The organism is Nonomuraea sp. NPDC049480, assembly GCF_044465905.1.
Classification (GTDB): domain Bacteria; phylum Actinomycetota; class Actinomycetes; order Streptosporangiales; family Streptosporangiaceae; genus Nonomuraea.
On record NZ_JBITMD010000021.1, the window covers coordinates 1 to 110,452 of the forward strand.

Below are 110,452 nucleotides of genomic sequence, written 5' to 3' on the forward strand. Positions count from 1 at the left end.
TCCATGTCCTTGCCGGCGGGCAGGTAGCGGGCCGCGGCGGTGACCGCGGGCAGGCTGGGCAGCTCACGCGGGAGCAGCCCGCGTTGCAGTTCCTGAGCGCGGGTGTGCTCCCGGTCGTAAAGGCGGGCGCGTTCCATGGCCTGGGCGACCAGCCCGCTGAGCGCGGTGAGCAGGTTGCGCTCCTCGCCGGTGAACGGGCGGGGATCGGTGAAGGAGACGACGCAACTGCCCACCGGGCGTCCCGAGGCGATCAGCGGCAGGAAGGCCCACGCTTGCTTTCCTCCCGCCGCCGGAAGGTCGCCCGTCGTGGGGTAGCGCTCGATGTACTCCTCGAACGAGGTGACGAACATCGGAGTGCGCTCCCGCAGAACCCCTGTCATCGGGAGCGTCCAGGAGGCAGGTATCTGGGTTATCTGGTCGATGAACTCCTTTGGATACCCGACGCACCCCACCAGCCGCAGGCGCTTGCCCTCCAGGAAGGCGAGTATCAGTCCCGTGGCGCCGAACGCCGGCAGGATGTGATCGCCGGAGGCGTCCACGACGTCGCTGACGGTGACCGCCTCGGCCAGAGCCCTGGTCAACCGCCCGATCCGGGAGGCCCGCTCCGCGGAAGCGCGCTCGGCGTTACGCGTCTGCGTTTCGGTGAACGTCTCCAGGACGTCGTGGGTCTCGGTGACGTCCCACAGGGTGCCGACCATGCGTGCCGGCTCACCGTTCTCATCGAGCACCACCCGGCCGCGGACCCGCACCCAGCCGTACGTCCCGTCCGGGCGGAACACCCGGTACTCGGTGCTGTGCATCCTGCCTGTGCGGATCGCCTCATCCATGTCGGACAGCACCCACGGCAGATCCTCGGGGTGGATGGTGTCCGTCCAGGTCTCGATCCGTGCGTCGAAGGCGTCCGGATCGATGCCGAGCACGGCGGGCATCGCGTCGTTCGAGATGACGTCGCCGGTCCGGATGTCCCAGTCCCACGTACCGACCGCCTGCAGGTCCTGCTGCAGATGCGGGCCGGTGGGCCGTTCCTGCCACTCCGTGAGGGTCGAACCGGGCGGACGTGCGGCGGCCTTGTTCAGGCGCTCGCCGGCCCATCGGCCCAGCGTGCCGAGAAAGGCCCGCCGCCCGGCCGACGGCTCGTGTGCGGAGACCGTCACGACCGACAGCGCGCCGACCGGCCCACCGGGGCCGAGCAACGGGACGGCCACCATCGCCGTGTCGACCGGGCAGGACCAGGATCCGGCTTCGGCCCCGTCCGGTCGCCCGCTCGCCGTCGCACCGTCTTCGGACATCCCCTCGACGAGGTTCGCCATGGACGCCCGCACGAACACACCGTCCCGGAACGCGCGCGCCGGGGCGAGTGCGCCGTTCCCGTCGATGCGCTCCCACGTCCGGATGAACGCCGAGGGAAGCCCGCTGGTCACCACCAGGCGCAGCCCGCCGCCGTAGCCGGGACTGCCGAGATGCACCATGCCGCCCAGCCCGGCGAGATCGGCGACCGCCTGCTGGATCGTGAACCGGAGGAGCTCGATCCCCCCTAGATCGTCACCGACCATCGCCAGCAGCTGTTCCCGCTGCTCGGAAACCCGGTCCGCCCGTCTGATCCGCAGACCCGGCGCATGGCGTTCGCCCATCCCCATCCCCTGCCCTTCACCACGTCACCAAGGTCTCCACCAGGGTCACGATCGTCCCTGCGGAGCCCGGGCTCTGGGACGCGTCTGCGGCACCGATCCGGGAAGGATCTTCATGTATGGGATATGTACAGAATGTAATTATAACTACCCCTTCACCGCCCCACTGACCCGACCAACCGGCGGGTTCGCGGGGCGGCCGGAGGTCGTTCTCAGGGTCAGCGCCCACAGCATGGCGGAGCGGTCCTCGAACGGCGGCCAGGCAGTCGTGCTTTCAGACAAGCAGGCGAAGAAGCTCGGCTTCCTCGGCGGCTGTGAGGCCGGAGCGGCTCACCGTGTGGCCGGACTCGCCCTGCCAGGCGAGCGTGTCGCGGGCCGTTTCGGGGACCGGGCGGATGTGCAGGCCGGCGGCCAGCGTGGCGGAGGTATCGCGGGTCATGAAGCCGGCGTACTCGGGCAAGGGCAGCCACATCGGCAGTGACCGCGGGCCCATCCACGGCTCCACCTTCTGCTCGACGAGGAACTCCTGACCGGCCCAGACCAGCTCGGGCTCCACCTCCAGGCCCTCGGCGATCTCCGCCAGCAGCTTGCCCCTGCTGAAGGGCATGGAGGTCGCATCGTACGGTCCCGCGAGCCCCTTCTCCGCCGCGTCGAGCGTCCAGGCGGCCAGATCCCGTACGTCGACGAGCTGGACGAGCTCGTCCGGCGACCCGGGAGCCAGCACGGGCCCGCCACGCGCCAGCCGGTCGACCCAGTAGGTGAACCGGTCGGACTGGTCCTCGGGGCCCACGATCAGCCCGGCACGCACCAGAAGTGCCTGGTCACCGACGATCTGCTCGCACGCCACCTTGGCCGGCCCGTAGTTCTCCGGGTCGGTCTCGTCGGCATCGGCGGCCAGCGGCTCGTGCAGGACCTGGTTGGCCTCGCCGAAGTCGGCGTAGACGCTGCACGACGACACGAACGTCCAGTGACCGGCGCGACCCGCGAGCTCCGCGACGGCCCGACGTACCGAACTCGGATGCCTGGCGACGTCGATGACGAGGTCGAACGACCCCACGACGGGCGCCAGCCCACCGTCCTCACTCCGATCGACCCGGACGAACTCAACATCCGGCGGCGGATCGCCCGCGAGCCCGCGCGCCGCGCACACCACCTCGTGCCCGCGATCACGCGCCTGCCGTGCGATCTCCCTGGACAGGAACCTCGTGCCACCCAGAACAAGTGTCCGCATTCCCTCATCCTGACCCATCTGCCCTGGGTGAACTCCATCCCTTCACTCCCAGCGCAATCCACCGTACGGCGTTGAGACGCGCTGCCGCGGGGACTCCACGGCTGACCGCCGGCCGGAAGACGACGCCCGTCAAGACCTCTCAACCGCAAAGGTGCTGCAGCCCTGGCCCAGGATGGTCCCCTCGATGGCGGAGGGTCGGTCCTCGGTGAGGGTCGCGCGGATGTCGACCATGATGTACTGGCCCGGCCGGTCGATCCAGCGCTCGCCCTTCAACACCAGGATCCCTCCGTCCAGCCGGCCGCTCATGGCGTAGGAGCCGGAGGGCACGCCGGGGTTGCTCGGGTCGGCCTCGAAGGCGAAAACGGCATCGAGCTTGCCCGACGACGTCTCGGTGATCGTGAGCTCGAGCGCGGTCTTGCCTTGGCTGCATTGGTAGGTGCCGGTCCACCGGCCGGCCACCGAGGCGCGCTCGGGGGTCGGAGTCACCACGATGGCACTGGGGCTGGCAACCGCGACCGGCTCCTGTTGCTGCCGCTTGGCCAGGAACACCGCACCGGCCCCAACCGCCGCGAGCAGGATCACGACCCCGGCGATCAGCCCCACCACCAGGCCGGTCGAACTCTTCGACGGGGCAGGTGACAACTGGGTGGGCTGCAGCCCATAAGCGGGAGGCTGCGGGGCATGAGCGGGAGGCTGCACGAAGGGCGGCCGGCCCTGCCCCGCTCCGTCCAGGAACGCCAGCACCTCCTGCGCGGTCGGCCGGTATTCAGGCTGCTTGGCCAGGCACCGGTCCACGATGGGCTGCAGTGGCTGGGGCAGCCGCGACAGGTCCGCCGGGAGGTGCAGCACCCGATGGGACACGGCCGGAACGCTGTCCTCACCGAAAGCGGGCATCCCGGCCGCGGCGTAGATCATCGTCACGGCCCAGGAGAACAGATCGGACGCCGGTCCCGCCGGATGACCTGCCACCTGCTCCGGCGACAAGTAGGCGGGCACAACCGCCGGCTCCGGCGGCCGGGCGATACCGAAATCGACGACCTTCGGCACTTCGGCGCCGAGCAACACGTTGGCGGGCCTGAAGTCCAAGTGTGCGATGCCCGCCCGGTGAATCGCCGCCAGCGCGGCAACCGTGGCAATCGCCAGGCGGTGCAGCTGACCCGCGTCACGCGGGCCTTCCTGGCGGATCAACTCCGCCAGGGATATGCCTTCCACGTATTCGCTGACGACGTAGAGCCGGTCACCGTACATGCCGGCCGTCAACACCCGCGCGGTGGACGGCTCCGTGACCTGCTGCGCCGCGGCAACCGCACGCTGCGTCCAGGCATCACCCGTGGGCAGGAGCTTGATCGCCACATATCCGCTCGCCGTGCGGCCCAGGTAGACGACTGACTGCCTCCCCCGGCCCAGCACGCCGACGAGCGGGTATTCACCCAGCTGTGCGGGATCCGCCTCTGTTAATGATTGCACCCCGTACATATGAATTCCGACCATAACGCCGTAGGGCCATCGCCTGACGAGTATGCCAGCACGGCAACACCGCAGGAATGATTTCGGCTCCTCCGTACCGTGACCACCGAGCCCTCTCGGGGTTGGTCATCCCACCCGTCAATCCAGACATCGTGGTACCTGCGCAGCCTGTGCCGCGCTTTCCGCTCGCGGTTGGTGCGCACACTGATCTGGCCGTGCACGAGGTACGGCCTGCAGCAGTGAACGCAGCAGTTGTGCGGCGGTGTCGGCGGACACTTCGCCGGGTGTGTTCATGATCTGGGCGGCGAGTCCGTCGACGAACGTGTGCAGGAGCGCCGCCCAGAGCTCGACCCGGGCATCAGGGTGCGGGAGCGTGGCCTGGCTCGGCTCGCGGGTCGGCTCGTGTCCGAGCAGGGAGGCGATGCATTGACGGTACAGCGCCCGTTGGTCGTTCCACGTCACCGAGCCTCCTTCTGGAGGGTGGCGACGTTCCCATTCCACGACCGCTGACCACAGCGCGTATTCCTCGCGCCGCTCGGCATCGAGCGGCAGCATCTCCTCCACGATCGTGGCGATCTGTTCGACCACCGAACCTTGAGTGCGGGGCCGCTGGACGCGTGGGAGGACCCGTCGACGGAGAGTGTCGGTGGTGGCCTGTACGACGTAGGCCTGCAATTCGTGCTGATTGCTGAAGTAATGCCGCAGGGACCCGGTGGACCAGCCGGCTTCGGCGGCGACTCCGCGGACGGTCACGCCGGCAAGGCCTTCGCGCAGGATCACCCGGATGGCGGCCTCGCCGAGCTCGGCCCGTCGCTGGTCGTGATCAACGAGGCGTGGCACGTTCACACATTAACACGCATGTGCTATTTTAACTAACACGGGTGTGTTATTGCGGCTCGTTGGCTCCCGGAGGGAGACAGGTTTGTCGATCGAGACGATCGGGGCGGTGCTCGGGCTGGCCCTGCTCGATACGCTGAGCCCCACCGTGATCGGGATAACTCTCTATCTGCTGCTGGCCAGGCCGCACCGCGTGGGCGCGCTGCTCGGCGTGTACCTCGGATCGGTCGCGATCGCGTACTTCGCCTTGGGCGTAGTGCTCATGCTCGGCCTGGGCGCTGTCGTGCCACTTGTTGACGACACCGTATGGGTCTGGGGACAGGCCGTCCTCGGCGCAGCGCTCATCGTGGGGAGCTTCTTCATCCCCGACAAGAACCCCGAACGCGCATCCATCCCGGCGCGGTCCTTCACCGTGCGCTCGATGCTGCTGTTGGGGCTGGGGACCTGGTTGTTCGAGTTCTCCACCGCCGTGCCGTACTTCGGCGCGGTCGGCATCATGACCTCGGCCAGTCTGCCCGCCGTCCAATGGTCGCCGCTCCTCGGCGTGTACGTGACCATCATGGTGATCCCAGGCATCCTGCTCTTTGCCTTATGGGCCGCCATGGGCGAACGGATGCGTGAACGGTTTGAACGGTGGCAGAACAAGCTCTCCTCTGGATCCCGCACAACACTGCGTTGGATCGTCGGGATAGCGGGATTCCTGCTCCTCATGGACGCAGCACCAGACCAGATCACCATCACGATGAGTCCGTAACCGGCATCGGCACGTCACCGTGGCATTGCCCGAGCGTGCTCCGCCGACAGCCACCGCTCGACATCAGCCCAGCGCAGTGTCGGGCGCTCAGCGTCATGAAGACCGTAGACATGTGGCGACCGACGCTGAGCGAGTGCAGTGCGGGGCGGCGCCCTGGCCGCCCAGTTCGTGTCCGCCTCGGATCAGCCTCGCATGGCGAGCAACGCCTCTCGCGCTGCGGCGAGGGCCTCTTCCTCGGAGGCTCCGGCGTGCAGAGCGGCTCTGGCGAACTCTTCGGCTGCTGCGGCGAGCCGGAGCCGGAACTGGTCGGCCGTGTCCGTGATGACGGCCGCCCGGCCGCGGCGGAGCTCCACCAACCCCTCGTCGCGCAGCTGCTGGTACCCCCGCAGAACGGTGTGCAGGTTGATGCCGAGGGTGGCGGCCACGTTGCGTGCCGACGGGAGCCGGTCCCCGGGCCCCGCCGTGCCATTGGCCAGCGCGGCGCGTACCGAGCCGGCCACCTGGTCGGCGAGCGGCTGGGCCGATGCCGGATCAACTGTGATCAGCACTACGCCGTCTCTCCCTGTCGTTGCCTGCTGAGCCATCCGTTGACCAGCGCGGCGGCGGTCTCGGCTTCACGGGTGGAATAGACGAACCACCGGTCGTCGGTCAACGACAAAGCGAGGACCGGTCCTTTCCCGCTGACGATGCCCCAGCCCGCCTCACCGTCGTCCAGCTTGTATCGCCCGGGGGGAGGCTCGCTCCTGGCCTCAGCGAACCGTACCAAGGAGTACGGCACCGTACGCCGCAGGATGGGCAGCCAGGAGGGCCTCACCGTGATCCCCGAGTTGTCGATCTGCAGGCGGGTGCGCGCCTGTGCCACCTCAAAGATCGTCCACAGTGCCAGCAACGCCGTTCCTTGCCATCTGCTGGAGAAGTTGGACACGGTCAGCGCGGTGACCGCGCCCAACACCGCGGCGACCAGCAGCCTGCGCGCCGACCAGGCCGAGGTCACGAAGATGACTCGCTGGAACGGCCCGAGCGCCATGGCGGGCGCGTGCGGCGGTGGTGCCGCGGTCGCCTCGGGCGGCGACGGCAGCCGACCCGCCGCCAGGTATCCCAGCGCGGCCGCCGCGGCGGTTGCGGCGATCTCCACCGCCAGGTGCCAGGCGGGCCGGGCCGTGGGGCCAGGGGCGTCGACCAGCAGCATCAGCCCCAGCGTGGCAGACACCGAAAGGGAGGCGCCGATGATGAAGCTGTAGATCACCAGGCCGCGCTGGAGCTGTGGAAGACGCCAGCAGCGCAGGAAGGGGACGACGAGCGCTGCTTCGAACAACAGCAGGGAGAAGCGGTGTTGCGAGAGCCAGCCCTCCCAGGTGGGCGCGTACTCGGTGTTGGCGGCCCAGTTGTCGACGTAGGCGCGGTCGGGGAGACGTTCCTCGTACAAGCCCACCAAGACCATGGGCACGATCAGCAGGAGCAACGGGGGAACGGCCGTCAAGATCAGGCGACGGAGCCGTCCTGGCGCGGCGGGGTCGGCTAAACGGGACACGGCCACCTCCAACTGTTTGCTTTTGACTATAACACTGCAAACAGTTCTGGCTGTAGCGCAAGTCGTGGTCTGCGTTCTGCTGCTGTCGGTTCCCACGATCCGCGATCTGCGGCAAGTGGACGCCCCGGCAGACGAGTCATAGGACAAGGCGGTCCAGGGGTGTGGTCGGCAGGGCGATCCAGCCCTCCGTGGCCGCCGTCCCGGCCTGCTCCCCCGCCGGCACGGTCACCAGCCCGAGGGCGGACGCGCGGGCGGCCAGGGCTGACACGACGGCGTCGGTGGCGTCGTCCGAGGCCCGGCAGAGCGGCTCGTACGCGCCCAGGTCGAGCCACGGCGCCGCCTCCAGCAGCCGGTCCACGAGCCGGCCCAGCTCGGTGAGGTTGGCGGTGCGCTTGTATCCCCGGTACGGCAGCCCCCACCGCTTCAGGCAGGCCGCCGGATAGACCTCCACGACTGCCCCACCGCCCCGCCGGTCGACCGGCCGGCCCAGCCGTGCGAGCTCGGCGAGCACGGCGGCGCAGCGCATGGTGGCGTGCCCGATGCGGTCGGCCGACACGCTCAGCGGCGTCAGCCCGGTCTGCTCGTGGACCACCTGGTCGGTGACCCGCAGCGCCAGATCCCGCCGCCAGGCCCGGCCCAGCCCTTCGGGCACCCGGACATGTCCGGCGCGGTGGGCGGTGACGAAGTCGACGAACCTGTCGGGCCAGCCGAGCGGGCAGTCGATCCCCGCCTTGCTCGCGCCCATCACGGCCTCGACGATCAAGTCGTCGTCCGCCCCGGCCTCCACCCTCACCAGCCGGGCGCGATCAGGTGACCAGTCGAGCCACGCCACCGCCGTCCGCACGGCCTCCGCGGCGAGATCGATGCCAACCGTCACCATCCCCTCACGATAGAAGCAAACGTCCGAGGCCACGGTGAAGGGCCGCGGCAACCGGATGCAAGCCGCGGCCCTCGCCTCTCATGAGCCCGTACGACGACCGGCCTCTGCCACGATCGCCGTCTCCAGCAGGGCTTCCCAGTTCATGATCTGGCCCTTCTTCACCGTGGAGAAGTTGTCGTCGTGGTCGCGGACGGCCATGGTGCGGTAGCCCAGGTACGCGTACGTCTGGGGATCGATGAAGATGTCGTCGCGCAGGTAGCCGCCATGGATCCGGTAGAGCGCCACCCCCTTCCGCCTGGCGAGGTCCGAAGCGCGGGGCGCGTACGTGACGCCGGGGATCCGGGCCATCGCCCCGTACATTGCCGCCCGGAGCCTGGGCGGCAGCACCGCTTCGCTCATTCCCAGCGCGATGTACTGGAACGCCCGCATGTGCCGATCTTCGGCGCTCATCACCGGCGCGGGCATCTCCTTGGCCTTGCGCTCGCCGTATCTCTGCTTCATCCGCTCGTACAAGCCCTCGCGGTGTCTGGCCTGCTCCGCATCGATCTGCTCGTAGACGCGGCCGAGCAGCGCGGCGGGATCGGCGGGGAGAGAGAGGAGGAACGGGTACGGCACCTCGAACTCCGAACCCTTCATGATCTTCAGTTTGCCGTTCTCGATCCCGGCGAACCGCTTGTCGTCCGCTCGGCGCCACATCTCGTGGACCGCCGTCTTCTCGGGGAAGCCGGTCGTCCACTCGCCGCCGTCCGCCCGCGTCCGGGCGACGCGCTTCTTCAGGTACGCCCACTCGTGAGCGGCGGGCGTGCCCTCGTCTTCGGCCGCCGCCATGGCCGCGGCGTTGTCGGCCAGATCGCGGGCGCTGGCCACCGGGCGCAGCCGCAGCTCCTGCGCCGGCGACGTGCTCCCCTCCGCGTGCTGACGTGGGGTCTCGACCGCCGGGGCGCGACCCACGATGCTCACCGCGACGATGGCGGCGGCGCACGCCGCGACCAGGCCGATTCCCCACAGCGGGCGCACCGGCGGCCGGCGCGTGGCCGGCTTGCTCATGTGGGCGGTCAGGCGGGCGCGGGCCGCGGCGACGCTGCGCGCGGACGGATCCGGCAGGGCGTCGTGCCGCTCGCGCAACCGGTGCAGCTCATCCATGGTTCAGTGCCTCCTCTGCCGCGACGTCCAAGGTCTTGCGGAGCTTGCGCCGGGCCCGGTTGACGCGGGAGCCGACCGTGCCGATCGGGATGTCGAGGGCGCGCGCCACCTCCGCATAGCTGAGCTGGGCACACGCGACGAGCAGCAGCGCGTCCCGGTCTCCTTTGGCCAGCGCCGCCAGACCGCGCGCCAGTTCGGGGCTCAGCCGCTCGGCGGAGACGCGGTCGGCGACCCGGTCGGCGTGGCTCGCCTCGTCCTCCCGGGCCGCCGAACGGCTGAGAGCGCGGTAGAGCCGGATCTCGCCGCGCCGGTGGCGGCCGATCAGGTTGGTGGCGATGCCGTACAACCAGGCCCGGGCCTCGGGCCAGGTCAGGTCGTAGCGGTCACGCTGGTCGAACGCGGCCAGGAACGTCTCGGCGGCGACGTCGTCGGCCGCGACCGCACCGAGGCGGGCGGCCACGTACCGGTGGATCGCGCTGTAGTACCGGTCAAAGATCACCGAGAACGATTCGGGGTCGTGACGCGACCTCGCGATGATCGACGCGTCGGTCGTCCCCTCAGTCATCCGTAAGGGAGGTGTGGGTATCGGGGGCATGCATCAGGCGCCTTTCTCGAGAAGCGATCAGGGCTGATTGCCCGGAGCCCGGGATCTTCTTCACACCGTTGGGGCACATGGCTGAAGGCGGTTGCCGAAAATCAGGGTGCCTACCCACTCCGACGCGCACGTGCCGGGCCCTGTCCACGATGCACCGGTGACGGACTTAGAGGCTCTGGCTCACTCTGGATGACGGAGCTGCTTTGAGTAGTCGGATCCGCTCCTGAGGTTCGCCTTCACTCCTCCACAATGCGCTTGGCGAGGGTCGCAACATCCACTGGACCCGTGGTGTCCACACGATGGACGGGTCCGAGACCGAGCGGTTCCGCCTGCTGTGTCCAGTGGTCCCAGAGGTCGTCATCGACGCGGGAATCGTGATGGATCGGGTGCCGGTCGGCGCGGGTCTGGTACCGGTGGCGGGCGAGATCGGCGGGGTGACACCGAGCATGTCAGCCAGCGTCTCCTTCACGCGGTCCTTGCTGAAAAGGGGGAGTCCGAGGGTGTCCGCCAGCGCTTTGGCCAATGTGGTCTTACCCGACCCGGGCAGGCCGTTCACGAGGACGACAAGCATGCGCCGATGCTGGATCACGAAAGTCGGAGGGCACGGTGCTCCGGGTCGAGCAGTCGCGGGCGGCGGCCTTCGCCCTGGTCCCCCACCTGGCTGGGGCCCGGGGCGCGGCCATCGCCGCCCGCGACGCCTTGCGCGATCGATCCTTCCCCGCCTAGAGGCCGATCTTGCCGACACCCGCCCCCGCCTGGACCTTCGCCGGGACGGTGGCCGGGTCGTCGACGGTGTAGGAGTAGTAGGTGCCGGGCTCGACGACGGTGCCCGCCGTTTCCGGTGCACCCGAGTTGACGTACAGGTTGCGGCGCTCGACCACCCGGCCCGGATCGCTCTCCGCGTAGCCGACGTGGACGGGATGGGCGACGTTCTCGAAGTAGTTGCCCTCCACCAGCACACCCGCGTTCTGCGTCGAGGCGATCCCGTACAGCGAGTTGTTCCGGTAGTAGTTGTTGAGCACGTGCACCGGCTCGCCGAACCGGGCCCGGGGGTGCCGCTGGTCGGTGCCGTCGAAGAAGTTGTGGTGGTAGGTGACGCGCAACTTGCCGATGTCGGCGGTGTAGTTGTCCGAGTGGCCGAGCAGCGTCGCCTTGCTGTGGTGGTGGAACTTGTTCCAGGAGACGGTGACGTAGTCCGACTCCCGTTTGATGTCGAGCAGGCCGTCGTACCCGGCGGACAGGTCGTTGTGGTCGATCCACACGTGGTGGGCCTTGTTGGTGACGCTGATGGAGTCGTCGTCGGCGTTCGTGAAGGCGATGTTGCGGATGATCACGTTGTTGCCGGGGCGGGTCGTGGAGCCGAGCTGGAGGCCGCCGCCGGTGATCTCGGCGGTGCTGCCGACGCCCAGGATGCTCTTGTTGGCCACGACGGTGATCATGTCGCTGATCTGGATGCGGCCGGAGACGCGGAGGATGTACGCCCCTGCGCGGCCGGCGTAATCCCGCAACTGGGCGCCCGTGGTGATGGTGACCTCGGTGCCGCCCGCGCCGCCCGTGGTGCCGTTCTGGCCGAGGGCGTTCACGGAGGCGAAGCCGGTCGGAGCGTCGGCGGCGGAAGCGGGGGCGGGGACCAGAGCGATGAGCAGCGCCGCCGCGGCGGCGATACGTGCGAGCATGGAGTCCTCCTCAGATCTTCCCGGTCCCGGAGCCCGCCATGACCGCGGCCTTGACGGAGTTCGGGTCGTCCAGGGTGTAGCCGTAGTAGGTGCCGGGCTCCTGCACGCCGCCGCCGCAGTCGGGCGCTCCGGACTCGTCGGCGAACACGTTGTCACGTGCGACGCACCTGCCGCCCGGCCCGGCGTAGGAGTCGGTCACCGGCTCCTCGACCCGCTCGAAGTAGTTGCCCTCGACGACGCACCCGGCGTTCGCCTGGCAGGCCACGCCGACGTCGGTGTTGTAGACGTAGTAGTTGTTGAACACGTGGACCGGCTCCCCGAACCGCACGCGCGGGTTGCGCTGCGGCGTCCGGTCGAACCAGTTGTGGTGGTACGTGACCTTCAACCGGCCCACGTCCTGCGCGTCGTTGTCGTCGTCGTGGCCGAGCAGCATGGTCTTGGTGTGGTCGTGAACGTGGTTCCACGACACGGTGACGTACGACGACCCGCGCTTGACGTCGACCAGCCCGTCGTAGCCGTCGGCCAGGTCGTTGTGGTCGATCCAGACGTGGTGGCTGAACATCTGGATGTTGATCGAGTCGTCGGTGGCGTTCCTGAAGACGAGGTTGCGGACGATCACGTTGTGCACGGCGTCCGGGGGCGGCGACGTGATCGAGTCGTCTGCTGCCAGTCCGATGTTGAGCCCGCCCCCGGTGATGCCGGACGCGGCGCCGACGCCGGCGATCGTCTTGTCGGAGGCGACGTTGTGCATGCCGGCCGGAACCGTGATCATCCCGCGGACGCAGATGTTCAGCGGGCCGCTCTGGCCGATCGCGGCGATCAGCTCGCTTGCCGTGTCGACCTCGACGGTCGGGCCGCCGGCGCCGCCCGTGGTGCCGTTCTGGCCCCAGGCGTCGACGGAGGCGAAGCCGGTGGGTGTGCCCGACGTGTTGCAGGTGCCGGGCGGGATCGTGGGAGTGGTCGGCGGGTCCGTCGGACCGCCCGTGTCCGTCACCAGCACGTCGTCGAACGAGGCGCCGGCGTAGTAGCCGGCCAGGCCGGCCCGGCCGGAGCCGAAGGACGTGTCCGTGGCGGAGACGACCTGCACGTTGTCCACGAAACCGCGCAGGGTCGAGCCGAACGCCTCGAGGCGGAGGGTGTACCAGGTGCCGGGGGTCACGCCGGCCGCGGCGGTGGCGAGCGTGGCCGGGGCGCCGCCGGTCCTCTTGCCGAGGACGACCGTTCCGGCGTTGCTCAACCCGAGGAAGTAGTAGCTGCTGGTGCTCTGCGCCCTGGCCAGCACCGCGACGTGCCGGCCTGCGCCGTTGAACGCGATCGGCTTGACCCGCGCCTGCACCGCCTGGTCGCCCCATCCGGCCCCGGCCACCGCGCGGGCGTCCGCGCTGGTGCCGGACTGCCGGTACGCGCTGGAGCCGTCGGTCACCACCGACCAGCTCCCACCGGACCTCGACCAGCCCGTGGCGTTCCCGTCCTCGAAGTCGTCGCCGAACAGCGTCGCGGCCGACGCGCTGGACACACCCAGCAGCACCAGCGCCGCGGCCGTCGCGGTGGCGACGGCCGCGGCGAGCGCGGCCAGTGCTAAGCGGGTTTTCCGTGCTCTTCTGCTGCGCACCTTGATGCCTCCGGTGGTGATGGCGACCGGGCGCGCCCCGCTGTGCTCTCGCGAGCGAAGGTCCGCGTCCGTTCGCAGTGCTGGTGGCAAGCCGTGACCATGGGACCCGTGAGATGAACGGGTTCCTCACTGCGTGTGGTGTTGCGCGTAAACTCGCGAGCTTCACACCTTTATGCAACCGATTGTTAGGCGAGTCAATGCGTTCGGTGTGCAGTTTTGTTGCAATCGATTGCTGCAACTGATCCGCTTCTTCGCCGTCGCAGGAGGTGCACCGTTACAAAGGCCGAGGTACAGATCGTGCAAGCGATTGTAGAAACAGCCCTGGACTAGTGTGGTGATCATGAGTGGCGACGTGGTGGTGGACTTCTGGTTCGATCCGTCCTGTCCCTACACCTGGCTCACCTCCCGGTGGCTGCTGGAGGTGAGCCAGGTACGGCCGGTCGAGGTGCGGTGGCGCGTGATGAGCCTGTCGGTGCTCAACGAGGGGCGGGACGACGATCCCGAAGGCGACCCCGAAGGGTATCTGTGGATCCCGGTCCGCATCTGCGCGGCCGTGAAACGCGATCACGGGCAGGAGGCGCTGGGCCGGCTGTACACAGCCCTGTGGACGACCGGCACCGGTGACTGGATCGGGGATCTACGCGAGGCACTGGCCACTGCCGGGCTGCCGGTGGAGCTGGCCGAGGCCGGGATGTCCACGGACTACGACGACGTCGTACGGGCCTCGCACGCCGAGGGCATCGGGCTCATCGGCGATCACGTGGGAACCCCGGTCGTCTCGGTGGACGGCGGGCGGGTGGTGTTCTTCGGGCCGGTGGTGTCGCGTGTTCCGCGCGGGGAGGAGGCCGGGCGCCTCTGGGACGGGACGTTGCTGGTGGCCGGCACCCCGGGCTTCCACGAACTCAAGGGCAAGCCGCACGAGGAGCCCCTGCTGGAACGCGACGACGCTTGATAGGTTTGGCGGCGGATGCGCCGTAAGTCTGAATCGGCGGTCCCCGCGCTGATTCTGGAGCTGGCTTGACGGTTACGGCCTGGATGGCGGTGGCCGCCTTTCTCGCGGCGTACACGCTGATCGCCACCGAGAAGGTGCACCGGGTGGCGGCGGCGCTCGGCGGGGCCGGGATCATGCTGCTGATCCACGCCACCGACGCCGGCGCCGCGTTCTTCGACGAGCACTCGGGCATCGACTGGAACGTCATCTTCCTGCTGCTCGGGATGATGATCATCGTCGGAGTGCTGAAACAGACCGGGCTCTTCGAGTACCTCGCCATCTGGGCCGCCAAGCGGGCCAGAGGGCGGCCGTTCCGGCTCATGGCGCTGCTGATCGTGATCACGGCGTCCGCGTCGGCGCTGCTCGACAACGTCACCACCGTGCTGCTGATCGCGCCGGTGACGTTCCTGGTCTGCGAGCGGCTCCTGTTCCCCGTCGCGCCCTTCCTGATCGCCGAGGTCATGGCATCCAACATCGGCGGCGCCGCCACGCTGGTCGGCGACCCACCGAACATCATCATCGCCAGCCGGGGCGGCCTGACCTTCAACGACTTCCTCATCCACATGGCGCCGCTGATCATCGTGCTGGTGGCGGTGTTCATCGGGTTGTGCCGGTGGTTGTTCAGAAAGTCGTTCACCTACGATCCGGACCGCGCCGCGGAGATCATGACGCTGAACGAGCGGGAGGCCATCGCCGACCGCCGGCTGCTCTGGCAGTCGCTGGCCGTGCTGGCGCTGGTCATGGTGGCGTTCGTGCTGCATCCGGTGCTGCACTACGGGCCGTCGGTCGTGGCGCTGCTCGGGGCCGGGGTGCTGGTGGCGGCGACCAAGGTGACGACCGAGGAGGCCATCGCCGAGGTCGAGTGGCCGACCCTGGTGTTCTTCGCCGGGCTGTTCGTGATGGTCGGGGCGCTGGTGGAGACCGGGGTGATCCGGCAGATCTCGGAGGCCGCGGCGCAGGCCACGCACGGGCAGCTGGCGTTGACGACGATGCTGCTGCTGTGGGCCTCGACGGGGTTGTCGGCCGTCATCGACAACATCCCGTACGTCGCCACCATGAGCCCGATCGTCGCGGACCTGGTCCATGCCAACGACGGAGCACAGGTGCTGTGGTGGGCCCTGGCCATCGGCGCCGACCTGGGCGGCAACGCCACGGCGGTCGGGGCGGCGGCCAACGTGGTGATCATCGGCATCGCCGCGCGCAACGGCACCCCGATCAGCTTCTGGCAGTTCACCAGGTACGGCGTCGTGGTGACGCTGGTGACCGTCGCGTTGTCCGTGCCGTACCTGTGGCTGCGTTACCTCATCTGAGCGGCAGTTCCTCCGGCCCGCTGCGCGGTCCGAAGATCCGGCGCTCGGTCTCGTCGATGGGCACGTCGTTGATGCTCGCCTCCCTGCGCCGCATCAGCCCGGACTCGTCGAACTCCCACTGCTCGTTGCCGTAGCTGCGCCACCACTGGCCGGAGGCGTCGCGGGACTCGTACTGGAAGCGGACCGCGATGCGGTTGCCGAGCACCGCCCACAGCTCCTTGCGCAGCGCGTAGTCCAGCTCCCTGTCCCACTTGCGGCGCAGGAACTCCCTGATCTCGTCGCGGCCCTTCAGGAACTCGTGGCGGTTGCGCCAGACGGAGTCCTCGGTGTACGCCATCGCGACGCGGTCCGGGTCGCGCGTGTTCCAGGCGTCCTCGGCGGCCTGGACCTTGATGCGGGCGGTCTCCTCGGTGAACGGCGGGACGGGCGGGCGGGTCATGGGGCAGCCTCCTCGACGGGCGGAGAACGGGCGTTCTCCCGATAGCCTAGAAAACCTTCGTCGCGGAGCGGCCCGACCAGGTGACCGCCGTGTTCGAGTGGCTGGAGCGGTGGTTCGGCGAGGACGACTTCCGCGGCTGCGGCTTCGTCAACGCGCACGCGGAGCTGGGTGCCACGTCGGAGGCCGTGCGGGACGTGGTGGAGCGGCACAAGCAGCGGTTGCGCGACTACCTGCGCGGGCTCGTGGCCGAGGCGGACGATCCCGGCCTGCTCGCCGAGCAGCTGCTCGTGCTCGTCGACGGGGCCACCGTCACCGCCATGGTGAACCCGCGAGGCGCGGCGACGGCGGCGCGGGCGGCAGCCCAGGCCGCCGCCTGTCTCACAGCAGCTTGTCGAGGGTGATGGGCAGGTCGAGGACCCGTTTGCCGGTGGCGTGCCGGACGGCGTTCGCGACGGCGGCGGCGGCCCCGGTGATGCTGACCTCGCCCACGCCGATCAGTCCCAGCGGCATGGTCGGGTCCGGGTCGTCGAGGCAGTGCACGTCGATGTGGGGGATGTCGGCGTGCACGGGCACGTGGTATTCGGACAGGCTCGCGTTCATGATCCGGCCGGTCCGGGGATCGACCAGCGTCTCCTCCGACAACCCCAGGCCGATGCCCATCACGATGCCGCCCCGCAGTTGCGACGCCACGGTCTTGGCGTTGATCACCCGGCCGACGTCGAACACGCCGACCCAGCGCGACACCCGCACCTCACCGGTGTCCCGATCGACCCGCACCTCGCAGAACTGCGCCCCGCACGCCGCCTTCACCCAGCGGCGCTGGTCGTTCAGCAGCTTCGGCAGGAACTTGACCAGGCTCGACTTGATCTCGGCCTCCAGGTGGCCGCGGCCCGCCCTGGCCAGGATCTCCGCGTACGTCTCGCCGACGCCGCCGTGGTAGAGCCCGCCGTCGCGGGCCTCCAGGTCATCAAGCTTGCGGCCCCGTAGCGGCGATTCGGGCGAGCGCCGGGCCAGGGTGAGCGCGGACTTCTTCAGCTTGCGGCAGGCGGCCAGCACGCCCGCGGCGACGCTGGCGGTCTGCGCCGAGCCGCCCGCGCCAGGGCCCACGGGCATGTCCGAGTCGCCGTACTCCACGCGTACCGACTCCAGCGGCACGCCCAGCTCGTCGGCGGCGATCTGCGCCTGCACGGTGGCCGCGCCCACGCCGACCTCGGCCAGGCCGCACCGCACCACGACCGCGCCGTCGGCGGACACCCGCACGACGGCGCCCGCGGGCTGATAGAGAGCCGGGAAGTACGCGGTCGCGACCCCCATGCCGACCAGCCAACGCCCGTCCCGCATGGAGCCGGGCCGCGGGTCACGCTCGCGCCAGCCGAACCGCTCGGCCCCCAGCGCGTACGCCTCGCGCAGCATCCGGTGCGCGAACCTCTTCTTGCCGCCCAGCGGGTCGCGCGCGGGCTCGTTGCGCATCCGCAGCTCGATCGGGTCCATGCCCAGCTCGCAGGCCAGCTCGTCCACGGCCGACTCCACGGCGAAGGTGCCGATGGACTCGCCCGGTGCCCGCATCCACGTGTTGGCGAGCAGGTCGAGCCGGACGAGGTTCTGGCGCAGGTGGATGTTCTGGGCGTCGTACAGGTGCCGCGTGCCGGAGGTGATCTGCTCCTCCCAGCCGCCCACCCGTCCGACTCTGGCCACGCTGGTGTGGATGAGCGCGGTCAGCCGGCCGTCCGCGTCCGCGCCGAGCGCGACCCGCTGCGCGCTGGGGGTGCGGCCGCCGACCGTGTGGTAGACGCCGGCGCGGGTGAGCGCCAGGCGCACCGGCCGGCCGGTCGCCCGCGCGGCCAGCACGGCGAGCAGCGTCCCGGCCCAGACCGACCCCTTGCCGCCGAACCCGCCGCCCACGTAGGGCGACAACACGCGGATGCCCTGCTCGGGAACGTCGAACCGGAGCGCGAGGTGCTTGCGCAGCCACACGATGTTCTGCGTGCCCTCGTGCACGGTCAGGCGGTCGCCGTCCCACACGGCGGTCGTCGCGTGCGGCTCGATCGCGTTGTGAGCGTGCGGCGGCGTGGTGAAACGCAGGTCCACCGAGAACGGCGCGACCGCCAGCGCGGCCTTCGCGTCGCCCTTGTCGGCCGTGGCCGGCAGCAGCATGTTGCCCTTCTGCGGCGTCGCGTTCGGCTCCTCGGGCGCGAAGTCGACCACGGCGGGCAACTCCTGGTACGCGGGCCGCACCAGCGACGCCGCGTGCCGGGCTGTCTCCGGCGTCTCGGCGACCACGACCGCCACCGGCTGGCCGTTCCAGTGGACCTCGTCGGTGGCCAGGTAGTTGACCGACGTCCCGGTGGCCATCGAGCTGAGATTCAGGAAGCTGAACTTGGGTGGGGGCTTCATGGCGGGGGCGTTCTCGTGGGTGAGCACGTCGATCACGCCGGGCACGGCGCGGGCGGCCGCCGTGTCGATGGCCGTGATGCGGCCCCGGGCGATCGTCGCGTGGACCAGGGCGGCGTAGGCGAGGTTCGGATAGCGGTGCTCGGCCGCGTAACGGGCCTCGCCGGTGGTCTTGGCCCGGCCGTCCAGCCGGTCGATCGGCCGGCCGACGTATTTCGTCCCGGTCTCGCGCTCGATCTCGGTCGTGGTCATTCCGCTCCCCCTCCGGTGGTCAGCTCGCGCAGCGTGGCCACGATCGTGGCGCGGGCCAGGCCGGCCTTGAAGGCGTTGCCCGGCCGTACGGTCGCGGGCGCCAGCTCGGCCTCGGCCGCGCGGCGGAACGCCTCCTCCGTGATCGGCCCGCCGCGCAGAATCCGCTCGGCCTCCCGCGCCCGCCAGGGCGTGGTCGCGACGCCGCCCAGCGCCAGCCGGACATCGCTGATCGACCCGTCCCGCACCTCCACCGCGGCGGCCACGGAGACCAGGGCGAACGCGTACGACGCCCGGTCGCGGACCTTGCGGTAGCGCGAGTGGGCCGGGGCCTCCGGCAGCTCGACGGCCGTGATGAGCTCGTCGGCCGCGAGCACGGTCTCGACGTGCGGCGTGTCGCCGGGCGGCCGGTGGAAGTCCGCCAGCGGGATCCGCCGGGTGCCGCGCACGCTGCGTGCCTCGACCACCGCCTCCAGGGCGACCAGGGCCACGCACATGTCCGACGGATGCGTGGCGATGCAGCTCTCGCTCACGCCCAGGATCGCGTGCGAGCGGTTGAGCCCGCCCAGCGCGTCGCAGCCGGCGCCCGGCTCGCGCTTGTTGCAGGCCGACGCCTGGTCGTAGAAGTACGGGCAGCGGGTGCGCTGCAGCAGGTTGCCGCCCACCGTGGCCATGTTGCGCAGCTGCGCCGAGGCGCCGGCCAGGATCGCCTGCGATAGCACCGGGTAGCGGGCGCGGACCAGGTGATCGGCGGCCAGGGTGCTGTTGCGGACCAGCGCGCCGATCCGGAGACCGCCGCCGGGCAGCGCGGTCACCTCGTCGAGCGGCAGCCCGGTGACGTCCACGACCGTGTACGGCCGCTCGATGCCCTCGCGCATGAGGTCCACCAGGTTGGTTCCGCCGCCGAGGAACTTGGCGCCGGAATCGGCGGCCACCGCCTGCACGGCCCCGTCGACGTCGGACGGCTTGACGTACGCGAACGGTCTCATCCGGCCACTTCCTTGATCGCGTCCACGATGCCGTTGTAGGCGCCGCAGCGGCACAGGTTGCCGCTCATCCGCTCCCTGATCTCGGCCTCGGTGAGCGCTGGGTCGCCCTCGGACACCACGCTCGGCATGCCCGCCGCGTATTCGTCCAGCATGGCGATCGCCGAGCAGATCTGACCCGAGGTGCAGTAGCCGCACTGGAACCCGTCGTGGCGGATGAACGCCTCCTGCAGCGGGTGCGGGCCGACGCCCTCGATCGTGGTGATCTCCTTGTCCGCGTACTGGACGGCCAGGGCCAGGCACGCGTTGATCCGCACGCCGTCGGCGAGGACCGTGCACGCGCCGCAGGCGCCCTGGTCGCAGCCCTTCTTCGGGCCGGTCACCCCCAGGCGCTCGCGGAGCGCGTCGAGCAGGCTGACCCAGGGCTCGACGTCGAGCTTCTCATCGGTGCCGTTCACTCGCATCCGTATCTCCGTCACACCACGGGACGCTAACAGAACGGTGTCCACTTAACAAGAGAACGGTGTTCTTTTAGCTCGGGAGCCGTATGCTGGCAACGAGATGACGAGATCGGCATTCCTCAGGGCCCGGCGGCCCGAGCACAAGCAGCAGCGGCGCGAGGCGATCCTCGATGCCGCGCGCGAGCTCGCCGTCGCCTCGGGCGTGCGCACCGTCAGCCTGGGCGCGGTCGCGGAGGCCGTCGGCCTGGCCAAGTCCAACATCGCGCGCTATTTCGGCACCAAGGAGGAGATCTACCTCCACCTGGCCGCCGAGGAGGGGCAGCGCTGCGCGGAGGCGGTCGCCGAGCGGCTGCGGGAGGTCACCGGCACGGCCGGCGCGGTGACGGCGCTGGCGGAGACGCTGGCCGAGCGGCGGCTGTTCTGTGACCTCCTCAGCCACCTCTCGACCAGCTTGGAGCACAACGTGTCGGTGCCGGCGGCACGCGCCTACAAGCGGGCCGTGCACAGCCAGCTCGCTGATCTGGGCAAGCGGGTCGCCGACGTCACGGACCTGACGGAGAGCGAGGGCGTGGAGCTCGTCACGGCCGGCGTCGCCATGGCCGGCCTGCTCTATCCCGTCGTCAACCCGCCCCCGACCATCGTCCAGGTCTACGCCGAGGATCCGGACCTCGCCGCCACACGCCTGCCCTTCGTGCCCACGCTGGTCCGCATGCTCAGCGCGATCGCCGCCGGCCTGCCGACGCTCCGCTGACCCAGGCGCCTCAGGGCGGTGACATCCGCCGTTCTTCGCGGCGGTGCTCAGGTCAGCGCCTCGGCCGGCGCGGTCAGGAGCGGGAACATGACCTCCACGCGGGTGCCGTCGCCCGGCTCACCGCCGATCACGCAGATCCCGCCCAGCTCGGCCGCCCGCTCACGCATCGAGCCCAGGCCGACGCCCGCGCGGTACGACTCGGGGATCCCCTTGCCGTCGTCGCTGATCAAGACGCGGAGCATCGACCGCTCCCGCTGGAGCACGATCCGGGCGAGGGATGCCGCGGCGTGCTTGCGGATGTTGGTGAGGGCTTCCTGGACGATCCGGTAGACCGCCACCTCGACGGCCGCGGGCAGGTCCCGCAGGTTGCCCTCGACCTCGACCCGGACCTCGGTGTCCGGTGAGGACTGCCCGGCCAGCTCGCGTACCGCCCGCGCCAGGCCCAGGTCGTCGAGCGCGGGCGGGCGCAGGCCGTACACGAGCTCGCGGATGTCGTTCGTGACGGCGCTCATGCCCGAGTGCAGCTCCCCGAGCAGGGAATCGGCCGACTCCGGGGAGCTCTTCAGGCTGAGGCGGGCCATGTTGATGGTCATGGCCATGGCGGAGAGGGTCTGGCCGAGCCCGTCGTGCAGGTCGCGGCGCAGGCGGCGGCGCTCCTCCTCCCTGGTGGTCAGGATGCGCTCGCGGGAGCGCTGCAGGTCGGCGGCCATTCGGACGGCGTGGGCCACGTCGGCGGCGTACGGGGTCAGCGTGGCCAGCACACGCTCGTTGTGCGCGGCCGGGAAGCGGCGGCGCGGCCCCGGCGGGCCGACGAGCAGGCGGCCGACACGTTCCCCGTGCCAGACCAGCGGCACCTCGCGGGGCTGGTCGCCGACCCGGCCGTTCTCGACGTAGCGGGGCTCGCCGTCGGTCACCTCGACGGCCACGCCGTCGACCGCCAGCCCGTCGCGCAGCACGCTCACCACCGAGGTCAGCGCCTTGGCCGGGTCGCCGCGGCGCACCGCCTGGGTGAGCCGCTCGGCGAGCACGCCGGGATCGCCGACGGCGCCGTACAGCATGCGGTCGATGACCCGCTGGAGCGTCCGCCGCATCGGCTGGAAGAACCCGCCCGCGAACAACGCGGCCGCGATTCCGGCGATCTTGCCGTAGTCGGCGACCAGCAGGCTCGACAGGGTGCCGACGCCGAAGTAGACCGCGCTGACCGCGGCCACCAGCCCCGCCGCCACGAACGCCCGGCTGATCACCGTGTCGATCCCGAACAACCGGTAACGCATCACCGAGAACGCCACCGCGAACGGGATGGCCGCCGCCCAGGCGATCGCCGGCCACATGAGTACCGGCACGAATGCGCCCGAGATCAGGAACACGATGTAGCCGCAGAACGCCAGCAGCGGCCACCCGATCTGCCGCCGCCCGGCCGAGTCGGCCCGCCGCATCCGCACTGCCAGCGACAGCGCCGCCAGCGCCATCCCCGTGTAGATGGCCGTCCAGCCGGCCACGAACATGGCCCCGGTGTACGGGGTCATCGCGGGAATCTGCAGCGGGTTGGGGATGATCTCGGGGAACGGGTAGCCCGCGAGGGGCGGGGGCTCCTTGAACGTGCTGCGCAGCAGCACGGTCGTCATGCCGGCGCAGCCCAGCACCAGGGCGGCCCGCCAGCGCCGGGAGGGCAGGCGGCCGTCCGGCGAGTACAGCGGCAACAGCATCGTGAGCGTCACCCCGCACACCGCCCACCCGAGATTGGCCGGCAGCCGCAGCCACCCCGCGGCGTCGAGGTCCCCGCCGGCAGCGGTGCGGAACATCAGCGCGCTCGAGAAGTCGCTCACGGCGGCCGCGAGACCGCCGACGCTCATGAGCCACGCCATGTTCAGCCGGGGCCGGTGGAAGATCAGGAACGCGCCGACCGCGGGAAAGGTCAGAGTGACGGCGGACTGCGGGCTGAGCGTCCGCCCCGGCGCCCACTCCGGCGGCAGCCCGGCCCAGATCAGCATCGCCGAGACGGCGAGCACCGGCGACGCCACGGCCATGGCCACGGCGACGACCCGCACCACCGTGACCGCACGCACGTTCGCTGACATTTACCCCGCCTTTCCCGAATTGCACTGATTATGACGCTCACACCATCGGTCAGGTTGAACGCGGGGCGTCATGGGAATGCGGGGATGGGGCATGCCGGGCCGGGGCCCCCGCCCAGAGGAGTGGCGGGGGCCCCGGGTCTCATTGGACGGTCACCGTGGCCTTCGCGGCGACAGTCGTGCCCTGGACCTGGCCGGTCACGGTGAAGGTGCCCGGCTGGGCGTACTTGTCAGGGCTGATCTCCTCCCAGGTGACGGCCACCGAGCTGTCCTTCGACCCGTCGTTGTACGTCGCCACGACGGTCTTCGGCAGTGCGGGGGCCACGCCGGCCCGGGTCGTGACCGCCTCCTCGGCGATCGAGGTGATGGTCACGGCCGCGGTGGTGCGGACGTACACCGTGGCCTGGACGGGCTGGCGGACGCCCTCGGCGATCCCGGCGACGGTGAAACTGGTGCCGCCGGTCTTCACCTGGTCGGGCATCACCTGCTGCCAGGTGACGCCGGCGGAGCTGCGGGTCCCGTCCGCGTACAGGGTCTCCACGGTGGCCGGCAGCTTCGGCAGCGTGTCGACCAGGGTGGAGACGTGCACGGGCCGCACCGAGTCCGGCGGGACCTCGTACGTCTTGACCTCCAGCAGCCCGACCGACGCCCCGCCGGCCTCGAGCTGGACGCGCAGCCGCGAGGTCGTGACGGCGTCGAACGAGACCGTGTTGTAGGCGTCCACGGTGTTCGGGTAGGAGGCGACGCCGGTGACGTCCTCGAAGGAGTCGCCGTCCCACTGCTGGATCTTCCACGAGGCCGGCAGGCGCACGCCGCCGCCGTCGTCGAAGAAGTACACGTCGGCCTTGTTCACCCGCACCGGCGCCGGCCATTCGAGCTGCACCCACTGCGTGCCCTGCTGCGGCCAGGTGCCCCAGCGCGGGTTGGCGCCGTCGTTGGAGCGCGGCGGGTCGATGCCGTCGTTGATCCCGGTGACCCGCTCCCACGGCGAGGTGTACGAGGCCGTCGGCGTGGCCTTGGGCGCCACGTTCACCTGCTCGGCCTGGGCCGTGGCGGTGACGTGCACGGTCGCGGTGGTGGTCTTCGCGCCGTCCGTGGCGGTGAGCTTCAGCCGGTACGCGCCCGCCTCGGAGAACGCGACCACCGTGCTCATGCCCGTCGGGTCGGTGAAGAACGCCTCGCCGGGCCCGTCGACCTGGGTCCACTGGGTGGTGAGCCTGCCCGACGGCAGCGCGTCGTCCTTGACCACCGCGTCGATCCTGACCTGCCCGGGGCGGTTGAAGGCGGGATCGATCACGGCCACCACAGACGGCGCCCGGTTGCCGGCCGAGCCGGCGCCCGCGCCCGTCCGGTACGCCTGCACCTCCTTCAACCCCGTGGCGTAGCCGGGCCGGTGCGTGACCAGCACCCGCAGCTTCTGCGCCCTGATGGACGGGAAACGGACCTCGTTGAGGTTCGCCCGCGGATAGACCGGTTGATGCGCCTGCCTGGGCACGTCCTTCCACGTGTCGCCGTCGAGATACTGCACCGAGTAGAAGGAGGGCTCGTAGTAGCCGGCCGCCTTGCGGTCGTTGTAGAAGTACAACTTCAGCCGGTCCACGACCTGGGCCGAGCCGAGGTCTACCTCCAGCCAGTCCTGGGCCTTGCCGGAGCCCTTGCTCCCCCAGTACGGCTCGTTGATCGTGAACCCGTCCACCGCGCCGGCCGGGTCGCCGTGCGAGGCGGTGGCGGACTTGACCAGGTTGGAGCGGGTGGAGCGCAGGTCCACGCCGGCCTTCTGGAACAGGTCCTCGACACGATCACCTTCCAGCTGGACCTGGACCGGCGCCTTCATCGAGGAGGCCTTCTCGGCGTGCACGACCTGACCGCCCTCGACCTTGCCCGTGGCCGGGTCCCAGACGGCGTGCGCCAGCCCGGACAGGGTGACCTTGCGCTTGCCGTCGATCAGGATCGAGTACCCCTCGGGCACCCCCTTGTAGTGCGTGGTCCCGTCGCCCGGCTTGTCCCAGACGATGGTCAGGTCATTGCCCCGGTAGTTGACGCCGTTGACGGTGAAGTGGTCCCAGCCGATGTCCACCGGCCACAGCTCGACCTTGCCGTCCGAGCGCGGGCGCAGGCCCATGACGTCCTCGATGACCGTCCAGTTGCTGCTGCCCAGGATCGTGTGGTGGATCCAGGAGCGGTAACCGATGGTCTTGGTGGCCTGGTTCCAGTCGGCCCAGAACTCGTTGGCGTCGGGGTAGCGGGTGTCGCCGCCGACGTACTGCGACCAGGCGTTCCAGTAGAGCAGCTGCTTGTACTGGTCGGCGGTGATGTACGGCGTCTGGTACTCGCGGATCGCCTTGGAGAAGAACGCGAAGTTACGCGTCGAGTTGATCTGCGAGAAGTTGTTCGACCCCGGGTTCCCGGCCTCGGCCGCCTCCGCCTTGTCCTTCTGGTTGGCGGTGTACGCCGGGAAGATCGGGTATTCCGCAGGATCGGCCCACAACCGCAGCGCCTCCCGGTATTTCGGGTCGTCGGTGGGGACGAGGCCGGTGGCGTACGGGATGTAGTTGTTCGACTCCTTCCACGGGATCAGGTTGCCCGTCTGCAGGTCGCGGTGCTTGAACAGCTTGTTCTGCTCGTCCCAGAGCAGCGTCAGGATACCGTTCTTGACCTTGTCGGCCGCGCCGCGCATCTCGGCGGCCTTCGCCTGGTCACCGGCCAGTTCGTACGCCTGCGCCGCCGCCATCGCGTTGGCGTAGACGTAGGAGCCTTCCAGCCGCTCGTTGGCCCGCTCGTAGTAGTGGAACGACACGGCGTCGGCGTCGTTGCCGGTCATGTACTCCCGGTCGTACTCGATGACGCCGTTCTTGTTGGAGTCGTAGGCGTTGAGCTGGCCGTAGACGTCCTTCTCGGCGTAGCGGGCGAGGTTGCGCAGGATCTGCGGCTGCCCGCCGTGGATCTGGTAGCTCTCCAGCGCCGCCGCCGAGATGTACTGCGTGTAGCTGTTCGACCAGTTCTCCGGGTCGCCCGGGTTGTCGGTGTACTTGGAGTTGCGCGAGACCTCGCCCGCCGACACCCACGGCCCGTACGAGTAGATCGGGTCGCGCAGGTACTTCAGGTCCTGCACGAACATCGGCACGGTCAGCACGATCGCGTTGTTGTAGCCCAGCGCGCCCTCCACCGACGTCGGGAACTGGTAGTCGTTCCCGGGGATGTCGGCGTCGAGGAAGTTGAAGCGCATCAGCCACCAGCGGTAGTAGACGAACTTCTTGATGTTCTCGTCGGGCACGTCGATGTAGGGGACGTTCTCCGCCCACCAGGCGTTGTAGTCCTGCATCTGCCGCCGCAGCGCCTTCTCCGCCGAGCGGCCCTTGTAGCCGTCGTACTCGGACCGCGACTCCGGCAGTTCCTCGGTGACGAAGCCCATCTGGACCTTGGTCCGCACGGTCTTGCCCGGCTCGACGGTGAGCGAGCCCTTGAGCGTGCCGTCCGCGACCTTCAGCCCGTCACCGCTGAGCCTCGGGAAGATCGTGGTCAGCCTGTTCTTGGCGAACACCGCGCCGGTCAGCTCGCGGTCGCCGTCGGCCGTCTTGGTGTAGGGCGAGGTGACCGTGATCGGCACCGACTTCGCCGCCGACCCGGTGTTGGTGATCTCCAAGGTCGTGACGGCCACGTTCTCGTGCGTGATGAACTTCTTCACGCCGACCGACAGCCCGTCGCCGGCGTACCGGCCGGACCAGTGGCTGGGCATCTGCAGCCGCTTGGACACGTCCTCGGCCAGGTCGGTCCCGAACGAGATCGTGTACGCGTCCCGGTTGTCGATGCTCTCCCAGTACGCCACGAACCCGCCGAACCCGATCTTCCTCGGGTCGTGCTCCTTCATGAACAGCGCCCGCCCGCGCGTCATCAACCACGGGCCCGCCGGGTCGTCGCCCGGCCGGGCCAGCATGCGGTCGATCCAGTACGAGTCGCCGCCCTTCTCCTTCTTGTAGATCTCCTCCATCATCTTGCGCGGGTGGTAGCCCACGGGCTCGTCGGGCACGGGGTCGCCGCCCGTGAACACCGGCATGCCCACATCGTCCACCGCCGCCGCAGGCGCGGGTAACGCGGCGAGCGAGGCTGTGAGCGCTAACACCGCCAAGCAGGTCAGCTTCTTCCGCATGGGTCTCTCCATCAGAGGATCGGTAGCCAGACACGCATGGTCGCGGGACCCCGGTTGCCCCAGCGGTGGTACGGCACCAGCCGCAGACCGACGTCCGCACCCGAGGGACGCCCGTCCTGTGCGGCGCCGTACGGCCAGCCGCCCGGGTCACCGGCGCCGAGCGACGCCTGAACCTCCAGTTCCACCACGCCGTCCGCGTGGTGCTCCACGGGCGGCGAAACCCGCGCCGTGATATCGCCGAGCGGCGGCTCGTCGGCCACCGACTCCGCGCAGTAGACCAGCGGCCCCCGCTCCAGGGCCGCGCTCCCCCGCAGCGCGTCGATGCGCCGGCCGGGGAACGTCCACCGGGGCGCCATCGGCAGCTCCAGCCGGATCTCGTCACCGGCCCGCCACGGCCCGTCGGCGACCGCGTACCCCGGGGTCACCCCACGGACCGTCCCCCCGTGCGCGAGCGTCGCGTCCGTGGCCCAGGCCGGGACCCGCAGCGAGATGCGGCCCTCGCCGTCCTCCAGCACCCGCACCGTCACCGCGCCGTCCCACGGGTAGCCGGTCTCCACCCGCACCGCCAGGTCGCCGTGCCGGATCTCGGCGGGCGTGTGGTGGTGGATCTGGATCCCGTCGGCCGAGGACGTGGCGAGGTAGGCGGGCAGCGAGGCCAGCGTGCGGGCGATGTTGTTCGGGCAGCAGGACACGTCGAACCACGGCGAGCGCAGCCCGCCCTCGGCGGCGTGGTTGACCCCTTCGAGCGGCTCCGCCGGCACGCGCACCTGCAGGGGGTTGGCGTAGAAGAACGACCGGCCGTCCAGCGCGACGCCGGTGGCGATCATGTTGTACAGGGTCCGCTCGGCCAGGTCGGCGTAGCGTCCGTCGCCGGTGGCCAGCAGCAGCCGGTGCGCCAGCATGATCGAGGCGATGCTCGCGCAGGTCTCGTTGTAGGCCCGGTCCGGCGGCAGCTCGTAGTCCTCGCCGAACGACTCGTCGATGTGGCGTGAGCCCATGCCGCCGGTCAGGTGCGTGCGGCGGGCGATCGTCCGCTCCCACTGCGCCTCGACGGCCTTCAGCAGCTCCTCGTCGCCGGTCTCGACGGCCACGTCCACCACGCCGGAGGCCAGGTAGAGCGCCCGGACCACGTGCCCGCGGAACACCTGCGCCTGCCGGACGGGCATGTCGTCCTGGTAGTAGGCGCGGCCGAAGGGGATGTCGGCGAGCGCCGGCAGGCCGCGCCGCTCGACGAAGCGCCGGGCCATCTCCAGGTAGCGCTCGGTACCGGTCACGCGATAGAGCTCGACGAGGGCCATCTCGATCACGGGATGCCCGCAGGTCTCGGTGCCCTCCATGAAGCGGCGGCAGACGTGGTCGGCGGCCCGCACCGCCACCTGCGTCAGCCGGTCCTCGCCGTGCATGCGCAGCCGGGCGACCCCGGCCTGGATGAGGTGGCCGTAACAGTAGAGCTCGTGGCCCCACTCGAAGTCGGTGTAGCGGCTGCCCGACCAGCGGGTGTTGATGTAGCCGTCGCCCTCCTGCGCCTGGGCCACGGTCTCGGCCAGCGCGGGCAGCGACGGGTGGTCCGCCCAGGCCATGGCCTCCAGCAGCTTGTAGATCTCGGAGTCGCTGAACTCCCGGCCCCTTCGAGGACGCTCCCCCCGGAAGTTGGGGATCCAGCCTTCGCGCTCTTCCCATTCCTGGCAGTGGGCGATCGTGACCTCGCGGTTGAGCGCGACCCGGTCGCCCCAGAATCCGGGCGAGATGTGTACGGCGTCGAGGCCGAGGGGGGACAGGACGCCCGATGAGGGCAGGACGGGATTAGCCACGCAGAGCTCCTGACATGAATCCGCGCACGTAGTGGCGCTGCAGAACGATGAAGAGGATGAGACAGGGGAAGGCCATGACCATGACGCCGGCCTGCAGCATGCCGTAGTCGATCGCGCCGAACGTCTGCTGCGTCATGCTCACCACGGCCACCGGCAGGGTGAACGACGCGCCGTCGTTCAGCAGGATGAGCGGCGCGAAGAAGTCGTTCCACGAGGCCAGGAAGGCGAACAGGCCCACCGTGACCAGCGCGGGCCGCACGGCGTGCAGCAGGATCCTGGTGAACGCGCGGAACGTGCCGCACCCGTCCACCAGCGCGGCCTCCTCCAGCTCGCGCGGGATCGCCTCGAACGCGTTGCGCATCATGAACAGCGCGAACGGCAGCTGGAACATCACGAACACCAGCGAAAGCCCGACGAGAGAGTTCTGCAGGCCGATGTAGCCGAGAAGCACGTAGAGCGGGATGAGGATGGTCGCGTACGGCACCATGAGAATCGCCAGCGTGGCCAGGAACAGCAGGTTCTTGCCGGGGAAGTCGAAGCGGGCGAAGCCGTAGCCGCCGAGCGCGGAGACGACCAGCGTGCCCGCCACGGTCATGACGGAGACCAGCACGCTGTTGGTCGTGTACGTGCCGACGCCCTCGCCGAACTGGGCCATCTCCAGGTAGTTGGACGGCTCCTCAAGCGAGGCGTACCCGCTCCACACCAGCGGGAACAGGAAGAGCACCGCCAGGGCGGACAGCGTGAGGTAACGGCTCATCGCAGCCTCCGCATCATCAGCGTGTTGAGCCCGACGAGGGCCACGAGCAGCACGACCGACAGCGCCGCCGCGCCGCCGAGGTCGAATCGGAAGAACGCGTCGCGGTAGACGACCATGACCATGGAGACGGTGCTGTTGTCGGGGCCGCCGTTGGTGAAGACGAAGAACTGGTCGAAGGCCAGCAGGGAGCCGGTGATGCTGAGGATGAGCATCAGCGCCAGCGTCGGGCGCAGCAGCGGCAGCGTGATCTTGGTGAAGATCTGCCAGCGGTTGGCGCCGTCGCTCCTGGCGGCCTCGTACACCTCGGTGGGGATGGCCTGCAGGCCGGTCAGCAGGATGAGCATGTTGAACCCGGCGAAGCGCCAGATGACCAGCGTGATCGTGGAGAACAGCGCCATGTTGGGCGTGCCGATCCACTTCACCGGCTCGTCGGTGATGCCCAGCGACTGGAGCATCGGGTCGATCGGGCCGAAGTCGTTGTTCAGCATGCCGTAGAACAGCAGCCCGGCCGCGGCGAAGCCGACCGCGCCCGGCAGGAAGAACGCGGTCCTGAAGAAGCCGATGCCCGGCCTGCGGTCCTGCACCAGCAGGGCCAGGCCGAGCGCCGCCACGGACAGCACGACGGTGGTGATCACGGTGTACTTCAGCGTGAAGAAGACCGCGTCGACGAAGAGCGGATTGTCGGCGATCTTGGCGTAGTTGTCAGGCGCGTTGAACGTGGCCTGGCCGAGCAGGGGCCAGCGGTTGAGCGACATCCAGACGACCAGCACCAGGGGCGCGATGAACAGCACGCCCACGATGACGGCCGTCGGCATCGCGTACAGCCAGCCCTGGACCTTCCTGCTCCGCCACCGGGCGGACGGCGCGGAGTGCGCCGGCCGCCGCCCGGTACGGTTGATCGTCAAGGTCATTGTTGCAGCGACTTCGTGATCTCGGCGTTCAGCTGCGGGAGCTTGGAGGTGTCACCGAACACGGCCTCGCGGGCGTAACGCAGCCACGGGCCCTGCGGGTCGTTGAAGGTCTGGCCGAAGCGCAGCGCGAACGGGGTCTGGCCCTTGGCCACCAGCGAGTTGATCAGCACCACGCGCGGGTCCTCGGAGGAGTACTTGTTGCTGGCCAGGTCGGTACGCGCGAGCACGTCCTTGTTCTTGGCCATGACCTCGACCTGCGCCTGGTCGGAGACCGTCCAGGACAGGAACTCCCAGGCCGCGTCGGCGTTCTTGCTGGTGGAGGAGATGCCGACGGAGTCGCCGCCGACGAACGTCGACTCGCCGCCGTCGGGACCGGCGATCGGGGTGACGCCGACCTTCATGTCCTTGGGCATCAGGCCGAGCGTGGTCGACGGCATGGGCATGACGCCGATCTCGCCCTTGGGGAAGAAGCCGGTCCAGGTCGGGCCCTGCTCCTCCTTGGCCGTCGGGCCGGTGGCCTTCTTCTCGTACAGCTCGCGGTAGATCTTGAAGACGTCGGTCATCGCGGGCTGGTCGTTGAGCGACTGCGTGCCCTCGGCGTTCATGACCTGACCGCCGGCGGCCCAGACGGACGGCCAGAACGTGAAGACGTAGCAGCCGCCGCAGTTGCCGCCGAAGAACGTGCCGTGGACCTTGCCGTCCTTGCCGAGTTTGTCCTGGATGGTGGTGGCGTGCTGGGCGAACTCCTTCAGCGTCTTCGGGCCCTTCTCGGGGTCGAGCCCGGCCTTCTCGTACAGGTCCTTGTTCCAGAACCAGACCGACAGGTCGAGGGTGTGCGGCAGGGTGTACATCTTGCCGTCGAGCGTGCCGAGCTTCATGTGCGAGGGCGCGAGCCCGTCCTTGTACGAGAGCTTCGCGACCCTGTCCGTGATGTCCATGAACAGGCCCTGCGAGGTGTAGTTCGGGACGAAGATGACGTCGGCCGCGAACACGTCGGGGAGCTGCTTGGCGCCGGCCGCGGCGGCGATCCGCGGCTGGTAGTTGTCCGTGGGGATGACGGTGAGCTTCACCTGGTTCTTGTGCGTCTTGTTGTATTCCTGGACCAGCCGCTCACTCTGCGTCTGAGTGGCGGCGCGGGTCCACATGGTGATCGTCACGGGACTGTCCGCGGGCTGCGTGCCGCCTCCGCCACCGCCTCCGCCGCTGCTTCCGCAGGCCGCTGCTGTGAGCGCCAACAAACTGAGAAGGGAGATCCCGGCCAGCCTTCGTCTCATGATGTGCTCCTGGACTTAAAGGTTTTCGGAAACGTAGAAGAAACCTGTGGCACTGTCAATGGGTGTTAGGGTTCTAGGCAGTTCACAGGTGACCGAAAAGGGTTTCGAAACATGGCGACTAAGCGGGCGACCATCAACGATGTGGCCTCGCTGGCGGGGGTTTCGATCGCCACGGCGTCCAAGGCACTCAACGGACGCCAGGATGTGCGGGCGACGACGCGCGAGCGCGTGCTCGCCGCCGCGGCGGAGCTCTCCTTCCAGCCGAACGCCCTCGCCAGGGGGCTGCTGTCGGGCCAGACGCGCACGGTGGGGCTGCTGACCTCCGACAGCGTCGGCCGGTTCGGCATCCCGGTGCTACTCGGCGCGGAGAACGCGTTCGGAGCCGACGAGATGGCCGTGCTGCTCTGCGACGCGCGGGGCGACGCGATCAGGGAGCAGCACCACCTGCGGGCGCTGCTGTCGCGCCGGGTGGACGGGCTGATCGTGGTGGGTGAGAGCACCAACCCACGGCCGTCGGTGAGCAAGGACCTGCCGGTGCCCGTCGTGTACGCGTACGGGCCGTCCGAGGACCCGGACGACGTGTCGTTCGTGCCGGACGACGTGGGGGCGGCGGCCATGGCCGTCAACCACCTGCTGGCGATGGGCCGCCGCAAGATCGCGCACATCACGGGACCTACCCACTACACGGCCGCCCGAGACCGCGCGGAGGGCCTGCGCCTGGCCCTGGAGGAGGCCGGCCTCGCGCAGGTCGGCCAGACGTTGTCGGGGCCGTGGTCACAGCGGTGGGGCCGGCACGCGGCCGAGATGCTGCTGATGGCCGAGCCGGACGTGGACGCCGTGTTCTGCGGCAGCGACCAGATCGCGGCCGGGTTCGTGGAGACGGCGCGGGAGCGGGGGCGGCGGGTGCCGGACGACATCGCGGTGGTCGGGTACGACAACTGGGAGGTGTTGTCGACCGAGACCCGCCCCGCGTTGACCACGGTCGACATGAACCTGGAGTCGCTGGGGCGGACGGCCGCCCAGCACCTGTTCGCGGCCATCGACGGCAAGGCCACGCCCGGAGTGCACAAGATGCCGTGCCAGCTCGTCATCCGGGATTCCACCTCCCCGCCCGGCGTCTCCTGACCCCTGCTCGGCGCCCCGCCTCTTTGCGGCCCCGCCGCCGCGTGCCTCGTCGTGCCACGCGGTCCCGCCGGAGATGGTTTCCTATACCCATGCCTGATCTCGTTGTGGACGGCGGCGACAAGCTGTGCGTTCAGCTGCTCATCGAGCTGCGCGGCCACGTGCGCCAGGCCGGTTCCGGCGCCCTGATCCACCTGATCGCCACCGACCCGGCCGCGCCCGTCGACCTGCCGGCCTGGTGCCACCTGACCGGGCACACCTACCTGGGGAAGGTGGAGGGGACCGAGCGGCCCACGTACGCACTGCGCGTGGCCGGCGCCGCGCAGGATACCGAGGAGGCCAGGCCCTGGCACGTGGCTTAAACGGTTAATGCCCTTGTTCCCGGGTGGCCTACAGTATGAGTGGTTACCCGGTTCAGAGAGGGAATCCGTGAAGCGACCGACGATCGCCGACATCGCCACCAGGGCGGGCGTGTCCAAAGTGGCGGTGTCCTACGCGCTCAACGGGCAACCGGGGGTGTCGGCGGCGACGCGGGCCAAGATCATCGCCATCGCGGACGAGATCGGCTGGCGGCCCAACAGCGCCGCGCGGGCGCTCAACGGCGCCCGGGCCAACTGCGTCGGCCTCGCGCTGTGCCGTCCCGCCCGCGTCCTGGGCGTCGAGCCGTTCTTCATGGAGCTGATCAGCGGCATCGAGGGCGTGCTCGCCGACCGGTCGTACGCGCTGCTGCTCCAGGTGGTCACCAGCCACCAGCAGGAGAGCGAGGTCTACCGGCGCTGGTGGGGCGAGAGCCGCATCGACGGAGCCTTCCTCGTGGATCTGCACTCTTCGGACGCCCGGGTGGCCGAGATGGAGCGGCTCGGCATGCCGGCCGTCGTCATCGGCCATCCCTCCGTGTCGGGCTCGCTGTCGGCCATCTGGTCCGACGACGGGCAGGCCGTCCGCGAGACCGTCGGCTACCTCGTCGCGCTCGGGCACCGCCGCATCGCACGGGTGGCCGGGATGCCCCAGCTCGTCCACACCGTGGTACGCGACCAGGCGTTCACCGAGGCGTGCCAGGGGGCGGCCGAGCACGTCACCGTGCACACGGACTACACCGGCGAGGAGGGCGCCCGGGCCACCCGGCGGCTGCTCAGCTCGCCCGAGCGACCCACGGCGATCGTCTACGACAACGACATCACGGCCGTGGCGGGGTTGTCCGTCGCGCAGGAGATGCGGGTGGACGTGCCGCGCGACCTGTCGATCGTGGCCTGGGACGACTCGCCTCTCGCCCAGGTCGTCCGCCCGCCGCTGACCGCCCTGACCCGCGACATCCCGGCCTACGGCGCGCACGCCGCCCAGCGGCTGCTGGCGCTGATCGCCGGCGAGAGCGTGCCGCCGTACGAGGACCAGGCCGCCGTCCTCACGCCGCGCGGCAGCACCGGCCCCGCACCCTCCTAGGACGTTCCTCTCGGCACGTGCCGCAGGCCGGGCCGGCGGCTGGCAGACCGCTCGCCGCGACCCGCGGCACGTGCCGTCCCCTCCTTCGCGGCACGCTTCCGGAGCCGTCCCGCGTCCCCCGCGCCAGGACGGCTCCTATCCTTACGGAGCACGCTGGGGCCCTCTGAGTACCCCATACCTAAAAAATCCGCACGAATCCCGTTCCCACAGGGCCCCGCGGTCATCCTCGTGGACGGCGCGCTCAGCACCGCGGCCATCCCCGGCGGCTACCTGGCCCGGCGCCGAGCGCCGTACGCTCGACGGCCAGACCCACATCGTCAAGGCGGTCGCGCCGGCCCCCGTGCTGAAGGAGTTCTTCCAGTGAGATTCCGCGCCACCATGGAGCTGCACGGCAAGACCGCCACGGGGATCGAGGTCCCCGGCGAAGTCGTCGATGCGCTGGGCGGCGGCAAGCGGCCCGCCGTGACCGTCACGATCAACTCCTACACCTACCGCACCACCGTGGCCACGATGGGCGGCCGCTACATGTTGCCGGTGAGCGCCGAGATCCGGCAGGGCGCCGGGGTGGCGGCGGGCGACGAGGTCGAGGTCACCGTGGAGCTCGACACCGCGCCCCGGGAGATCGTGGTGCCCGCCGACCTGGCCGAGGCGCTCGACCGCGCTCCCGAGGCCAGGAAGTTCTTCGAGAGCCTGTCGTACTCCCGCAAGAGGCGTTACGTGCTGCAGATCGAGGGCGCCAAGAAGCCCGAGACCAGGCAGCGGCGGGTCGAGGACACGGTCGCCAAGCTCGCCGACGGCATCGGCTGACCCCGGCTGGGTCTCACGAGCGAGGCGGACTCCCTCTTGAGAGGGAGGCGAGGATCGCTCGCCTCGGCGATCCTTTCCGAGGCGCGAAATCGCAGGATGAAGGGTATCCAACAGCCTCTGCGAGGAGATCCCGCCATGAACATCCGCACCGTCTACGTCGCCGCCCCGCTGCTCATGCTGGCCTACGGAGGGATCCGGATCATCGACGGGTTCGACGGGACTTACGGGCCGGGGCTCGCCTGGACGACCGGGCACCTGGCGTTCATAGCCGCGCTCGTGCTCTTCGCCGCGATATTCCGGGACATGTGGCAGAGGCTAGGGCGAACCTGGCCCGCCACGACGGGCATGGTCCTCGGATTCACCGGGATAGCCTGCCTGCTCGCCCAGTTCACGATCGACATCGCGATCGGGTTCATGGCCGCCGACCGCGCCGCGATGGGGACGCTGTTCGACCAGGTCCAGGCCGTGCCCGGGGTGCAGCTCGCCGTCTACGACGTGGGGCCGTTCCTGTTCTACGTGGCGCAGTTGGCGCTCGTCGTGCACCTCGCCGTCCGCAGGCAGGTCAAGGCCTGGATCCCGGTCGCGCTGCTGGCCGGCCTCATGCTCCCGATGGTCGACAAGGATCTCATCCCGGTCAGCGCGCTCTTCCTGCTGGGGTTGTTCTGGCTGCTGGCCCCTCGCACCGCCCCTGCCGCCCAGCACACCCTCGCCCGGGCGTGAGGAAAAATGGGGCGGTGCCCGATCTGACGCTCGTCGACATCGCGCGCCGCAGGTTCCAAAGACTCCCGCACCTCTGGGTGGACGGGGCGCTCACCGCCGTGATCACGGTGGTGCAACTGTGGCCGCTGCTCTCGGGGCAGAGCCACTCCGGACAGTCGTGGCACTGGTGGGGATACGTGGTGGCGATCGGCTCCTCGGTCCCCCTGGTGTGGCGGCGGCGGGCGCCCGTGACCGTCCTGGTGATCAGCCTGGGCGTGAGCGCCCTCTACGATCTCGTCGACACCGTCGCCAACCAACCCATCTGGTACGGCGGCCTCGTCGCGTTCTACACGGTGGCCGTCTACAGCTCTCGGACGGCCAGGATCGCCATGCTCATCGTGGCCCTGGCCGGTGCCATGCTGACGGTCGGGTCGTGGGAGACCGCGATGCGCGGCGTGGTGCAGATGGTCGCCGCGTACGCCATCGGCCGGGCCGCGGCCACCTCCCGCGCCCACGCGGCCACTCTCGAGGAACGTGCCGCCAGGCTGGAAAGGGAACGTCAGATGGAAGCCGAGCGCGCGGCCGAGCGCGAGCGCGCCAGGATCGCCCGCGACATGCACGACATCCTGGCCCACGCGGTCAGCCTGATGGTCGTGCAGGCCGAGGCGGGGCCCGTGGTGGTGCGGACCAATCCGGCCCGGGCGGAGGCCGCGTTCGACGCGATCGCCGCGGCCGGGCGGGACGCGATGGTGCAACTGCGCCGCCTGCTCGGCGTGCTGAAGGAGGACGAGGCGCCGCGCCTGCCGCAGCCCACGATCGGCGACCTGCCGGCGCTGGCCGGGCAGGTCGGCGGCACTGGCCTGGACGTGGCCTTCACCGAGTCCGGCCACCCGCGCCCGCTCGCGCCCGACTGCGCGGTCGCCGCCTACCGGATCACGCAGGAAGCGCTCACCAACATCGTCAAGCACTCCGGCGCGGACCGCGCCGACATCCGGCTCACCTGGGAGAACGACGATCTCATGATCGACATCACGGACAACGGACCCGGCTCGGGCCGGGCCCTGCCCTCGGGCGGGAACGGCCTGATCGGCATCCGCGAGCGGGCTTACGCCTGCGGCGGCACGGCCACTGCCGGTCCCCGGCCGGACGGTCCCGGGTTCATGGTGTCGGTACGCCTGCCGCTGGCGGCGTCATGAGCGTGCGCGTCGTCGTGGCCGACGACCAGGAACTGGTCAGGGGCGGGTTCGCGATGATCCTGGACGCCCAGCCGGACATCGAGGTGGTCGCCGAGGCCGGCGACGGGGTCGAGGCGGTGGCCGCGGTTCGCGAGCACGAACCCGACGTGCTGCTGCTCGACATCCGCATGCCCAGGATGGACGGCATCGAGGCGGCCAGGATCGTGTGCGCGGAGACCAGGTCCCGGGTGCTGATGCTGACCACGTTCGACCTGGACGACTACGTGTTCGACGCGCTGCGGGCCGGGGCGAGCGGGTTCCTGCTCAAGGACGTGCGGCGCGACGACCTGGTGAACGCGGTGCGGGTGATCGCGGCGGGCGAGTCGCTGCTGGCGCCGGCCGTCACCACGAAGCTGATCGGCGAGTTCACCTCGCGGCCGGTGGCCCGTCCCGTGGCGGCGACGCTCGGCGTGCTGACCGCGCGGGAGCGCGAGACGCTGCTGCTGATCGCGCGCGGGCTGTCCAACGCGGAGATCGCCAAGGCCATGGTGGTCAGCGAGCACACGGTGAAGACGCACGTCAGCAACGTGCTGAGCAAGCTGGGGCTGCGGGATCGGGTGCAGGCGGTGATCGCCGCGTACGAGTCGGGGCTGGCCGCGCCGGGGGCGTAAGGCTGGGCAAGACGGGTAGGCGGGCGAGTATGACTGAGGGCTTTGAGACCGACATGCTCTGGGACGAGTTCCACCGCACGGTCAACATGAACTCCGAGGAACTGCGCGCGTACCTGCTGGCGGACGCCTCCGACGAGGACGGCTTCCCGCCCGATCCCGACCTGGGCATCGACGAGCTGGGGCGGGGCGTCCTCCACGTCCTGAACAAGCGCAAGGGCGACCTCACCAAGGACGACCTGGACGTCATGCGGCAGGTCGTCGAGCTCGTGGAGACCGTGGGCGACCGGACGGACGACGAGTCGCGGCGCGAGCTCATGACCGTCGGACACGATCCGCTGAGAGGCTGAGTTCATGGTCGAGCCGCGTCCGTGGATCGAGGGGTACGTCCGCGCGTGGAACTCCAACGATCCCGACGACATCTCCGCGCTGTTCACGGAGGACGCCGTCTACTACACCGAGCCGTACAGCGCGCCGTGGCACGGGCGGGAGGAGATCGTCAGAAACTGGCTCGACCGGCAGGACAAACCAGGTGAGGCCACGTTCGAGTGGCACCCGGTGTGCGTGACGGAGGACGTGGGCGTCATTCAAGGAGTGACCACGTATCCGGACAAAACCTATAGCAATCTTTGGGTGATACGGTTCGTTGCCGATGGGCGATGCCGGGAATTCACCGAATGGTGGATGAGACACGATGCCAGATGATGCAATGGGCCGAACCGTCTTCATCCGAGGAGATCCGTTGAGAGACAACCTCGACCTCGCCGCGAGCGCCCAGCAGCTGGCCGACGCCGCCCCGACGGGATCGATCGACCGCGCCGCCGCCTCGTCCGTGGCCATCACGCTGGCCACGACTCGCGACATCACGCACGCCAGGGAGACGCTGGACGGGCTGTCTCCTGACGAGGTGCGCAAGGCGGCGCTGGAGCTCTTCGACCGGCTCTCGGCGAGCTAGCCTCATTCGGGCCCGGTCCGATGGCCGCAGCCCTAGCCGCCCAGGCGGGCGCACACGGCGCGGCGGGCGCGGGTGGCGGCCTCTGGATCGCGGTGCAGCTGGATCGCGTGGTTCAGTGCCCTTATGCGGGAATGGTCGTACGCTGCCCCTGATGGGCGGCGAGGACCGACCGCATGTCCTTGATCGCCCGGAGGGTTCCCCGTACGGTGCCCGTGACCTTGGAGCGGCCGGCGCGCGGGTGATAGTGGACATCGACCTCCGCGACCCGCCATCCGGCCGCCGCCGCCCGCAGCACCATTTCGAGGGGATAACCGAAGCGGCGATCGGCCAGCCCGAGACCGATCAGCGCGGCACGGCGGCAGGCCCTCATCGGGCCGAGATCACGCACCGGAACACCGGCCGCGCGCCGCAACCGGCGGGCCAGGACCGCGTTCCCCAGGCGGGCGTGGACCGGCCAGGCTCGCGCCGCGGTGGGCACCCGGCGGCCCAGCACCAGGTCCGCCTCATCCAGCCGCGTCGTGAGAAGCGGGAGCTCGCGGGGGTCGAGCGAGGCGTCGGCGTCCATGAAGCAGACGATCTCGCTGGTGGCGGCCAGCAGGCCGGCGTGGCAGGCGGCGCCGAACCCGCGGCGCGGCTCGCGTACGACCAGGGCTCCGTGGGCGGCGGCCACCTGGTCGGAGCCGTCGGTGGAGCCGTTGTCGACCACGATGGGCCGGTAGCCGGGCGGCATCCGGTCCAGCACCCACGGCAGCGCCTCGGCCTCGTCCAGACAGGGCAACACGACATCGATCATGGCTCCGACGCTAGAGCCCGCACCCGGCCCCGTTCCTTACGGACCGATGACGTCAGGCGGCGGGCGCGCGAGGCGTCAGGCGCCGCATGGCACGCCGCGCCCGCTTGACCTCGCGATCGTCGGCCTCCAGCCCTTACTGCTGGGCGAACTCCTTCATGCCGTCCTCGAAGGAGATCTCCGCCGTGAAGCCCAGTTCCCTGGCAGCCCTGGCGGGTGAGGCGACGATGTGGCGGACGTCCCCGAGCCGGTAGTCGCCCGTCGTCACCGGCTCGGGGCCGCCGGTCTGAGCGGCCAGGGCCGCCGCCAGGTCGCCGACCGTCCGGGGGGTGCCACTGGCGATGTTGTACGCCGTCAGCGCCCCCGCCGTCCCCGCACGGAGCGCGAGGACGTTGGCCCTGGCCACGTCGCGTACGTGGACGAAGTCGCGCTGCTGGCCCCCGTCCTCGAAGACCGTGGGCGCCCGCCCGGCCAGCAGGGCGGACAGGAAGAGGGACGCGACCCCGGCATACGGCGTGTCCCGGGGCATGCGGGGGCCGTAGACGTTGTGGTAGCGCAGGGCCACGGCGGTGCCGCCGGTCTCGCGGGCCCAGTTGGCGGCCAGGTGCTCCTGGGCGAGCTTGGTGGTGGCGTAGGCGTTGCGGGGGTCCAGTGGGGCGTCCTCATCGATGACCGACGGGGACAGGACGTTGCCGCAGAGCGGGCAGCGGGGATCGAACAGGCCGGAAGCCAGGTCCGACGGACGCCGCGGCCCCGGGCGGACGCGGCCGTGGCGGGGGCAGTCGTAGGCGCCCTCGCCGTACACGACCATGGACGAGGCCAGCACCAGCCGGTCCACGCCGTGCCTGGCCATGGCCGCCAGCAGGGTCGCGGTGCCGTACGCGTTGACCGAGGCGTACGCGGGCAGGTCGGCCACGTCGACGCCGAGCCCGACCTTGGCGGCCTGGTGGACCACGGCGTCGACGCCCGGCAGGAGGCGGTCCAGGGCGGCTTCGTCCCGGACGTCCACACCCGTGCGCAGGTCGGCACCGATCACCTCGTCGTCGAGGACCTCCGCGATGTGGCTGCCGATGAAGCCGGCCGAGCCGGTGAGGAGCACGCGCATGCCGCCGATCCAACACCGGACCGGGGCCCGCGGATCTTACGGATCGGTGACCTCGGCCAGGTGCCCGATCAGCTTGTCCAACTGCTCGGCGTAGTACTCGCCGAACTCGGGCGAAGCAGGGTCGAGGTCGCAGGCGGCACGGACGAGTTGCGGGAACGAGATGCCGGCGGCGGCCATCGAGAACAGCGCCACCAGCATGGCGGCCGGATCGACGTCCGCGGGGAACTCGCCGGCCCGCTGGCGCCGGCGCAGCGCTTCCAGGTCACGGCGCACGTCCTCGGCGAACGCGGGATCGGGCGGACCGTCGTCGGTCAGGCCCTGCCAGACCATGAGCTTGCCGAAGTCACGCCGCTCGGCGTTGAACCGGACGTAGCCGGCCAGGAGGCGGCCGAGCGAGGACGAGCTGTCGGCGAACGCGCTCTCCTCGCTCTGCCAGCGGGTGGTGAGCGCCTGGTAGAGGCCCTCCTTGCCGCCGAAGTAGTACGAAATCAGCTGCTTGTTCACCCCCGCCCTGGCGGCGATCTCGCTGACCCGCGCCCCCGCGAACCCCTTGGCCGCGAACTCCTCCAGAGCCGCCTGGAGGATCCGGGCCTTCGTGCGTTCGGGGTCGCGCTGCTTCTCCTCCGGTGCTCGTCTCATGGCCCCACGTTATCATCCATCCGGATGGTTGACAGAATCATCCATACGGTTGATAGTCGGGGACATGACGAAGACCACGAACGACATCGCGATCATCGGCGGCGGGATCGGCGGGCTCTGCCTGGCCCAGGGGCTGCGCAAGGCGGGCCGCGACGTGACCGTCTACGAGCGGGACCGGACGCCGGCCGACCGGCTGCAGGGGTACCGCGTGCACATCGACCCGCACGGCGCCCGCGCGCTGCACGACTGCCTGCCGGAGCACCTGTGGCGGTCCTTCCTCGACACGACCGGGCGGGGCGGGCAGGACTTCGGCTTCCTCACCGAGCGGCTCGACCTGCTGGCGCTGATCGAGACGCCCGAGGCGGGCGACCCGGCCGACGACCACCACTCGGTCAGCCGCATCACACTCAGGCAGGTGCTGCTGGCGGGGATGGACGAAGTCGTCCGATTCGGGAAGACGTACGAGAGGTACGAGCGCCTGCCCGGCGGGCGCGTACGGCTGCACTTCGCCGACGGCACGAGCGAGACCGCGGACGTCGCGGTGGCCGCGGACGGCGGGAACTCGCGGGTGCGCCGGCAGTACCTGCCGCACGCCGAGCGGGTGGACACGCGGATCACCACCGTCGCGGGCAAGTTCCCGCTCACCGGCGAGACCAGGAAACTGCTGGCGCCGCGGCTGGTGGAGGGGCCGAACAACGTGATCCCGCCCAAGGGCATCGGCCTGTTCTGCGCGCCGCACGACCTGAGCGACGTCGTCCTGCCGGACGCCGGGATCGGGGCGACGGAGCAGGAGGGCGCGCTGATGGACAACGCCGGCAGCTACATCCTGTGGGCGGTCGGCGCGGCGGCCGGACGTTTCCCGTCCGATGTTTCCGAAATGTCGGGCGACCAGCTCAAGGAGGCCGTGGCGCGGATGATCAGGTCATGGCATCCGGACCTGCGCAGAATGATCGACCTGTCGCATCCCGACACCGTCAGCCTGCTGCCGATCCGCACGTCGATCCCGATCGGCCCCTGGCCCGCCACGAACATCACCCTGCTCGGCGACGCCATCCACAGCATGACCCCCATGCGCGGCATCGGCGCGAACACCGCGCTCCGCGACGCCCGCCTCCTCTGCCGTGCCCTCACCTCCGGCGGGGACCCGATCGAGGCCATCGCCGGCTACGAGGCCGAGATGCGCGAGTACGGCTTCGCCGCCGTACGCGACTCCCTGCGCTCGGCCGAGCAGTTCGTGGGCGACAGCCGGGTGGCGCGGATGGGGTTCAAGGCCTTCCTGCGTCTCGTGCAGCGGATGCCCTCGCTCAAGGCCAAGGTGTTCTCGTAGTCCGGCCTGTTGCGCCGGAGGATCCGCGCGAACACTGTGTAAGCATGCCAAGCGTCGACACCCTCGACGGCCTCCAGCGGGCCGTCGCCGCGTTCGATACCGACGACTTCGAGCTCACCGCCGAGCCGGCGGCGCTCGACCGGGCCAGGCGGTCGGTCGACGAGGCCGGGTTGCTGCTGCTCGGAGAGATACACGGGGTCAGGGAGAACCCGCTGGTCATCCTCGGCCTGATGCGGCTGCTCGGGCTGACCAACCTGGCCCTCGAATGGCCGGAGGACCTGCGGCCGCGGCTCGACGCCCATCTGGCCGACGGGAGCGGGCTCGACCATCCGCTGTGGTGGCTCGGCGACGGGCGCGTCACCGCGGGGCATCTGGCGGTGTTGCGGAAGATCGACGGATTGCGGGTCGCCTTGTTCGACGGTGGCATGTTCACCGGCGACTGGTCGCAGCGGGAGGCGGCGATGGCGGAGCGGGTGCTGGGGGCGCGCATCGAGCCCGCGCTGGTCGTGGCGGGCAACGCCCACACGCTCATCTCGCCGGCCGACTTGGGGCTGCCGATGGGGGCGTGCCTGGCCCGCGCGCGGCCGGCGCTGGAGAGCGTGCGCATCGACTACGGCACGGGGAGCTTCTACAACATCGCGCCCCGGCACGTCAGAGGGCCGTCCGCGGGGCCGGGACTCCGGGTGGTGGACGACGGTCTGGTCGTGGGGCTGCCGGAGTTCACCGAGGCCACGGTGCCGCACCTGCCGACGGAGGTCCTGCGGGAGCGGCTGGAATGGTGAGGGGGCTCCCTCTCGGCGGCGTGCGTACTGTGGAGGCGGCGCGATCGTGGAGGGTGGATGCGGGTCGGGATTCTGGGGCCGCTTCGGGTGGCGGGGGCGGAGATCGGCGGGGCCCGGGTGCGGGCGCTGCTGGTACGGCTGGCGCTCGATCCCGGGCGGGTGGTGACCGCTGACCGGCTGATCGATGATCTCTGGCCCGGTGAGGCGCCTGCGCATCCGGTGGCGGCGTTGCAGTCGCTGGTGTCCCGGGCGCGGCGCGAGACTTCCGGGATCATCGCGTCCCACCCCTCCGGGTACTCACTGGACGTGCCGGTCGACGAGGTGGACGCCTGGGCGTTCGAGCGGCTGGTGCGGGGTGGTGACGTTCATCGGGCTCTGGGACTGTGGCGGGGTGCGGCGCTGGCGGACGCGGCCGGCCTGCCGTTCTCCGCGGCTCCGGCGGCTCGACTGGAGGAACTGAGGCTCACGGCCCTGGCGACCCGGATCGGCCTCGACCTCGCCGCCGCACCACCCGCCGACGGCGACCGGACCACTGCCAAGCGCCGCGCGACCATCGATGGGGGCGAGCGTGGCGTTGACGGGGACGGGCTGGGTGGGCTGGTTGCCGAGCTGGAGGAGTTGGTCGCGGCGCATCCGTCGCGGGAGCCCTTCCACGCGCTGCTGATGCGGGCGTTGGTGGCCCATGGGCGGCGGGCGGAGGCGCTGGCCGTCTTCGAGCGGATCAAGGAGGCCCTGGCCGATGAGCTGGGCGCCGATCCGGGGCCTGACTTGCGGGAAGCGCATCTGGCGGCGTTGAGGGACGCGGAGCCGTCACCGAGGAGCAATCTGCCTGCCCGGCTCACGAGCTTCGTGGGGCGGTCGGAGGATGTCGCCCGGCTCAAGACTCTGCTCGGAGGCGAAGGGGCGCGGCTGGTCACGCTGGTCGGGCCCGGCGGGGCGGGCAAGACGCGGCTGGCGGTGGAGGTGGCGGCGGGACTCGACGTGCCGGACGGGACCTGGCTGGTGGAGCTGGCCGCCGCCACCGACGTACGGGCGGCGATGGAGGGCGTGCTCAAGGCGACCGACCTCGTGGCGGCACTGCGCGGCACCGCGCCACTGATCGTGCTGGACAACTGCGAGCACGTGATCGAGCAGGCCGCCCGGGTGGCCGAGCGGCTGCTGTCGGAGGTGGCGGGGCTGAGGATCATGGCCACCAGCAGAGAGCCGCTGGACATCCCCGGCGAGATGATCCACGCCGTACCGCCGCTGCCCGAAGAGCAGGCCGTCGGGCTGTTCATGGACCGGGCGGCCGCCGCGCGGCCGGGCCTGGAGGTGGATCGGGCGCAGGCGGCGCGGATCTGCCGCGAGCTGGACGGCATCCCGCTGGCCATCGAGCTGGCCGCCGCCCGCCTGCGGACGATGCCGGTGTCGGTGCTGGTCGAGCAGCTCGGCGACCGGCTGGCCTTCCGCGGCGGGCGTACGGCCGAGCCGCGGCACCGCACGCTGCGCGCCGTCATCGACTGGAGCTGGAACCTGCTGTCAGAGCGCGAGCGGGAGCTCCTGCGCGGACTGACCGTGTTCTCCGGCGGCGCCACGTACGACGCGATCGCCCGGGTCTGCGGCGGCGACCCGGACCTGCTCTCCTCGCTCGTGGACAAATCGCTCATCGCGATCTCCGGCGACCGCTACACGATGCTGGAGACCATCAGGCAGTACGCCGCCGCCGACCTCCCCGGCCTACGCCAGACGCACGCCCGCTACTACACCGAGCTGGCCGAGACCGCGGAGCCGCACCTGCGGACGGGCGGGCAGCTGAGGTGGCTGGCGCTGCTGGACGCCGAGCAGGGCAACCTGGACGCCGCCCTGCGGCACTCCGCAGATCCGCTCCGGCTGATCCTGCCGCGGTTCTGGTCCTGGATCGTACGGGGCAGGCGGCACGAGATGGCCGAGCAGGCGGCGGCGGTGCTGCGCCGGGTCGGGGACGTGCCGCCGGAGGGGCGGGAGGTGGCGCACGGGTTGTGCCGGGTGCTGGCGGGCGGCGAGCCGACCGCGGCCGTACGCGAGTCGGACCACCCTGCGGCGCTGAGCTTCTGGGCCCTGGGCGGCGCGCTGGGGCCGCCGGCCGACGTGGTGGAGCACACCGAGATGAGCGTCGAGCGGCTGCGTACGCATCCCGACCCGTGGACCAGATCGGCGGCGCTGCTGGTGGGCGGGGTGGTGCGGTTCGAGTACGGGCCTGTGGCGGGGGCGGAGGACCTGCTGGAGCCGGCGCTGGTGGGGTTCAGGAAGACCGGCGACCGGTGGGGGCAGTGGGCGGCGCTCTACTGGCTCTCGCTGGTGGCCGAGAATCGCGGGGACTTCGCCGCCGCGGTCGCGCTGGCCGAGGAGCCCGAGCGGCTGGCGGCCGAGCTGGCGGGGCTGGACACGCCGCTCGGGCCGATGACGTTCCTGCTGCGGGCCGGGCAGCTCAAGTGCCGGGCCGGCGACCTGGCCGGAGCCGCCGCCACGCTGGAGCGGGCCCGGGAGTCGGCGGCCCGGTCGCAGGACCAGGAGATGGCGGCGCGTGTCATGCACGCCAGGGCCGAGCTGGCCAGGCGGAGCGGCGACCCCGGCGCGGCCGCCCGGCTGCTGGAGGCCGCGCTGGCCATGGACCTCGACACCAGCCCCCAGTTCAGAGCCCTCATGAACGTCGAGCTGGCCAGGGTAGGTGAACCGGTCAAGCCGCTGCGGGCGGCCCTGGAGCTGATGGCGACCTGCTCGGACCGGACCGCGCGGGCGAGCGTGCTGGAAGGCGTGGCCGAGCACCTGGCGCCGGTGACGGCGGCCGAGCTGCTCGGCGCGGCCCGGGCGCTGCGCGGGATCCGCGAATCGGCCGACCCCTTCGTGGGCGCCCTGGCCGCGAGGTGCCGGGACGCCCTGGGCGCGGAGGGCTACGAGGCGGCGCTGGCGAGGGGCGCGGCGATACCGGACCCGGAAAGGTACGCGCTGAGGGGCCCGTTGCCGGATCTCTGCCGGACGCGGTGAGGCGGGGCTTCCCCTTCCAGCCCGGATGCGCCAGGGTTGGGGCAACGTGCACCGCGAGGAAGGAGACCTGTGGTCAGTCCTGGCACGCTGGAGACTCGGGGCAGCGACTTCGCCCGACTAGCCCAGAAGATTGCGGACGCCGGCCTACTGGACCGGCGTCCCTTTTATTACGCGACACGATTCAGCATCGTCGTCGTCGCCTACCTCGGTTGCTGGGCGTTGTTCGCCTGGGTGGGCGACTCATGGCTGCAGCTGCTCGTCGCAGCCGCGTTGGCCGTCGTCTTCGCGCAGTTCGGGTTCGTCGCCCACGACCTCGGACACCGGCAGGTGTTCCGTACGCGGCGGCCCAGCGATGTCGTGGGCCTGTTGATCGGCAACCTCGGCGTCGGGCTCGGCTGGGGCTGGTGGACCACCAAGCACAACCGCCATCACGCCAATCCCAACCACGAGGACCACGACCCCGACGTCTCTCCCGCCGTCATCGTCTGGTCGGAGGAACAGGCCATCAGAAGCCGGGGACTACCGCGATTCATCGCGAGACATCAGGCCTTCTGGTTCTTCCCGCTGCTCACCCTCGAGGCCTGGCACCTCCACGTGGCCAGCTTCAAGGCCCTGTTCCAGCCGTCGGCCAAGCGGCGGTGGCCGGAGCTGGCGCTGCTCGTCACGCACTTCGTGCTCTACTTCGGCGCGGTCTTCGCCGTGCTGCCGTTCGGCAAGGCACTGGTGTTCCTGGCCGTGCACCAGGGGCTGTTCGGGCTCTATCTGGGGTGCACGTTCGCGCCCAACCACAAGGGCATGCCCGTGCTGACCAAGGAGGACAAGCTCGACTTCCTTCGCAAGCAGGTGCTCACCTCGCGCAACGTCAGGGGCGGCGTCTTCACCGACGTGGCGCTCGGCCAGCTCAACTACCAGATCGAGCATCATCTCTTCCCCCACATGCCGGCCCCCAACCTGCGCCGGGCCCAGCCCATCGTGCAGGAGTACTGCGCCGAGATCGGCGTCAGCTACCTGCAGACAGGGCTGATCGACTCGTACGGGCAGGCCCTGCGCCACCTGCACGAGGTCGGCGCCCCGCTCCGTTAGTCCCGGGCTCCCTCTTCCTTCTCCAGGCGGGCGATCAGTGAGTCGCGCCGGCGTTCGAGATCGGCGATCAGCTCGATCTGCTCGTCCGCCTGGCTGATCACGGCGGCCTTCTCGATTTGGTCGGTCGCGCCCATGTCCCGGATCTGTTCTCGGATGTCCCGGTTCTCTGCCCTGAGCCGCGTCAGATCCTCTTCAATATGGCGTAGTTCGTCCCTTGTGCTCATTCATCCGCTCTACCCGTCCAGAATGGGTGGCATGCGAAAGCCGCCCCCCAGCACGATCGCGTCGCTCGTGGCGATCGGCGCCGTGCTGGTCGGCACATTGCTCGCCTATGCGTTCCGCGGCGCCGTACAACCGAACGTGCTCGACGTGGTGCTCCCGCTGGCGGCGTTCGCCGCGACGCTGGCGCGGCGAAGGTATCCGGTCGCGGCGCTGATCGTCGTGGCCGTGTCCGTCGCCGCTTACTACCCGTGGGCGCGGCTCGACGGGCCGATCCTCGTGCTGGCGTTCGTCGTGCTCTACACCGCCGCCGACCGGGGCGCGCTCACCGCGGCGATCGCCACGGGGGCAACGTTGCTGCTGGGCATGGGGCTCGGCGAGACCGGCGGGATCCGGCACGTCGACGACAGCCTGTTCGTCGCGATCGCCGGATGGGTGGTGGCGGCCATCGCGTTCGGCGGGGTCACCCGCAACCGCCGCGCGTACATGATGGAGGCCGAGCGGCGCGCGGCCGACGCCGAGCGCACTATGGAGGAGGAGGCCAGGCGGCGCGAGAGCGAGGAGCGGCTGCGGATCGCCAGGGAGCTGCACGACGTGCTCGGGCACAACATCTCCATGATCAATGTGCAGGCGGCCGCCGCGTTGCACGGGCTGAAGAAGCGGCCCGAGGACGCCGAGAAGGCGCTGCGGACGATCAAGGACACCAGCAAGGAGACGCTGCGCGAGCTCCGGACCACGCTGGGGGTGCTGCGACAGGTGGACGAGGACGCGCCGACCGCTCCGGCCGACAGCCTGGCCCGGGTGGACGCGCTGGTCGCGGCCTCCGGGCTGGAGGTGCGTACCGAGCTGTCGGGGCCGCTCGACGGGGTGCCGACCGAGGTGGACCTGGCCGCGACCCGCATCATCAGGGAGGCCCTGACGAACGTCTCCCGCCATTCCGGTACGACCACGGCCACGCTGTCGGTCGCCAACACGTCCGCAAATATCATGATCCGCGTGGAGGATGATGGGCCGGGTGCCACGTACGACGGGGGCAGCGGCTTCGGCGTGCAGGGCATGCGCGAGCGTGCGGCCGCGCTCGGCGGCACCCTGGAGGCCGGCCCGCGTCCCGAGGGCGGCTTCCGCGTCGTCGCCCGCCTGCCGCTGAACCTGCCATCGAATGGGGCCCCATGATCCGTGTACTGCTCGCCGACGACCAGACCCTGGTGCGTGCCGGGTTCAGGTCCATACTCAGCGACGAGGACGACATCGAGGTCGTCGCCGAGGCGCCCAACGGCGCGGCGGCCGTCGCCGGGGCCCGCGAGCACCGCCCGGACGTCGTGCTGATGGACATCCGGATGCCCGAGCTCGACGGCCTGGAGGCCACCCGGCAGATCGCCGGCGACCCCCGGCTGGACGGCGTCAAGGTGATCATTCTGACCACGTTCGACCTGGACGACTATGTGTACGGCGCACTGCGTGCCGGCGCGAGCGGCTTCCTGGTCAAGGACACAGAGCCGGCCGAGCTCATCCACGCGGTCCGGGTCGTGGCCAGGGGCGACGCGCTGATCTCGCCGTCGGTCACCCGGCGGCTGATCTCCGAGTTCGCCGGCCGGGTCAAGCGCCCCGACCCCGGCCCGGAGCTGAACGCGCTCACCGAGCGCGAGCGCGAGGTCATGACGCTGGTGGCGGCCGGCCTGTCCAACGACGAGATCGCGGCCCGGCTCGTGCTCAGCCCCGCCACGGCGAAGACGCACGTCAGCCGCATCATGACCAAGCTCGCGGTACGCGACAGGGCCCAGCTCGTGGTGATCGCGTACGAGGCCGGCATGATCACTCCTGGCTGGCTTACCCCCTGAGATGTACGCCGGGCGGCCGGATGCATCCCGGGATGTACGCCAGGTGCCCGCCTGAGCATGACGCGGCGGGCGTAGCCGTGCCCGGATGCTCTGACCATGGAAACCGTGGATCTCGCCCGCCTGCAGTTCGCGCTCACCGCGGGTGCGCACTTCCTCTTCGTCGCGCTCACGCTCGGTCTGGCGACTCTGGTGTCCGTCATCCAGACCAGGGCGACCCTGACCCGCAGCCCGATCCACATGCGGATGACGCGGTTCTGGGGTCAGCTCTACATCATCAACTACGCGATGGGCATCGTCACCGGCCTGGTGATGGAGTTCCAGCTCGGGCTGTCGTGGAGCGGGCTCACCGAGTACGCGGGCAACGTCTTCGGCTCGGCGCTGGCGATCGAGACGCTGGTGGCGTTCTTCATCGAGTCCACGTTCCTGGGATTGTGGATCTTCGGCTGGAACAAGCTGAACCGGTGGGCGCACCTGGCGCTGATCTGGATCGTCACGCTGACGGCGTACGCGTCGGCGTTCTGGATCATGATCGCCAACGGTTTCCTGCAGAACCCCGTCGGTCACGCGGTGGACGGTGGTGTCCTGCGGCTGGTCGACTTCGGCGCGATGGTGGCCAATCCGGCGGCGCAGATCGCGTTCTGGCACGTGATGGGCGGCGCGATGATCACCGGTGGGTTCTTCATGGCAGGGGTGAGCGCGTACCACCTGCGTAAGCGCACCGCCGAGCAGGACTTCTTCCGCAAGTCGCTGCGGCTCGGGATGGGCGTGGCGCTGCCCGCGACGTTCCTGACCGCGACCTTCGGCGGCCTGAGCTTCGAGACCCTTCAACCGACCAAGATCGCCGCCTGGGTGGGCAGTCAGGAACGGCTGGCCGAGGCCCAGGCCGAAATGGTGGCGAAGCTGGGCTCCGGCGACTACCTGCCGCCCGTGGCTTGGGTGCGGGGCGGGGGCCTCACGATGGTGCTACTGCTCGTCGTCATGCTGCTCGTGGCCGCCGTGAGCTGCGTGCTGATGGCCTTCCGCCCGGCAGTGCGGGGGTTCCGGCTCTGGCACTGGCTGCTGACCGCGATGATCCCGGTCCCCTTCGTCACCATGATCGCGGGGTGGATCTTCCGCGAGATGGGCCGCCAGCCCTGGGCCGTGTACGGGCTGCTCAAGACGGCCGATGCGATGACGCCCGTGACGGAGGCACAGATGCGGTTCTCGCTCACGGCCTTCGTCGCCGTCTTCTCCGTCCTGATCCTGATCAACTACTGGCTGCTGGCCCGGCACGCCCGCCGCGGCCCCGGTGCCGTGACCCTGGGCGACCGCCCGATCGACGCCCCCGTCACCGCCCCGACCTTCTGAGGAGCCGTACATGGAGATCTTCGTTCTGGCCTTCTTCGCGCTCGGCTACCTGGTGCTGGCCGGCGCCGACATCGGGGTGGGCATGACGCTGCCGTATCTCGGCCGGTCCGCGGCCGAGCGGCGCGAGGTGATCGCCGCGATCGCCCCGTTCTTCCTGGGCAACGAGGTGTGGCTGGTGGCGACGGCAGGCGTGCTGGCGGGGCTGTTCCCCGAGCTGGAGGGCGAGCTGCTGAGCGGGAACTACTCGCTGGTCGTGGCGCTGCTGCTGGCGTGGGTCGTGCGCGACATGGGGCTGTGGCTGCGCGGGCGGGTGCCGGGGACGCCGTGGCAGACGTTCTGGGACGGCGCGATCGTGGCGGGCAGCTGGGGATTGGCGCTGAGCTGGGGTCTGCTGCTCAGCCATGTGCTGCTCGGCATGGACGGGCTGTTCGCCGTGCTGCCCGCCCTGGTGCTGGCGGCGCTGTTCGCCACGCACGGGCTGACGTTCGCGGCGCTGCGGCTGCGCGGGGTGCTGCGCGAGCGGGCGACCGTGCTGTCGGGCGGGACCGGGCACGGGAGGTCGGTCGGGGCTGGTTGGTTGGGGGTGGACGCGCGCACGTACGCGCTGACCTCGGCGGCGCTGCTGGCCGTCGGGGTCCTGGCCGGGCTGCGGCTGCCGCTGGAGCCCGGCACGTCCGGGGCGGTCCTGGTGCCGGTCATCCTGGTGCTGATCCCGCTGCTCGTGGCCGCCCAGGGATGGGTGTGGTGGACCTTCCGGCACCGGGTGACCGGCCCGTCCTACCTCTGAATGAAGTCCCTGATCAGCTTGGTGACTGGTGATCTGGCGGCGAGGTGGGTCCAGCCGGCGATCAGGACCAGACGCCTGACCAGCTCGGGGCGCTCGGCGGCGACCGCGACCGCGACGGCGGCGCCGAGCGAGAAGCCGACGAGATCCGACGGGCCCTCGAACGCGGCCGCGACCTGCCCGGCGAGCAGGTCCAGCGTGAGCTCGCCGCCCGGGTCACGGTCTGGCCGCTGCCGGCGTAGTCGGGAGTGATGACGGTGCGGATGTCGGTGAAGCCGGGCACCAGGTGGGCCCAGTTGGTCTCGGCGTCGCCGCCGGTGCCGTGCACCAGGACCAGGCCGGGACCGCGGCCGGTCCGGCGGTAGTGGACCTCGCCCGAGCTGTGGATGGCGGTGTGCGTCTTAGAGGTTCCCCCCGCCGGTGGCGTCGATGGTGCTGCCGGTGATGAAGCTCGCCTGCTCCGAGGCGGCGAAGGCGACCGCGTTCGCGATCTCGTCGGCCTGGCCGACCCGGTTGAGCGCGTGCCGGCTCGCCGCGTACGCCTCCGCCCCCGGGTCGCCGCGTAGCCAGGCCGCGTTGGCGTCGGTGTCGATGATGCCCGGCGCGACGTTGTTGACCGTGATGCCGCGCGGGCCCAGCTCCTTCGCCAGGGCAAGCGTGAACGTCTGCACCGCACCCTTGCTCATCGCGTACGCGATGCCCTCGGGGAAGGCGATGCGGGCCACACCCGAGGTGATGTTGACGATCCGGCCGCCGTCGGGGATCAGCGGCAGCAGTTGCCGGGTGAGGAAGAACAATCCTTTGACGTTGACGGCGAAGACCCGGTCGTACGTCTCCGGCGTCTCCTGCCCGATGGGCCCCGATGCGGCGATGCCCGCGTTGTTGACCAGCACGTCGAGCACAGGCGTCTCCTGCCTGAGACGCTCGGCGAGCCGGTGCACGTCCTCCAGCACGCCCAGATCGGCCTGAACGGCGAACGCCACCCCGCCGCGGCCCTCGATGAGGCTGACCACCTCCTTGGCGGCGGTTTCATCGGCGGCGTAGCCGGCGGCCACCCGGAACCCGTCGCCGGCCAGGCGCAGCGCGATGGCCCGGCCGATCCCCCTGCTCGCTCCCGTTACGAGGGCGGTCTTCATCGCCACTCCTTTCTTTAGCGATCGATACAGAAACCGTATCATAGCGATCGCTATAGAATGGGTCCATGGCCAGGCAGCGAGCATTCGACCGGGACACGGCGCTGGAGACCGCGTTGCGGGAGTTCTGGCGGCACGGCTACGAGGCGACCTCGATCGCCGGCCTCACCACCGCGATGGGGATCAGGCCACCCAGCCTGTACGCGGCCTTCGGGGACAAGCGGCGGCTGTTCGAGGAGGCGGTGAGCCGCTACCAGGAGACCTACGGCGCCTTCACCACCCGCGCGCTGGCAGAGGAGCCGACCGGGCGGCGCGCGATCGAGCGGGTGCTGCGGGAGGCGGCCGCGGAGTACGCGAGCGAGGAGCACCCGAGAGGCTGCTTGATCATCTCAGCGGCGGTGAACTGCGGGCCGGAGTCCGCGGAGGTGGAGGAGCTGCTGCGCGGATTCAGGCAGGCGAGCAAGGCGGCGCTCAAGCGGCGGATCGACGACGACATGGCGGCGGGGCGCATCCCGGCCGGCACGGACACGGAAGGGCTGGCCGGGTTCTACGCGTCGGTGATCCAGGGCATGTCCACGCAGGCCCGCGACGGGGCCGGGCATGCCGAGCTGCTTCGCATCGCCACGCTGGCGATGTCCGCCTGGCCGGCCGCTACTGGGACTTGACCGAGGCGTCCTCCGGGGGGATCTCCCGGGGTGAGGCGCGGAGCCAGCGGCAGCCGTGCGGGTCCATCGGCACGCGTACCACGCCGTCGTCCGAGACCTCGAGCGCTCGATCCACCAGCAGGTCCGTCAGCTGGCAGCGCTCCAGCCCCGACAGCGACAGCTCCACGTCCAGCGCCGTGTCGCAGAGGTTGTGCGCGATCACCATCGTGGCACCGTCGACGTCGCAGCGGTGGGCCAGGACCGCGTGGTGGCCGCTGTCCAGCACCGTGTAGTCGCCCCACGCCAGCTCGGGGCACTCCCGGTAACGCTCGATGAGGAGCTGGAACCAGCGCAGCAGCGAGTTCGTGTCCCGTTTCTGGTCGGCCACGTTCACCCGGTCGGGGGCGAAGGAGCCCTCGGGGATCTCGCGTACCGGCTCCGCCTGGCTGAAGCCGCCGTCGTCCGACCACTGCATCGGGATGCGGACCGCCATGCGGCCTTCCTCGTCGAGGTTCTCCCCCATGCCGATCTCCTCGCCGTAGAAGATCACAGGAGTGCCGGGCAGTGAGAACAGCAGGCTGTAGGCCATCTTGATGCGCCGCAGGTCCCCGCCGAGCATGGACGGCAGGCGGCGGCGCAGCCCCCGGCCGAAGATCTGCATGCTCTCGTGCGGGCCGAACGCGCGGAAGATCTCCTGCCGCTCGTCCTCGGTCAGCTTGTCTAGGGTGAGCTCGTCGTGGTTGCGCAGGAACATGGCCCACTGGCAGTCCTTCGGCGGCGAAGGGCGCTCGCGGAGGGCGGCGGCGAGGGGGCGGGCGTCCTGGCGGGCCATCGCGAGCCAGGCGTTCTGCATGCCGATGAAGTCGAAGCACACAGTGATCTGGTCGCCGAGGCCGTCGCCGAAATATCGGATCAACTCCTTGTACGGGACGTTGACCTCGCCGAGCAGGATCGACCCGCCCTTGCGCCGGGTCATGAACGCCCGCAAATCCTGCAGGAACTCGTGCGGGTTGGCGAGCTTCGGGTTGACGTTCTCGATGAGGAACGGCACGGCGTCCACGCGGAACCCCGACAGGCCCAGCTCCATCCAGAAGCCGAGGATGCGCGCGATCTCGTCCCTGACCTCGGGGTTGCCGACGTTCAGGTCCGGCTGGTGCCGGTAGAAGCTGTGCAGGTAGTACTGTCCCGATCCCTCGTCGTACTCCCAGAAGGAGTTCTCCTGGTCCGGGAAGACCACCTGGCTGGGGTCGTCCGGCTCGGGGGTGTCGGACCAGACGTACCAGTCGCGCAGCGGGGAGTCCTTGCTCGACCGCGATTCCGTGAACCATGGGTGCTGGTCGGAGGTGTGGTTGACGACAAGATCCGCGATCACCCGCAGGCCGCGGTCGTGGGCGGTGCGCATGAACTCCACGAAGTCACCCAGCGTGCCCAGCCGCGGGTCGATGCTGTAGAAGTCGGTGATGTCGTAGCCGTCGTCCCGGTTCGGGGTGGGAAAGAACGGCATGAGCCAGAGGCACGTCACGCCGAGGCCGGCGAGGTAGTCGATCTGCTGTGTCAGCCCGCGGAAGTCGCCCACGCCGTCCCCGTTGCCGTCCTTGAACGTCTCCACGTCCAGGCAGTAGACGACGGCGTTCTTGTACCAGACGTCGGAGGTGTACGTCAGTCGCATGCGTCGCAGCTACCCCGGACCGATGCGTTCAGGCGAGCGTGCGGATCGCGCTCATGCGCCCGATCACCTCTTGGGTGACGAGGGCCTGGTGGGTGACGTTCAGGCCGATCATGGTGAACGGCGGCCCGGACCCGAGCACGATGGACGCGGCCTCGGGGTCGCACCAGCAGTTGAACTCGGCGTACGGCGTGACGTTGCCCCGGCCGGTGGAGCCGCCTATCCAGACGATCTCCCGGATCTTCGACAGCCGGTCCGGATATATCCGGACGAACGTCGCGATGTTCGTGAGCGGGCCGGTGGCGATGATCGTGACGTCCTCGTCGGCGGCGTCCACGGTGTCCCGGATGAGCTCGATCGCGGGACGGAGATCCGCCTCCACGGTCGGCGCCGGCAGCTCCGGCCCGCCGAGCGCGTTGCCGCCGTGGATCCACTCGGCCGGGGACAGCGCCCGTACCAGCGGGCCGGGGGCACCCGGCGAGATCGGCACGTCCGTGATGCCCGCCAGCCCGGTCACCACCCTCGCGTTGTAGGTGGTGTGCGCCAGCCGGCCGTTGCCGCCGACGGTGGTGATCGCGCGGAGGTCGATCCCCGGATGCCCGGCGGCCAGCCAGATCGCGAAGACGTCGTCGTGTCCGGGGTCACAGTCGAGGATCACGGGTATCGGCACCTGGACCTCCTCTTTCGTCTCCCGCTTGTCGATCCGGCGGGACACCGTTCGTGTAACCCCTGGAGTGAACCATGCGAAAGGAGCGACCCGGAATGTCGTTCACCGAAGAAGAGATCGCCTACTTGCAGTCGCAGCCGCTCGCCCGGCTGGCGACCCTGTCCGATGACGGGCAGCCGGACGTGGTGCCGGTCGCGTTCGAGTGCGACGGGAAGGGCTTCTGGATCGGCGGCGCCGGCGAGCAGGTCCTGAGCACCCGCAAATTCCGCAACCTGCGGGCCGGCCGGCTCAAGGTCGCCCTGGTCGTCGACGACCTGGTGTCGCTCGACCCGTTCGCAGCGCGCGGCGTGCGGGTCTACGGCGTGGCCGAGCAGCCGGTCGAACGGGTCGGACTGATCGGGCCCGGACTCTACAGCCGAGTCAACCCGACGGTGTCGTGGAGCTGGAATCTGGCGGGCGAGCCGGTCGGCGACGCCTGGTACGAGACGCGCCGGGCCGTGCACCGGCAGGCGCAGTAGCGCGTCCGTCGCCGGGACCCAGCGCATCGACCCGGCCGATGCGCTGGGCCACGTGGCGCGCCGGCGCCTCTAGCCGGCGCCGACGATTCCGGCCTGGATGTTGTCGGCGGCCTCCTGCGGGCTGATGTCCGCCGCTTGAGCGGCGCTTTGCAGGTCCTGTGCGGTGATGTTGGCCTTGTTGCCGTGATCGTTGTCAGGCTCTCCACAGCCACAGCTCAGACACATGTCAGTCTCCCTTCTGCGAGCCCGCACCTACCCGGCAGACAGGGCTGAAACGGACGCGAATCCGCAGCTCACGGACCTGGCGGAGCAGTCCGAGCTTGCGGCCGGGGGCGCCTGGCCATCTGCCGTCCGGCATATCCTCAACCGCTCTGGAACGATCCATATGCGAGCTCGCCGGAATCGGCCTAGCATCCCGGGGTCCGGGGGGCCGCCGCGAAACCAAGGCCACGGACGCGGCGGCGCGGGCACAGGTGCCACGGTGCTGCCACACCGAGCCGCACCCTCGATCAGGTCCACGACTTCTACGACCGCAGCAGCCTGGGGCCGATCCTCATCGGCATGCCCCGGCATCGTTCTCTCCCCGGTTCAACCGTGTTGCAACTCGGGGCTCTGGGATCGGAGGTTCGCGCTATCGAGGGGTAGTCGCCTGTCGGTCGCCCAGACGGCCAGCGCGCAGGCCGCGAATCCGGCCCCGAGGAGACTGGAGCCCGCCCAGCCGTGGGCGGTGAAGATGGCGGTGGTTGCGGCTGCGCCGAGGGCGGAGCCGAGCGAGTAGAAGACCATGTAGCTGCCGATGACGCTGCTGGTGCGATCCGGATGCGCGACGGTGAGCAGGTGCTGGTTGCTCACATGCACAGCCTGGACCGCGAAGTCGAGAACCACGATTCCGACGACGAGGAGCCACAGTGACCACGGCAGCTGCGCGGTCGCCGCCCACGAGAGGATGAGCAGGGTGAGCGCGAGACCGGTGATCGGGGCCGCCCGTCCCGCATCCGCCCACCGTCCCGAGCGTGCCGCGCCGAGTGCGCCGGCGAGTCCGGCGATGCCGAACAGTCCGATCTGGCTCTCGCTCAGCTGCCACGGCCTGTCCGCCAGCGGCAGGGACAGTCCGCTCCACAGCGTTCCGAACGATGCGAACAAGAAGAACGTGATGAGCCCGCGCGTCAGGAAGATGCGCTGCCCGAACAGTCCGCGGAGTGAGACGACGGCCCGCCTGTACCCCGCAGGCCGGTTGGGGCGCTCCTCTGACGGTAGTAAGACGAGGACGAGGACCGTGAGCCCGAGTGACAGCACCGCGAGCACGGCATAGACGCTCCGCCAGCCCCACACCTCGGCGAGCGTGCCGGTGACGACCCGCGCGCCAAGGATGCCGACCACAACGCCCGAGGTCACGACACCGATGTTCCGTCCGCGTTCGGCAGGCAGTGAGACCGACGCGGCGTAGGCCACCGTGGTCTGCACCACGACCGCGAACACCCCAGCCACCGCGAGCCCCACGAACGCCACCCATGCGGCTGACGCCGAGGCCGTCAGGATCAGGCCCACTGCGGTGAGCGCCAGGTGCACGGCGATGAGTCGGCGCCTGTCGACCACATCGCCAAGCGGCACCAGCAGCACCAGCCCTGCCAGATAGCCGATCTGGCCGGTCGCGACGATCCACCCCGTGAGTTCTGCCGGCACGCCGAGATCGTGTCCCATCGGCTCCAGAACTGGCTGGGAGGCGTAGATGCTCGCCACAGCGACACCACACACCACCGCGAGCAGCAACCGCCGCCACACGTCCATCGCACTCCAATCCCAATCAGTAGCATATTGAAACTAATTTGACCGTACGGCATAATGGTTTCAATCCGCAACTCATCGGGAGGTGTCATGTCGCGCACCACCATGCGCGCCCCGAACCTCGACTGGACCGACCCCGACTGCCCCGTCGCCCGCACGCTCGACCTCGTCGGCGACAGGTGGAGCCTTCTCGTCATCCGCGACGCGATGGACGGGGCACGATCCTTCACCGAGTTCCAGCGACGCACCGGCATCGCCCGCAACATCCTCACCGATCGCCTCCGCAAGCTCACCGCTCACGGGCTCCTCGCCCAGCGCACCGCACCATCGGGCCGCCGCCGGGAGTACGTGCTCACCGACGCCGGCCGCGACCTCTTCCCAGTCATCCTCACCCTGCGACAGTGGGGAGAACGCCACGCCTACGCGCCCGGCGAGACCCACTCCACCCTTGTCGACCAGCACGGCATCCCTGTGCCGGAAATCGCGCCGACCAGCGCCGACGGCGCCCTCCTCGACACCGACACCACCCACGTGCAGAAGACCCGATAGAAAGCAGACCCTCGGCGCCTTCAGAGCTCACAGACACCCCACCGCCCACACGCCCGTCAGAAGGGGTCTTCGATCCCGAGAGCAAGATCGTGATGTGGCTGAGCTACGCTCGGTTGATCATGACCGATCTGCTCGGAATCAACCATCTGACACTGTCCACGACCGAACTCGACCAGCTCGTGGCGTACTACACGGAGTTGCTCGGAGCAACGCTCGCGTTCGAGCGCGCTGCAACCTCTGCTGATCCTCGGATCGCAGTCCTCGATGTCGGCGGGGCCGACCATCTGATGATCGCCGAAACCGCTACCGTCCCCGCCCTCGATCTTGATCCCCTGAACCGGGCGGGTTGGGGACTGCGCGTGGGCACATACGAACAACTGTGTGAGCTTCGCGAACGGATTCTGGATGCCGGGCGGCCGGTCGGACAGATCGAGACACTGCCCACGCAATGGACGATGACGGCTCGCGATCCCGATGGACGCCCTGTGGACATCCGGGCCCATCGCCCTCGATGAGATTCCACCTGCAAACAAGATCTTTCCGGCGATCCTGCCTTCCCCGGGCCGCGATCAACCGCACCACCGCGGGCAACTTCCGGCCGGTCACCCGGCTCCTGGAACGAGGCGAACGGGTGATGAAACTCAACGACGGCGTCGACCGGATCACCGCCGAGCTGCATGCTGAGGCCGGCCGTCGTCGCTCCCGTGTCGAGCTGGAAGATCCTCGGCTGTGTCCGGTTGATGGAGATCATCATGTGGCGCAGGGGATAAGAGCCCACAAGTAGCGGCATTCATTGACGCGCTACGACAAGTCGCCACTAAGGTCTGACGCGACATCGGATCCCGCAGAAGGGCGACTCCATGAGCGAGCGAAGCGAGCGACAAATCAAACACAGCCGACTGTCGTTCATGCGACCGACGGAGGAGGGCGCATGAGCGACTACGCGATCACCTTCGACCTGATCGACGCCGACAACGACGGCCGCATCTCCGCAACCGAGCTCGTACGCCTCATGGAGGTGCTCGGCCAGCCGGTGACGCTGGAGGCGGCACAGGAAGGGGTGCGCAAGCTCGACAAGGACGGCGACGGGCTGATCGACATGGAGGAGTTCGGGGCCTTCATCCAGAAGTGATAGCAAACCAAGCATTTGCTACAAAACCACTGTCGCCTGCGCAACAATGGCGGCAGGAGGGACGATGGCCATCAAGAGTGACAGCAGCGAAAGCCGTACACCCGCGGACATCGTGAAAACGCTCAGGTCGGGCATCGGCCGGGTCTCCCAGGAGGTGATCGAGGAGATCCAGACCCGGATCCCCGAGTACGCCCGGCCCGACGACGAGTTCTACATCAAGGTCATCAGGATGGCGGTCGAGCAGGCCATCGAGGGCTTCCTCGACCACATCGCGAACCCGGGCGCGCCCTGGGACCCCGAGCCGTTCCGCATGATAGGCAGGGGCGAGGCCGCCGAGGGCCGCAACCTGGAGCCGCTGCAGACGGCGATGCGGCTCGGCGCCCGGGTCGGCTGGCGGCGGCTGACGGAGATCGCCGACCCGCTCGGGCTGTCCCCCCAGTCCCTGTACGACCTGGCCGAGGCCATCTTCGTCTATCTCGACCAGCTCGCCGACGCGGCGGCGGAGGGCTTCGAGGAGGCCAGGGCGCACGCGGCCGGCGAGATCGAACGCCGCCGCAACCGACTGCTCGACCTGCTGCTCAGCCAGCCGCCCGCCAGCCCGGAGGCCATCGCGGACCTGGCCAAGGCGGCGGGATGGCGGTTGCCGAGAACGGTCGCCTGCGTGGCCCTCGACGATCAGCCCTCTCGCGTCCCCGCCCAGCGCGGCGCCTGCCGCTTGCCCGCGCTGCCCCCCGACGTGCTGTCGGGTCTTGACCGGCCGGCGCCCTGCCTGCTGGTGCCCGACCCCAGCGGCCCGGGCCAGGCGCAGATGCTGGAGCAGGCGCTGCGCGGGCATTGGGGCACGATCGGCCCGGCCGTGCCACTCGCCGCCGCCGCGACGTCGCTGCGCTGGGCGCGGGAGGCGCTGGAGCTGTCGCGGCGCGGCCTGCTGCCGCGCGGGCTCCTGCGCTGCGAGGACCACATGGCCACGCTCGTGGTGTTCAAGGACGAGGAGCTGGTCAGCGCCCTGGCCGAGGTACGCCTCGCGCCCCTGGCCCACCTGCGGCCCGCCCAGCAGGACCGGCTCGCGGAGACGTTGCTGGCCTGGCTGCGGCACGGCAGGGGCGCGGGAGAGGTGGCCGCCAGGCTGCACGTGCACCCACAGACCGTGCGGTACCGGCTGCGGCAGCTCGAGGAGCTGTACGGCGACCAGCTCGCCGATCCGGACATCCGTTTCGAACTGGAGATCGCCCTCCGGGCCCGGCAGGCCGTCATGGACAGCAAGCGCTGAGGGCCCGGCCTTCCTTACGGAACGTCGAACGTCTTGCGGGGTGGTCGCCGGCAAAAACCGGACCGCGACAAGACCCTGACGGGCATGCCACGGTCCGATGATCGCGGACGTTTCAGGCGGCGTGCAGGTAGACCTGGCCGAACACCTCGGAGAGGTTCTTCAGGTCGGTGGCCACGTCCACCTCGGGGTTGGCGGGGTCGTAGACGGTGGCCAGGCGGGCGCGGACCGAGTCGAGCTTCTTGAGCTGGTCCCAGGTGGCGTTGGCCGCCCATTTCTCGCCGTACACGCGGCTGACCTGGCCCTGGTCGTTCTGCCAGCGGGTCCACAGGGTGACCGTCTCGGCGGCGTCGTCCTGGAGCGGGGCGGCGATGCGGTCGGTGATGGCCTTGGTGGCCTGCTCCGCGGTGAGCTGGGCGCCGGCGAAGCTCGCGTCCTCGGCGGCGATCTGGGCGTAGGCGTCCCAGGCGCGGGCGCGTACCTGGATGGACTGGTTGCGCCGGGCCTCGGTGGCGTCGATCTTCCAGGTGGCGTACTCGGTGGCCAGGTGGCCGCTGTCGAGGGCGAGCTGGTCGATGGAGCCCTTGGCCAGCCAGCCGCCGATGCGGTCGGGGTCGAGCAGCGGGTACTTCTTGGCGATCTCGGCCTTGCAGGCGTCGTTCGCACCGCAGCCGAACACCGGCACCACCGTGTGCGCGGCCAGCTTCTTGCCGGGCATCAGGCCGCGCAGCGCGGCCGTGGTCTCGGCGACGAACTTGTCCAGCTCGTCGGCCGTGGCGAACGTCTGGTTGTAGCCCAGCTGGGAGGTGAACCGGATGCCCACGACGCCGGGCTGCGCGGCGGCCAGCGCGGCGATCTTCTTGGCGGCCTCGGCCAGGTTGCCCGCCTTGTAGTCGTCGGCCAGCTCGGTCTCGATCCACAGGCGCATGCTGGTCTGTGCGGCGGCCTGCGCGGCCTGGCCGGCCGGCGTCTGCTGGGCGGCGGCCTTCTCGGCGGCGGAGATCTCGTGGGGGTCGGCGTAGCACTCCTCGCCGTTCTGGCATTCGGGGGTGCCGCCGTCCTCGGCCCCGTCGACGTCCGGGTCGCCCTCGCCGCGCGGCTCGCCGTCGCCCTCACCGTCGACGACGCACTCGTTGCCCGGCTGGGTGCAGTCCACCGTGATCGGGCCCATCGGGCCGGAGTCCTTCAGGTTCTCGCCGTCGTTCCCCAGCCAGAACCTCGCGATGTCCGCGGCCTCTTCCGGGGTGGCCATCCACGTGCAGACCACGTACGCCGGAGTGTCGCCGGCCAGGAGGTCGTTACAACTTTTCGGGTCGTCCTCCGACCACGCCGGAACGCCGACGCCCAGGAGTGAGAGTGCTAATCCGATGACGAAGAGCTGCCGCAGCCGCTGTCGCATGGCACCTGTCTTCCAGGGGGTGATCGTGGGCATATGCACCATATCCGGACGATCAACAACCTTCAATCAGATCGGCGGCCTTCTTCACGCCGTACTCGACGCGGAGTAGCCGCCCCAGTTGCATTGATTTCCCTCATATTGCGGCACAGCGACGCCCCCTTACGAGTCCACCTCCACCCACATCCACCCGGTTCCGTCCGGGGTCGCCCGCACCACCCGCGTCCGTCCCTCCGTGACCCTGACCCACCGGGGCCCGTCGTCCGCGTCCTTCGGGCCGGGGTCCTCCGGAGACGTGGGCTCGCCGGGGGTGGCGTTCCCTGGTGGTGACGCGGACTCGACGCGGCCGGAGTAGGGGTGCTTGCGGACGGGCTGGGCCCGTACGAGCGAGGGCCGCATCGTGGAGAAAGGCTCGTGCTCGGCCGTCAGCGGCGTGGGGTCGGTGTCCACGCCGAAGACGGCGGGCCGTCCATTGACGGTCACCACCGGCCCGGCGTCGTCACCCGCCGCAGCGGCCTCGATCGCGCGCCGGGGGCTGGGGGCCGCCTCTGCCGCGGGCGGCGGGAGCGCGGGGCGGGCCGGGAGGGGCGCTGGTGACGCGGCCGGGCGAGCCGGCGCGGAGGGCTCCCGGATCCTGGCGGGGCGGTCGTGGGCGTCGACACGACGGTGGAAAACACGCAGCGGGCGGGGAAGCCACCAGCTGGCGTCGCCCATCAGCCGCATGGTGGCGGGCACCAGCAACGCCCGCACCAGCGTCGCGTCCACCACGATCGCCACGAACATCCCCACCCCGAGCAACTTCACGACCGTGATCCCGGCCGTGAAGAAGGCCCCGATGACCACGAGCAGCAACAGCGCCGCACTGGTGATCACCCCGCCCGTCTGCTGCAACCCCGCCGCCACGGCCGCCGAAGTGTCCCCCGTCCGCAACCACTCCGCCCGCACCCGCGACAGCAGGAACAGCTCGTAGTCCATGGACAAACCGAACACCACGGCCAGGATCAGCACGGTCACGGTCGCCTCGACGGAACCGGTGGACGTGAACCCCAGGAAGGAAGCCAAATGCCCGTCCTGGAACGCCCACACGATCACCCCGAACGACGCCCCGATCGACAGGACGTTCATCAGCAGCGCTTTCAGCGGCAACACCACCGACCCGAACGCCGCGAACAACAGCACCGCCGTCACCGACCCCACCACCAGCGCCATCCACGGCAGCGTCCCGGCGAGGCTGTCCATCAGATCCAGCTGCGCGGCGGTGGGCCCGCCGACCACGACCCGCCGCATGTTCGGCTCGGTCGGCGCCAGCTCTCTGATCGACCTGACCAGCTCCTGCGCCTCGTCCGACATGGGATCGACGTCGTAGCGGACGGCGAGCCGCACGGCCCCGTCGTCCTGCGAAAACCCGGCCACGTCGACACCGGTCACGTGCGGCAGCCGCCGCAGCCGGTCGGCTAGCGGCTTGGCGTCGGAAGGGGACACGGGCGTGACTGCGCTGATCTCCGAATGGCCCTGCCCGAGCGGCCCCGGAACGGCGGGCTTCTGGATGAAGGAGCGCTCGACCAGGAGGTGGACGTCGATCGCGGCCATGGAGTTCCTGGCGAAATCCCGATCGACGGCCTCGGCCACGCGCCGGCTCTCGGAGGCGGCCGGCAGCACCCGATGATCCACGTTGCCGAACTTGACGTGCAGGAACGGCAGGGCCAGCGACACCAGCACCGCGGTCACGGCGATCACGTACAGCACGGGCCGGCGCATCACGCTGGACGCGACGGCGTGCCACATGCCGCCGCCCCGCCCGTGCCCGAACCGCGGCGTGACCCGCAAGGCGTCCACGCGCCGCCCGAGGATCCCCAGCACCGCCGGCAGCACGACGAGCGCGGCCCCCATCGCGACCAGCACCACGGCGGCCGCGCCGAGCCCGATCGAGCGCAGGAACATCTGCGGGAACAGCAGCAGCCCCAGCAGCGCCGTGGCCACCGTCAGCCCGGAGAACGCCACCGTCCGTCCCGCCGTGGCCATGGTCCGCACCACGGCCTGCTCGTTCGAGGCCCCGCCCCTGATCTCCTCCCTGAACGCCTTGAGCACGAACAGCGAGTAGTCGACGGCCAGCCCCAGCCCGAGCATGGTGACGACGTTCAGCGAGAACACGGACACCTCGGTGACCTCGGTGAGCAGCCGCAGCAGGACCAGCGCGCCGATCACCGCGAACAACCCCACGAGCAGCGGCAGCCCGGCCGCGACCAGACTCCCGAACACGATCACGAGCAGCACCAGCAGCACGGGCATGGAGATGGCCTCGGCACGGGCCAGGTCGGCGGCGGTCTGGTCGTTGAGCTCCTTCAGCAGCGGCACCGACCCGCCGACCTCGACGTACAGGTTGCCGACGCGCCTGAGCCGGTCGGCGATCGCGGCGTACGCGGCCTGTTTGTCGCCTTTGAGAGTGACCAGCGCGTACGTCGACCGCCCGTCCTTCGACACCATCCACTTCGACCCGGTCGTCCAGTACGTGGCCAGCGCGCGCACGTGCTCGCCCGGCAGCGCCCGCAGCGACTCGTGCACGGCCTTCTTGTACCGGGGATCCCGCGCCTTGACCGTCGGGTGCCGGTAGAGGACGACCACGTCGGGGGCGTGGCCGCCGTACCAGTCGTCGTTCCAGCGGGCGGCGGTCGTGGAGTCGGCGCGCGGGTCCTCGAAGCCGCCGCCGGCCATCCGCCCGAACAACTCCATCCCCAGCGGCGCGACAAGGACGGCCGCCACCACGCTCAGCACCAGCAGCGTCCACCTGCCGCGATAGACCAGCCGGCCCGCGGATTCAAACAAGGGCGCCCTCCAGGTACGCCCGCGGGCACGCGCGCCGAGCCCATCGGGCCACCTGGGCGATCAACGTGTCGGGCATGCCGAATCCCCTCGTTCAGGGACCTAGCAAATTACGGGAGAAGGCGGGTTGGATTCTTGCCAAACCCCTGCACATTCCTCTATCGGTCTTGTTACGGGGTGACAAGAAGTACGGCAGAATAGGAGAGTTTGACCGTTTTATAGGGGGTTCACGTCGGTGCAAAGCTTTGTCCGCGATTTCGGGCTGCTCCGGGATCGCCGGTTCGCGCTACTCCTGACCGCGAGGACGATTTCCGTCCTGGGTTCCGCGTTCGCGCCCGTCGCACTGGCGTTCGGCATCCTCCGCCTGCCCGGCGCGGACGCCACCACGCTGTCCATCGTGCTCACGGCCGAGTCCCTGCCGATGATCGCGTTCATGCTGGTCGGCGGCGTGATCGCGGACCGGCTGCCAAGGCAGCGGGTGATGATGGCGGGCGAGTTCATGATGGCGGCGGCGTTCTTCGCACTCGGCGCCATGCTGCTCACCGGCTGGACCCCGCTGCCCGCCCTGGCCGCGGCGGCGGCGCTGGCCGGGACCGCCGCGGCGGTCGTGTTCCCGGCACTGCAGGGGATCATTCCCGAGGTCGTGCCGCACGACCGGCTGCAGACCGGCAACGCGATGCTCGGCCTGGGAGCGAACGCCTCGCGGGTGGCCGGGGCGGTGCTCGGCGGCGGCACGGTGGCGCTGTTCGGGGGCGGCTGGGCGCTGGCGGTGAGCGGCGCGATGTTCGCCGTGGCAGGCGTGCTGATCGCGATGCTGCGGCCGGCGCCGGGCGAGCGGCCCAAGGAGGAGCAGCACTCGGTGCTGGCCGACCTCCGTGACGGATGGCGGGAGTTCCGCTCGCGGCAGTGGCTCTGGGTGGTCGTGGCGCAGTTCTCGCTGCTGGTCATGGCCGTCCAGGCCGGGCACGGGGTCCTCGGCCCGCTGTGGGCCGAGGAGAACGCGGGCGGCCCGGTGGCGTGGTCGGTGTTCCTCGCGGCCGAGGCCGTCGGGATGATCATCGGTGTTGTGCTCTCGATCCGGCTGCGCCCCCGCCGGCCGATCATGGTGGCGGTGGTGCTCTGCCTGCCGATCGCACTGCCGTACGTGCTGCTCGGGCTGGACGCGCCGCTCTGGGGGATCGTGGCCGGGGCGTTCGTGCTCGGGGTCAGCTTCGACGTGTTCGGCGTGTTGTGGCAGACCACGATGCAGCGGGAGGTGCCGGCCGAGTCGCTTTCGCGGGTCAGCTCGTACGACATGCTCGGCTCGCTGATGTTCGGGCCGATCGGGCTGATGCTGGCGGGGCCGGCGGCGGAGATGTTCGGCACGAAGGGGGCGTTGCTCGGCTGCGCCGCCATCAGCGTGCTGTGCACGCTCGCCGCGCTGCTCTCCCCTGGCGTGCGCAACCTGCGCGCGCCTCAGCCGGCGGCGGCGCCGGCCGACGCGAAGTAGGCGTTGGCCCGGGGCTGGAACATCAGCGCCATCGCTCCGAGCACGGCCGTCAGATGAAGGATCCGGCTGGAGGCGAAGGCCCAGCTCACGGCGTCCATGCCGGCGACGGCCTCGGCGATCGAGCCGCCGTCCAGCAGCCATCGGACGGGCTCGACCACGAGCGACAGCGTGCCGAGCACCCCCAGGGTGCCCGCGAGCGTCCAGCGCGCCCAGTTCCGGCCGTTCTTCAGCCGCAGCGCCAGGAAGATCGCGCCCCCGAAGACCGCCAGCCGGAACCCGACGCCCGGCAGCAGATCGGTGACCGTGGAGGTGCTCGCCAGCAGCTCCTGCGAGACCATCAGGACGACCTCGAACGCGCCGAGCGCCACCGCCGACAGCCAGAGCATGGCAGCGGTGTGCACGACGGGCGGCGGGTCGGTCCTGTGCGTCTCGGTGGCGGTGCTCTTGGTGTTTTTGGTGACGGTGCTCATGGCGGCCTCCATCCGGTGTGCTCTTACACCACGAGTCTCCGCCGTGCGGTCCTGCGGATCACGCCCGCCGTCCCCCCAGTTCAGGTGGGGTGCGCCCTACCAGACCCCGGCCGCTCGCCCACAGGCCTCGGCCGCGTCACGCCTCAGACGATGATCAATCGCACGACGACGCCCGCGCAGTTGCCCGCCACGCAGATCCGCACCGGGACCTCGGAGATGCCCGACACGGCGGATACGCCGCCCACGTGGCCGTCCGGTCCGATGGTGACGCCCTTGGGCAGCTTGGCGTAGTCGGTGACGGTGAAGGTGGGGACCACGCCGGACGGGCCGCCGTTGACGCCGATCTCGCCGTCCAGCCGGGTGCCTGCCTTGCCGGGGAAGGTCAGCTCGCGCGGCTCCCATGGAACGTTCCCGAGCACCACGAGCGTGACGTCCTCCTCGTGGCAGGTCTGGCCGGAGCAGAGCCGGACGGGGGCGACGTACGTGCCGGAGCGCTCCGGCGTGCCGTACAGCCGCCCGGTCTGGTCGACCTTGACCCCGTCGGCGAGGTAGCCGGAGCGGAACGCGAGGCCCTTGCCGACGGGCAGCAGCCGCCGGCTGACCTCGATGCCCTCGGTGACGTAAAAGGTGTCCTCCACCAGGTGGCCGTCCGAGGGGTCGACGGGAACCTGCCGGGACATCAACGCCATGGGGGTGGAGACGGAGGGCACCACTGCGGCCAGTGCGCACAAAGCCAACCCGGCGAGCAGAAACACCCACCTTTGCCGCATCTTTACCCCCCGAATCCGCTGCCCCCTACGTACCCTCATAACCGCGTGTTCATGGCCACACCCCGTGAGGCGGCTCGGTCGCCAGGCGCCCCTCGCAGCGTCGCTGGATAATCGGTCGCATGGCCGCTGAATCCGTCCAGACGCTGGAGCGCGGGCTTCGCCTGCTCAGACTGCTCGCCGACGGCAAGAGCGGGCGCACGCCGACGGAGCTGAGCGCCGAGCTGTCGCTGAGCCGCCCGGTGGTGTACCGCCTGCTGACGACGCTGATGAAGGAGGGATTCGTCCGCAGGGACGCCGAGGGACGGGTGCACCTGGGGTTCGGGGTGCTCGTGCTGGCGCAGGCCGTGCAGCCGCTGCTGCGGGCGGCGGCCGTGCCGACGCTGCGGCGGCTGGCCGAGGAGGTCGGCGCGACCGCGCACCTGACCGTGGCCGAGGGCGACGACGGGCTGGCCGTGGCGGTGGTCGAACCGTCGTGGACCGACATGCACGTGGCCTACCGGGAGGGCTCGCGCCATCCGCTCGCGAAAGGCGCGGCGGGGCAGGCGATCCTGGCGCTGCGCGAGGGGCTCGACGACTACTTCGTCACGGAGGGGCAGTTGCAGGAGGGTGCCCGGGGCATCGCCGCGCCGGTCACCGGGCTGCCGTGGCTCGAGGCCTCGGTGGGCGTGGTGACGTTCGGGCCGCTGGAGGAGTCCGCGGGGCCGCGGGTGGTGGCGGCGGCCGCCGAACTGTCGGCCGCGCTGGCTTGACATCGCCCGACCGATAGCGGACGGTAGTTGCACATAGAGGACACTTCCGTCCGATAAGCGGACGATGGTTGGAGGGCCCGATGCCGTACTACCGCGTCGTTGGGGAGGTGCCGCGCAAGCGGCACGTGCAGTTCAGGCGGCCGGACGGCGGTCTCTACGCCGAGGAGCTGATGGGCGAGGAGGGATTCTCGTCCGACTCCTCGCTGCTCTACCACCGTCATCTGCCGACCGCGATCGTCAAGGCGGAGGCCGTCACACCCGTCATGGAGGCGCGTCTCGAAGCCAACCTGCCGCTTTCGCCGCGCCACTTCCGCACCCAGGACCTGTCCAGCGCGGGCGACCTGATCAACGGGCGCATGCTGCTGGCCGGCAACGGCGACGTCCGATTGTCGTACGCCACCAGCGACCAGCCCAGCGAGCTCTACCGCAACTCCATGGGCGACGAGTGCGTCTACGTGCAGCAGGGCCGTGTGCGCTTCGAGTCCACGTACGGCGTGATCGAGGCCGGCGAAGGGGACTACGTCGTCATCCCCACCGGGACGATCCACCGGTGGGTGCCGGACGGCCGGGTCAACGTGCTGGCCATCGAGGCGGCCGGGCACATCAGGCCGCCCAAGCGCTACCTGTCGAAGTACGGGCAGTTCCTGGAGCACGCGCCGTACTGCGAGCGCGACCTGCGTTCGCCCGCCGAGCCGCTGCTCGTGGAGGGCGAGGAGGTGCCGGTGCTGGTGCGCACGCGCGGCGGACTGACCAGGCTCGTCTACCGCAACCATCCGTTCGACGTGGTCGGCTGGGACGGCTGTCTCTATCCGTTCGCGTTCAACATCGACGACTTCGAGCCGATCGTGAAGAAGACGCACGCGCCGCCGCCGGTGCACCAGACGTTCGAGGGACCCGGGTTCGTGGTGTGCTCGTTCTGCCCGCGGCCGCTCGACTACCACCCCGAGGCCATCCCGATCCCCTACAACCACCACAACGTCGACTCCGACGAATTCATGTTCTACGTGGGCGGCGACTACTCGGCGCGTCAGGGCTCCGGCATCGGCGTCGGCTCGATCTCGCTGCATCCGGCCGGGTTCACCCACGGGCCGCAGCCCGGCGCGGTGGAGGCGGTGATCGACGCGGTCTCGCGGGGCGTGAACAGCACGAGCGAGGTGGCCGTCATGGTGGACACATTCCGCCCGCTCGACCTCGGCCAGGGCGCGCTGTCCTGCGAGGATCCCGGCTACGCGTGGACCTGGGCACGATGATGCTCTACACGGCTCTGGTGGACGACGCGGGCCTGTTCCCGCCGACGTCCCTGCACATGGATGAGGCGCTCGCCCGCAACCAGCGGGACCTGGAGCGCGGCAACCCGGTGCTCACGCACCGCTTCCTGTGTCCGGCCAGCCGGATCGACCGGCTGCGGGGCATCGCCTACCGGCCGCGGCGGATCGGGCTGATCGTGGACACGTCGGAGCTGCCGCCCTTCGACGACCTGCCGGTGGACATCGTCGAGATGCCGCTGCCGGACGGCGAGTCGATCCAGGCGCTGGCCGATCGGCTGGGGCTGCCGGACGGAGTGCGGCTCTTCGCCGAGGTCGCGCCGCGCAAGCTGGGCGTGGAGGTGCCCGACGGCGTGGGGCTGAAGGTGCGCTGCGGCGGCCTGACGGCCGAGGCGTTCCCGACGGCGGAGCATCTCGGGACGTTCATCAAGCACTGCGTCGAGCGCGACGTGCCGTTCAAGGCCACGGCCGGGCTGCACCACGCCGTACGCCACTTCGACCCCTCGCTGGGCGTGGACCGGCACGGCTTCCTCAACCTGGTGCTCGCCGTGTGCGAGGCGGTCGAGGGGCGCGATCCGGCGTCGGTGCTGCGCAGCACCGACGTGGGACATCTCGTACGGCTCGCGCACACCGTACCGGAGCAGACCGCGAAGCGGGCGCGGCGCCTTCTGGTGAGCTACGGCTCCTGCAACACCAGCACGCCCGCCGAGGACCTGCAGGCGCTCGGACTGATCGAGGAGATCACGTGAGTTGGGGAGTCGACAATCTGCCCTATGGAGTCTTTTCCCTGCCCGGGGAGTCGCCCCGGGTGGGGGTGCGGTACGGCGACAAGGTGCTCGACCTGACCGCCGCGCTGCATGACGAGGTGTTCGCCGCCCCGTCGCTCAACCCGTTCATGGCCCGGGGCCGTGCGGCCTGGCACGACACCCGGACGCTGATCCGCAACAAGCTGACCGGCGACCTCGCGGTGACCGAGCGGCACCTGATCCCGCTGGAGCAGGTCCGGCTGCACATGCCGTTCGAGGTGGCGGACTACGTCGACTTCTACTGCTCGCTCGACCACGCGAGCAACGTGGGCCGGATGTTCCGCCCCGACTCCGAGCCACTGCTGCCGAACTGGCGGCACCTGCCGATCGGATACCACGGCAGGTCGGGCACGGTCGTCGTGTCGGGCACGCCCGTCAAGCGGCCGCAGGGGCAGCTCGGCGAGGGCAGGTTCGGACCCTCCGAGAAGCTCGACATCGAGGCGGAGCTGGGGTTCGTGGTCGGCGTGCCCACGTCGCTGGGCACGCCTGCGGGGGCGTTCGAGGATCACGTCTTCGGGGTGACGCTGGTCAACGACTGGAGCGCGCGGGACATCCAGTCGTGGGAGTACCGGCCGCTCGGGCCGTTCCTGGCCAAGTCCTTCGCGACGTCCGTCTCGCCGTGGGTGACGCCGCTGGAGGCGCTGCCCAGGATCCCCGGACGCCCGCAGGATCCCGAGCCGGTCGCGTACCTGCGCAGGCAGGCCGACTGGGGGCTGGACATCTCCCTCGAGATCCTGCTCAACGGGGAGGTCGTGTCGAGGCCGCCGTATTCGAGCATGTACTGGACACCCGACCAGATGCTCGCGCACATGACCGTGAACGGGGCATCGCTCCGCACCGGCGACCTGTTCGCCAGCGGCACGATCTCGGGCCCCGAGCGCGGTGAGCGCGGCTCGCTCATCGAGCTGACCTGGAACGGGACCGATCCGATCAAGCTGGCGGGCGGCGAGACCCGCGCCTTCCTCCAGGACGGCGACACCGTGACCATCCGGGCCACGGCCGGCGACCTGACATTGGGGGAGGTTTCCGGAACCGTCGCATAAGTGACTCGGCGTGCTCGTCCGCTGACCGACCGCTACCCTGGGAGCACCCTTCCCTCGGAAAGCAGGTGTCACATGCGGCGTGCCGCGATGTTGTGTGTCGCCTTCCTCCTGATCTGCGGCTGCGGTCCCGTGACGCCGGAGGCGCCCGTCACGCCGCCGGTCGTGCACATCTCACCGGCCTTCGACAGCAGGCGGGCCCGGCCCGACCGCGGCCTGGTGATCAGGGCGTCCGGCGGCACGCTGACCAAGGTGTCGGCATACGTGAGCGGCGAGCCCGTGCCCGGCAGGCTTGACGCCGCCGGGACGACCTGGCGTTCCGACTGGACGCTCAAGCCCGCGGCCGAATACACGGTGACCGCCACGGCCGCGGGCACGCGCGGCCCCGCCACGGTGGCGGCGGGCCGCTTCCGCACCCGACCGGCCGAGCGCGCCTTCGGGATCGCCGCGACCGCGCCCCTGCCCGGCGAGACCGTCGGCACCGGCATGCCGGTCATCATCGACTTCGACACCCCCATCGAGGACAAGGCGGCCGTCGAGCGGGCGCTCGAGGTCCAGGCCGAGCAGCCGGTCGAGGGCGCCTGGCGGTGGACGAGCGACACCCAGGTGGTCTACCGCACCCGCCGCTTCTGGACGCCCCGGCAGCGCGTCACCGTCACCGCGCACCTGGCCGGCGTGCGTGCGGCCGCCGGCCTCTACGGCGCCGTCGACTCCACCTTCGTCTTCACCGTCGGCCGCAGCCAGACCAGCACGATCGACACCAGGACCCACCAGATGGTCGTCCAGCGCGACGGCGCGACCGCGCAGCGCATGGCCATCAGCGCCGGCATGGCCACCACCCGCGAATACACCACGACCAGCGGCATCCATCTGACCATGGACAAGGGAAACCCGGTCCGCATGATCTCCCCCGGCCGGGAAAAGGGCGAGCCGGGCTACTACGACCTGATGATCGACCACGCCGTACGCATTTCCAGCAGCGGCGAATACGTGCACGCCAAGGACAACGTGTGGGCGCAGGGCCGGGAAAACGTCAGCCACGGCTGCGTCAATTCGCGGCCTGATCAGGCCGCCTGGTTCTACGCCACCTCCCTGCGCGGCGACCCGGTCATCATCACCGGCACCGACCGCGAGCTCGAATGGAACAACGGATGGGGCTTCTGGCAACTCCCGTGGACGGAATGGATACGAGGAAGCGCGTTGCGTGCCACCGATTCCGCAGGTGGATGGGTGCCGAAGCGGTAAATCCGGGATTACGGTAGAGGAGGGGAACCGCCCACGGACTCAGGCCCGTTGTCTTAATAGGAGGGCCGGACATGGATGAATGGATCATCTGGGTAATCCTCGCTGTCGTTCTCGGCGTGGCGGAGCTGTTCACGTTCACGGCCGCGCTCGGACTCCTCGGCGTGGCCGCTCTCCTGACGGCCGCGACCGCCGCCATCGGGTTGCCCGTCCCCCTGCAGTTACTGTTCTTCGCCGTCTCCTCCGCGGCGGGCCTGATGGTCGTCAGGCCGCTGGCGATGCGCCATATCAAGCAGCCGCAGTTGCAGCGGTTCGGCGTGGAAGCACTCGTCGGCAAGCCCGCGTACGTCGTCTCCGAGGTAACGGGGCGCGACGGGCGGGTACGCGTCGGGGGCGAGGAATGGTCGGCGCGCGCCTACGACGAAACCCTGGTGATTCCCGCGGGGGCGACCGTCGACATCATCGAGATCGAGGGCGCGACAGCCCTCGTATATCCCCGGGAGTGAGCCATGGATCCGCTCTTGCTCGTCGGACTGTTCGTCATACTCTTCGCCGTCTTCACCGTGCTCAAGGCCGTGCGGATCATCCCGCAGGCCCGGGCGGCAAACGTCGAGCGCCTCGGCCGCTACCACCGCACGCTCAAGCCCGGCCTCAACTTCGTCATCCCGTACATCGACCGCGTCTATCCCAAACTCGATCTGCGCGAGCAGGTCGTGTCCTTCCGCCCGCAGCCGGTCATCACCGAGGACAACCTGGTCGTCGAGATCGACACGGTCCTCTACTTCCAGATCACCGACCCGCGGGCGGCGGCGTACGAGATCTCCAACTACATCACCGGCGTCGAGCAGCTCACCGTCACCACGCTGCGCAACGTCGTCGGCTCCATGGACCTGGAAAAGACGCTGACCTCACGCGACACCATCAACAGCCAGCTGCGCGGCGTCCTCGACGAGGCCACCGGCAAGTGGGGCCTTCGCGTCAACCGCGTCGAGATCAAGGCCATCGACCCGCCCAAGACCATCAAGGACGCGATGGAGAAGCAGATGCGGGCCGAGCGCGACAAGCGGGCCGCGATCCTCAACGCCGAGGGCCAGCGGCAGTCGCAGATCCTCACGGCGGAGGGCGACAAGCAGAGCCGCATCCTGCGCGCCGAGGGCGGCCGCACGGCCGCGATCCTGGAGGCCGAAGGCCAGTCGCGCGCCATCGACCAGGTCTTCCAGGCGGTCCACCGCAACGACCCGGACCCGAAACTGCTGGCGTACCAGTACCTGCAGATGCTGCCGCAGCTGGCGCAGGGCCCGGGCAACACGTTCTGGGTGATCCCGAGCGAGGTCACCTCGGCGCTGCAGGGCGTCTCGAAGGCGTTCACGGATGCCCTGCCGCGGTCGGCGGCCACGCGGGAGGAGATCCCGGAGAGCTCGGCGGCCGAGGAAGAGGCCGCCAGGGCTGCGGAGGCCGCGGCCGAGGCCGTCGCGGACGCGCAGGAGGCCGAGAGCCCGAACGGGCCGCGCCAGCTCACCAAGGGCGTCCAGGAGCCGTCTCCGTTCCCCGACCTGGAGAGGGAGGCGAAGGAGGCCGAGCGCTGAGATTCGGATGAAAGAGCGGCCCGGCACGCGCATGGTGCGCGTGCCGGGCCGCGTTCACGGTCAGGCGTTTGGTCGGTCGAGGGGTGAGGCGCCGGGTCAGGCGATGGCTTCGAACAGGTGGCGAAGCCCGTCCTCCCGATGGGCGGCTCGCGCTCGGCAGTTGACCTTGACCAGCGCATCCGCCAGAGCGACGTCCGGGTTTCCCGGTGGGATGTCATCCCCCATTCGCGTGCGCAGCCACTCGGAGACCTCCGCCCACGAGTAGATGCTGATGTTGTCGGCCTCGATGAGAGGGGCGGGGAAACCGCCGGGACCGCGCTGCCCCGTGGCGAGCTGTCGCAGGCTGGCCTGTGTGCGCCCGCCGTGTCGACGGGCGGCGTCGCCCAGCGTCACCCCGTCGTCTTCCCCCACGCCGACAGGCCAGAGACCGGGGACGGTCTTGATCTGGGCGATCACGGAGGCGATCGCGTCCAGCATGGTCTCCGCCTCGCGGTCGCACATGACATAGACGTTGCCGTCTTTGAAGCCGCCCGACACCGAGCAGTCATCCAGACCGGCCTCGAACAGAGCGTCCAGCTCTTCATCGGTGGGCGCTCGGTTGAGAGTGACGCTGAAGTCCCAGGTGATCATGACCTCTCCTCGTTCTTGGCGCACTCCATGTGATCGTCGACCCATCGGAGAATGCGTTTCGCGTGGTTGCCTGGATTACGCGGCGTGCACCAGACTGGCTGCGGCTCGGCGCCGCAGACGCATTCGATGCGTCCCCAGCAGTGCCCGTTGTGGCTTTCCACCAAGGCCAACCACTCGATCTTGCGGATGACCTTCAAGGCCGCGTTGATCTCGTTGTGCTGATGTCTTCCTCGACTGACCATGTAGCAAGATTGCAACAGTGTTGCACAGTTAGTACGGCCTTTCCAACCCTGGAGCTCCTACTAAAAGTGACGATGCCCGCACGCACAGTTGTGCGGCGGGCATCGGCTCGTAGGGGTATGCCGTCGGGTCAGTGGGACAGGGGCGCCTCTGTGGTGTCCACCAGCGTGCAGTCAGCGATCGGGCTCTCGCCGACGCGGGCCCAGATGCCCGCCACGACGATGTCCCCGGTCTCCTCGCTCTTAACGATCAAGGCCGCTTCCCCGCCTCTCTCCCTACCGTCCGCGACCTCGCCGACGCTGAACTCCAGCACGCCCGTCTGACCCGGGCCGATCACCTTCGGGTCGATGACGAAACCCGGCTTCGTGGCCGCCTGAAAGTCCGACAACCGCGCCTCCTCACTGCTGAGGAAGCGGCTACTGCGCGGCTGCGGGCTGCACTTCTTGCCCATGGGGATGTAGTCCACCACCACGTTCGCGCCCATGGCCCGCAGATCCTCCTGGAGCTGCTTCGGATCCCTGATCTCGTTGATGGTGATGGTGATGAGGCCGTCGGGGCTCTTGGTCAGGGCGTACGCGGGGGTGTCGCCGAACAGTATGGGCACGGCCACCGCGGCGGCGGCCGCGAGCCCCAGGGCGGGGGCCAGGACGGCCATGCGCGGGAGCCGCTTGCGCGAGGGCTTGGTGTCGATCTCCGTCATGACGAACTCCTTGAGCAGTCGGTGACGGCCCTCAGGAAGATCACGTTCGGTCGGCCAGTTCATCTGATCTCCTCCTTCTCGGGGCCGCGGTCACCTACTACCTGTCGGGTCGCCGGAGGGGGTTCCCCCGCCGCAGCGAGTTTCTTGCGGGCCCGCGACAAACGGGACCGCACTGTTCCCACCGGGATGCCGAGCGCCTCGGCCGCCTGGGCGTAGTCGAGCCCGGCCCACACGCACAACGCGAACACGTCCTGCTCCTGACGGCGCAGCTTTCCGTACGCGCGGCTGACGACGGCCAGCCGCTCGGCGTCGTCGATGCGCCCCACGACCTCCTCGGCGAAGTCGGGCACCTCCTCACCCCTGGGTAACCGGGCCAGCGCGTCGTCGTGGCGGCGGGCGGCCCGGCGTACGTTGCGGGCCACGTTGGTGGCGATGCCGAGCAACCAGGGCCGCAACGATCCGCCCTCGGGATCGATCCTGCCCCTCAGCCGCCACGCCTCCAGGAACGTCAGCGCCATCACGTCCTCGGCCGTGGACCAGTTGGCGGTCAGGCGGAAGGCGTGGTTGTAGACGGCTTTCGCGTACTCGTCGAAGAGGCCGCCGAACGCGGCCTTGTCACCGTCACGTATGCGGCTCCGCAGTAATGACATGTCCACACATATCTACTGTCCGGCCGGTTGGTCGGGTTCCGCGGTCATCGTGAAAGGCTCAGCCGCCGCCCGAAGTCGTCACGCCTGCCCGCCGTCGAAGTAAGCGACCAGCTCCTCGTCCAGCGGCGGCACGTCGTACGGCATGCCCCCGTCCCGCAGCGACATCGTGGCCATGTACCCGGCCGCGACGCTCATCCGCGCCGCCACCGGCGAGGTGTCCGTGACCCCGCCGTCCCGGACGAACCTGCAGAACTCCGCCACGGTCTCGGGGTCCGCGCCCCCGTGCGAGCCTTGCGCCAGAGGCACCTTGTACGCGATGTCGCAGTCGTCCCGGTAGCCCGTGGGCCCGGTGTTCCACACCTTGACCGTGTCCCCCGGCCCGTCGCCGAAGTTCTCCAGCCGCCCCTCCGTGCCGATGACCGTGTAGTTGCGCACGTAGTCGGGCGAGAAGTGGCACTGCTGGTAGGCGGCGATGACGCCGTTGTCCAGGCGCATGTTCATCACCGACACGTCCTCGACGTCCACGACGTGGTGCAGGTCCCGGCGCGCGGTCGGCGGCCACTCGTACTCCTGGAGCCAGCCTTCGGGGCGCGGCGTGCCGGGGGCGCGGCGCGGCAGGTCGCCGTAGACCATCAGGTCGCCGAAGGCGTTGACCCTGGTGGTGTAGCCGCCGGCGAGCCAGTGGATCACGTCCAGGTCGTGTGCCGCCTTCTGCAGCAGCAGGCCCGTGGTGCGGGTGCGGTCGGCGTGCCAGTCCTTGAAGTAGTAGTCGCCGCCGTACGAGACGAAGTGGCGCACCCAGACGGTCTTCGGCTCCCCGATGACGCCCTTGCGGATGATGTCGCGCATCAGGCGTACGACGCCCATGTGGCGCATGTTGTGGCCGACGTACAGCCTGGTCCCGGTGCGGCGGGCGGCGCGCAGGATGGCGTCACAGCCCTCCAAGGTGATGGCCAGGGGCTTCTCCATGTAAACGCTCTTGCCGGCCTCCAGGCAGTCGATCGCGATGCGCTCGTGTGTGTCGTCCGGTGTCAGCACGATGACGGCGTCCAGGTCGTCCCGGGCGAGCAGCTCGCGGTAGTCCTCGGTCAGGAACTCGGCCGCGAACCTGCCGGCCTGCCTCTTGAGCGCGGCCGGGTCGGCATCGCACAGAGCGGTCACGACGGACCCCTTGCCGGGGCGGTGCGCGTTCAGCGCGAGGCTTGTACGGAGACCGAGGCCTATGACCCCGATGCGCAGATCATCCACGGCGTGAAGCATAGCTGTGGGGGCACTTAAGAAGTCCTCGATGGACATGGGCCGGGGCGAGCGGGCACAGTGCGTTAGGTTCGACCTAGGGGGAAATGGGAGCCATGAAAGCGCTGGTCAAGGAGAGGGCCGAGCCCGGTCTGTGGTTGGTCGACGTCCCGGAGCCGGAAGTGCGCCCGGGCGAGGTGAAAATCCGGGTTTTGCGGACCGGCATCTGCGGCACCGACCTCCATATCCGGAAATATGACGAATGGGCCCGGCACACGCTCGAGTTGCCACTGATCGTCGGGCACGAGTTCTCCGGCCACGTGGTGGAGGTGGCGCCGGGCGTCGAGGACGTCTCCGTCGGCGACCTCGTCAGCGGCGAGGGCCACCTGGTCTGCGGCAAGTGCCGCAACTGCATGGCGGGGCGCAGGCACCTGTGCCGCAACACGGTCGGGCTGGGGGTCAACAGGGACGGCGCGTTCGCCGAGTACGTCACGTTGCCCGCCTCGAACGTCTGGGTGCACCGCGTCGAGGTCCACCCCGACGTGGCCGCGATCTTCGACCCGTTCGGGAACGCCGTGCACACCGCGCTGTCGTTCCCCCTGGTCGGCGAGGACGTGCTGGTCACCGGGGCGGGGCCGATCGGGCTGATGGCGGCGGCCGTGGCCGCTCACGTGGGCGCGCGCAACGTGATGATCACCGACGTCAGCGACGAGCGACTGGACCTGGCCGGCAAGCTCGGCGTCTCGCTCGCGCTGAACGTCTCCCGGTCCTCCATCGAGGAGGGCATGCGGCAGCTGCACATGCGCGAGGGCTTCGACGTGGGGCTGGAGATGTCCGGCAACCCGGCGGCCATGCGCGACATGATCGCCCACATGACGCACGGCGGGAAGATCGCCATGCTGGGGCTGCCCGCCGAGGAGTTCGCCGTCGACTGGGCCACCGTCGTGACCTCCATGATCACGATCAAGGGGATCTACGGCCGCGAGATGTTCGAGACCTGGTACAACATGTCCGTCCTGCTGGAGAAGGGCCTCGACCTCACCCCCGTGATCACCGACCGGTTCTCGTACCAGGACTTCGACGCCGCCTTCGACACGGCCGCCAGCGGCCGCACGGGCAAGGTCATTTTGGACTGGAGCGGAGGAGCTCGGCTGGAGAGAGCGAGGAACGAGCCAACGGAAGCCGAAGCGGCCGCGACCATGGACACGCGCGGAGGAGCTCGGCCGGAGAGAGCGAGGAACGAGCCAACGGAAGCCGAAGCGGCCGCGACCATGGACACGCGCGGAGGAGCTCGGCTGGAGAGAGCGAGGAACGAGCCGACGAAGGCCGAAGGGGCCGCGACCATGGACAGGAGCGCTTGATGTTCACGAACGTGCGCGAGCAGCTGCGTGCGACGCTCGACGAGATCACCGAGGCCGGGCTCCTCAAGCCCGAACGCGTGCTCACCACGCCGCAGAGCGCCGAGGTCGGCGTGGCCGGGCACGAGGTGCTGAACTTCTGCGCCAACAACTACCTCGGCCTGGCCGACAACCCGGAGGTCGTCGAGGCGGCCAAGCAGGCGCTGGACCGGTGGGGGTTCGGCATGGCCTCCGTGCGCTTCATCTGCGGCACCCAGGAGGTGCACAAGGAGCTCGAAACGCGCCTGTCGGACTTCCTCAGCATGGAGGACACCGTCCTGTACAGCTCGTGCTTCGACGCGAACGGCGGCGTGTTCGAGACCCTGCTCGACGCCCAGGACGCGGTGATCTCGGATGCGCTCAACCACGCCAGCATCATCGACGGCATCAGGCTCTCCAAGGCCCAGCGCTTCCGGTACGCCAACCGCGACATGGCCGAGCTGGAGTCCCGGCTGAAGGAGGCGTCGGAGGCGCGGCGGCGGCTGATCGTGACGGACGGCGTGTTCTCCATGGACGGATACCTCGCGCCGTTGCGGGAGATCTGCGACCTGGCCGAGCGGTACGACGCCATGGTCATGGTCGACGACTCCCACGCCGTCGGCTTCGTCGGCCCGACCGGCCGCGGCACACCTGAGCTGCACGGAGTCACCGACCGGATCGACATCATCACCGGCACGCTGGGCAAGGCCCTCGGCGGGGCCAGCGGCGGCTACGTCTCCGCCCGCAAGGAGATCTGCGAGCTGCTGCGCCAGCGCTCCCGGCCGTACCTGTTCTCCAACTCCCTCGCCCCGGTCATCGCCTCCGCGTCGCTGCGCATCCTCAACCTGCTGGAGACCTCGAACGAGGCCCGCGAGCGGCTGCGCGCCAACACCGCGCGCTTCCGCAGCGAGATGACCAAGGCCGGGTTCGACATCCTGCCCGGCGACCATCCGATCGTGCCCGTGATGATCGGCGACGCCGCCGAAGCCGCCGCCATGGCCGATCGCCTGCTTGACCTCGGCATCTATGTGATCGGCTTCTCGTACCCGGTCGTGCCGCACGGCCAGGCCAGGATCCGCGTCCAGCTGTCGGCCGCCCACTCGAAGGAGGACGTCGACCGCGCTGTCCAGGCCTTCATCCAGGCCCGGGGGTGAGTATGCTCACGCCGTGATAGACACGCGGCGGTTGCGCACGCTGCGGGCGGTGGCCGACCACGGCACGGTCACCGCCGCGGCGGCCGCGCTGCACCTCACCCCTTCCGCCGTGTCCCAGCAGCTCGTCGCGCTGGAGCACGAGGTGGGCCACCGGCTGTTCACCCGCGACGGGCGCGGCGTGCACCTCACCGCCGTCGGCAAGATCATGCTCGGCCACGCCAACGAGGTCCTCGCCCAGCTCGAACGCGCCGAGGCGGAGGTGGCCGCGTACACCGCGGGCGAGGCCGGCGAGGTCACCGTGGCCTGCTTCGCCACCGCGATCAGCGCTGTGCTCTCCCCCGTGATCATCGTGCTCCGCGAAACCGCCCCCGGCGTGCAGGTGCGGGTGCTCGACGCCGAGGGCGACCACAGCCTGGCGATGCTGCTGGACTCGGAGGCCGACCTGGCCGTCGCGGTCGAATACCGCGGCGCCCCCGACGCCTCCGACCGCCGCCTGTCCAGGCTGCCGCTCTACGCCGAGCCGTTCGACCTGGTGCTTCCCCGCGACCATCCGCTCGCGGAGTCGGCCACCCTCATGTCGCTCGCCGGCGAGACCTGGATCGGCCCCTACCCAGGCAATCCGGTGCACGATGTGATCACTTTCGCCTGTCAGCAGGCGGGCTTCACCCCGAACGTCGCGCACTGCTCCGACGACTTCCGCGCCGTGGTCGCCCTGGTCGGCGCGGGCGCGGGGGTGGCGCTCGTGCCGCGGCTGGCCCTGCGTGACATGGCGCTGCCCGGCGTCGTCGTACGCCACGCGCCGGGGCCCGAGCGGCGTGTCTTCGCCGCCGTACGCAGGGGCGCCGACTCCCACCCCGTCGTACGCCCGCTCCTGTCGGCCCTCCGCACGGTCGCGACCCAGCTCGGGACGGGGTGAAACACCCCGCGTCGTCCGGACATCTCCTCAGGTGTGTTCGCCAACCGGAAGGACCGCCGCATGGGGCCACCTGAGCCCGAACAACGCTTCGAGGAGATCTACACGGCGTACTATCCCGCCGTCGCGACCTACGTCCGCCGGCGCGCCGGGTCGCCCGACGACATCGCGGACGTGATCTCCGAGACGTTCACCACCGCCTGGCGCCGGCTGAACGACGTCCCCAAGGGCGACGGCGCGCGGCTCTGGTTATACGGCGTGGCCAGGCGCGTGCTCGCCAACCACTTCCGCGCGGAGGAACGCCGGACCGCCCTGGCCCTGCGGCTCCGCCAGGAGATCACGAACTGGGCCGGATCCGTCGCCGGCGACGACCTCGCCCACCAGGCGTTCAAACGGCTCTCCGACGACGACAGGGAGCTGCTGTCGCTGGTCGCCTGGGAAGGACTCAGCGGTCCCGAGATCGCGAAAGTGCTCGGCTGCTCGCGCGGGGCCGCCCGGCTCCGGCTGCACCGCGCCCGCAAGCGGCTGGCCAAAGAGCTGGCCGCCCTCGACCCCGACCTCACCGGCTACGGCCGGCGCGCCGTCTCTCTCGCGGAAGGACAGTAATGACACGGGACATCGACACCATTGTCGCCCGGCTCGCGCCTTCACCCGTCACCGAAGTCAGCGAGGGTGCCCGCGACCTGATGCAGGAGATCATGACGGCCGAACCAGCTCCCGCGCCCCGCAGGACCCGCAGGCGGCTGAGCCTGCGGGTGGCCATGCCTGCGGGCGCCCTGCTGACGGCCGCCGTCATGGCGGTGACCTGGCTGCTGCCGACCTCGTCCGCGGCGGCGCTGGACATCAAGCAAGAGGGCGGCTACTACGTCATCGAGATCAAGGACCTCTACGCCAACCCGAAGGTCTACGAGCAGCAGTTGCGGAACGCCGGGCTCGACATCACGCTCAGAGTGGAGCCCGTCACCGCCGCCCTTGAGGGCCAGGTCTCCCCCACGGCTCCGGACAGGCAGTGGGTGAAGAGCATCATGGGCATCTATCCGCCCGGCCCGTGCGACAAGATGGATGGCTGCGCCATCGGGATGAAGATCCCCGTTGACTTCAAGGGCACGGCTGACGTCAGAGTCGGCAGGAAGGCACTGCCCGGCGAGCAGTTCGACAGCATCACCTCGTTCGACGCAAAGGGCGAGCCCATGCACTGCCTCCCCTACAAGGGCAAGACCGTCGCCGAAGTGCGGGTGATGCTGGAGGAGCGCGGGATCAGGATCGAAGAGTTCTTCTTCGACGACGAAGAGGACCCGAACACCGGTGATTCCAGGGTGGCGACGTCCGTGCCGGACTCGTCGCTGGTGACCGGCGGCTACCTCACCGAACCAGGCGTGGCCAACGTCAGCGTGCAGTCGCCCGAGGTGCCCGTCGACGTCCCCGGCAAGAACAACGGTTGTCCCTCATTCTGATCTTGGGGCTGGCGTCGGGAGATATGAACGCCCCTTATCGAAACTGCACGGCCTGCCCGGAGTGCCCGGGCAGGCCGTGCTCGGTTTGTCGAACTGTGATCAGAGTTGCTCCGCAGGACAATTCTGAGCAGGGATTTGCTCAGCGACGACGTCACTCAGGCGCGGGCGTGGTCGAGGGCCGCGGTGAAGCCGGCGTACCTGGCCAGTTCCGCGTCCACGGGATCGAGCACGTGCTCCTTGCCGACCTTGCCGATCGCCGTCCGCAGGGCCTTGGCCGTACGCCGGGCGCGGCGCCTCCCGCCTGCCCAGGCGGCCAACCGCGACAACATCGCGATCAGCACACCCGCGAGCGCACCGCCCGCCAGCAGCACCGTCGGCCACGGTACCGGGCCGAGGGTGGGGAGCGGCGGCTGGGGCAGGCGCAGATAGTCCATCCCGAACAGCACACCCAGCCACACCGCGCCGGCCGCGGCGGTCGCGAGCAGCGCCCATTGCAGGATGTTCACGGCCCGCCACCACCTCGGGCGTCTGGTGGCGCCGGCGGACGTCGTGGCCACCGCCCGGTCCACCGCGTCCGCCAGGTCCTGGGAGCGGGAGCGGGCCGCCTGCCGCACCGCCGCCGCCCACGGCCCCGGCAGCCCGGAGGCGGCCGCCTCACCGACGTCCCTGATCGCCGTCTCGACCTGAGCCCGCTGCACGGCCGAGGCGGCGGGCGCGGACGTACGCCCGACGATCTCTTCCCCCGGTTTCCTGGCCGGGGCGATGGCGCCGAGACGCAGCCTCCGGAGTGGGTCGGGCCTGAACCTGCGAACCCATCGGGTGACCGGCCATCCGGTCGCCACGACCGCCCGATGCCGGTGCCCTTTGGCCACGGCCTCCACGACCAGCGGCACCCCGGCCGCCTCGGAGAGCGCGGCGGTCAGCGCCTTCTCCATCCCCGCCGCACGCTTCCCACCACCGGCCGCCGGCGCGGGATCGATCGGCGCATGGGAGGTGGCGAGGTGGTCGGCGGTGGTGGTGATGTCCGCGGCCAGGCGGGCGGACCAGGCGGTGCGCTCGGCGACGCGGTCGGCCAGGAGCGAGCGTAGTTCGGGCATGCCCGTGCCGGTACGGGCCGAGACGGCGAGCACCGGCACGCCGGCCAGTCCGTCCTCCTCCAGCAGGCGGCGTAGGTCGCGTACGCAGCGGTCGACGGCCTGCGGGGGCAGGCGGTCCACCTGGTTGAGCAGCACCAGCATCACGTCGTGGTGCGCGGCCAGCGGGCGTAGGTACCGGTCGTGGAGGGCGGCGTCGGCGTACTTCTGCGGATCCACCACCCACACCAGCAGATCGACCAGCTCGACCAGGCGATCCACTTCCAGGCGGTGGGAGAGCCGGATGGAGTCGTGGTCCGGGAGGTCGAGGAGGACGAGGCCGGACAGGTCGGGGGTCGCGGCGGGGACGGAGTGGCGTTGCGGGATCTCCAGCCAGTCCAGCAGCGGGCCCGGCCCCTCCCCGTCCCAGAGCGCCGCCTGGGCGGTCGAGGTCGTGGGCCGGGTGACGCCGACGGCGGCCAGGTCCTCGCCGGCCAGGGCGTTGTAGAGCGACGACTTCCCGCTGCCCGTCGCCCCGGCCAGCGCGGCCACGGTGTGATCGATGGACAGGGCGCGGCGTACCCCGGCCCGTTCGGCGACCGCCCGCGCGGCGGACACCGTCTGCTCCGGCAGCCGCCCTTCGCCCAGCGAGGCCGCCTCCAGCAGGGCGGCCACCCGGGAGTCGAGTGACGGGCCCTCCTTACGGCGCAGCAGCTTCACCGGTCCTCCCCCTCGCGCCCGTCGCCACCGCTCCCGGGCGGCGCCGGGAGCTCGGCCGTGTCACCGGATCGTGGTTCTGTCGTCGCGTCCGGGCTCCCGGTCGCCGGGAGCTCGGCCGTGTCGCCGGGCCGTGGGGCTGGGGCCGTGGCCGGCGGGAGGTCGGCGCGGTGGGCGCGTACGGTCTGCAGGGCCGCGCGCAGCGCCTCCGCCGTGCCCTTCGGCGGCTCGATGGTCTCCAGGAGGGCGGTGAACCGGGCGGACTCGGTATCCATCAGCTCCCGCACCCGCTCCCGCAGATCCTCCCGCGCCCGCGCGGTCAGCGTCCGCACCGCCTGGTCCCCGAACACCGCCTCCAGCAGCTTCTGCGACAACACGCTCGTCCCGCCCGCGATCCCCACCTCGATCCCGGTCAGCCCGCCGGTGGAGGCGAACACGGCCAGCATGAGCAGCAGCCCCGCCCCGTTCACCCCGAACGACGCCACCCTGGCGGTGGTCCGCTTCTCGGCCCCTTCGGCCCGCACCAGGTCCAGGACGTATTCCTGCCACCCCCGCACCGCCGCCTCGGCCCGTTTGCCGAGGTCGGCCGAGGCACGGCCGAGCCGGGCGGATTCGACGGCGCCGAGCCGTTCGAGCAGGCCGGCCCCGCCGGGCGCGGCCGACCAGCCCTCCAGCGCCCGCTCGGCGGCCCCGTCGGCGGCGCCCCGGATCAGGGTCTCGACACTGCTCTCCAGGGCCTCCTTGAGCTGCACCTCCGGCACGCGGCCGGTGAAGAAGCCGACGATCCGGTCCCGCAGCCACCCCACCCGGCTCTCCAGGGAACGCATGAGGTCGCCGGTGCCGATGAAGTCCTGCCAGCGGGCCAGCACCTCGCCCCGCAGCAGCGAGCCGTCGCGCATGCCCTCGTCGAAGTCGGCCATCGCGCCCGCGTACGCGCCCGACACGATCGACCGCAGCCCGTCGAAGGCGCCCTGCTGGCGCGAGAGGGCCACGGCCAGCGCGGGCACCCGGGTCTCCAGGCTGTCGAGCGCCCCCGACAACGTCTGGCGCACGACGCGGGATCTCTCAGCCGCGTCGTCGGCCAGCCCGGCCAGCCAGGAGACGATGGGACGTACGGACTCGACGGGCAGCCGGGCCTTCTCGGACGGCAGGGCGGCCTCGGTGACGGTGAACAGCCGGGTGCCGTCGAGGCCGTTCTCGGCGAGCAGCCGGGCGAGGTCGCGGGAGACCGGCTCCACGGCCTCCGGCGACACCCGATCGAGGACGACGGCCAGCGCCGTGCTGCGTTCCCGGGCCGAGCGCAGGAAGCTCCACGGCACCTCGTCGGCGTACCGGGCGGCGGTCGTGACGAACAACCACAGGTCGGCGGCGGCCAGCAGCTGCGCGGCGAGCTCCCGGTTGGCGGTCACCACCGAGTCGATGTCGGGCGCGTCGAGCAGCGCGAGCCCGGCGCCCAGCGCCTGCGAGGTCACCACGCGCAGCGCGCCGGGGCCGTCGCCGGTGGCGCGGGAAAGGCCGGGCAGCACGTTCTGGCCCATGAACCAGGCGCGGTCGGCCGGATTGACCACGAGCGTGGGCACCAGCGTCGTCGGCCGGAGCACCCCCGGCTCGGCCACGTCGGCTCCCACCAACGAGTTGACCAGCGTGGACTTGCCCGCCCCGGTGGACCCGCCCACGACCGCGAGCAGCGGCGCGTCCAGGGCGCGCAGCCTGGGCAGCAGGTAGTCGTCCAGCTGCCCGGTCAGCTCGCGCAGCGCGCGCCGCTCCGCCGCCGCCTCGCCGATCGCCAGCGGGAACAGCTCGCGATCCAGCGGCCGGCGCAGTGTCTCCAACGCGCCCAGCAGGTCCATATGACCACGCTAGATGATGGATGCGCCGTTACGGCCTCCAGACCGGGCCGCGACCAGGCCGGATTCCACGGCTTTGAGCAGCTTGAGCGTCGCGTCGAGGTCACCGGTGTCGCCACCGGCCGCCGCGGAGACGGCTGCGGCCCATTCCTGGCGGACGACGGCGTAGTTGGTCCGGCCGCGCTCGGTCAGGTGGACGGCCACCCCGCGCCGATCGTCGGGTGAGACATGCCGCTCGATGAGGCCCTTGGCCTCGAGTGAGCGCAGGACGGTGGACAGGTTGGTGCGCTGCAGGCCGGTGGCGGCGGCGATCCGGCTGGGTGGAGCGGCGGGGTCGCCTTGCAGGTGGCGCATCACCATGCCTTCCGACGGCGACAGCTGGACGGCCCGCTCGTCGCCGTAGCCGCGGAACTGGATCTCCCGGGCGATGATCAGCGCCAGGTCCGCCAGGTCGGCCCAGCGGTTGTCCGCGTCGGAACCACGGTCTCCGGCCGGCTGCCGCGATTGGTCGTACATCACACTCCCAGGATAACCGTTCCCCATCAGATAGTTATATGGTCATTGTAGTTATGACTTAATAATCACCTGACGGAGGTGTCATGGACACCGCTCTTTCCGCTCGGCACGCCGGTGCCGCACCCGGATCCCCACGCGCCGTGGCACAGGCGGGCGGGTTGCACCCGTTCGGCGTATTCATCCTGCTGGCAGGCGCGTTCATGCCGATCATGGACTTCTTCATCACGAACGTCGCGCTGCCGAGCATCGACGCCGAGCTGCACGCCTCGGCGTCGTCGCTGGAGCTCGTGATCGCCGGGTACGGCGTGGCCTACGCCGCCCTCCTGGTGCTGGGCGGCCGGCTGGGCGACCGCTACGGCCGGCACCGCGTCTTCCTCGTCGCGCTGGCCGGCTTCATCGTCGCCTCCCTGTCCTGCGGCCTGGCCCCCACCGTGGAGGCGCTGATCGGAGCCCGCATCGTGCAGGGCGCCACCGCCGCGCTGCTGATCCCGCAGGTGCTGGCGACGTTCCATCACTCCCTGGAAGGGGAGCGCAAGGCCCGCGCGGTGGGCCTGTACGGAGCGGCCTCCGGCATCGCCGCGGTGGTCGGGCAGCTGGTGGGCGGCCTGCTGGTGGCCGCCGACATCGCCGGCACGGCATGGCGGCCGATCTTCCTGGTCAACGTGCCCATCGGCGTGCTCGTCCTGCTGGTGGCGGCGCGGATCGTGCCGAACACCCGCTCCTCTCAGCCCGTCGGCGTCGATTTGCCCGGCACGGTGCTGTTCGCCGCCGCCCTCACCGCCCTGCTCATCCCGCTGACCGAGGGCCACTCCCTGGGCTGGCCGTGGTGGACCTGGGCGATGCTCGCTCTGGCCGTGGTGCTGGGCGCCGTCACGTACGTGGTGGAGAAGCGCGCCGAGCGGCGCGGCGAGATCCCGCTGCTGCCGCCGTCACTGCTGAGCCTGCCGTCGATGTCGCGGGGCCTGGCGATGGTGCTGGCCTTCAGCATCGGCTTCGGCGCGTTCATGTTCGTCTTCGCTCTGACCGTGCAGAACGGGCTGCACGAGGACGCGCTGCACGGCGGTCTGGCGATCCTGCCCATGGCCCTGCTGTTCTTCGCCGGTTCCCTGGTGGCGCCGCGCCTGATCACCCGATTCGGCCGGGCGGCGCTGTCCGCCGGGGCCGCGGTGCAGCTCGCGGGGCTGGCCCTGCTGGTGACGATCATCGTCCAGGCGTGGCCGCATGTCAGCCTGTGGGCCATGGCCGTGCCGCTGGCCCTGGCCGGGGCCGGGCAGTCGATGTTGTTCGCCGGGCTGTTCCGCAGCGTGCTGGCCGACGTACCCGCTCACCTCGGCGGCATCGGCAGCGGCGTGCTGATCACCCTCCAGCAGAGCGGCCTCGCCCTCGGCGTGGCCACCCTCGGCACCCTCTACCTCACGCTGGAGCCGGGCAACGTGCCCCAGGCCTTCGCCGCGGTCGAGTACGTGCAGATGGCGATCGTGGCCGTGCTCGCGGTCGCCGTCGCCGCGCTACCGCGCTTCACCCGGGCCTCCGCCGACGCACCGGTGATCGACGGCTGATGAAGGAACGGCTATGAGTCTCCTCGACCTGTCCCGACGGCAGTTCGCCATCACCGTCCCTCGATCACGTGGTGACGCTGTCGCTTGATCAGCCCGCCGGGGGCTCCCGCAGCACGTAGCCGACGCTGCGCAGGGTGTGGATGAGGCGCGGCTCGACGTCGTCGACCTTGCGCCGGAGGTAGGAGACGTACGACTCCACGACGCCGGCGTCGCCGCCGAAGTCGTAGTTCCACACATGGTCGAGGATCTGCGCCTTCGACAGCACGCGCCCGGCGTTGACCATGAAGTAGTGCAGGAGCTTGAACTCGGTCGGCGACAGGCGTACCTGGCGACCGCTCCGCCACACCTCGCGGGCGTCCTCGTCCAGCTCGAGGTCTGCCACCTTCAGCCTGCTGGCCGGCGCGCCCTCCGAGCGGGTGCGCCGCAACACCGCCCGGATCCTGGCCTGCACCTCCTCCAGGCTGAAGGGCTTGGTCACGTAGTCGTCCCCCACCCGCAGCCCCGCGATCTTGTCCTCGGTGCCGTCGCGGGCGGTCAGGAACAACACGGGCGCGTCGATCCTCTTGGCCACCTCCAGCCCGTCGAGGTCGGGCAGCATGATGTCGAGCACCACGAGATCGGGCGAGGCCCGCTCGGCCACCTCGACGGCCTCCTCGCCGTCGGCGGCGGTCAGCACCTCGAACCCGGAAAAGCGCAGGCTGGCGGAGAGCAGGTCCCTGATGCTGGGCTCGTCGTCCACCACCATGATCAGCGCCTCGCGGAGCTCGGGTTTAGTCACCTACTTAGAGTGACGCAGCCACCTGAGGGTTAGCTGAAGGGTCACTCCAAAGCGAGTGGGAGTTCGACGCGGAACGTGGAGCCGCGCTCCGGCGAGCTGTCCACGGTCACCGTTCCGCCGTGGGCCCGCACGAGCGCCTGCACGATGGCCAGACCCAGGCCGCTGCCCCGGTCCTCGGCCGAGCGGCGGCGGGTCCTGGCGGAGTCGGCGCGGTAGAAGCGTTCGAAGACGTGCTCGACCTGCTCGGCGGTGAGCCCGGGGCCGTTGTCCACGACCTCGAGGAAGACCGTGTCGGTGCCCGCCCCGGCGCGGACGATGATCGGCGAGCCGGGCTCGGTGTGGACGATCGCGTTGGTGACGAGGTTGCTGATGACCTGGCGCAGGCGTACCTCGTCGCCGGAGACGATCAGGGCCGCGCCGCCGACCACGTCCAGCTTGATCAACCGCTCGGGCGCCAGGATCCTGGCGTCCTGTACGGCGTCCGCGGCCAGCGCCAGCATGTCCACCGGCCGCATCTGCAGCGGCCGCTGCTGGTCCACCCTGGCCAGCAGCAACAGGTCGTCCACCAGCAGGCTCATCCGGCCGGCGGCCTTCTCCACCCGCTGCATCAGCTCGGCGGGGTCGGCGCCGGGGTTCTGGCGGGCGTACTCGGCGAAGCCGCGGATCGAGGTGAGCGGGGTGCGCAGTTCGTGCGAGGCGTCGCCGACGAACTGGCGCATGCGGTCCTCGGAGCGCCGGGCCGCCGCCTCGGAGGCCGACCGGGCCGCGAACGCGGCCTCGATCTGGGCCAGCATGCCGTTGAGCGACCCGGCCAGGCGGCCCACCTCGGTCCGGGGGTCGCCGTCCGGCACCCGCCGGCCCAGCTCGCCGCCCGCGATGGCCTCGGCCGTACGCTCGATCTGGCCGAGCGGCCGCATGCTGCGCCGTACGATCGTCACGCCCACGACGGCGAGGATGAGCAGGATGCCGCCGCCGCCCAGCAGCTCGATGAGCACCAGCCGCCGCGTGATCGCGTCGACCTCCTCCAGGTCCACGGCGACCACGACCGCGCTGCGCTGGACCTCGGACTCCAGCACCCGCCACTCGCCGCCGCCCTTGACCGCGGGCGCGGTGTAGGGGTCGGTCCCCCGCGTGGGCGACAGGACCGGCTTGGGCTTCAGGTCGACGTCGCGGTCGGTGAGCATGGGCACGGTGTCGCGGCCCGGCTCCTTGACCAGGACGATCGCGTCGGACTCGATGAGGATGGGCTTTTTGGAGGTCTCCCTGTCCTTCCTCCAGTCGTTCACGACCTTGTTGTGCATGCGCACGGTGAGGAGCCGGAGCTGGCTGTCCACCCGGTCGATGAGGTAGGTGTGCAGCACCGAGACGCTCACCAGGCCGATGAAGGTCATGCCGAATCCCAGCAGCGCCAGCATCGACGCGATCAGCTTGATCCTCAGCGGCAGGCCGCTCATCAGGGACTCGGTGGCAGGCGGAGGACGTATCCGACACCGCGCAGGGTGTGGATGAGCCGGGGGCTGCGGTTGTCGATCTTCCGGCGCAGGACGGACACGTACGACTCCACGATGCCCACCTCGCCCCTGAAGTCGTAGTCCCACACGTGGTCGAGGATCTGCGGCTTGGACAACACCCGGCCCGCGTTCGTCATGAAGTAACGCAGCAGCTTGAACTCGGTGGGCGACAGCGCCACCGCGTTGCCCCCGCGCCACACCTCGTGGCTCTCCTCGTCCAGCTCGATGTCGGCGAACGTCAGCCGCGGCGGCGCCGCCTGCTGGTCCCCGCTCGTACGGCGGAGCACCGCGTGGATCCTGGCGACCACCTCCTCCAGGCTGAACGGCTTGGTGACGTAGTCGTCGCCGCCGATCGTGAGACCGCGGATCTTGTCCTCGGTGTCGTCACGGGCGGTCAGGAACACCACCGGCGTGTGCAGTCCGCCGCCGCGCAACCGCTTGACGATCTCGAAACCGTCCAGGTCGGGCAGCATGACGTCGAGCACGACGAGGTCGGGGCGGTGCCGTTGCACGGCGGCGACGGCGTCGAGGCCGCTCTTCGCCGTGGTCACGTCGAAACCCGCGAACCTGAGGCTCGCGGCGAGGAGTTCGAGGATGTTGGGGTCGTCCTCGACTATGAGCAGGCGTGATTCCATCACCTCCAAGGATGCCCTCATCGGACGAGTGCCGGGACAATTCCGGCGATGTGCCTGGCGATCGCCAGGCTCGACGTGGCCGCGGGGGACGGCGCGTTGCGTACCAGAACCACGTTGCCGTGGACGTCCACCACGAAGTCGTCGACCAGGCGCCCGTCCCTCGCCACGGCCTGGGCCCGGACGCCGCCGGGGGCGCGTACGAGGTCGGAGGCGGTGAGCTCGGGCACGTAGCGCTGGGCCGCCCTCACGAACGCGCCCTTGATGAGCGAGCCGCGGACCTCCTTCAGCCCGGTGCGCCAGTGGCGGCGGGCCATGCGGATGGTGCCGGGCCAGCCAAGAATTTGCCAGAAATTTCGGATATTCCGCCATCTGAGGCTAGCGCTGTAGCCCTCATACGCGAGCGCCAGCACCGCATTCGGCCCTACCAGCACCCCACCGTCGATCTGCCGCGTCAGATGGACCCCCAGGAACGGATACCGCGGATCCGGCACCGGATAGATCAGCCCGCGAACGAGCTCCTTTGCCCCGCCGCTGAGCGCGTAGAACTCCCCGCGGAACGGGACGATCCTGACGTCCCCCGGCTGCCCGGCCATCCGCGCCACCGCGTCCGTCCACAGCCCGCCGCACACCACCAGCCGATCGAAGGTGAACCTCCGCCGGCCCGCCAGCACCTGCACACCCGCCGAACGCTCCCTGATCGCGCGTACGGGGTGCGAGAGGCGTACGGACCCGCCCAGCTCCACCACGTCCAGCGCGAGGCGGCGGGCGACGGCGGGGAAGTCGCAGATCGCGGTGTGCGGCGAGTGGATCGCGCCGACGCCGACCGCGTGCGGCTCGATCTCGCGCAGCGCCAGCGCGTCCAGCACGGCGATGCCCGGCACGCCGTTGGCACGCGCCCGCTCGGCCAGAGCGCTCAGCTGCGGACGCTCGGCGGTGGTGCTCGCGATGACCAGCTTGCCGACCTCGTCGTACGGCAGCTCGTTGGCGGCGCAGTAGTCCTTGAGCAGCGCCACGCCCTCCCGGCACAGCCTGGCCTTGAGCGAGCCCGGGGGGTAGTAGATGCCCGCGTGCACGACGCCGCTGTTGTGCCCGGTCTGGTGGGCGGCGACACGGCCCTCCTTCTCCAGCACCGTCACCTCGGCGCCCCTGGTTGCGGCGAGTTCACGCGCCACCGCCAGCCCGACGATGCCCGCGCCTACGATCCCGATCTTCTCCGTCACACGATGATTTTCCGGCCAACCGGCCGTCCCTGCTATAGCCACCGGGCTTCCAGTGATCTATTGGGACGGGCCTCTGCGCGGCGGTATCCCGGGCGGGACGTGAAAAGAGGAACACGTCCATCAGGCCGCTCAGACCCTCTGGCTGATCGAGATCCGATCAAGATCGTCGCCCTCAGAGATGACCACGTCGCTACCTCATCGGAAGTTGCGCATGGTCGCGGTGAACATATCGCCGCGCAAGGCTTGCTCGACGACGGTGATTGCGCGGGCCAGGCGGACCAGACGTGGCCCCTCCTCGCGATAGACATCGAGCACCGCCTCGACAGCATGAGGAGGGAGATGACCTTTGAGATCCACCGCAGCGCTTCGGTATCCCGCCCTGGCGGCTTCGACTGCCGCGTTCACGTGGTGAAGAGCCATCCTGGCCAAGGCGATGGGGAAGCGTTTCAAAATTTCATGGGCCCGATAGTCCGGGGGCACGGCATCGAGCAGCCAGGCCACGGCCGAGGTCTCCCAGTCGGGAACGCTGGGTGGACGGACCTCGGGCGGCCACTCCGGCGGCAGGTACATGAGACCATCGTACTGACGTTCGATAGACTCTCTCGGGGTCCCCTCAGGACATTCTTTTCTGGCCAAGGTTTCCGGCGGCCTTCGGGTCAGGTTCGACGGCTGCCGATGGGCTTCCTGGCGTCGTAGTCCAGCCGGGCCTGCTCGACCTCGCCTAGGTTGACCGACCACTCGGCGAGCGCTGCGAACAGCGGCGCCAGCCTTCGTCCCAGTTCGCTGATCTCATACTCCACCCGCGGCGGAACCTCGGGGTGGTAGGTGCGCACGACGAGCCCGTCGCGTTCCAGTCGCCGCAGCCCTTCGGTCAGCACCTTAGGCGTGATGGTGGTGATACGGCGTTCCAGCTCCACGAATCGATGCCGCCCGAATTCATGGAGCACCCAAAGGATGGGGGTGGTCCAGCGACTGAAGACGATGTCGACCACCGGGGCGATCGGGCACGCCTGCTCCGGGGTGACGTCGACATGGCTGAGCCCGAGAGCCTCAAGCCCGCCCTCCAAGGAGCCGAAGCGCTGTTCTTGTTGACCTCTCCCGGCTTCATGGCGAACGGCGATCTCGGTGACGTCATGAACGTCGTGCGGGCGGCCGGCGTCCGGCGGGTCGTGTTGCTGTCGTCCCATGGCGTGGGCACGCAACGCCACCCCTCGCATCTGGAAGACGCGGTCAAGCAGTCGGGTCTGGAATGGACGATGCTGCGGCCGGGCAACTTCGACTCCAACACCTTCCAATGGGCCGATTCGATCCGCGCGCAACGGGTGGTCCGGGCGCCGTTCGGCGCCGTCGCGGTGCCGGCCATCGACCCGGTCGACATCGCCGAGGTCGCTGCCGTCGCACTGCGCGAGCCGGGCCACGAGGGCAACGTCTACACGCTTACCGGACCGCTGCCGATCTCGCCCCGGCAGCAGGCCGCGGCGATCGGGGACGCCCTGGGCGAGTCGGTGCAGTTCGTTGAGCAGAGCCGCGAGGAGGCGCGGAACCAGATGCTGGCATACATGCCCGAGCCGGTCGTGGAGGCCACCCTCGGCGCCCTCGGCACACCCTCCGCCGCCGAGCAGCGCGTCAGCCCCGACGTCGAGCGGCTCCTCGGCCGCTCGCCTCACACCTTCGCCCAGTGGGCGGAGCGCAACGTTGCGGCCTTCAAGTAACGCGCCCGGGTGAAGACAAAGTACTCGCACGGCCGGCAGCGAACACAACACGATGGCGGCCGGCCTGCAACACCTGCTGGAGCAGCATCACGATCTTCCGGGGAAGAACTCCATATGCCCGATAGTCAGGCGGGACGGCAGAGCCGGCCCTGCGGGCGAGGGATCGAACGCTGGACTCTCCCCTTATGGGAGGCATCATGCTACTTCCGGCGTTCAGCCGGACAGCAGCTCCGCACCCGCTGATCGCCTGGCTATCGAGGAGAGCGACGCATGACGATCGTGGAAGGCATCGAGGCTCGCGGCACGCAACACTGCGAGACGACGGCGCTGGGTGTGCTGCTGCGGCATGAGGGACTTGATCTGTCCGAGCCCATGATGTTCGGGCTCGGCTCGGGCTTGTCCTTCCTCTATTGGGACGCCAAGGGCATGGAGTTCCCCTTCCTCGGCGGCCGCGTCAAGCCCTTCGACCTCACCAGGAACCTGGCCGCCAGGCTGGGGCTGACCTTGCTGGTCAAGGAGACCAGTTCACCACGCAAGGCGTGGGAGAACGTGTCCGCCCACATCGATGCGGGACGACCGGTCGGCCTCCAGCTCGACTGCTACCACCTGGACTACTTCCAGTCGAAGGTGCACTTCGGTGGCCACGTCGTCGCCATGTACGGCTACGACGAGCACCATGCCTACCTGGTGGACACCGCGCAGCAGGGAGGGGCCGTGCGTACGAGCCGGACCACCCTGGCCATGGCGAGGGCCGAACACGGCCCGATGACGGCCAGGAACCGCTCCTTCTCCATCACCCTGCCGGGGCACCCGCCCTCCTGGCAGGACCAGATCATCCCCGCGATCAAAGCCTGCGCCGACGCCTTCCTCGCCGCGCCCATCGCGAACCTGGGCCATCGCGGCATCGAGAAAGCCGCCCGCCAGGTGCCCAAGTGGCTGCTCCGCACGGACGAGCCGAAGCGGGACCTACCGCAGGCCGCCCTCCTCATGGAGAAGGCCGGCACCGGCGGCGCCCTGTTCCGTGCCCTCTATCGCGACTTCCTCGGCGAGTGCATCCGGCTCATCGACGATGACTGCCTTCGCGCCGGTCATCGGCTGTACGCCGAGGCCGCCGCCCTGTGGACGGACGTGGCCACCTTGATCGCGAAGGCTGGAGAGGGGGGCGACGCGGCATACCTCGAGCAGGCCGGCGTCATCCTCCACGACCTTTCGCGCATCGAGAGGGATGCCATGCGGGTGCTGCGTGAGATGCGACCGCGGCCGTAGCCGTCGGAGCACCTGGTAATGCCCGGCAGTCGGGCCGGACGGCGTCAAGCAGCCAGGACACGGCCGTGGTCTTCCCATCGGGAACGCTGGGCGGGCGGATCGATCACCGTCAGCGGGTGCGGCGGGCGATGAACATGATCGCGCCTACGGCGATCCCGGCCGCCGCCAGCCAGATGAAGATGTCGTTGGCCGTCAATCCGGTCTCGCGCGCGGCCTGCGGTTTCCCGCTCGGCTCCGGGGTGCTCTCCGCCCTGGCCGGGCTCGGCGTGGGCGCGGGCTGGGCGCGGACCGGGAGCGGGACTCGGTACACCGGGCTCCTCGGCCCCTCCGTGCCCGTGAGCAGCGCCTTCCCGTCCAGGGTGTAGGCGATCGACTCGGCCTGCTTGAGCTCCGGCATCGTCACCTTGGCCATCGTCTCGCCGGACGGCTTGTAGAGGGTGGCTGAGAAGTAGGTGCGGATGACGTACGAGGAGCCGTCGGGCGCGTACGCCGCGTCAGTGGCCATGATGGGGGCGCCGGAGACCTTGCGGAGGACGTTCGTCCGGTCCGTGCGCAGCTTCTTGGGGGCGGCGTAGACGGATCCCGCGAACTCCTTGGACACCACGTACAGGCGCCCCGTCCGCGGGTTGATCATGATGCCTTCGGCGTTGCGCCCGCCGTCCGCGTACCGGAACCGGTAACGGGTGGCGGGCAGCGTGGCGTTGCCGAGCGTACGCGGCTCCATCACCTTGTAGACGGAGATGTCCGACCATGCCCCGTCCAGGTTGTCGCCGATGTCGGCGAACCAGAGCACTCCACGCCCGGTGGCGGGGTCCTTGGTCGCGGCCATGGCCTCCCAGTCCCTGGCCTGCGCACCGCGTACCTGGTAGGTCGCCCGGGTGCGCCCGTTGCCGTCGACCGCGTAGAAGGTCGGGGTGGCGGCGCTGTCGTTGTGCGTGTAATAGACGCCGTCGTGCGTCGGCGACACGGCCAGCCCGCTGGACTCCGTGATCTCCGGGTCCTTGAAGGTGAAGAGCTTCTCCATGCCGTCGCCCGCCGCATGGGCGGGAACGGCGGAAAGACAGCAGCTCGCCGCCACGGCGGCGAGCACCCGGATCACGACATCCCCCACGCCGCCATCATGCCCCACCCGCCCCCTTCTGGCGCGGGTGCGCGGTCAGCGTGCCGCGGCCCGGGACGTGGTGAGGGCGTCGAGCAGGCCGGGGAACGCCTGGTCCATCTCCGCGCGGCGCAGGGCGTTCATCCGCGAGGTCCCCACGTAGTACTGCCTGATCAGTCCCGCCTCGCGCAGCACCTTGAAGTGGTGGGTGGCGGTGGACTTGCTGACCGGCATGTCGAAGCCGCCGCAGGCGATGTCCTCACCGGCGGCGACGAGCCGCGTGACGACGCTCCGGCGCACCGGATCGACGAGGGCCTCCAACACCTGCTGGAGGTCGAACTGCGACACCTCTGGGTGCGGCGGCGTGCGTTCCATGGGCTCCATAGTACGACATTCATCAAAGTTTGACAGTGATCGTACTTATGGCTCACAGTGGACCGCATTCACCACGAGCGAAGGACGATGACATGACCAAGACTGTGCGGTTCCACGAGTTCGGCGGACCCGAGGTGCTGCGACTGGAGGACCTGGAGCCAGGGGAGCCGGGACCGGGCGAGGTGCGGATCCGGGTGGACGCGATCGGGCTCAACAGGGCCGAGGCGCTGTTCCGGCGTGATCAGTACATCGAGCCGGTCAAAAACCTGCCCGCCGGGCTCGGCACCGAGGCCGCCGGGGTGATCGAGGCGGTCGGCCCTGAGGTGGCCGGGTTCGCGGAGGGGCAGGCGGTCAGCGTCGTGCCGGCCTTCTCGCAGAACGACTACGGCCTGTACGCCGAGCGGGCGATCGCACCGGCGGCCGCGCTGCTGCACCGCCCCGACGGGGTTGACGCGGTGTCCGGTGCCGCGGTGTGGATGCCGTACCTCACGGCCTACGGTGCGCTGGTGGAGGTGGGCGGGATGCGGGCGGGCGATACGGTGGTGCTGAACGCGGCCTCCAGCAGCGTCGGCCTGGCCGCCATCCACACCGCCGTCCGCGTGGGCGCGGTCCCCATCGCGATCACCCGCACCGGCGCCAAGAAGGAGCGGCTCCTCGAGGAGGGCGCCGCCGAGGTGATCGTGTCCGACGAGGAGGACGTCACCGGCCGGGTCCTGGCGCTCACCGGAGGCAAGGGCGCCGAGCACGTCTTCGACGCCGTCGCGGGACCGGGCGTGACGGATCTGGCCAGGGCCGTCGCGGCGGGCGGGACACTGTTCCTGTACGGCATGCTGAGCGGGCAGCCGACGCCCTACCCGGGGTTCGACCTGGGCATGCCCGCACTCAACGTACGCACCTACACCGTGCACGAGACGACCAGAGATCCCCGGCGGATACGCCGGGCGGCGGCGTTCGTCGCCTCAGGCCTGCGTGCCGGGGCCTTCCGGCCCGTGGTGGACCGCCTGTTCACGTTGGACGAGATCGTGCGGGCGCACCAGCACATGGAGTCCGGCACCCGGTTCGGCAAGATCGTGGTCACCGTGACGCATTGACGTCTGGCCTGGAGTGCACTCCAGGTCCTTAGGGTTGACTCATGGAATACGTCAACCTCGGACGCAGTGGCCTGCAAGTGAGCCCGCTTTGCCTAGGCACCATGAACTTCGGCCCGCAGACCTCGGAGGAAGACTCCTTCGCGATCATGGACAGGGCCCTGGAGCTGGGCATCAACTTCTTCGACACCGCCGACGTCTACGGCTGGAAGCTGGGCGAAGGCATCACGGAGCAGATCATCGGCCGGTGGTTCGCCCAGGGAGGCGGGCGCCGGGAGAAGACCGTCATCGCGACCAAGCTCAACGGCCCGATGAGCGACTGGCCGAACGACAAGAAGTTGTCCGCGCTCCACATCCGCAAGGCCTGCGACGCCTCGCTGAAGCGGCTGCAGACCGACTACATCGACATCTACCAGGCCCACCACGTCGACAGAGACACGCCCTTCGACGAGTTCTGGGAGGCCATGGAGGTCCTGCGGCAGCAGGGCAAGATCATCTACGTCGGATCGTCCAACTTCGCCGGCTGGCACATCGCCAAGGCCCAGGAGACCGCGGCCAAGCGTAACTTCACCGGATTCATCAGCGAGCAGTCCCACTACAACCTGCTCACCCGCGCGGTCGAGCTGGAGGTGCTGCCCGCGTGCGAGGACTACGGGCTCGGCGTGATCCCGTGGAGCCCGCTGGCCGGCGGCCTGCTCGGCGGCGTGCTCCGCAAGATCGACAAGGGCCGCTCGGCCGCCGACCACATGGTCACGCAGCTCGAGAAGCACCGCGACAAGATCGAGCAGTACGAGAAGCTCTGCGACGAGCTGGGCGAGGACCCGGCGCACGTGGCGCTGGCCTGGCTGCTAAGGCAGCGGGCGGTCACCGCGCCGATCATCGGCCCGCGCACCCTGGAGCAGCTCGAGGGCAGCATGAGGACCCTGGAGATCGAGCTGGACGACGCCACGCTGGCCCGCATCGACGAGATCTTCCCCGGCCACAAGACGGCCCCGGAGGACTACGCCTGGTAGTCAGCTCAGCAGGGCGCCGATGACGACGATCAGCAGGAGCAGGCCGAGCACGATCGGCAGCAGCCACGGGCGAGGACGATCCACGCCCTGGAGCCTAGCCCCGCTCGGCGGGTGCGAGCGCCCATTCGCCGAGTGACTCGTACCTCACATGAGGCCCGGTGTGACTGCGGACGAGACGGACGCGCTCCGCCCGCCACGGGGAGCCGCTGAACCCGGACAGCGACTCGACCAGCGGGCGGAGGTCCGTCTCGGCCTTGGCGCGGGCCAGGGTGAGGTGCGGGTGGAAACGTTTCTCGTCGGTCTGGGTGGCGCCGGCGCGGCGGGCGCCCGCCCGGACCGAGTCGGCCAGCCTGGTCATGGAGTCACCGGTGACGCCGATCCAGAAGACCCTGGCCCGGCGTACGGAGGAGAAGGCGCCGAAGCCCTCGAAGGCGAGGTCGAGCGCGGTGTGGCGGTGCACGGCGCGGGCCAGGCGGACCTCGAGCTCGGGCAGCACCTCCTCGGGCACCTCGCCGAAGAAGCCCAGCGTGATGTGCCAGGTGGCCCGGTCGGGCCAGCGCAGCCCCGGCACCTGCCCGACGTGCGGCGCGATCGCGCGCGAGATCTCGTCCAGCACCTTGTCGGGCGGCACCAGGGCCGCGAAGAGCCTCATCCCTCCATTGTCATGCCAGGGCGAGCACGGGCCGGCCGGCGACGCGGCGGCTGATCAGCCTCGTCAGGAGTACCGCCAGGCCGGTGCCGGCCAGCACCAGCACGCCGGACAGGATCACGCCCATGCGCGGCCCACCCAGCTCGGACAGCCATCCGACCAGCGGCGCGCCGAGCGGTGCGCCCCCGGTGAACACCAGCATGTAGATCCCCATGACCCGCCCCCGCATGTCGGGGGACGTGGCGAGCTGGACGCTCGCGTTGGCGGCCGTGTTGATGGTGATCAGCGCGATCCCGGCCGGGACCAGCAGCGCCAGGTAGGCGGGGTAGAACGGCGCCAGCCCGGTGGCGATCTGGAACAGCCCGAACCCGAGTGCCCCGGCGAACAGCACCTTCTTCGTCGGCCTGGCCCGCCGCGCCGCCACCAGCGCTCCTCCCAGCGCGCCCACCGCGAACATGCTGGAGGCCAGCCCGAACGAGGACGCGCCCGCCTTGAAGACCTCGCGGGCCATGAGGGCGATCGACATCGAGAACGCCTGCGAGAACATCGACACGAACCCGATGAGCAACACCGGCATGAGCAGTTCCTCGTGCCGGATGACGTACCGCAGTCCCTCTCTGAGCTGCCCCTTCGCTCTCGGCACCGGCTCGGCAGGGTTGAGCTCCGCCTTCCGCATGAAGATCAGGCTCGAGATGACGCCGCCGAACGTGAGCGCGTTGATCAGGAAGAGCGGCCCCGTGCCGCCGAGCACGTAGATCAGCACGCCGGCGAGCGCCGGGCCGACCACGCGGGCCAGGTTGAAGATGGAGCTGTTCAGCGCGATCGCGTTGGGCAGGTCCCGGCGGCCGACCATCTCGACCACGAACGCCTGCCGCGTCGGCACCTCCACGCAGGAGATCAGTCCGAGCAGGAACGCCATCACGTACACGTGCCAGACCTGGGCGGCGCCGGTCATCGTCAGCACGCCGATGGTGAGCGCCAGCCCGGCCATCAGTGACTGGGCGGCGATGAGGATGGGGCGCTTGGGGTAGCGGTCGGCGAGCACGCCGCCGAACATCCCGAACAGCAACATGGGCAGGAACTGCAGGGCGGTCGCCGTGCCCAGCGCCGCCGCGCTGCCGTGGGTGAGATCGAGCACCAGCCAGTCCTGGGCGGTGCGCTGAAGCCAGGTGCCGACGTTGGAGACGGTGCCGCCGGCGGCGAACATGCGGTAGTTGTGGATCCTGAGCGACCGGAACATCCCGGTCCTCGGTTGCTCGGGCTCTATATCTTGCTGAGCTTCTCCAGAATCGGCGCGGCCTGCCTCAGGATCGACCGCTCCTCCGGTGAGAGCTCCTTCAGCCGCTGTGTCAGCCACGCCTCCTTGCGGCGCCGCTCCTCCTTCAGCAGCTTCTCGGCGGCCTCGGTCACGGTCACGGACACCTGGCGCCGGTCGGTCGGATGCGGGGTGCGCGCGACCAGGCCCCGCTCCTCGAGCGCGGCGATCACGCGCGTCATCGAGGGCGGCTGCACCTTCTCGAGCTCGGCCAATTCGCCGGGCGTTATCCCGGGATGCCGATCCACGGCGGCCAGCGTCGCGAACTGGGTGGGCGTCAGCGAGTGCACCGCCGCCTGTCGTCGTAGGCGCCTGGTCAGCCTTGCCAGTGATACGCGCAGGACTGAAGCCAGGCCTGCGTCGCTGCGCAGGTCCATCTTGTGCTGGGTGTTGGTTAGCATGAGTCATTACCTTTGCTAACTATACGGCATGGCAAGATATTTCAATCCCTATCCGTCTCACCTCTTGATACCCCGAAGCCGCCCCACTCGAGCGGGACGGCTCCGACCTGCCTCATCAGACTCCGAACAACCCCCGGATGGGACCGATGGCAAAGTAGAGGACGAACAGGATGGTGACGCCCCACAGCAGGGGGTGGATCTCCCGTGCCTTGCCCCGCACGAGCTTGATCAGCACGTAGCTGATGAAGCCGGCACCGATGCCGTTGGAGATCGAGTAGGTGAACGGCATGACGACGATGGTGAGGAACGCCGGGATGGCGATCTCGTAGTCGTTCCAGTCGATGTCGCGGATCGCGGTCATCATGAGGAAGCCCACGATGACCAGCGCGGGCGCCGCGGCCTCGTACGGCACGACCTCGACCAGCGGCGCGAAGAAGATCGCCACCAGGAACAGCAGGCCGGTCACCACGCTGGCGAGGCCAGTGCGAGCGCCCTCGCCGACGCCGGCGGCCGACTCGATGTAGGTGGTGTTGGACGAGACCGACCCGGCGCCGCCCGCCGCCGCGCCGATCGAGTCGACGAGCAGGATCTCCCTGGTACGCGGCAGCGTCCCGTCCTCCTGGACCAGCCCCGCCTGCCGGCCGACGCCCACGATGGTGCCCATGGTGTCGAAGAAGTCCGTGATCAGCAGCGTGAAGACGAACAGCACGGCCAGCAGCACCGATACCCGGCTGAAGGCACCGAACGGGTCGAACTCCGCGAACAGCACCAGCGGGTTGTGGAACCCGAAGATCCGCTCTGGCCATTCCGGCACGTTCAGCTGCCAGCCGCCGGGATTCCGCGCCGAGAAGGCGCCCGACTTCGTGAGCCACTCCACAATGATCGCCAGGAGGGTGGTGCCGACGATGCCGATCAGGATGGCGCCCTTCACCTTCCGCGCCACCATGGCCGCCGTGATGAGCAGCCCGATGATGAACACGAAGATCGGCCATGAGGTGAGGGCGCCCCCGATGCCCATCTCCAGCGGCGGCCCGGCGGGGACGCGGCGCACGAATCCGGCGTCCACGAAGCCGATCAGCGCGATGAACAGGCCGATGCCGACGCTGATAGCGGTCTTGAGCTGGGCCGGGATGGCATGGAAGACGGCCACCCTGAGCCCGGTCAGCACCAGGACGGCGATGATGACGCCCTCGAGGAAGACCAAGCCCATGGCCTCCTCCCAGGTCATCACCGACGCGATGTTGAAGGTGACGAAAGCGTTCAGGCCGAGCCCGGCGGCCATCGCGAAGGGCACTTTGCCGATGACGCCCATGAGGATCGTCAGCAGGCCCGCCACGAAGGCCGTGCCGGCCGCGACGAGGGCCACGTTGGGCGTCGAACCGTCACCGATGACCTGGCCCTGGACGTCTTTGCCGGTGGCGATGATGATCGGGTTCAGCACCACGATGTACGCCATGGTGAAGAACGTGGCCAGGCCGCCCCGGATCTCACGGGAGAATGTCGACCCTCGTGCGGAGATTGCGAAGAAATGATCTATTGCGTTACGTGTGTCGCTCACGACGCGAAGAGTGACAGTAGTGGTGAACTGCGGAAAGAGTCGGTGATGAGATCGAGACCCGATTGGAAGCCCGATGAGAAATCTGCTAGTCGGACTGCCGCTACGGGTCCCGACCAGCCACGGGCAGTGGGGCGGCAGTCCGACGGAGCAGGTTTCTTGTCGGTAGGCTGGACAACGTGAAGCAGCAGTGGCATCCCGACCCGGAGCCGATCAAGACCAATGACGTGGCCGCCGTCGCCGTGGGCACCGCCCTGTGGGCCGTCGCCCTGGTCATCCTGCTGATCTTCCGCCCCGCCCCGGAGAACACGTGGTGGATCTGGACGTGCGCGACCGGGGTCGGCTTCGGCTTCTTCGGCATGTGGTTCGTGCGCCGGCCCAGAGACACCTGACATTCGTCATCTCCGGCGATTCCCCGAAGTCACCTCGAAGTGGTGTTACCTCCCACTACGTCGACATATGCCACGCACACCATGCTGGACGGTATGAAGAAGCCCATAGCGATATTCCTCCTGGGCGCGGCGGTCCTCGCCGGCTGCGGCACCGCGGAGAAGCCTGCCGAGCCCCCGGCCGCGAAGAACACAGCCACCACGAAGAGCACGGGCACCGCCGGGAAGACCGGCGCGGTCGCCTGGACCCAGTGCACGGATTTGACCGGCGTCGACGGCCGGCCCACGACCCCCGCCTCCGGGGTCGAGTGCGGCAAGATCCAGGTCCCGCTCGACCACGCCAAGCCCGACGGAGAGAAGATCGACCTCGCCCTCATCCGGGTCAAGGCCGCCGGCGACCGCCTCGGCTCGCTCGTGTTCAACTTCGGCGGCCCCGGCGCGTCGGGCGTGGACACGATGGCCATGGCCACCCAGGCGTTCGGCACCCTGGGCCGCCGCTACGACCTGGTCAGCTTCGATCCGCGCGGCGTCGAGCGCAGCGCCGGCGTCAAGTGCGGCGGCCAGGTGGACAAGCTGCTGGAGGCCGAGTCCGACGCCGACGGCGACAAGCTGGCCAGGGAGTTCGCGGCCGCCTGCGAGAAGGACTCCGGCAAGGTCCTGCCGTACGTCGGCACCGTCAACGCCGCCAAGGACCTCGACCTGCTCAGGACCGCGCTCGGCGACGAGAAGCTCAACTATTTCGGCCTGTCGTACGGCACCCACCTCGGCGCCGTGTACGCCACCCACTTCCCCAAGAACGTCGGCCGCTTCGTCCTCGACAGCGCCTTCGACCCCACGGTCACGTTCGAGGAGCGTGCGGTCACCCAGGCCACCGGCTTCGACCAGGCCTTCGAGGCGTTCGCCAAGGACTGCGTGGCCCAGAGTTGCGAGCTGGGCGCCAACCCTGCCGCCGTCGAGAGCACGGTCGAGAAGCTGCTCGCCGGGCTGAAGGACAAGCCGCTCAAGGTTGGGGACCGCGAGCTCACGTACGGGCTGGCGCAGCTGGCCGTCATCACGCCGCTGTACGCCAAGGCCTCCTGGCCCATGCTGGAGCAGGCCGCCGCGGCGGCGCTCAAGGGCAACGGCACGACGCTGCTCACCCTGGCCGACGCCTACACCGGCCGCAAGGCCGACGGGACGTACTCGACGGCCATGACCAGCCTGCAGGCGATCAACTGCGCCGACAACGCAGAACGCCCCACCGCGGCCCAGACCGCCCAGATCAACGCGAAGATCGGGAAGATCTTCCCGATCCTGGCGTCCGAGTCGTCCGCCGGGGTGTGCGCCCACTGGCCGGTCAAGGGGGACGACGCGGCCAAGCGCATCGACGCCACGGGATCGGCGCCCATCGTGGTGATCGGCGGCAAGGGGGACCCCGCCACGCCGTACCAGTGGGCCACCACGCTGACCCGGCAGCTCAAGACCGGCGTCCTGGTCACCTACGAGGGCGAGGGCCATGGCGCTTACCTGACCGGCAACGGGTGCGTGCTGAAGGCGGTGGACGCGTACCTGCTGGAGGGCACGGTCCCCGCCGCCGGCACCACATGTGCCGCCTGACCCGCCGAGATGCCGTCCGGTCACGCCGTTCGCGTGGCCGGGCATTGCCCGTCACTGTGATGAGATCGTCACCATGCCCTTGTGAGTCAGCCTCCCGTCGGTGAAACACAGCCGGTACGCGGGCGACAGCGACTGCGCAGTGATCCGGTACAGGCGGCATTCGTCCGTGCCCGGCGGATTCGCCGGTGCGCCGTCCGGTCGCTCGTCGCGGTCCACCCTGTACACCGGCAGTCGTGACTCCACGATTGAACGGCTCTGGCCGATCCGGAGGTCCCTGTACACGCCGGCATCGAGGACCGAACGGTGCGAGGTGTAGGCGTCGTAGCCGAACATCACGGCGATGAGCACGACCGCGACGGCGGCCGGCACCCAGATCGCGTCGATCATGCCGCGCCGCGCTCTACGACGGGCCTGGGCGAGCTCGCGCATGGGGCCGGGCGGGACGGCCGCGGCCCCCGCGGCGAGCGGCAGCCGGGCGGTGACGGCGAAGCCGCCGTCCGCGGGCCGTGCCCGCAGCCGCCCGCCCGCGAGGCGGACCCGCTCGTCGAGGCTGACCAGGCCGTAGCCGCCCGACCCCGCCCCGGGCAGCGGCCCCGCCGGGGGCGGCGTGTTGGCCACGGTGACCACCGCCTCCCCGGCCGCGGCGTCCGTGCTCAGCCCCACGGTGACCGCGGCGCCCGGCGCATGCTTGGCGGCGTTGGTGAGGGCTTCCTGCACGACCCGGTAGACCGCCCGGTCGGCCATCGGCGGCAGCGGCTGCAGCTCGCCGTCCAGGGTCACCGCCATCCCCGCCGCGGTGGCCCTCCCCACCAGCGCGGCGACGGTGTCGTCTGACGGCAGCACAGGCGCCGGCTCGCCGTCCTGCCGCAGCACCCCGATGATCTCTCGCAGCCGCCCGGTGGCCGCCGCCGCGGCCTGCCGCAGCTCGCCGGCGGCCTCGCGGGCGGAGTCGTCCAGCCCCGGGCCCACCTGCAGGGCGGCCGCGCGGACCGCGAGCAGGCTGAGCTCGTGTCCCAGTGAGTCATGCATGTCGCCGGCGATCCGGGACCGCTCCAGCAACCGTGTCCGCTGGCCGATCAGGTCGCGCTCCCGCTCCAGCCGCTCGGCCAGCTCCCACCCGGTACGCACGAGTTCGTCGTGCTGGCGGACGTACCGACCGGCCAGCCAGGGCAGCGCGATCGTCATCAGCGCGGTGGTGACCACCGTGAACCGGCTCCACTCCGTGCCACCGAGAATGCCCCCCGCCAGCGTCGCCCCCGCCAGGCACACCCCGGCGAAGAAGATCAGCCCGGCACGCGGCCCGGAGGTCCGCCGGCCCAGCAGGACCGCCAGCACGATCTGGGCGATCACGAAGTTGGGGGTGAACAGGTCGGGCGTCGCCGCCATCCCCAGCGCCGCCGGCACGGCGGCCGCCACCACCGGCCGCCGTCTCCCGACGGCCACCGCCATTCCCAGCAGGGGTACCGCGGCGACCTGTACCCACAGCAGCGGCAATCCGGGCTCGTCGGGCGGCTCGTTCGTGATGAACACCGGTGCGGTGATCGCGAGCCACAGCAGCAGATCGGCGCCCCGCTCACTACCGGTGAACCGCCGCGCGCCGATGGTCCACTTCATGCCGATCACGCTACGCGCCGCGGTCGGCCGCAACACCTGACGAAAGTCAGTAGCACCCACTGCCGATCGGGGAGAGCCGCAGCCGCCCCAGGCTCCCTACGCTCGCGGCCATCCAGCCCATTCGCCAGTGCGACAAGGGAGTCTGATGATCACCCTGCACCATCTCACCAAACGCTACGGCGACAAGATCGCCGTGGAGGATCTCACCTTGGAGCTCAGCCCCGGCACGGTCACCGGCTTCCTCGGCCCGAACGGCGCCGGGAAGTCCACCACCATGCGGGTGATCCTGGGCCTGGACGCACCCTCCTCCGGCACCGCCCTGATCGGCGGCCGCCGCTATGCGGACCTCGACCGTCCGCTGCGCACCGTCGGCGCCCTGCTGGACGCCAAGGCCGTACATCCGGCCCGTTCCGGCCGGGACCACCTGCGCGCCATGGCGCTGAGCCAGGGCATCCCCTTCTCCCGTGTCGAGGAGGTCCTCACGCTGACAGGGATGACCGAGGCGGCCCGGCGCCGGACCGGCACGTACTCCCTGGGCATGAGCCAGCGGCTCGGCATCGCGGGCGCCCTGCTCGGCGATCCTCAGGTGCTGATGCTGGACGAGCCCGTCAACGGCCTCGACCCGGACGGGGTGCGCTGGATCCGCACCCTGCTCAGATCGCTCGCCGCGGAGGGCCGCACAATCTTCGTCTCCTCCCATCTGATGAGCGAGATGGAACTCACCGCCGACCGCCTGATCGTCATCGGCAAGGGCCGGCTGATCGCCGACGAGCCGATGGAGCGCATGGTCGCCGCCGCCGGCGTGCTGGTCCGCGGACCGGCCCTGCAGCCGCTCGCCGACGTCGCACCGGCCGCGCGCTGGACCGGCCCGGAGGAGCTGACCATCGGCGACCAGACGCCCGAGCAGATCGGCCGGCTGGCACATGAGCTGGGGCTGATGCTCTACGAACTGCGGCGCGTCGAGTCCTCGCTGGAGGAGACGTACATGCGCCTGACCGCGAACAGCATCGAATTCGGAGGCGAAGCGTGAACGCCACGATCCCCGTCAAGGCCGAGTGGCTGAAACTCCGCTCCGTCCGCTCCACCTGGTGGTTCGCCGGCGGCGCGCTCGTGACGATGATGGCGGTGGCGTCGCTGGAAGCCAGCGATCTCCGGGCGCGCGGCGGCGGGCCCGGATCCGTCGAGGCCGCTTCGTCGGCCATGACCGCGGTGGGATGGCTGCACTTCATCCTGGGATCGCTCGGCCTGCTGGCGATCACCAGCGAGTACGCCACCCGCAGCATCATGGTGACGCTGGCCTGCACACCGTCCAGGACCCGGCTGCTCCTGGCGAAGACGGCCGTGGTGGGCGCCGCCGTGTTCGTGGCCGGGGTGCTCATCGCCGCGCTCGCCGTCGCGGCCAGTACGTTGGTGCTGGGCGAGTACGCACGCTTGGACATCGGCCGGGTCGCCGGGCAGATTCTGGGCATGGGGGTCGATCTGGCACTGATCGCCGTGCTGACGCTCGGACTCGGCTCGCTGATCCGCCGGTCGGCCGGGACCCTGGCAGTGCTTTTCGTCCTGCTGCTGGTGCTCCCGTCCGTGCTGACGCAATTCGCCCAGTCGCTGCAGGCCCCGTCCCTCGTAACGATCACGCAGTACCTCCCCGCCGCCGCCGGGGACCGCCTCATCGCCGGCGAGCCGGCCTTCGGACTGGTGCTCGCCGCCTGGGCCGCCGGGGCGGTGGCCGCGGGGGTGTGGGCACTGCGGGCCCGGGACGCCTGAGCCGACCGGGGGTCAGTCCTCGGGCACCAGCCCGGCCTCATGGGCAAGCACCGCCGCCTGTACGCGGTTCCGCAGGTCCAGGCGGGTCAGCATGGCGCTCACATACGCCTTGACCGTCCCCTCCACCAGGAACAGCCGCTCGCCGATCTCTCCGTTGGACAGTCCCGCGGCGACCAGTGCCAGCACCTCCCGCTCACGCGGGCTGAGCACCGCGATCCGCTCCCTCGCCGCCGACTGCCGGCTCATCCGGCCGCCGCTCACCTGCCGGATCACCCGGTGGGCGATCTGCGGCGACAGGAAGGCGGCGCCGCCGTGCACCGCCCGTATCGCCGCCATCAGCTCGTACGGATCGCCCGACTTGAGGAGAAACCCGCTCACCCCGCTGTCCAGCGCCTCGGTGATGTACGCGTCCTCGGAGAACGTCGTCAGCATCACCACCGCCACCTCAGGCACCGCCCGGCGCAGCTCCGTCGCCGCGCCGAGACCGTCCAGCACCGGCATCCGGATATCCAGCAGCGCCACGTCCGGCCGGTGAGCACGCGCCAGCTCCAGCGCCTCGCGCCCGTCGCCCGCCTCCGCCACCACCTCGATATCCGGGGCGGCGGCCAGAATGGCCCGCACCCCCGCCCGCACCATCGTCTCGTCGTCGGCGAGCAGCACCTTGATCACAACCTCAGACGCTACCCATGACTGGACGCCGGCGGGCGGGATCCGGCGTCAGGACAAGTCGGCCTCCGCCAGCAGCAGCGGCACCGACGCGGGGTCGCGGAGCAGGGCGGCCACCGCGAGCCGGTCGTTCCACTGCCCGGTGGCCCAGGCCAGGCCTCGGGCCAGCCCGTCCATCCCCGTGCAGTGAACGGCGCCCTCGAAGTAGCGCCACGCGCACTCCACCCCGTCCACCAGCAGCTTCTCGTGCGCCACGTAGGTCTCGGGCGCCGTGGGAAGCAGGGAGCGCACCTCGGCGGGCACCTGCCGCGACTCTCCCTGGGAGGTGACCTCGCCCGTGGTCAGCTCCCCGGCCAGCGGCAGGTCGAGCAGCTCGGACAGCGCCTCGGCCAGATCGTACGGGGCCAGCACGAGCGGCCGGTCCGCGACGAGCTGCAGCAGGTCCGGCGCCTCCACGACCACCACGTCCTCGGCCGGGGCCACCACGATGGCTCCCCGGAGCACCGACCGCACCCGGGACGGCGGCGCCACCCGCGAAGGGTCCACGGCGGCCAGCGCCACCCACAGCGCACGCAACTGGGCCCGGTCCACCTCGATCGACTCGTCGGCCATCAGGTCCAGGAGCTCCTCAGGACCACCGTGGGAAGCCAGCAGCTCGGCGAGGGTGGTGCGCACGCCGAGCATCGACAGCGCGCCCTCGTCGAGCCCCACGGGCGCGTCGGCGTACAGGCCCTGCAGGAGCGGGTCGGCCCCGGGGAGCCGCAACTGCAGCGGCTTGCGCCCGCCGAGCACCGGATGGTGGGCCAGCCACCACGCCGTGTAGGAGGGCACCTCGACGCCCGCCAGGCGCAGCGGGTGGAGCGCGGACCGCAGCGGCGGCCTGGTGAGCAGCTCCAGCGCGGCCGGCCAGTCGGCCACCAGCTCCAGATCGCGCACGGCCGTGAACTCGGGGACCAGCGGCGGCACGTCCAGCTCAGGCAGCAGGTCGAGCACGTGGTCGAGCCAGTCGTCCTCGCCGTCCAGGTCGTGGTCGCACTCGTCGTGGTCGAGCAGCACG

At 70.1% G+C, this 110,452-nt stretch carries 110 protein-coding genes and 1 pseudogene (1 of these 111 cut by a window edge); 53 read left to right on the forward strand and 58 right to left on the reverse strand.

Features of this window, described 5'->3' with window-relative positions; genetic code table 11:
• The 4 genes from ACIBX3_RS42930 to ACIBX3_RS42945 form a co-directional block, all read right to left on the reverse strand.
• A partial coding sequence (locus ACIBX3_RS42930; protein ID WP_397126363.1) for a PAS domain-containing protein occupies positions 1-1,631 on the reverse strand: 1,631 nt, incomplete at its 3' end.
• A gap of 271 nt (positions 1,632-1,902) precedes the next feature.
• Positions 1,903-2,859 carry an NAD-dependent epimerase/dehydratase family protein gene (locus tag ACIBX3_RS42935; protein WP_397126364.1) on the reverse strand — a complete coding sequence of 319 codons (957 nt, stop codon included), beginning with the start codon at positions 2,857-2,859 and terminating at the stop codon, positions 1,903-1,905.
• A 129-nt stretch (positions 2,860-2,988) separates the two neighbouring features.
• Complete coding sequence (locus tag ACIBX3_RS42940) at positions 2,989-4,335, reverse strand: serine/threonine-protein kinase (protein WP_397126365.1); 1,347 nt, start codon at positions 4,333-4,335, stop codon at positions 2,989-2,991.
• Positions 4,336-4,464: 129 nt separating this feature from the next.
• A complete protein-coding gene (locus tag ACIBX3_RS42945) occupies positions 4,465-5,172 on the reverse strand; it encodes a TetR/AcrR family transcriptional regulator (RefSeq protein WP_397126366.1) in 708 nt (235 codons plus the stop codon).
• Between the two features lie 76 nt (positions 5,173-5,248).
• Between ACIBX3_RS42945 and ACIBX3_RS42950 the strand changes: the two genes are divergently transcribed.
• Complete coding sequence (locus ACIBX3_RS42950; RefSeq protein ID WP_397126367.1) at positions 5,249-5,917, forward strand: GAP family protein; 669 nt, start codon at positions 5,249-5,251, stop codon at positions 5,915-5,917.
• Between the two features lie 182 nt (positions 5,918-6,099).
• Here the strand turns inward: ACIBX3_RS42950 and ACIBX3_RS42955 are convergent, their stop codons facing one another.
• The 8 genes from ACIBX3_RS42955 to ACIBX3_RS42990 all read right to left on the reverse strand — a co-directional run bounded on the left by ACIBX3_RS42955 (position 6,100) and on the right by ACIBX3_RS42990 (position 13,354).
• Entirely contained in the window at positions 6,100-6,465 is a 366-nt protein-coding gene (locus ACIBX3_RS42955; RefSeq protein ID WP_397126368.1) for a GntR family transcriptional regulator, read from the reverse strand.
• Positions 6,465-7,448 carry a hypothetical protein gene (locus ACIBX3_RS42960; RefSeq protein WP_397126369.1) on the reverse strand — a complete coding sequence of 328 codons (984 nt, stop codon included), beginning with the start codon at positions 7,446-7,448 and terminating at the stop codon, positions 6,465-6,467. The genes ACIBX3_RS42955 and ACIBX3_RS42960 overlap by 1 nt, the downstream gene beginning before the upstream one ends.
• Before the next feature lie 136 nt (positions 7,449-7,584).
• Positions 7,585-8,328, reverse strand: a complete 744-nt coding sequence (locus tag ACIBX3_RS42965; RefSeq protein ID WP_397126370.1) for a DUF429 domain-containing protein — start codon at positions 8,326-8,328, stop codon at positions 7,585-7,587.
• Positions 8,329-8,406: 78 nt separating this feature from the next.
• Positions 8,407-9,471, reverse strand: a complete 1,065-nt coding sequence (locus tag ACIBX3_RS42970) for a CU044_5270 family protein (RefSeq protein WP_397126371.1) — start codon at positions 9,469-9,471, stop codon at positions 8,407-8,409.
• Positions 9,464-10,036 carry an RNA polymerase sigma factor gene (locus ACIBX3_RS42975; RefSeq protein ID WP_397126372.1) on the reverse strand — a complete coding sequence of 191 codons (573 nt, stop codon included), beginning with the start codon at positions 10,034-10,036 and terminating at the stop codon, positions 9,464-9,466. Before ACIBX3_RS42975 ends, ACIBX3_RS42970 begins: the two co-directional genes overlap by 8 nt.
• A 196-nt stretch (positions 10,037-10,232) precedes the next feature.
• Positions 10,233-10,637 carry an AAA family ATPase gene (locus ACIBX3_RS42980; protein WP_397126373.1) on the reverse strand — a complete coding sequence of 135 codons (405 nt, stop codon included), beginning with the start codon at positions 10,635-10,637 and terminating at the stop codon, positions 10,233-10,235.
• Between the two features lie 151 nt (positions 10,638-10,788).
• A complete protein-coding gene (locus tag ACIBX3_RS42985; RefSeq protein ID WP_397126374.1) occupies positions 10,789-11,742 on the reverse strand; it encodes a polysaccharide lyase family 1 protein in 954 nt (317 codons plus the stop codon).
• Between the two features lie 10 nt (positions 11,743-11,752).
• Positions 11,753-13,354, reverse strand: coding sequence for a polysaccharide lyase family 1 protein (locus ACIBX3_RS42990; protein WP_397126375.1), 1,602 nt, complete (start codon positions 13,352-13,354; stop codon positions 11,753-11,755).
• A gap of 340 nt (positions 13,355-13,694) precedes the next feature.
• Between ACIBX3_RS42990 and ACIBX3_RS42995 the strand changes: the two genes are divergently transcribed.
• Complete coding sequence (locus ACIBX3_RS42995; RefSeq protein ID WP_397126376.1) at positions 13,695-14,306, forward strand: disulfide bond formation protein DsbA; 612 nt, start codon at positions 13,695-13,697, stop codon at positions 14,304-14,306.
• Between the two features lie 83 nt (positions 14,307-14,389).
• Positions 14,390-15,655 carry an ArsB/NhaD family transporter gene (locus ACIBX3_RS43000; protein WP_397126543.1) on the forward strand — a complete coding sequence of 422 codons (1,266 nt, stop codon included), beginning with the start codon at positions 14,390-14,392 and terminating at the stop codon, positions 15,653-15,655.
• Here ACIBX3_RS43000 and ACIBX3_RS43005 read toward each other — a convergent pair.
• On the reverse strand, positions 15,648-16,094 hold the full coding sequence (locus ACIBX3_RS43005; RefSeq protein ID WP_397126377.1) for a nuclear transport factor 2 family protein: 447 nt from the start codon (positions 16,092-16,094) through the stop codon (positions 15,648-15,650). The two genes, ACIBX3_RS43000 and ACIBX3_RS43005, sit on opposite strands and share 8 nt — an antisense overlap.
• 89 nt (positions 16,095-16,183) lie before the next feature.
• On the opposite strand from ACIBX3_RS43005, the gene ACIBX3_RS43010 reads away from it, so the two are divergent.
• Entirely contained in the window at positions 16,184-16,495 is a 312-nt protein-coding gene (locus ACIBX3_RS43010) for a TetR family transcriptional regulator C-terminal domain-containing protein (protein WP_397126378.1), read from the forward strand.
• Here the strand turns inward: ACIBX3_RS43010 and ACIBX3_RS43015 are convergent.
• From ACIBX3_RS43015 to ACIBX3_RS43025, 3 genes are read right to left on the reverse strand one after another with little or no spacing between them, the layout of a single operon-like run.
• Positions 16,473-18,737, reverse strand: coding sequence for a xanthine dehydrogenase family protein molybdopterin-binding subunit (locus tag ACIBX3_RS43015; RefSeq protein WP_397126379.1), 2,265 nt, complete (start codon positions 18,735-18,737; stop codon positions 16,473-16,475). The two genes, ACIBX3_RS43010 and ACIBX3_RS43015, sit on opposite strands and share 23 nt — an antisense overlap.
• Positions 18,734-19,723 carry an FAD binding domain-containing protein gene (locus tag ACIBX3_RS43020; protein ID WP_397126380.1) on the reverse strand — a complete coding sequence of 330 codons (990 nt, stop codon included), beginning with the start codon at positions 19,721-19,723 and terminating at the stop codon, positions 18,734-18,736. Before ACIBX3_RS43020 ends, ACIBX3_RS43015 begins: the two co-directional genes overlap by 4 nt.
• Entirely contained in the window at positions 19,720-20,184 is a 465-nt protein-coding gene (locus ACIBX3_RS43025) for a (2Fe-2S)-binding protein (RefSeq protein ID WP_397126381.1), read from the reverse strand. Before ACIBX3_RS43025 ends, ACIBX3_RS43020 begins: the two co-directional genes overlap by 4 nt.
• Before the next feature lie 97 nt (positions 20,185-20,281).
• Here ACIBX3_RS43025 and ACIBX3_RS43030 point away from each other — a divergent pair, with 97 nt between their 5' ends.
• Complete coding sequence (locus tag ACIBX3_RS43030; RefSeq protein WP_397126382.1) at positions 20,282-20,932, forward strand: TetR family transcriptional regulator; 651 nt, start codon at positions 20,282-20,284, stop codon at positions 20,930-20,932.
• A 47-nt stretch (positions 20,933-20,979) separates the two neighbouring features.
• Here the strand turns inward: ACIBX3_RS43030 and ACIBX3_RS43035 are convergent, their stop codons facing one another.
• The 6 genes from ACIBX3_RS43035 to ACIBX3_RS43060 all read right to left on the reverse strand — a co-directional run bounded on the left by ACIBX3_RS43035 (position 20,980) and on the right by ACIBX3_RS43060 (position 31,790).
• The gene (locus tag ACIBX3_RS43035) at positions 20,980-23,010 is read right to left on the reverse strand and encodes a sensor histidine kinase (protein WP_397126383.1); all 2,031 of its coding nucleotides are present in this window, start codon (positions 23,008-23,010) and stop codon (positions 20,980-20,982) included.
• A 139-nt stretch (positions 23,011-23,149) separates the two neighbouring features.
• Entirely contained in the window at positions 23,150-27,154 is a 4,005-nt protein-coding gene (locus ACIBX3_RS43040; protein ID WP_397126384.1) for an Ig-like domain-containing protein, read from the reverse strand.
• An 11-nt stretch (positions 27,155-27,165) separates the two neighbouring features.
• Entirely contained in the window at positions 27,166-28,965 is a 1,800-nt protein-coding gene (locus ACIBX3_RS43045; protein WP_397126385.1) for a glycoside hydrolase family 127 protein, read from the reverse strand.
• The gene (locus tag ACIBX3_RS43050; RefSeq protein WP_397126386.1) at positions 28,958-29,722 is read right to left on the reverse strand and encodes a carbohydrate ABC transporter permease; all 765 of its coding nucleotides are present in this window, start codon (positions 29,720-29,722) and stop codon (positions 28,958-28,960) included. Before ACIBX3_RS43050 ends, ACIBX3_RS43045 begins: the two co-directional genes overlap by 8 nt.
• Positions 29,719-30,633, reverse strand: coding sequence for a carbohydrate ABC transporter permease (locus ACIBX3_RS43055; RefSeq protein WP_397126387.1), 915 nt, complete (start codon positions 30,631-30,633; stop codon positions 29,719-29,721). The genes ACIBX3_RS43050 and ACIBX3_RS43055 overlap by 4 nt, the downstream gene beginning before the upstream one ends.
• Positions 30,630-31,790, reverse strand: a complete 1,161-nt coding sequence (locus ACIBX3_RS43060; RefSeq protein ID WP_397126388.1) for an ABC transporter substrate-binding protein — start codon at positions 31,788-31,790, stop codon at positions 30,630-30,632. The genes ACIBX3_RS43055 and ACIBX3_RS43060 overlap by 4 nt, the downstream gene beginning before the upstream one ends.
• 228 nt (positions 31,791-32,018) lie before the next feature.
• On the opposite strand from ACIBX3_RS43060, the gene ACIBX3_RS43065 reads away from it, so the two are divergent.
• From ACIBX3_RS43065 to ACIBX3_RS43110, 10 genes are all read left to right on the forward strand, one after another.
• Entirely contained in the window at positions 32,019-33,032 is a 1,014-nt protein-coding gene (locus ACIBX3_RS43065) for a LacI family DNA-binding transcriptional regulator (RefSeq protein ID WP_397126389.1), read from the forward strand.
• An 89-nt stretch (positions 33,033-33,121) separates the two neighbouring features.
• Positions 33,122-33,391 carry a sulfurtransferase TusA family protein gene (locus tag ACIBX3_RS43070; protein WP_397126390.1) on the forward strand — a complete coding sequence of 90 codons (270 nt, stop codon included), beginning with the start codon at positions 33,122-33,124 and terminating at the stop codon, positions 33,389-33,391.
• A gap of 67 nt (positions 33,392-33,458) precedes the next feature.
• A complete protein-coding gene (locus ACIBX3_RS43075; protein ID WP_397126391.1) occupies positions 33,459-34,469 on the forward strand; it encodes a LacI family DNA-binding transcriptional regulator in 1,011 nt (336 codons plus the stop codon).
• A gap of 360 nt (positions 34,470-34,829) precedes the next feature.
• A complete protein-coding gene (locus tag ACIBX3_RS43080; protein ID WP_397126392.1) occupies positions 34,830-35,276 on the forward strand; it encodes a YdeI/OmpD-associated family protein in 447 nt (148 codons plus the stop codon).
• Between the two features lie 135 nt (positions 35,277-35,411).
• Complete coding sequence (locus ACIBX3_RS43085) at positions 35,412-35,996, forward strand: hypothetical protein (protein WP_397126393.1); 585 nt, start codon at positions 35,412-35,414, stop codon at positions 35,994-35,996.
• Positions 35,997-36,010: 14 nt separating this feature from the next.
• Positions 36,011-37,171: a sensor histidine kinase gene (locus ACIBX3_RS43090; protein WP_397126394.1), complete on the forward strand. Its 1,161-nt coding sequence runs from the start codon at positions 36,011-36,013 to the stop codon at positions 37,169-37,171.
• Positions 37,168-37,821 carry a response regulator gene (locus ACIBX3_RS43095; RefSeq protein ID WP_397126395.1) on the forward strand — a complete coding sequence of 218 codons (654 nt, stop codon included), beginning with the start codon at positions 37,168-37,170 and terminating at the stop codon, positions 37,819-37,821. The genes ACIBX3_RS43090 and ACIBX3_RS43095 overlap by 4 nt, the downstream gene beginning before the upstream one ends.
• Positions 37,822-37,850: 29 nt before the next feature.
• Complete coding sequence (locus ACIBX3_RS43100; RefSeq protein ID WP_397126396.1) at positions 37,851-38,168, forward strand: DUF3140 domain-containing protein; 318 nt, start codon at positions 37,851-37,853, stop codon at positions 38,166-38,168.
• A gap of 4 nt (positions 38,169-38,172) precedes the next feature.
• Entirely contained in the window at positions 38,173-38,523 is a 351-nt protein-coding gene (locus tag ACIBX3_RS43105) for a nuclear transport factor 2 family protein (RefSeq protein ID WP_397126397.1), read from the forward strand.
• A 37-nt stretch (positions 38,524-38,560) separates the two neighbouring features.
• Positions 38,561-38,773: a hypothetical protein gene (locus tag ACIBX3_RS43110; RefSeq protein ID WP_397126398.1), complete on the forward strand. Its 213-nt coding sequence runs from the start codon at positions 38,561-38,563 to the stop codon at positions 38,771-38,773.
• 121 nt (positions 38,774-38,894) lie between these two features.
• Here ACIBX3_RS43110 and ACIBX3_RS43115 read toward each other — a convergent pair whose 3' ends face one another.
• The 3 genes from ACIBX3_RS43115 to ACIBX3_RS43125 form a co-directional block, all read right to left on the reverse strand.
• Positions 38,895-39,566 (reverse strand): glycosyltransferase family 2 protein, encoded by a 672-nt coding sequence (locus ACIBX3_RS43115; protein WP_397126399.1) that lies wholly within the window; start codon positions 39,564-39,566, stop codon positions 38,895-38,897.
• A 133-nt stretch (positions 39,567-39,699) separates the two neighbouring features.
• Positions 39,700-40,668 (reverse strand): NAD-dependent epimerase/dehydratase family protein, encoded by a 969-nt coding sequence (locus tag ACIBX3_RS43120; protein ID WP_397126400.1) that lies wholly within the window; start codon positions 40,666-40,668, stop codon positions 39,700-39,702.
• A 36-nt stretch (positions 40,669-40,704) separates the two neighbouring features.
• Entirely contained in the window at positions 40,705-41,307 is a 603-nt protein-coding gene (locus ACIBX3_RS43125; protein ID WP_397126401.1) for a TetR/AcrR family transcriptional regulator, read from the reverse strand.
• Between the two features lie 64 nt (positions 41,308-41,371).
• Here ACIBX3_RS43125 and ACIBX3_RS43130 point away from each other — a divergent pair, with 64 nt between their 5' ends.
• From ACIBX3_RS43130 to ACIBX3_RS43145, 4 genes are all read left to right on the forward strand, one after another.
• Positions 41,372-42,634, forward strand: a complete 1,263-nt coding sequence (locus ACIBX3_RS43130) for an FAD-dependent oxidoreductase (protein ID WP_397126402.1) — start codon at positions 41,372-41,374, stop codon at positions 42,632-42,634.
• A 44-nt stretch (positions 42,635-42,678) separates the two neighbouring features.
• Positions 42,679-43,416: a hypothetical protein gene (locus ACIBX3_RS43135; protein ID WP_397126403.1), complete on the forward strand. Its 738-nt coding sequence runs from the start codon at positions 42,679-42,681 to the stop codon at positions 43,414-43,416.
• Between the two features lie 57 nt (positions 43,417-43,473).
• Positions 43,474-46,419: a BTAD domain-containing putative transcriptional regulator gene (locus tag ACIBX3_RS43140; RefSeq protein ID WP_397126404.1), complete on the forward strand. Its 2,946-nt coding sequence runs from the start codon at positions 43,474-43,476 to the stop codon at positions 46,417-46,419.
• Between the two features lie 69 nt (positions 46,420-46,488).
• Complete coding sequence (locus ACIBX3_RS43145; protein WP_397126405.1) at positions 46,489-47,502, forward strand: fatty acid desaturase family protein; 1,014 nt, start codon at positions 46,489-46,491, stop codon at positions 47,500-47,502.
• On the opposite strand, the gene ACIBX3_RS43150 is transcribed toward ACIBX3_RS43145, so the two are convergent.
• Positions 47,499-47,726 (reverse strand): hypothetical protein, encoded by a 228-nt coding sequence (locus ACIBX3_RS43150; protein WP_397126406.1) that lies wholly within the window; start codon positions 47,724-47,726, stop codon positions 47,499-47,501. The genes ACIBX3_RS43145 and ACIBX3_RS43150 overlap by 4 nt on opposite strands.
• A gap of 31 nt (positions 47,727-47,757) precedes the next feature.
• On the opposite strand from ACIBX3_RS43150, the gene ACIBX3_RS43155 reads away from it, so the two are divergent.
• The 5 genes from ACIBX3_RS43155 (at position 47,758) to ACIBX3_RS43175 (ending at position 51,932) form a co-directional block, all read left to right on the forward strand.
• Entirely contained in the window at positions 47,758-48,894 is a 1,137-nt protein-coding gene (locus tag ACIBX3_RS43155) for a sensor histidine kinase (protein WP_397126407.1), read from the forward strand.
• Positions 48,891-49,559: a response regulator gene (locus tag ACIBX3_RS43160; protein WP_397126408.1), complete on the forward strand. Its 669-nt coding sequence runs from the start codon at positions 48,891-48,893 to the stop codon at positions 49,557-49,559. Before ACIBX3_RS43155 ends, ACIBX3_RS43160 begins: the two co-directional genes overlap by 4 nt.
• 96 nt (positions 49,560-49,655) lie before the next feature.
• Entirely contained in the window at positions 49,656-50,906 is a 1,251-nt protein-coding gene (locus ACIBX3_RS43165) for a cytochrome ubiquinol oxidase subunit I (RefSeq protein ID WP_397126409.1), read from the forward strand.
• A 10-nt stretch (positions 50,907-50,916) separates the two neighbouring features.
• Positions 50,917-51,693 carry a cytochrome d ubiquinol oxidase subunit II gene (locus ACIBX3_RS43170; RefSeq protein ID WP_397126410.1) on the forward strand — a complete coding sequence of 259 codons (777 nt, stop codon included), beginning with the start codon at positions 50,917-50,919 and terminating at the stop codon, positions 51,691-51,693.
• Between the two features lie 44 nt (positions 51,694-51,737).
• Positions 51,738-51,932 (forward strand): hypothetical protein, encoded by a 195-nt coding sequence (locus tag ACIBX3_RS43175; protein ID WP_397126411.1) that lies wholly within the window; start codon positions 51,738-51,740, stop codon positions 51,930-51,932.
• Positions 51,933-52,091: 159 nt separating this feature from the next.
• Here the strand turns inward: ACIBX3_RS43175 and ACIBX3_RS43180 are convergent, their stop codons facing one another.
• Entirely contained in the window at positions 52,092-52,826 is a 735-nt protein-coding gene (locus ACIBX3_RS43180) for an SDR family NAD(P)-dependent oxidoreductase (protein ID WP_397126412.1), read from the reverse strand.
• 65 nt (positions 52,827-52,891) lie between these two features.
• Between ACIBX3_RS43180 and ACIBX3_RS43185 the strand changes: the two genes are divergently transcribed.
• Positions 52,892-53,488 (forward strand): TetR/AcrR family transcriptional regulator, encoded by a 597-nt coding sequence (locus tag ACIBX3_RS43185; protein ID WP_397126413.1) that lies wholly within the window; start codon positions 52,892-52,894, stop codon positions 53,486-53,488.
• On the opposite strand, the gene ACIBX3_RS43190 is transcribed toward ACIBX3_RS43185, so the two are convergent.
• Together ACIBX3_RS43190 and ACIBX3_RS43195 are read right to left on the reverse strand one after the other, a co-directional pair.
• Positions 53,475-55,136, reverse strand: a complete 1,662-nt coding sequence (locus tag ACIBX3_RS43190) for an alpha-amylase family protein (protein ID WP_397126414.1) — start codon at positions 55,134-55,136, stop codon at positions 53,475-53,477. The genes ACIBX3_RS43185 and ACIBX3_RS43190 overlap by 14 nt on opposite strands.
• 28 nt (positions 55,137-55,164) lie before the next feature.
• Positions 55,165-55,803, reverse strand: coding sequence for a nucleoside hydrolase (locus tag ACIBX3_RS43195; RefSeq protein WP_397126415.1), 639 nt, complete (start codon positions 55,801-55,803; stop codon positions 55,165-55,167).
• Between the two features lie 92 nt (positions 55,804-55,895).
• Here ACIBX3_RS43195 and ACIBX3_RS43200 point away from each other — a divergent pair, with 92 nt between their 5' ends.
• Entirely contained in the window at positions 55,896-56,318 is a 423-nt protein-coding gene (locus ACIBX3_RS43200) for a PPOX class F420-dependent oxidoreductase (RefSeq protein WP_397126416.1), read from the forward strand.
• A gap of 69 nt (positions 56,319-56,387) precedes the next feature.
• Here ACIBX3_RS43200 and ACIBX3_RS43205 read toward each other — a convergent pair whose 3' ends face one another.
• Together ACIBX3_RS43205 and ACIBX3_RS43210 are read right to left on the reverse strand one after the other, a co-directional pair.
• Positions 56,388-56,543 (reverse strand): hypothetical protein, encoded by a 156-nt coding sequence (locus ACIBX3_RS43205; RefSeq protein ID WP_397126417.1) that lies wholly within the window; start codon positions 56,541-56,543, stop codon positions 56,388-56,390.
• A 363-nt stretch (positions 56,544-56,906) separates the two neighbouring features.
• Entirely contained in the window at positions 56,907-58,106 is a 1,200-nt protein-coding gene (locus ACIBX3_RS43210; protein WP_397126418.1) for an MFS transporter, read from the reverse strand.
• An 87-nt stretch (positions 58,107-58,193) separates the two neighbouring features.
• Here ACIBX3_RS43210 and ACIBX3_RS43215 point away from each other — a divergent pair, with 87 nt between their 5' ends.
• The 5 genes from ACIBX3_RS43215 to ACIBX3_RS43235 all read left to right on the forward strand — a co-directional run bounded on the left by ACIBX3_RS43215 (position 58,194) and on the right by ACIBX3_RS43235 (position 61,054).
• Positions 58,194-58,652: a winged helix-turn-helix transcriptional regulator gene (locus tag ACIBX3_RS43215; RefSeq protein WP_397126419.1), complete on the forward strand. Its 459-nt coding sequence runs from the start codon at positions 58,194-58,196 to the stop codon at positions 58,650-58,652.
• Between the two features lie 119 nt (positions 58,653-58,771).
• Positions 58,772-59,167: a VOC family protein gene (locus tag ACIBX3_RS43220; RefSeq protein ID WP_397126420.1), complete on the forward strand. Its 396-nt coding sequence runs from the start codon at positions 58,772-58,774 to the stop codon at positions 59,165-59,167.
• Positions 59,164-59,436 (forward strand): hypothetical protein, encoded by a 273-nt coding sequence (locus tag ACIBX3_RS43225; RefSeq protein ID WP_397126421.1) that lies wholly within the window; start codon positions 59,164-59,166, stop codon positions 59,434-59,436. The genes ACIBX3_RS43220 and ACIBX3_RS43225 overlap by 4 nt, the downstream gene beginning before the upstream one ends.
• Before the next feature lie 147 nt (positions 59,437-59,583).
• Complete coding sequence (locus ACIBX3_RS43230; protein WP_397126422.1) at positions 59,584-59,784, forward strand: EF-hand domain-containing protein; 201 nt, start codon at positions 59,584-59,586, stop codon at positions 59,782-59,784.
• A 64-nt stretch (positions 59,785-59,848) separates the two neighbouring features.
• Positions 59,849-61,054, forward strand: coding sequence for a PucR family transcriptional regulator (locus ACIBX3_RS43235; RefSeq protein WP_397126423.1), 1,206 nt, complete (start codon positions 59,849-59,851; stop codon positions 61,052-61,054).
• A 112-nt stretch (positions 61,055-61,166) separates the two neighbouring features.
• Here the strand turns inward: ACIBX3_RS43235 and ACIBX3_RS43240 are convergent, their stop codons facing one another.
• Together ACIBX3_RS43240 and ACIBX3_RS43245 are read right to left on the reverse strand one after the other, a co-directional pair.
• Positions 61,167-62,450 (reverse strand): hypothetical protein, encoded by a 1,284-nt coding sequence (locus ACIBX3_RS43240; protein WP_397126424.1) that lies wholly within the window; start codon positions 62,448-62,450, stop codon positions 61,167-61,169.
• 159 nt (positions 62,451-62,609) lie between these two features.
• A complete protein-coding gene (locus ACIBX3_RS43245) occupies positions 62,610-65,270 on the reverse strand; it encodes an MMPL family transporter (RefSeq protein WP_397126425.1) in 2,661 nt (886 codons plus the stop codon).
• A gap of 232 nt (positions 65,271-65,502) precedes the next feature.
• On the opposite strand from ACIBX3_RS43245, the gene ACIBX3_RS43250 reads away from it, so the two are divergent.
• Positions 65,503-66,756, forward strand: coding sequence for an MFS transporter (locus ACIBX3_RS43250; protein WP_397126426.1), 1,254 nt, complete (start codon positions 65,503-65,505; stop codon positions 66,754-66,756).
• On the opposite strand, the gene ACIBX3_RS43255 is transcribed toward ACIBX3_RS43250, so the two are convergent.
• Complete coding sequence (locus ACIBX3_RS43255) at positions 66,723-67,226, reverse strand: hypothetical protein (protein WP_397126427.1); 504 nt, start codon at positions 67,224-67,226, stop codon at positions 66,723-66,725. The two genes, ACIBX3_RS43250 and ACIBX3_RS43255, sit on opposite strands and share 34 nt — an antisense overlap.
• Before the next feature lie 143 nt (positions 67,227-67,369).
• Positions 67,370-67,996, reverse strand: a complete 627-nt coding sequence (locus tag ACIBX3_RS43260) for a hypothetical protein (protein ID WP_397126428.1) — start codon at positions 67,994-67,996, stop codon at positions 67,370-67,372.
• A 119-nt stretch (positions 67,997-68,115) separates the two neighbouring features.
• Here ACIBX3_RS43260 and ACIBX3_RS43265 point away from each other — a divergent pair, with 119 nt between their 5' ends.
• The 7 genes from ACIBX3_RS43265 to ACIBX3_RS43295 all read left to right on the forward strand — a co-directional run bounded on the left by ACIBX3_RS43265 (position 68,116) and on the right by ACIBX3_RS43295 (position 74,684).
• A complete protein-coding gene (locus ACIBX3_RS43265) occupies positions 68,116-68,745 on the forward strand; it encodes an IclR family transcriptional regulator (RefSeq protein ID WP_397126429.1) in 630 nt (209 codons plus the stop codon).
• Positions 68,746-68,825: 80 nt separating this feature from the next.
• The gene (locus ACIBX3_RS43270) at positions 68,826-69,995 is read left to right on the forward strand and encodes a homogentisate 1,2-dioxygenase (RefSeq protein ID WP_397126430.1); all 1,170 of its coding nucleotides are present in this window, start codon (positions 68,826-68,828) and stop codon (positions 69,993-69,995) included.
• Positions 69,977-70,759: a hypothetical protein gene (locus ACIBX3_RS43275; RefSeq protein WP_397126431.1), complete on the forward strand. Its 783-nt coding sequence runs from the start codon at positions 69,977-69,979 to the stop codon at positions 70,757-70,759. The genes ACIBX3_RS43270 and ACIBX3_RS43275 overlap by 19 nt, the downstream gene beginning before the upstream one ends.
• On the forward strand, positions 70,756-71,859 hold the full coding sequence (fahA, locus tag ACIBX3_RS43280) for a fumarylacetoacetase (RefSeq protein WP_397126432.1): 1,104 nt from the start codon (positions 70,756-70,758) through the stop codon (positions 71,857-71,859). Before ACIBX3_RS43275 ends, fahA begins: the two co-directional genes overlap by 4 nt.
• Positions 71,860-71,931: 72 nt before the next feature.
• Positions 71,932-73,101, forward strand: coding sequence for an Ig-like domain-containing protein (locus tag ACIBX3_RS43285; RefSeq protein ID WP_397126433.1), 1,170 nt, complete (start codon positions 71,932-71,934; stop codon positions 73,099-73,101).
• A gap of 71 nt (positions 73,102-73,172) precedes the next feature.
• A complete protein-coding gene (locus tag ACIBX3_RS43290) occupies positions 73,173-73,604 on the forward strand; it encodes an NfeD family protein (protein ID WP_397126434.1) in 432 nt (143 codons plus the stop codon).
• 3 nt (positions 73,605-73,607) lie between these two features.
• On the forward strand, positions 73,608-74,684 hold the full coding sequence (locus ACIBX3_RS43295; RefSeq protein ID WP_397126435.1) for an SPFH domain-containing protein: 1,077 nt from the start codon (positions 73,608-73,610) through the stop codon (positions 74,682-74,684).
• Positions 74,685-74,780: 96 nt separating this feature from the next.
• Here ACIBX3_RS43295 and ACIBX3_RS43300 read toward each other — a convergent pair whose 3' ends face one another.
• The 5 genes from ACIBX3_RS43300 to ACIBX3_RS43320 form a co-directional block, all read right to left on the reverse strand.
• Entirely contained in the window at positions 74,781-75,314 is a 534-nt protein-coding gene (locus ACIBX3_RS43300) for a hypothetical protein (protein ID WP_397126437.1), read from the reverse strand.
• Positions 75,311-75,556, reverse strand: coding sequence for a hypothetical protein (locus ACIBX3_RS43305; RefSeq protein ID WP_397126438.1), 246 nt, complete (start codon positions 75,554-75,556; stop codon positions 75,311-75,313). The genes ACIBX3_RS43300 and ACIBX3_RS43305 overlap by 4 nt, the downstream gene beginning before the upstream one ends.
• Before the next feature lie 128 nt (positions 75,557-75,684).
• Complete coding sequence (locus ACIBX3_RS43310) at positions 75,685-76,317, reverse strand: hypothetical protein (RefSeq protein ID WP_397126439.1); 633 nt, start codon at positions 76,315-76,317, stop codon at positions 75,685-75,687.
• Complete coding sequence (locus tag ACIBX3_RS43315) at positions 76,314-76,904, reverse strand: RNA polymerase sigma factor (RefSeq protein ID WP_397126440.1); 591 nt, start codon at positions 76,902-76,904, stop codon at positions 76,314-76,316. The genes ACIBX3_RS43310 and ACIBX3_RS43315 overlap by 4 nt, the downstream gene beginning before the upstream one ends.
• Before the next feature lie 78 nt (positions 76,905-76,982).
• A complete protein-coding gene (locus ACIBX3_RS43320) occupies positions 76,983-78,152 on the reverse strand; it encodes a Gfo/Idh/MocA family protein (RefSeq protein ID WP_397126441.1) in 1,170 nt (389 codons plus the stop codon).
• A gap of 104 nt (positions 78,153-78,256) precedes the next feature.
• Between ACIBX3_RS43320 and tdh the strand changes: the two are divergent.
• From tdh to ACIBX3_RS43345, 5 genes and pseudogenes are all read left to right on the forward strand, one after another.
• Positions 78,257-79,276: pseudogene (gene tdh, locus ACIBX3_RS43325) on the forward strand (L-threonine 3-dehydrogenase); the annotation flags it as partial.
• Positions 79,277-79,500: 224 nt separating this feature from the next.
• Entirely contained in the window at positions 79,501-80,670 is a 1,170-nt protein-coding gene (locus ACIBX3_RS43330; RefSeq protein ID WP_397126442.1) for a glycine C-acetyltransferase, read from the forward strand.
• A gap of 13 nt (positions 80,671-80,683) precedes the next feature.
• Complete coding sequence (locus ACIBX3_RS43335; RefSeq protein ID WP_397126443.1) at positions 80,684-81,586, forward strand: LysR family transcriptional regulator; 903 nt, start codon at positions 80,684-80,686, stop codon at positions 81,584-81,586.
• Positions 81,587-81,646: 60 nt separating this feature from the next.
• Positions 81,647-82,189 carry an RNA polymerase sigma factor gene (locus tag ACIBX3_RS43340; RefSeq protein WP_397126444.1) on the forward strand — a complete coding sequence of 181 codons (543 nt, stop codon included), beginning with the start codon at positions 81,647-81,649 and terminating at the stop codon, positions 82,187-82,189.
• Positions 82,189-83,037: a hypothetical protein gene (locus ACIBX3_RS43345; RefSeq protein ID WP_397126445.1), complete on the forward strand. Its 849-nt coding sequence runs from the start codon at positions 82,189-82,191 to the stop codon at positions 83,035-83,037. The genes ACIBX3_RS43340 and ACIBX3_RS43345 overlap by 1 nt, the downstream gene beginning before the upstream one ends.
• 155 nt (positions 83,038-83,192) lie before the next feature.
• Here the strand turns inward: ACIBX3_RS43345 and ACIBX3_RS43350 are convergent, their stop codons facing one another.
• Genes ACIBX3_RS43350 through ACIBX3_RS43360 form a run of 3 tightly spaced genes read right to left on the reverse strand, consistent with a single transcriptional unit; the run spans position 83,193 to position 87,190 of the window.
• Positions 83,193-84,830: a GTPase family protein gene (locus ACIBX3_RS43350; RefSeq protein ID WP_397126446.1), complete on the reverse strand. Its 1,638-nt coding sequence runs from the start codon at positions 84,828-84,830 to the stop codon at positions 83,193-83,195.
• The gene (locus ACIBX3_RS43355; protein WP_397126447.1) at positions 84,827-86,677 is read right to left on the reverse strand and encodes an ABC transporter; all 1,851 of its coding nucleotides are present in this window, start codon (positions 86,675-86,677) and stop codon (positions 84,827-84,829) included. Before ACIBX3_RS43355 ends, ACIBX3_RS43350 begins: the two co-directional genes overlap by 4 nt.
• A 9-nt stretch (positions 86,678-86,686) precedes the next feature.
• A complete protein-coding gene (locus ACIBX3_RS43360; protein WP_397126544.1) occupies positions 86,687-87,190 on the reverse strand; it encodes a MarR family winged helix-turn-helix transcriptional regulator in 504 nt (167 codons plus the stop codon).
• An 83-nt stretch (positions 87,191-87,273) separates the two neighbouring features.
• Here ACIBX3_RS43360 and ACIBX3_RS43365 point away from each other — a divergent pair, with 83 nt between their 5' ends.
• Entirely contained in the window at positions 87,274-88,749 is a 1,476-nt protein-coding gene (locus ACIBX3_RS43365) for an MFS transporter (protein WP_397126448.1), read from the forward strand.
• 88 nt (positions 88,750-88,837) lie between these two features.
• Here ACIBX3_RS43365 and ACIBX3_RS43370 read toward each other — a convergent pair whose 3' ends face one another.
• The 6 genes from ACIBX3_RS43370 to ACIBX3_RS43395 all read right to left on the reverse strand — a co-directional run bounded on the left by ACIBX3_RS43370 (position 88,838) and on the right by ACIBX3_RS43395 (position 93,885).
• A complete protein-coding gene (locus ACIBX3_RS43370) occupies positions 88,838-89,494 on the reverse strand; it encodes a response regulator transcription factor (RefSeq protein WP_397126545.1) in 657 nt (218 codons plus the stop codon).
• A 74-nt stretch (positions 89,495-89,568) separates the two neighbouring features.
• Complete coding sequence (locus ACIBX3_RS43375; protein ID WP_397126449.1) at positions 89,569-90,981, reverse strand: sensor histidine kinase; 1,413 nt, start codon at positions 90,979-90,981, stop codon at positions 89,569-89,571.
• On the reverse strand, positions 90,981-91,673 hold the full coding sequence (locus ACIBX3_RS43380; protein WP_397126450.1) for a response regulator transcription factor: 693 nt from the start codon (positions 91,671-91,673) through the stop codon (positions 90,981-90,983). The genes ACIBX3_RS43375 and ACIBX3_RS43380 overlap by 1 nt, the downstream gene beginning before the upstream one ends.
• 17 nt (positions 91,674-91,690) lie before the next feature.
• Positions 91,691-92,893: an L-2-hydroxyglutarate oxidase gene (lhgO, locus tag ACIBX3_RS43385; RefSeq protein ID WP_397126451.1), complete on the reverse strand. Its 1,203-nt coding sequence runs from the start codon at positions 92,891-92,893 to the stop codon at positions 91,691-91,693.
• Between the two features lie 195 nt (positions 92,894-93,088).
• On the reverse strand, positions 93,089-93,463 hold the full coding sequence (locus ACIBX3_RS43390; protein WP_397126452.1) for a hypothetical protein: 375 nt from the start codon (positions 93,461-93,463) through the stop codon (positions 93,089-93,091).
• 86 nt (positions 93,464-93,549) lie between these two features.
• The gene (locus ACIBX3_RS43395; protein WP_397126453.1) at positions 93,550-93,885 is read right to left on the reverse strand and encodes a winged helix-turn-helix transcriptional regulator; all 336 of its coding nucleotides are present in this window, start codon (positions 93,883-93,885) and stop codon (positions 93,550-93,552) included.
• A 39-nt stretch (positions 93,886-93,924) separates the two neighbouring features.
• Here ACIBX3_RS43395 and ACIBX3_RS43400 point away from each other — a divergent pair, with 39 nt between their 5' ends.
• Positions 93,925-94,605 (forward strand): NAD(P)H-binding protein, encoded by a 681-nt coding sequence (locus tag ACIBX3_RS43400; RefSeq protein WP_397126454.1) that lies wholly within the window; start codon positions 93,925-93,927, stop codon positions 94,603-94,605.
• A gap of 270 nt (positions 94,606-94,875) precedes the next feature.
• Positions 94,876-95,871, forward strand: a complete 996-nt coding sequence (locus ACIBX3_RS43405) for a BtrH N-terminal domain-containing protein (RefSeq protein ID WP_397126455.1) — start codon at positions 94,876-94,878, stop codon at positions 95,869-95,871.
• 109 nt (positions 95,872-95,980) lie between these two features.
• On the opposite strand, the gene ACIBX3_RS43410 is transcribed toward ACIBX3_RS43405, so the two are convergent.
• Both ACIBX3_RS43410 and ACIBX3_RS43415 read right to left on the reverse strand, forming a co-directional pair.
• Positions 95,981-96,982 carry a hypothetical protein gene (locus ACIBX3_RS43410; protein ID WP_397126456.1) on the reverse strand — a complete coding sequence of 334 codons (1,002 nt, stop codon included), beginning with the start codon at positions 96,980-96,982 and terminating at the stop codon, positions 95,981-95,983.
• Positions 96,983-97,027: 45 nt separating this feature from the next.
• Entirely contained in the window at positions 97,028-97,345 is a 318-nt protein-coding gene (locus ACIBX3_RS43415; RefSeq protein WP_397126457.1) for an ArsR/SmtB family transcription factor, read from the reverse strand.
• A gap of 92 nt (positions 97,346-97,437) precedes the next feature.
• Here ACIBX3_RS43415 and ACIBX3_RS43420 point away from each other — a divergent pair, with 92 nt between their 5' ends.
• A complete protein-coding gene (locus tag ACIBX3_RS43420; protein WP_397126458.1) occupies positions 97,438-98,436 on the forward strand; it encodes a zinc-dependent alcohol dehydrogenase family protein in 999 nt (332 codons plus the stop codon).
• A 41-nt stretch (positions 98,437-98,477) separates the two neighbouring features.
• Entirely contained in the window at positions 98,478-99,446 is a 969-nt protein-coding gene (locus tag ACIBX3_RS43425) for an aldo/keto reductase (RefSeq protein ID WP_397126459.1), read from the forward strand.
• Positions 99,447-99,540: 94 nt separating this feature from the next.
• On the opposite strand, the gene thpR is transcribed toward ACIBX3_RS43425, so the two are convergent.
• From thpR to ACIBX3_RS43445, 4 genes are all read right to left on the reverse strand, one after another.
• Positions 99,541-100,098: an RNA 2',3'-cyclic phosphodiesterase gene (gene thpR, locus ACIBX3_RS43430; RefSeq protein WP_397126460.1), complete on the reverse strand. Its 558-nt coding sequence runs from the start codon at positions 100,096-100,098 to the stop codon at positions 99,541-99,543.
• Between the two features lie 10 nt (positions 100,099-100,108).
• Positions 100,109-101,335: an MFS transporter gene (locus ACIBX3_RS43435; protein ID WP_397126461.1), complete on the reverse strand. Its 1,227-nt coding sequence runs from the start codon at positions 101,333-101,335 to the stop codon at positions 100,109-100,111.
• Between the two features lie 23 nt (positions 101,336-101,358).
• Positions 101,359-101,811 (reverse strand): MarR family winged helix-turn-helix transcriptional regulator, encoded by a 453-nt coding sequence (locus tag ACIBX3_RS43440; protein WP_397126462.1) that lies wholly within the window; start codon positions 101,809-101,811, stop codon positions 101,359-101,361.
• Positions 101,812-101,926: 115 nt separating this feature from the next.
• The gene (locus tag ACIBX3_RS43445) at positions 101,927-103,369 is read right to left on the reverse strand and encodes an NCS2 family permease (protein ID WP_397126463.1); all 1,443 of its coding nucleotides are present in this window, start codon (positions 103,367-103,369) and stop codon (positions 101,927-101,929) included.
• A gap of 176 nt (positions 103,370-103,545) precedes the next feature.
• Here ACIBX3_RS43445 and ACIBX3_RS43450 point away from each other — a divergent pair, with 176 nt between their 5' ends.
• Entirely contained in the window at positions 103,546-103,758 is a 213-nt protein-coding gene (locus tag ACIBX3_RS43450; protein ID WP_397126465.1) for a DUF2530 domain-containing protein, read from the forward strand.
• A gap of 93 nt (positions 103,759-103,851) precedes the next feature.
• The gene (locus ACIBX3_RS43455) at positions 103,852-105,351 is read left to right on the forward strand and encodes an alpha/beta hydrolase (RefSeq protein ID WP_397126466.1); all 1,500 of its coding nucleotides are present in this window, start codon (positions 103,852-103,854) and stop codon (positions 105,349-105,351) included.
• Positions 105,352-105,402: 51 nt separating this feature from the next.
• Here the strand turns inward: ACIBX3_RS43455 and ACIBX3_RS43460 are convergent, their stop codons facing one another.
• Positions 105,403-106,965: a sensor histidine kinase gene (locus tag ACIBX3_RS43460; RefSeq protein WP_397126467.1), complete on the reverse strand. Its 1,563-nt coding sequence runs from the start codon at positions 106,963-106,965 to the stop codon at positions 105,403-105,405.
• 145 nt (positions 106,966-107,110) lie between these two features.
• Between ACIBX3_RS43460 and ACIBX3_RS43465 the strand changes: the two genes are divergently transcribed.
• Together ACIBX3_RS43465 and ACIBX3_RS43470 are read left to right on the forward strand one after the other, a co-directional pair.
• On the forward strand, positions 107,111-107,995 hold the full coding sequence (locus ACIBX3_RS43465; protein ID WP_397126468.1) for an ATP-binding cassette domain-containing protein: 885 nt from the start codon (positions 107,111-107,113) through the stop codon (positions 107,993-107,995).
• Positions 107,992-108,729 carry an ABC transporter permease gene (locus ACIBX3_RS43470; RefSeq protein WP_397126469.1) on the forward strand — a complete coding sequence of 246 codons (738 nt, stop codon included), beginning with the start codon at positions 107,992-107,994 and terminating at the stop codon, positions 108,727-108,729. Before ACIBX3_RS43465 ends, ACIBX3_RS43470 begins: the two co-directional genes overlap by 4 nt.
• Before the next feature lie 12 nt (positions 108,730-108,741).
• On the opposite strand, the gene ACIBX3_RS43475 is transcribed toward ACIBX3_RS43470, so the two are convergent.
• Both ACIBX3_RS43475 and ACIBX3_RS43480 read right to left on the reverse strand, forming a co-directional pair.
• Complete coding sequence (locus ACIBX3_RS43475; RefSeq protein ID WP_397126470.1) at positions 108,742-109,398, reverse strand: response regulator; 657 nt, start codon at positions 109,396-109,398, stop codon at positions 108,742-108,744.
• Positions 109,399-109,446: 48 nt separating this feature from the next.
• Positions 109,447-110,452: the 3' end of a sacsin N-terminal ATP-binding-like domain-containing protein gene (locus tag ACIBX3_RS43480; protein ID WP_397126471.1), read on the reverse strand. Its footprint extends 2,030 nt past the window's final position; the window shows 1,006 of its 3,036 coding nt (coding positions 2,031-3,036); its start codon lies beyond the right edge, outside the window; its stop codon occupies positions 109,447-109,449.

What these genes read in the sequence shown, in the direction of transcription:
- ACIBX3_RS42935 (WP_397126364.1), bottom strand. Translation starts at nt 2,859, where the DNA reads ATGCGGACACTTGTTCTGGGTGGCACGAGGTTCCTGTCCAGGGAGATC.
- ACIBX3_RS42940 (WP_397126365.1), bottom strand. Translation starts at nt 4,335, where the DNA reads ATGTACGGGGTGCAATCATTAACAGAGGCGGATCCCGCACAGCTGGGT.
- ACIBX3_RS42965 (WP_397126370.1), bottom strand. Translation starts at nt 8,328, where the DNA reads ATGGTGACGGTTGGCATCGATCTCGCCGCGGAGGCCGTGCGGACGGCG.
- ACIBX3_RS42970 (WP_397126371.1), bottom strand. Translation starts at nt 9,471, where the DNA reads ATGGATGAGCTGCACCGGTTGCGCGAGCGGCACGACGCCCTGCCGGAT.
- ACIBX3_RS42975 (WP_397126372.1), bottom strand. Translation starts at nt 10,036, where the DNA reads ATGACTGAGGGGACGACCGACGCGTCGATCATCGCGAGGTCGCGTCAC.
- ACIBX3_RS42980 (WP_397126373.1), bottom strand. Translation starts at nt 10,637, where the DNA reads ATGCTTGTCGTCCTCGTGAACGGCCTGCCCGGGTCGGGTAAGACCACA.
- ACIBX3_RS42985 (WP_397126374.1), bottom strand. Translation starts at nt 11,742, where the DNA reads ATGCTCGCACGTATCGCCGCCGCGGCGGCGCTGCTCATCGCTCTGGTC.
- ACIBX3_RS42995 (WP_397126376.1), top strand. Translation starts at nt 13,695, where the DNA reads ATGAGTGGCGACGTGGTGGTGGACTTCTGGTTCGATCCGTCCTGTCCC.
- ACIBX3_RS43000 (WP_397126543.1), top strand. Translation starts at nt 14,390, where the DNA reads ATGGCGGTGGCCGCCTTTCTCGCGGCGTACACGCTGATCGCCACCGAG.
- ACIBX3_RS43005 (WP_397126377.1), bottom strand. Translation starts at nt 16,094, where the DNA reads ATGACCCGCCCGCCCGTCCCGCCGTTCACCGAGGAGACCGCCCGCATC.
- ACIBX3_RS43015 (WP_397126379.1), bottom strand. Translation starts at nt 18,737, where the DNA reads ATGACCACGACCGAGATCGAGCGCGAGACCGGGACGAAATACGTCGGC.
- ACIBX3_RS43020 (WP_397126380.1), bottom strand. Translation starts at nt 19,723, where the DNA reads ATGAGACCGTTCGCGTACGTCAAGCCGTCCGACGTCGACGGGGCCGTG.
- ACIBX3_RS43025 (WP_397126381.1), bottom strand. Translation starts at nt 20,184, where the DNA reads ATGCGAGTGAACGGCACCGATGAGAAGCTCGACGTCGAGCCCTGGGTC.
- ACIBX3_RS43030 (WP_397126382.1), top strand. Translation starts at nt 20,282, where the DNA reads ATGACGAGATCGGCATTCCTCAGGGCCCGGCGGCCCGAGCACAAGCAG.
- ACIBX3_RS43035 (WP_397126383.1), bottom strand. Translation starts at nt 23,010, where the DNA reads ATGTCAGCGAACGTGCGTGCGGTCACGGTGGTGCGGGTCGTCGCCGTG.
- ACIBX3_RS43040 (WP_397126384.1), bottom strand. Translation starts at nt 27,154, where the DNA reads ATGCGGAAGAAGCTGACCTGCTTGGCGGTGTTAGCGCTCACAGCCTCG.
- ACIBX3_RS43050 (WP_397126386.1), bottom strand. Translation starts at nt 29,722, where the DNA reads ATGAGCCGTTACCTCACGCTGTCCGCCCTGGCGGTGCTCTTCCTGTTC.
- ACIBX3_RS43055 (WP_397126387.1), bottom strand. Translation starts at nt 30,633, where the DNA reads ATGACCTTGACGATCAACCGTACCGGGCGGCGGCCGGCGCACTCCGCG.
- ACIBX3_RS43065 (WP_397126389.1), top strand. Translation starts at nt 32,019, where the DNA reads ATGGCGACTAAGCGGGCGACCATCAACGATGTGGCCTCGCTGGCGGGG.
- ACIBX3_RS43070 (WP_397126390.1), top strand. Translation starts at nt 33,122, where the DNA reads ATGCCTGATCTCGTTGTGGACGGCGGCGACAAGCTGTGCGTTCAGCTG.
- ACIBX3_RS43085 (WP_397126393.1), top strand. Translation starts at nt 35,412, where the DNA reads ATGAACATCCGCACCGTCTACGTCGCCGCCCCGCTGCTCATGCTGGCC.
- ACIBX3_RS43095 (WP_397126395.1), top strand. Translation starts at nt 37,168, where the DNA reads ATGAGCGTGCGCGTCGTCGTGGCCGACGACCAGGAACTGGTCAGGGGC.
- ACIBX3_RS43100 (WP_397126396.1), top strand. Translation starts at nt 37,851, where the DNA reads ATGACTGAGGGCTTTGAGACCGACATGCTCTGGGACGAGTTCCACCGC.
- ACIBX3_RS43105 (WP_397126397.1), top strand. Translation starts at nt 38,173, where the DNA reads ATGGTCGAGCCGCGTCCGTGGATCGAGGGGTACGTCCGCGCGTGGAAC.
- ACIBX3_RS43115 (WP_397126399.1), bottom strand. Translation starts at nt 39,566, where the DNA reads ATGATCGATGTCGTGTTGCCCTGTCTGGACGAGGCCGAGGCGCTGCCG.
- ACIBX3_RS43120 (WP_397126400.1), bottom strand. Translation starts at nt 40,668, where the DNA reads ATGCGCGTGCTCCTCACCGGCTCGGCCGGCTTCATCGGCAGCCACATC.
- ACIBX3_RS43125 (WP_397126401.1), bottom strand. Translation starts at nt 41,307, where the DNA reads ATGAGACGAGCACCGGAGGAGAAGCAGCGCGACCCCGAACGCACGAAG.
- ACIBX3_RS43130 (WP_397126402.1), top strand. Translation starts at nt 41,372, where the DNA reads ATGACGAAGACCACGAACGACATCGCGATCATCGGCGGCGGGATCGGC.
- ACIBX3_RS43135 (WP_397126403.1), top strand. Translation starts at nt 42,679, where the DNA reads ATGCCAAGCGTCGACACCCTCGACGGCCTCCAGCGGGCCGTCGCCGCG.
- ACIBX3_RS43140 (WP_397126404.1), top strand. Translation starts at nt 43,474, where the DNA reads ATGCGGGTCGGGATTCTGGGGCCGCTTCGGGTGGCGGGGGCGGAGATC.
- ACIBX3_RS43150 (WP_397126406.1), bottom strand. Translation starts at nt 47,726, where the DNA reads ATGAGCACAAGGGACGAACTACGCCATATTGAAGAGGATCTGACGCGG.
- ACIBX3_RS43155 (WP_397126407.1), top strand. Translation starts at nt 47,758, where the DNA reads ATGCGAAAGCCGCCCCCCAGCACGATCGCGTCGCTCGTGGCGATCGGC.
- ACIBX3_RS43160 (WP_397126408.1), top strand. Translation starts at nt 48,891, where the DNA reads ATGATCCGTGTACTGCTCGCCGACGACCAGACCCTGGTGCGTGCCGGG.
- ACIBX3_RS43165 (WP_397126409.1), top strand. Translation starts at nt 49,656, where the DNA reads ATGGAAACCGTGGATCTCGCCCGCCTGCAGTTCGCGCTCACCGCGGGT.
- ACIBX3_RS43170 (WP_397126410.1), top strand. Translation starts at nt 50,917, where the DNA reads ATGGAGATCTTCGTTCTGGCCTTCTTCGCGCTCGGCTACCTGGTGCTG.
- ACIBX3_RS43180 (WP_397126412.1), bottom strand. Translation starts at nt 52,826, where the DNA reads ATGAAGACCGCCCTCGTAACGGGAGCGAGCAGGGGGATCGGCCGGGCC.
- ACIBX3_RS43185 (WP_397126413.1), top strand. Translation starts at nt 52,892, where the DNA reads ATGGCCAGGCAGCGAGCATTCGACCGGGACACGGCGCTGGAGACCGCG.
- ACIBX3_RS43190 (WP_397126414.1), bottom strand. Translation starts at nt 55,136, where the DNA reads ATGCGACTGACGTACACCTCCGACGTCTGGTACAAGAACGCCGTCGTC.
- ACIBX3_RS43200 (WP_397126416.1), top strand. Translation starts at nt 55,896, where the DNA reads ATGTCGTTCACCGAAGAAGAGATCGCCTACTTGCAGTCGCAGCCGCTC.
- ACIBX3_RS43205 (WP_397126417.1), bottom strand. Translation starts at nt 56,543, where the DNA reads ATGTGTCTGAGCTGTGGCTGTGGAGAGCCTGACAACGATCACGGCAAC.
- ACIBX3_RS43210 (WP_397126418.1), bottom strand. Translation starts at nt 58,106, where the DNA reads ATGGACGTGTGGCGGCGGTTGCTGCTCGCGGTGGTGTGTGGTGTCGCT.
- ACIBX3_RS43215 (WP_397126419.1), top strand. Translation starts at nt 58,194, where the DNA reads ATGTCGCGCACCACCATGCGCGCCCCGAACCTCGACTGGACCGACCCC.
- ACIBX3_RS43220 (WP_397126420.1), top strand. Translation starts at nt 58,772, where the DNA reads ATGACCGATCTGCTCGGAATCAACCATCTGACACTGTCCACGACCGAA.
- ACIBX3_RS43225 (WP_397126421.1), top strand. Translation starts at nt 59,164, where the DNA reads ATGAGATTCCACCTGCAAACAAGATCTTTCCGGCGATCCTGCCTTCCC.
- ACIBX3_RS43230 (WP_397126422.1), top strand. Translation starts at nt 59,584, where the DNA reads ATGAGCGACTACGCGATCACCTTCGACCTGATCGACGCCGACAACGAC.
- ACIBX3_RS43235 (WP_397126423.1), top strand. Translation starts at nt 59,849, where the DNA reads ATGGCCATCAAGAGTGACAGCAGCGAAAGCCGTACACCCGCGGACATC.
- ACIBX3_RS43240 (WP_397126424.1), bottom strand. Translation starts at nt 62,450, where the DNA reads ATGCGACAGCGGCTGCGGCAGCTCTTCGTCATCGGATTAGCACTCTCA.
- ACIBX3_RS43255 (WP_397126427.1), bottom strand. Translation starts at nt 67,226, where the DNA reads ATGAGCACCGTCACCAAAAACACCAAGAGCACCGCCACCGAGACGCAC.
- ACIBX3_RS43260 (WP_397126428.1), bottom strand. Translation starts at nt 67,996, where the DNA reads ATGCGGCAAAGGTGGGTGTTTCTGCTCGCCGGGTTGGCTTTGTGCGCA.
- ACIBX3_RS43265 (WP_397126429.1), top strand. Translation starts at nt 68,116, where the DNA reads ATGGCCGCTGAATCCGTCCAGACGCTGGAGCGCGGGCTTCGCCTGCTC.
- ACIBX3_RS43270 (WP_397126430.1), top strand. Translation starts at nt 68,826, where the DNA reads ATGCCGTACTACCGCGTCGTTGGGGAGGTGCCGCGCAAGCGGCACGTG.
- ACIBX3_RS43285 (WP_397126433.1), top strand. Translation starts at nt 71,932, where the DNA reads ATGCGGCGTGCCGCGATGTTGTGTGTCGCCTTCCTCCTGATCTGCGGC.
- ACIBX3_RS43290 (WP_397126434.1), top strand. Translation starts at nt 73,173, where the DNA reads ATGGATGAATGGATCATCTGGGTAATCCTCGCTGTCGTTCTCGGCGTG.
- ACIBX3_RS43295 (WP_397126435.1), top strand. Translation starts at nt 73,608, where the DNA reads ATGGATCCGCTCTTGCTCGTCGGACTGTTCGTCATACTCTTCGCCGTC.
- ACIBX3_RS43300 (WP_397126437.1), bottom strand. Translation starts at nt 75,314, where the DNA reads ATGATCACCTGGGACTTCAGCGTCACTCTCAACCGAGCGCCCACCGAT.
- ACIBX3_RS43305 (WP_397126438.1), bottom strand. Translation starts at nt 75,556, where the DNA reads ATGGTCAGTCGAGGAAGACATCAGCACAACGAGATCAACGCGGCCTTG.
- ACIBX3_RS43310 (WP_397126439.1), bottom strand. Translation starts at nt 76,317, where the DNA reads ATGAACTGGCCGACCGAACGTGATCTTCCTGAGGGCCGTCACCGACTG.
- ACIBX3_RS43315 (WP_397126440.1), bottom strand. Translation starts at nt 76,904, where the DNA reads ATGTCATTACTGCGGAGCCGCATACGTGACGGTGACAAGGCCGCGTTC.
- ACIBX3_RS43330 (WP_397126442.1), top strand. Translation starts at nt 79,501, where the DNA reads ATGTTCACGAACGTGCGCGAGCAGCTGCGTGCGACGCTCGACGAGATC.
- ACIBX3_RS43340 (WP_397126444.1), top strand. Translation starts at nt 81,647, where the DNA reads ATGGGGCCACCTGAGCCCGAACAACGCTTCGAGGAGATCTACACGGCG.
- ACIBX3_RS43345 (WP_397126445.1), top strand. Translation starts at nt 82,189, where the DNA reads ATGACACGGGACATCGACACCATTGTCGCCCGGCTCGCGCCTTCACCC.
- ACIBX3_RS43355 (WP_397126447.1), bottom strand. Translation starts at nt 86,677, where the DNA reads ATGGACCTGCTGGGCGCGTTGGAGACACTGCGCCGGCCGCTGGATCGC.
- ACIBX3_RS43360 (WP_397126544.1), bottom strand. Translation starts at nt 87,190, where the DNA reads ATGTACGACCAATCGCGGCAGCCGGCCGGAGACCGTGGTTCCGACGCG.
- ACIBX3_RS43365 (WP_397126448.1), top strand. Translation starts at nt 87,274, where the DNA reads ATGGACACCGCTCTTTCCGCTCGGCACGCCGGTGCCGCACCCGGATCC.
- ACIBX3_RS43370 (WP_397126545.1), bottom strand. Translation starts at nt 89,494, where the DNA reads ATGGTGGTGGACGACGAGCCCAGCATCAGGGACCTGCTCTCCGCCAGC.
- ACIBX3_RS43375 (WP_397126449.1), bottom strand. Translation starts at nt 90,981, where the DNA reads ATGAGCGGCCTGCCGCTGAGGATCAAGCTGATCGCGTCGATGCTGGCG.
- ACIBX3_RS43380 (WP_397126450.1), bottom strand. Translation starts at nt 91,673, where the DNA reads ATGGAATCACGCCTGCTCATAGTCGAGGACGACCCCAACATCCTCGAA.
- ACIBX3_RS43390 (WP_397126452.1), bottom strand. Translation starts at nt 93,463, where the DNA reads ATGTACCTGCCGCCGGAGTGGCCGCCCGAGGTCCGTCCACCCAGCGTT.
- ACIBX3_RS43400 (WP_397126454.1), top strand. Translation starts at nt 93,925, where the DNA reads ATGGCTGAGCCCGAGAGCCTCAAGCCCGCCCTCCAAGGAGCCGAAGCG.
- ACIBX3_RS43405 (WP_397126455.1), top strand. Translation starts at nt 94,876, where the DNA reads ATGACGATCGTGGAAGGCATCGAGGCTCGCGGCACGCAACACTGCGAG.
- ACIBX3_RS43415 (WP_397126457.1), bottom strand. Translation starts at nt 97,345, where the DNA reads ATGGAACGCACGCCGCCGCACCCAGAGGTGTCGCAGTTCGACCTCCAG.
- ACIBX3_RS43420 (WP_397126458.1), top strand. Translation starts at nt 97,438, where the DNA reads ATGACCAAGACTGTGCGGTTCCACGAGTTCGGCGGACCCGAGGTGCTG.
- ACIBX3_RS43425 (WP_397126459.1), top strand. Translation starts at nt 98,478, where the DNA reads ATGGAATACGTCAACCTCGGACGCAGTGGCCTGCAAGTGAGCCCGCTT.
- thpR (WP_397126460.1), bottom strand. Translation starts at nt 100,098, where the DNA reads ATGAGGCTCTTCGCGGCCCTGGTGCCGCCCGACAAGGTGCTGGACGAG.
- ACIBX3_RS43435 (WP_397126461.1), bottom strand. Translation starts at nt 101,335, where the DNA reads ATGTTCCGGTCGCTCAGGATCCACAACTACCGCATGTTCGCCGCCGGC.
- ACIBX3_RS43440 (WP_397126462.1), bottom strand. Translation starts at nt 101,811, where the DNA reads ATGCTAACCAACACCCAGCACAAGATGGACCTGCGCAGCGACGCAGGC.
- ACIBX3_RS43455 (WP_397126466.1), top strand. Translation starts at nt 103,852, where the DNA reads ATGAAGAAGCCCATAGCGATATTCCTCCTGGGCGCGGCGGTCCTCGCC.
- ACIBX3_RS43460 (WP_397126467.1), bottom strand. Translation starts at nt 106,965, where the DNA reads ATGAAGTGGACCATCGGCGCGCGGCGGTTCACCGGTAGTGAGCGGGGC.
- ACIBX3_RS43465 (WP_397126468.1), top strand. Translation starts at nt 107,111, where the DNA reads ATGATCACCCTGCACCATCTCACCAAACGCTACGGCGACAAGATCGCC.